Annotated in this window: 107 protein-coding genes and 1 tRNA gene (1 of these 108 only partly in view); 54 read left to right on the top strand and 54 right to left on the bottom strand. The window is 67.1% G+C overall.

What is annotated here, in order from left to right; translation table 11 throughout:
• Together IED13_RS21465 and IED13_RS21470 are read right to left on the bottom strand one after the other, a co-directional pair.
• On the bottom strand, positions 1-1342 hold a 1342-nt coding region (locus tag IED13_RS21465), incomplete at its 3' end, for a DNA translocase FtsK (protein WP_260368456.1).
• A 167-nt stretch (positions 1343-1509) separates the two neighbouring features.
• Positions 1510-2418, bottom strand: a complete 909-nt coding sequence (locus IED13_RS21470; RefSeq protein ID WP_191125417.1) for a LysR substrate-binding domain-containing protein — start codon at positions 2416-2418, stop codon at positions 1510-1512.
• 106 nt (positions 2419-2524) lie between these two features.
• Between IED13_RS21470 and IED13_RS21475 the strand changes: the two genes are divergently transcribed.
• Positions 2525-3805, top strand: a complete 1281-nt coding sequence (locus IED13_RS21475) for an MFS transporter (RefSeq protein ID WP_248312707.1) — start codon at positions 2525-2527, stop codon at positions 3803-3805.
• 119 nt (positions 3806-3924) lie between these two features.
• On the top strand, positions 3925-4113 hold the full coding sequence (locus IED13_RS21480; RefSeq protein WP_038357776.1) for a DUF3008 family protein: 189 nt from the start codon (positions 3925-3927) through the stop codon (positions 4111-4113).
• 55 nt (positions 4114-4168) lie between these two features.
• Here IED13_RS21480 and IED13_RS21485 read toward each other — a convergent pair whose 3' ends face one another.
• Positions 4169-4747: a cupin domain-containing protein gene (locus IED13_RS21485; protein WP_038357621.1), complete on the bottom strand. Its 579-nt coding sequence runs from the start codon at positions 4745-4747 to the stop codon at positions 4169-4171.
• Positions 4748-5069: 322 nt separating this feature from the next.
• Here IED13_RS21485 and IED13_RS21490 point away from each other — a divergent pair, with 322 nt between their 5' ends.
• The 5 genes from IED13_RS21490 (at position 5070) to IED13_RS21510 (ending at position 11833) form a co-directional block, all read left to right on the top strand.
• Positions 5070-6716 carry an amidohydrolase gene (locus tag IED13_RS21490; RefSeq protein WP_191125418.1) on the top strand — a complete coding sequence of 549 codons (1647 nt, stop codon included), beginning with the start codon at positions 5070-5072 and terminating at the stop codon, positions 6714-6716.
• A gap of 16 nt (positions 6717-6732) precedes the next feature.
• Positions 6733-7674, top strand: a complete 942-nt coding sequence (locus IED13_RS21495; RefSeq protein WP_112764751.1) for an ABC transporter permease — start codon at positions 6733-6735, stop codon at positions 7672-7674.
• Positions 7674-8585 carry an ABC transporter permease gene (locus IED13_RS21500; RefSeq protein WP_113252912.1) on the top strand — a complete coding sequence of 304 codons (912 nt, stop codon included), beginning with the start codon at positions 7674-7676 and terminating at the stop codon, positions 8583-8585. Before IED13_RS21495 ends, IED13_RS21500 begins: the two co-directional genes overlap by 1 nt.
• 34 nt (positions 8586-8619) lie before the next feature.
• Positions 8620-10209, top strand: coding sequence for an ABC transporter substrate-binding protein (locus tag IED13_RS21505; RefSeq protein ID WP_112764753.1), 1590 nt, complete (start codon positions 8620-8622; stop codon positions 10207-10209).
• 190 nt (positions 10210-10399) lie between these two features.
• Positions 10400-11833, top strand: coding sequence for an amidohydrolase family protein (locus IED13_RS21510; RefSeq protein WP_191125419.1), 1434 nt, complete (start codon positions 10400-10402; stop codon positions 11831-11833).
• 181 nt (positions 11834-12014) lie between these two features.
• On the opposite strand, the gene ppk2 is transcribed toward IED13_RS21510, so the two are convergent.
• Positions 12015-12920 carry a polyphosphate kinase 2 gene (gene ppk2, locus IED13_RS21515; protein ID WP_112764755.1) on the bottom strand — a complete coding sequence of 302 codons (906 nt, stop codon included), beginning with the start codon at positions 12918-12920 and terminating at the stop codon, positions 12015-12017.
• Between the two features lie 305 nt (positions 12921-13225).
• Between ppk2 and IED13_RS21520 the strand changes: the two genes are divergently transcribed.
• Positions 13226-14473: a flavin-dependent oxidoreductase gene (locus IED13_RS21520; protein ID WP_191125420.1), complete on the top strand. Its 1248-nt coding sequence runs from the start codon at positions 13226-13228 to the stop codon at positions 14471-14473.
• Here IED13_RS21520 and IED13_RS21525 read toward each other — a convergent pair whose 3' ends face one another.
• The 8 genes from IED13_RS21525 to katG form a co-directional block, all read right to left on the bottom strand.
• Entirely contained in the window at positions 14474-14827 is a 354-nt protein-coding gene (locus tag IED13_RS21525; RefSeq protein WP_191125421.1) for a PilZ domain-containing protein, read from the bottom strand.
• A gap of 162 nt (positions 14828-14989) precedes the next feature.
• Positions 14990-15448 (bottom strand): cupin domain-containing protein, encoded by a 459-nt coding sequence (locus IED13_RS21530; protein ID WP_038357638.1) that lies wholly within the window; start codon positions 15446-15448, stop codon positions 14990-14992.
• 60 nt (positions 15449-15508) lie between these two features.
• On the bottom strand, positions 15509-16207 hold the full coding sequence (locus IED13_RS21535) for an ABC transporter ATP-binding protein (protein WP_191125422.1): 699 nt from the start codon (positions 16205-16207) through the stop codon (positions 15509-15511).
• Positions 16208-16209: 2 nt separating this feature from the next.
• Positions 16210-16959 (bottom strand): ABC transporter ATP-binding protein, encoded by a 750-nt coding sequence (locus IED13_RS21540; protein WP_191125423.1) that lies wholly within the window; start codon positions 16957-16959, stop codon positions 16210-16212.
• Positions 16952-17941 carry a branched-chain amino acid ABC transporter permease gene (locus IED13_RS21545; protein ID WP_260368457.1) on the bottom strand — a complete coding sequence of 330 codons (990 nt, stop codon included), beginning with the start codon at positions 17939-17941 and terminating at the stop codon, positions 16952-16954. Before IED13_RS21545 ends, IED13_RS21540 begins: the two co-directional genes overlap by 8 nt.
• Positions 17938-18864 carry a branched-chain amino acid ABC transporter permease gene (locus IED13_RS21550; RefSeq protein WP_112764760.1) on the bottom strand — a complete coding sequence of 309 codons (927 nt, stop codon included), beginning with the start codon at positions 18862-18864 and terminating at the stop codon, positions 17938-17940. The genes IED13_RS21545 and IED13_RS21550 overlap by 4 nt, the downstream gene beginning before the upstream one ends.
• A 185-nt stretch (positions 18865-19049) precedes the next feature.
• Positions 19050-20222, bottom strand: coding sequence for an ABC transporter substrate-binding protein (locus IED13_RS21555; RefSeq protein WP_038357646.1), 1173 nt, complete (start codon positions 20220-20222; stop codon positions 19050-19052).
• A 352-nt stretch (positions 20223-20574) separates the two neighbouring features.
• On the bottom strand, positions 20575-22752 hold the full coding sequence (katG, locus tag IED13_RS21560; protein ID WP_191125424.1) for a catalase/peroxidase HPI: 2178 nt from the start codon (positions 22750-22752) through the stop codon (positions 20575-20577).
• A gap of 323 nt (positions 22753-23075) precedes the next feature.
• Between katG and IED13_RS21565 the strand changes: the two genes are divergently transcribed.
• Positions 23076-23984 (top strand): hydrogen peroxide-inducible genes activator, encoded by a 909-nt coding sequence (locus IED13_RS21565; protein WP_038357650.1) that lies wholly within the window; start codon positions 23076-23078, stop codon positions 23982-23984.
• Here IED13_RS21565 and IED13_RS21570 read toward each other — a convergent pair.
• The 6 genes from IED13_RS21570 to IED13_RS21595 are packed head-to-tail and all read right to left on the bottom strand — an operon-like array spanning position 23976 to position 29705.
• Positions 23976-24845 (bottom strand): ABC transporter permease, encoded by an 870-nt coding sequence (locus IED13_RS21570; protein ID WP_112764763.1) that lies wholly within the window; start codon positions 24843-24845, stop codon positions 23976-23978. The two genes, IED13_RS21565 and IED13_RS21570, sit on opposite strands and share 9 nt — an antisense overlap.
• Positions 24842-25786, bottom strand: coding sequence for an ABC transporter permease (locus tag IED13_RS21575; RefSeq protein WP_038357652.1), 945 nt, complete (start codon positions 25784-25786; stop codon positions 24842-24844). Before IED13_RS21575 ends, IED13_RS21570 begins: the two co-directional genes overlap by 4 nt.
• Positions 25783-26913 carry an NAD(P)/FAD-dependent oxidoreductase gene (locus tag IED13_RS21580; RefSeq protein ID WP_191125425.1) on the bottom strand — a complete coding sequence of 377 codons (1131 nt, stop codon included), beginning with the start codon at positions 26911-26913 and terminating at the stop codon, positions 25783-25785. The genes IED13_RS21575 and IED13_RS21580 overlap by 4 nt, the downstream gene beginning before the upstream one ends.
• Complete coding sequence (locus tag IED13_RS21585; RefSeq protein ID WP_191125426.1) at positions 26910-28313, bottom strand: FAD/NAD(P)-dependent oxidoreductase; 1404 nt, start codon at positions 28311-28313, stop codon at positions 26910-26912. Before IED13_RS21585 ends, IED13_RS21580 begins: the two co-directional genes overlap by 4 nt.
• A complete protein-coding gene (locus IED13_RS21590) occupies positions 28310-28606 on the bottom strand; it encodes a (2Fe-2S)-binding protein (protein WP_112764767.1) in 297 nt (98 codons plus the stop codon). The genes IED13_RS21585 and IED13_RS21590 overlap by 4 nt, the downstream gene beginning before the upstream one ends.
• The gene (locus tag IED13_RS21595; RefSeq protein WP_191125427.1) at positions 28587-29705 is read right to left on the bottom strand and encodes an NAD(P)/FAD-dependent oxidoreductase; all 1119 of its coding nucleotides are present in this window, start codon (positions 29703-29705) and stop codon (positions 28587-28589) included. Before IED13_RS21595 ends, IED13_RS21590 begins: the two co-directional genes overlap by 20 nt.
• A gap of 92 nt (positions 29706-29797) precedes the next feature.
• Here IED13_RS21595 and IED13_RS21600 point away from each other — a divergent pair, with 92 nt between their 5' ends.
• A complete protein-coding gene (locus tag IED13_RS21600; protein WP_112764769.1) occupies positions 29798-30715 on the top strand; it encodes a LysR substrate-binding domain-containing protein in 918 nt (305 codons plus the stop codon).
• Here IED13_RS21600 and IED13_RS29270 read toward each other — a convergent pair.
• The 11 genes from IED13_RS29270 to IED13_RS21655 all read right to left on the bottom strand — a co-directional run bounded on the left by IED13_RS29270 (position 30702) and on the right by IED13_RS21655 (position 41152).
• Positions 30702-32045, bottom strand: coding sequence for an MmgE/PrpD family protein (locus IED13_RS29270; protein ID WP_191125428.1), 1344 nt, complete (start codon positions 32043-32045; stop codon positions 30702-30704). The two genes, IED13_RS21600 and IED13_RS29270, sit on opposite strands and share 14 nt — an antisense overlap.
• 25 nt (positions 32046-32070) lie before the next feature.
• Positions 32071-33621: an ABC transporter substrate-binding protein gene (locus IED13_RS21610; RefSeq protein ID WP_112764771.1), complete on the bottom strand. Its 1551-nt coding sequence runs from the start codon at positions 33619-33621 to the stop codon at positions 32071-32073.
• A 205-nt stretch (positions 33622-33826) separates the two neighbouring features.
• Complete coding sequence (gene hemC / locus IED13_RS21615) at positions 33827-34771, bottom strand: hydroxymethylbilane synthase (protein WP_260368458.1); 945 nt, start codon at positions 34769-34771, stop codon at positions 33827-33829.
• A 139-nt stretch (positions 34772-34910) separates the two neighbouring features.
• Entirely contained in the window at positions 34911-35642 is a 732-nt protein-coding gene (locus IED13_RS21620; RefSeq protein WP_038357780.1) for an amino acid ABC transporter ATP-binding protein, read from the bottom strand.
• A gap of 65 nt (positions 35643-35707) precedes the next feature.
• The gene (locus IED13_RS21625) at positions 35708-36352 is read right to left on the bottom strand and encodes an amino acid ABC transporter permease (protein ID WP_038357668.1); all 645 of its coding nucleotides are present in this window, start codon (positions 36350-36352) and stop codon (positions 35708-35710) included.
• 11 nt (positions 36353-36363) lie between these two features.
• Positions 36364-37026 (bottom strand): amino acid ABC transporter permease, encoded by a 663-nt coding sequence (locus IED13_RS21630; RefSeq protein WP_191125430.1) that lies wholly within the window; start codon positions 37024-37026, stop codon positions 36364-36366.
• 27 nt (positions 37027-37053) lie between these two features.
• The gene (locus tag IED13_RS21635) at positions 37054-37893 is read right to left on the bottom strand and encodes an aldo/keto reductase (RefSeq protein WP_191125431.1); all 840 of its coding nucleotides are present in this window, start codon (positions 37891-37893) and stop codon (positions 37054-37056) included.
• A complete protein-coding gene (locus IED13_RS21640) occupies positions 37890-38948 on the bottom strand; it encodes a Gfo/Idh/MocA family protein (RefSeq protein ID WP_191125432.1) in 1059 nt (352 codons plus the stop codon). Before IED13_RS21640 ends, IED13_RS21635 begins: the two co-directional genes overlap by 4 nt.
• On the bottom strand, positions 38945-39379 hold the full coding sequence (gene aroQ, locus IED13_RS21645; protein WP_191125433.1) for a type II 3-dehydroquinate dehydratase: 435 nt from the start codon (positions 39377-39379) through the stop codon (positions 38945-38947). Before aroQ ends, IED13_RS21640 begins: the two co-directional genes overlap by 4 nt.
• Positions 39380-39472: 93 nt before the next feature.
• A complete protein-coding gene (locus IED13_RS21650; RefSeq protein WP_038357674.1) occupies positions 39473-40303 on the bottom strand; it encodes a transporter substrate-binding domain-containing protein in 831 nt (276 codons plus the stop codon).
• A gap of 153 nt (positions 40304-40456) precedes the next feature.
• Positions 40457-41152 (bottom strand): hypothetical protein, encoded by a 696-nt coding sequence (locus IED13_RS21655; protein WP_191125434.1) that lies wholly within the window; start codon positions 41150-41152, stop codon positions 40457-40459.
• 153 nt (positions 41153-41305) lie between these two features.
• Here IED13_RS21655 and IED13_RS21660 point away from each other — a divergent pair, with 153 nt between their 5' ends.
• The 7 genes from IED13_RS21660 to IED13_RS21690 all read left to right on the top strand — a co-directional run bounded on the left by IED13_RS21660 (position 41306) and on the right by IED13_RS21690 (position 47741).
• The gene (locus IED13_RS21660; RefSeq protein WP_038357675.1) at positions 41306-42046 is read left to right on the top strand and encodes an SDR family NAD(P)-dependent oxidoreductase; all 741 of its coding nucleotides are present in this window, start codon (positions 41306-41308) and stop codon (positions 42044-42046) included.
• A gap of 7 nt (positions 42047-42053) precedes the next feature.
• Positions 42054-42863, top strand: coding sequence for a sugar phosphate isomerase/epimerase family protein (locus IED13_RS21665; RefSeq protein ID WP_191125435.1), 810 nt, complete (start codon positions 42054-42056; stop codon positions 42861-42863).
• A 252-nt stretch (positions 42864-43115) separates the two neighbouring features.
• A complete protein-coding gene (locus tag IED13_RS21670; RefSeq protein ID WP_260368461.1) occupies positions 43116-43793 on the top strand; it encodes a GntR family transcriptional regulator in 678 nt (225 codons plus the stop codon).
• A gap of 161 nt (positions 43794-43954) precedes the next feature.
• On the top strand, positions 43955-44617 hold the full coding sequence (trhA, locus tag IED13_RS21675) for a PAQR family membrane homeostasis protein TrhA (protein WP_210323712.1): 663 nt from the start codon (positions 43955-43957) through the stop codon (positions 44615-44617).
• Between the two features lie 159 nt (positions 44618-44776).
• Entirely contained in the window at positions 44777-46165 is a 1389-nt protein-coding gene (locus tag IED13_RS21680; protein WP_191125436.1) for an ethanolamine ammonia-lyase subunit EutB, read from the top strand.
• Positions 46162-46980 (top strand): ethanolamine ammonia-lyase subunit EutC, encoded by an 819-nt coding sequence (gene eutC, locus IED13_RS21685; protein ID WP_191125437.1) that lies wholly within the window; start codon positions 46162-46164, stop codon positions 46978-46980. The genes IED13_RS21680 and eutC overlap by 4 nt, the downstream gene beginning before the upstream one ends.
• A 128-nt stretch (positions 46981-47108) precedes the next feature.
• Complete coding sequence (locus tag IED13_RS21690) at positions 47109-47741, top strand: HAD-IA family hydrolase (RefSeq protein WP_038357681.1); 633 nt, start codon at positions 47109-47111, stop codon at positions 47739-47741.
• Positions 47742-47826: 85 nt separating this feature from the next.
• On the opposite strand, the gene IED13_RS21695 is transcribed toward IED13_RS21690, so the two are convergent.
• Complete coding sequence (locus tag IED13_RS21695; RefSeq protein WP_191125438.1) at positions 47827-48765, bottom strand: LysR substrate-binding domain-containing protein; 939 nt, start codon at positions 48763-48765, stop codon at positions 47827-47829.
• Between the two features lie 159 nt (positions 48766-48924).
• Between IED13_RS21695 and IED13_RS21700 the strand changes: the two genes are divergently transcribed.
• From IED13_RS21700 to IED13_RS21730, 7 genes are all read left to right on the top strand, one after another.
• Complete coding sequence (locus IED13_RS21700) at positions 48925-49506, top strand: VOC family protein (protein ID WP_208112960.1); 582 nt, start codon at positions 48925-48927, stop codon at positions 49504-49506.
• Between the two features lie 23 nt (positions 49507-49529).
• A complete protein-coding gene (locus tag IED13_RS21705) occupies positions 49530-49952 on the top strand; it encodes a nuclear transport factor 2 family protein (RefSeq protein WP_051987371.1) in 423 nt (140 codons plus the stop codon).
• A gap of 68 nt (positions 49953-50020) precedes the next feature.
• Positions 50021-50905 (top strand): fumarylacetoacetate hydrolase family protein, encoded by an 885-nt coding sequence (locus tag IED13_RS21710; protein WP_113252885.1) that lies wholly within the window; start codon positions 50021-50023, stop codon positions 50903-50905.
• A 39-nt stretch (positions 50906-50944) separates the two neighbouring features.
• Positions 50945-52606, top strand: a complete 1662-nt coding sequence (locus tag IED13_RS21715) for an FAD-dependent monooxygenase (RefSeq protein ID WP_191125439.1) — start codon at positions 50945-50947, stop codon at positions 52604-52606.
• 33 nt (positions 52607-52639) lie between these two features.
• The gene (locus IED13_RS21720; protein WP_081925031.1) at positions 52640-53677 is read left to right on the top strand and encodes a TRAP transporter substrate-binding protein; all 1038 of its coding nucleotides are present in this window, start codon (positions 52640-52642) and stop codon (positions 53675-53677) included.
• Positions 53674-54216 (top strand): TRAP transporter small permease, encoded by a 543-nt coding sequence (locus tag IED13_RS21725; RefSeq protein ID WP_191125440.1) that lies wholly within the window; start codon positions 53674-53676, stop codon positions 54214-54216. The genes IED13_RS21720 and IED13_RS21725 overlap by 4 nt, the downstream gene beginning before the upstream one ends.
• Positions 54213-55520, top strand: a complete 1308-nt coding sequence (locus IED13_RS21730; protein WP_191125441.1) for a TRAP transporter large permease — start codon at positions 54213-54215, stop codon at positions 55518-55520. The genes IED13_RS21725 and IED13_RS21730 overlap by 4 nt, the downstream gene beginning before the upstream one ends.
• A gap of 10 nt (positions 55521-55530) precedes the next feature.
• Here the strand turns inward: IED13_RS21730 and IED13_RS21735 are convergent, their stop codons facing one another.
• Genes IED13_RS21735 through IED13_RS21765 form a run of 7 tightly spaced genes read right to left on the bottom strand, consistent with a single transcriptional unit; the run spans position 55531 to position 64202 of the window.
• The gene (locus IED13_RS21735; protein ID WP_260368459.1) at positions 55531-56667 is read right to left on the bottom strand and encodes a M24 family metallopeptidase; all 1137 of its coding nucleotides are present in this window, start codon (positions 56665-56667) and stop codon (positions 55531-55533) included.
• Positions 56664-57884 (bottom strand): M20 family metallopeptidase, encoded by a 1221-nt coding sequence (locus IED13_RS21740; RefSeq protein ID WP_038357696.1) that lies wholly within the window; start codon positions 57882-57884, stop codon positions 56664-56666. Before IED13_RS21740 ends, IED13_RS21735 begins: the two co-directional genes overlap by 4 nt.
• A 17-nt stretch (positions 57885-57901) precedes the next feature.
• Positions 57902-59524, bottom strand: coding sequence for a dipeptide ABC transporter ATP-binding protein (locus IED13_RS21745; protein WP_191125442.1), 1623 nt, complete (start codon positions 59522-59524; stop codon positions 57902-57904).
• Between the two features lie 3 nt (positions 59525-59527).
• A complete protein-coding gene (locus IED13_RS21750) occupies positions 59528-60352 on the bottom strand; it encodes an ABC transporter permease (RefSeq protein WP_038357698.1) in 825 nt (274 codons plus the stop codon).
• Complete coding sequence (locus IED13_RS21755) at positions 60345-61292, bottom strand: ABC transporter permease (protein WP_038357702.1); 948 nt, start codon at positions 61290-61292, stop codon at positions 60345-60347. Before IED13_RS21755 ends, IED13_RS21750 begins: the two co-directional genes overlap by 8 nt.
• Before the next feature lie 19 nt (positions 61293-61311).
• Positions 61312-62865: an ABC transporter substrate-binding protein gene (locus IED13_RS21760; protein ID WP_113252878.1), complete on the bottom strand. Its 1554-nt coding sequence runs from the start codon at positions 62863-62865 to the stop codon at positions 61312-61314.
• Positions 62866-62876: 11 nt separating this feature from the next.
• Positions 62877-64202: a M20 family metallopeptidase gene (locus tag IED13_RS21765; protein ID WP_404801904.1), complete on the bottom strand. Its 1326-nt coding sequence runs from the start codon at positions 64200-64202 to the stop codon at positions 62877-62879.
• 135 nt (positions 64203-64337) lie between these two features.
• Here IED13_RS21765 and IED13_RS21770 point away from each other — a divergent pair, with 135 nt between their 5' ends.
• The 8 genes from IED13_RS21770 (at position 64338) to IED13_RS21805 (ending at position 73739) form a co-directional block, all read left to right on the top strand.
• Positions 64338-65147: a GntR family transcriptional regulator gene (locus tag IED13_RS21770; RefSeq protein ID WP_191125443.1), complete on the top strand. Its 810-nt coding sequence runs from the start codon at positions 64338-64340 to the stop codon at positions 65145-65147.
• Positions 65148-65306: 159 nt separating this feature from the next.
• The gene (locus IED13_RS21775; RefSeq protein WP_038357708.1) at positions 65307-66206 is read left to right on the top strand and encodes a LysR substrate-binding domain-containing protein; all 900 of its coding nucleotides are present in this window, start codon (positions 65307-65309) and stop codon (positions 66204-66206) included.
• Between the two features lie 107 nt (positions 66207-66313).
• On the top strand, positions 66314-67285 hold the full coding sequence (locus IED13_RS21780) for an ABC transporter permease (protein WP_038357710.1): 972 nt from the start codon (positions 66314-66316) through the stop codon (positions 67283-67285).
• Positions 67285-68205, top strand: a complete 921-nt coding sequence (locus IED13_RS21785) for an ABC transporter permease (RefSeq protein WP_051987373.1) — start codon at positions 67285-67287, stop codon at positions 68203-68205. The genes IED13_RS21780 and IED13_RS21785 overlap by 1 nt, the downstream gene beginning before the upstream one ends.
• A 3-nt stretch (positions 68206-68208) precedes the next feature.
• On the top strand, positions 68209-69180 hold the full coding sequence (locus IED13_RS21790) for an ABC transporter ATP-binding protein (RefSeq protein WP_112764797.1): 972 nt from the start codon (positions 68209-68211) through the stop codon (positions 69178-69180).
• Positions 69177-70202 carry an ABC transporter ATP-binding protein gene (locus IED13_RS21795; RefSeq protein WP_191125444.1) on the top strand — a complete coding sequence of 342 codons (1026 nt, stop codon included), beginning with the start codon at positions 69177-69179 and terminating at the stop codon, positions 70200-70202. Before IED13_RS21790 ends, IED13_RS21795 begins: the two co-directional genes overlap by 4 nt.
• A gap of 13 nt (positions 70203-70215) precedes the next feature.
• On the top strand, positions 70216-71796 hold the full coding sequence (locus tag IED13_RS21800) for an ABC transporter substrate-binding protein (protein ID WP_191125445.1): 1581 nt from the start codon (positions 70216-70218) through the stop codon (positions 71794-71796).
• Positions 71793-73739 carry a CocE/NonD family hydrolase gene (locus IED13_RS21805; protein ID WP_248312708.1) on the top strand — a complete coding sequence of 649 codons (1947 nt, stop codon included), beginning with the start codon at positions 71793-71795 and terminating at the stop codon, positions 73737-73739. The genes IED13_RS21800 and IED13_RS21805 overlap by 4 nt, the downstream gene beginning before the upstream one ends.
• Positions 73740-73786: 47 nt before the next feature.
• On the opposite strand, the gene IED13_RS21810 is transcribed toward IED13_RS21805, so the two are convergent.
• From IED13_RS21810 to IED13_RS21820, 4 genes are all read right to left on the bottom strand, one after another.
• Complete coding sequence (locus IED13_RS21810) at positions 73787-74212, bottom strand: hypothetical protein (RefSeq protein WP_191125446.1); 426 nt, start codon at positions 74210-74212, stop codon at positions 73787-73789.
• Positions 74213-74513: 301 nt separating this feature from the next.
• Complete coding sequence (locus IED13_RS21815; protein WP_113252872.1) at positions 74514-75650, bottom strand: GGDEF domain-containing protein; 1137 nt, start codon at positions 75648-75650, stop codon at positions 74514-74516.
• Positions 75651-76408: 758 nt separating this feature from the next.
• The gene (locus IED13_RS29275; protein WP_318652304.1) at positions 76409-76675 is read right to left on the bottom strand and encodes a DUF6538 domain-containing protein; all 267 of its coding nucleotides are present in this window, start codon (positions 76673-76675) and stop codon (positions 76409-76411) included.
• An 87-nt stretch (positions 76676-76762) separates the two neighbouring features.
• Positions 76763-76849 (bottom strand) — tRNA-Leu (locus IED13_RS21820).
• 268 nt (positions 76850-77117) lie between these two features.
• Between IED13_RS21820 and IED13_RS21825 the strand changes: the two genes are divergently transcribed.
• Positions 77118-78122, top strand: coding sequence for a complex I NDUFA9 subunit family protein (locus IED13_RS21825; RefSeq protein ID WP_038357720.1), 1005 nt, complete (start codon positions 77118-77120; stop codon positions 78120-78122).
• Positions 78123-78153: 31 nt separating this feature from the next.
• The gene (locus IED13_RS21830) at positions 78154-78822 is read left to right on the top strand and encodes an HAD family hydrolase (protein WP_112764802.1); all 669 of its coding nucleotides are present in this window, start codon (positions 78154-78156) and stop codon (positions 78820-78822) included.
• A gap of 80 nt (positions 78823-78902) precedes the next feature.
• Here the strand turns inward: IED13_RS21830 and IED13_RS21835 are convergent, their stop codons facing one another.
• Positions 78903-79898, bottom strand: a complete 996-nt coding sequence (locus IED13_RS21835) for a 2-hydroxyacid dehydrogenase (RefSeq protein WP_038357724.1) — start codon at positions 79896-79898, stop codon at positions 78903-78905.
• Positions 79899-80092: 194 nt separating this feature from the next.
• Between IED13_RS21835 and IED13_RS21840 the strand changes: the two genes are divergently transcribed.
• On the top strand, positions 80093-80608 hold the full coding sequence (locus tag IED13_RS21840) for an SH3 domain-containing protein (protein WP_112764829.1): 516 nt from the start codon (positions 80093-80095) through the stop codon (positions 80606-80608).
• A 71-nt stretch (positions 80609-80679) separates the two neighbouring features.
• Here IED13_RS21840 and irrA read toward each other — a convergent pair whose 3' ends face one another.
• Positions 80680-81144: an iron response transcriptional regulator IrrA gene (irrA, locus tag IED13_RS21845; RefSeq protein WP_191125447.1), complete on the bottom strand. Its 465-nt coding sequence runs from the start codon at positions 81142-81144 to the stop codon at positions 80680-80682.
• A 268-nt stretch (positions 81145-81412) separates the two neighbouring features.
• Here irrA and fabA point away from each other — a divergent pair, with 268 nt between their 5' ends.
• From fabA to IED13_RS21865, 4 genes are all read left to right on the top strand, one after another.
• Positions 81413-81925, top strand: coding sequence for a 3-hydroxyacyl-[acyl-carrier-protein] dehydratase FabA (gene fabA / locus IED13_RS21850; RefSeq protein WP_038357728.1), 513 nt, complete (start codon positions 81413-81415; stop codon positions 81923-81925).
• Positions 81926-82039: 114 nt separating this feature from the next.
• Complete coding sequence (gene fabB, locus IED13_RS21855; protein WP_142023371.1) at positions 82040-83266, top strand: beta-ketoacyl-ACP synthase I; 1227 nt, start codon at positions 82040-82042, stop codon at positions 83264-83266.
• 7 nt (positions 83267-83273) lie between these two features.
• Positions 83274-84104: an enoyl-ACP reductase FabI gene (gene fabI / locus IED13_RS21860; RefSeq protein WP_133565854.1), complete on the top strand. Its 831-nt coding sequence runs from the start codon at positions 83274-83276 to the stop codon at positions 84102-84104.
• A gap of 225 nt (positions 84105-84329) precedes the next feature.
• Positions 84330-84575: a DUF2188 domain-containing protein gene (locus IED13_RS21865; RefSeq protein WP_112764807.1), complete on the top strand. Its 246-nt coding sequence runs from the start codon at positions 84330-84332 to the stop codon at positions 84573-84575.
• Between the two features lie 15 nt (positions 84576-84590).
• On the opposite strand, the gene IED13_RS21870 is transcribed toward IED13_RS21865, so the two are convergent.
• Positions 84591-84941: a hypothetical protein gene (locus IED13_RS21870; protein ID WP_191125448.1), complete on the bottom strand. Its 351-nt coding sequence runs from the start codon at positions 84939-84941 to the stop codon at positions 84591-84593.
• A gap of 115 nt (positions 84942-85056) precedes the next feature.
• On the bottom strand, positions 85057-86289 hold the full coding sequence (locus IED13_RS21875; RefSeq protein WP_038357736.1) for an argininosuccinate synthase: 1233 nt from the start codon (positions 86287-86289) through the stop codon (positions 85057-85059).
• A 346-nt stretch (positions 86290-86635) separates the two neighbouring features.
• Here IED13_RS21875 and IED13_RS21880 point away from each other — a divergent pair, with 346 nt between their 5' ends.
• Together IED13_RS21880 and IED13_RS21885 are read left to right on the top strand one after the other, a co-directional pair.
• Complete coding sequence (locus IED13_RS21880) at positions 86636-87244, top strand: 2-hydroxychromene-2-carboxylate isomerase (RefSeq protein WP_191125449.1); 609 nt, start codon at positions 86636-86638, stop codon at positions 87242-87244.
• Entirely contained in the window at positions 87234-88154 is a 921-nt protein-coding gene (locus tag IED13_RS21885) for an NHL repeat-containing protein (protein WP_191125450.1), read from the top strand. Before IED13_RS21880 ends, IED13_RS21885 begins: the two co-directional genes overlap by 11 nt.
• On the opposite strand, the gene IED13_RS21890 is transcribed toward IED13_RS21885, so the two are convergent.
• The gene (locus IED13_RS21890; RefSeq protein WP_191125451.1) at positions 88155-89228 is read right to left on the bottom strand and encodes a M48 family metallopeptidase; all 1074 of its coding nucleotides are present in this window, start codon (positions 89226-89228) and stop codon (positions 88155-88157) included.
• A 141-nt stretch (positions 89229-89369) separates the two neighbouring features.
• Positions 89370-89927, bottom strand: coding sequence for a LemA family protein (locus IED13_RS21895; protein WP_038357742.1), 558 nt, complete (start codon positions 89925-89927; stop codon positions 89370-89372).
• A gap of 436 nt (positions 89928-90363) precedes the next feature.
• Here IED13_RS21895 and rpsA point away from each other — a divergent pair, with 436 nt between their 5' ends.
• The 6 genes from rpsA to lhpI all read left to right on the top strand — a co-directional run bounded on the left by rpsA (position 90364) and on the right by lhpI (position 96592).
• On the top strand, positions 90364-92073 hold the full coding sequence (gene rpsA, locus IED13_RS21900; RefSeq protein ID WP_038357744.1) for a 30S ribosomal protein S1: 1710 nt from the start codon (positions 90364-90366) through the stop codon (positions 92071-92073).
• Positions 92074-92293: 220 nt separating this feature from the next.
• Complete coding sequence (locus IED13_RS21905) at positions 92294-93583, top strand: Hsp70 family protein (RefSeq protein ID WP_191125452.1); 1290 nt, start codon at positions 92294-92296, stop codon at positions 93581-93583.
• Between the two features lie 62 nt (positions 93584-93645).
• Positions 93646-94617 (top strand): signal peptide peptidase SppA, encoded by a 972-nt coding sequence (gene sppA, locus IED13_RS21910; RefSeq protein WP_191125453.1) that lies wholly within the window; start codon positions 93646-93648, stop codon positions 94615-94617.
• Between the two features lie 28 nt (positions 94618-94645).
• Positions 94646-94930: an integration host factor subunit beta gene (gene ihfB / locus IED13_RS21915; RefSeq protein WP_038357749.1), complete on the top strand. Its 285-nt coding sequence runs from the start codon at positions 94646-94648 to the stop codon at positions 94928-94930.
• 91 nt (positions 94931-95021) lie between these two features.
• Positions 95022-95417 carry a LapA family protein gene (locus tag IED13_RS21920; RefSeq protein WP_248311050.1) on the top strand — a complete coding sequence of 132 codons (396 nt, stop codon included), beginning with the start codon at positions 95022-95024 and terminating at the stop codon, positions 95415-95417.
• 218 nt (positions 95418-95635) lie between these two features.
• The gene (gene lhpI / locus IED13_RS21925) at positions 95636-96592 is read left to right on the top strand and encodes a bifunctional Delta(1)-pyrroline-2-carboxylate/Delta(1)-piperideine-2-carboxylate reductase (protein WP_191125454.1); all 957 of its coding nucleotides are present in this window, start codon (positions 95636-95638) and stop codon (positions 96590-96592) included.
• A 19-nt stretch (positions 96593-96611) separates the two neighbouring features.
• Here lhpI and IED13_RS21930 read toward each other — a convergent pair whose 3' ends face one another.
• Together IED13_RS21930 and IED13_RS21935 are read right to left on the bottom strand one after the other, a co-directional pair.
• Positions 96612-96785: a DUF3309 family protein gene (locus IED13_RS21930; RefSeq protein ID WP_081925034.1), complete on the bottom strand. Its 174-nt coding sequence runs from the start codon at positions 96783-96785 to the stop codon at positions 96612-96614.
• A 76-nt stretch (positions 96786-96861) separates the two neighbouring features.
• Complete coding sequence (locus tag IED13_RS21935; protein ID WP_133565860.1) at positions 96862-97842, bottom strand: Bug family tripartite tricarboxylate transporter substrate binding protein; 981 nt, start codon at positions 97840-97842, stop codon at positions 96862-96864.
• Positions 97843-97962: 120 nt separating this feature from the next.
• On the opposite strand from IED13_RS21935, the gene mepA reads away from it, so the two are divergent.
• Positions 97963-98904: a penicillin-insensitive murein endopeptidase gene (mepA, locus tag IED13_RS21940; protein WP_191125455.1), complete on the top strand. Its 942-nt coding sequence runs from the start codon at positions 97963-97965 to the stop codon at positions 98902-98904.
• Between the two features lie 158 nt (positions 98905-99062).
• Here the strand turns inward: mepA and IED13_RS28955 are convergent, their stop codons facing one another.
• Positions 99063-100211: an extensin-like domain-containing protein gene (locus IED13_RS28955; protein ID WP_248312709.1), complete on the bottom strand. Its 1149-nt coding sequence runs from the start codon at positions 100209-100211 to the stop codon at positions 99063-99065.
• Positions 100212-100835: 624 nt separating this feature from the next.
• The gene (locus tag IED13_RS21950; protein WP_038357755.1) at positions 100836-101096 is read right to left on the bottom strand and encodes a hypothetical protein; all 261 of its coding nucleotides are present in this window, start codon (positions 101094-101096) and stop codon (positions 100836-100838) included.
• A 230-nt stretch (positions 101097-101326) separates the two neighbouring features.
• Here IED13_RS21950 and IED13_RS21955 point away from each other — a divergent pair, with 230 nt between their 5' ends.
• From IED13_RS21955 to IED13_RS21965, 3 genes are all read left to right on the top strand, one after another.
• The gene (locus IED13_RS21955; protein ID WP_112764817.1) at positions 101327-102316 is read left to right on the top strand and encodes a Tim44 domain-containing protein; all 990 of its coding nucleotides are present in this window, start codon (positions 101327-101329) and stop codon (positions 102314-102316) included.
• Positions 102317-102521: 205 nt separating this feature from the next.
• The gene (dapB, locus tag IED13_RS21960; RefSeq protein WP_191125468.1) at positions 102522-103328 is read left to right on the top strand and encodes a 4-hydroxy-tetrahydrodipicolinate reductase; all 807 of its coding nucleotides are present in this window, start codon (positions 102522-102524) and stop codon (positions 103326-103328) included.
• 20 nt (positions 103329-103348) lie between these two features.
• Complete coding sequence (locus tag IED13_RS21965) at positions 103349-103969, top strand: alpha-ketoglutarate-dependent dioxygenase AlkB family protein (RefSeq protein WP_191125456.1); 621 nt, start codon at positions 103349-103351, stop codon at positions 103967-103969.
• A gap of 75 nt (positions 103970-104044) precedes the next feature.
• On the opposite strand, the gene IED13_RS21970 is transcribed toward IED13_RS21965, so the two are convergent.
• The 3 genes from IED13_RS21970 to IED13_RS21980 all read right to left on the bottom strand — a co-directional run bounded on the left by IED13_RS21970 (position 104045) and on the right by IED13_RS21980 (position 108154).
• Entirely contained in the window at positions 104045-104665 is a 621-nt protein-coding gene (locus IED13_RS21970) for a trimeric intracellular cation channel family protein (protein ID WP_191125457.1), read from the bottom strand.
• A 3-nt stretch (positions 104666-104668) separates the two neighbouring features.
• Complete coding sequence (gene grpE / locus IED13_RS21975) at positions 104669-105268, bottom strand: nucleotide exchange factor GrpE (RefSeq protein ID WP_191125458.1); 600 nt, start codon at positions 105266-105268, stop codon at positions 104669-104671.
• Between the two features lie 120 nt (positions 105269-105388).
• The gene (locus tag IED13_RS21980; RefSeq protein WP_404801905.1) at positions 105389-108154 is read right to left on the bottom strand and encodes a [protein-PII] uridylyltransferase; all 2766 of its coding nucleotides are present in this window, start codon (positions 108152-108154) and stop codon (positions 105389-105391) included.
• 309 nt (positions 108155-108463) lie between these two features.
• On the opposite strand from IED13_RS21980, the gene IED13_RS21985 reads away from it, so the two are divergent.
• The 3 genes in view from IED13_RS21985 to IED13_RS21995 are tightly spaced (at most 16 nt apart) and all read left to right on the top strand, a layout consistent with a single transcriptional unit that may run on beyond the window.
• Positions 108464-109423 (top strand): aliphatic sulfonate ABC transporter substrate-binding protein, encoded by a 960-nt coding sequence (locus IED13_RS21985; protein ID WP_191125460.1) that lies wholly within the window; start codon positions 108464-108466, stop codon positions 109421-109423.
• A 16-nt stretch (positions 109424-109439) separates the two neighbouring features.
• Positions 109440-110273 carry an ABC transporter permease gene (locus IED13_RS21990; protein WP_191125461.1) on the top strand — a complete coding sequence of 278 codons (834 nt, stop codon included), beginning with the start codon at positions 109440-109442 and terminating at the stop codon, positions 110271-110273.
• Positions 110274-110285: 12 nt separating this feature from the next.
• Positions 110286-110574, top strand: partial view of an ABC transporter ATP-binding protein gene (locus IED13_RS21995; RefSeq protein ID WP_142023385.1) — the 5' portion only. Its footprint extends 494 nt past the window's final position; the window shows 289 of its 783 coding nt (coding positions 1-289); its start codon is at positions 110286-110288; its stop codon lies beyond the right edge, outside the window.

A 110574-nucleotide genomic window follows, 5' to 3' on the forward strand; every position in this document is an offset into this window, starting at 1 on the left:
GGCATAGTGCGAGCTTGTGCTTGGTCGCCTCGAAATCCTGGCTGGCGAGGAGCTCGCGCAGGAAGACAGTCTCGCGCTTGGCGTTGGGCAGCTCGATGCCGATGGCGTTCTTGCCCTGCACCACCGCCACGCGCGCCGAGACCGCGCTCATCGAACGCGCGATGTCGTCGGCAAGCGAAATCACCCGCGACGACTTCGTGCCAGGCGCAGGCTCAAGCTCGTAAAGCGTCACCACAGGGCCGGGGCAGGCTTGAACGATCTCGCCCCTGACGTTGAAGTCTTCGAGCACGCCTTCGAGGAGGCCGGCATTCTGCTGCAGCACCTCGACCGGCATGGTTTCTTCCGGCGTCTGCGGGGGCTCGGCCAGGAATTCGATCGGCGGAAGCTGGAAGCCGATCGGCTGCTCCGCTTGGCGGGCGGGAGCCTTCCGCACCCGAGCGGCTGGGGCGACGGGCCGAACGGAGGCTTCGACGGCTTCGGTCGTCATGAGGTCGGTCGCGGCTTTCGCAAGCGACTCGGGCGCTTTCGCGACGACCGATGGGGCGAACGGCAGCGCGGCCGGTTGAGGCGCCATCGAGATGCGCAGATTCACCGAATAGCCTGGCCAGAGCGAGCGGACGCCCGGATTGGCCATCGCTTGAACCGGTGCGGCGGCTTCGACCACCGGCAAGATCGGTTCCTCCGCCTCCCACGGTTCATCGGCGATGGAATCGTCTTCCCACGCCATCGTCTCCATGGTCCTGAGAACGGGAGCGGTCACCTCGCTCTCGTCGCGGCCGATCTCGGGCACGAGATCCCAGAAGGCGTGGTCCGAGAGGAAGGCGAAGGGCGTCGAGCGCGGCTCCGCCGGGATCTCCGTCGACTGGCGCGCGTTCGCGAAGGCGGCCTCGTCGCGTTCCGGGGCTTCATCCTCGGGCCAGATTTCGGGCGCGATATCCTCGATCGATGCGAGATCGGGCTCGGGCATTGTCTCGACCGGCGCTGCGGCCTGCAGATAGGTCTCGCTGTCGGGCGTGCCCCAGATCTCCCGCATCAGATGCTTGGGCGTGCGCCAGAAGCGGACACGCGTCGAATCGGCCAGGGTCACGGCGTGGGGGTGGCCGCCGCTGAACATCAGCGGAGGGCTCTGCCTCTCGATCGCCTGCTCCGTCGGCGCCTGCCGCGCCTTGCGCGTCGAGCGGACATAGACCGGTGCGGACGGCTCAGCGGCGGGGCCGCGATTCGTCGCGACGCCGGGCGTGTGAGGCGCGCCTGAACTTCGCAGGGATTCGTCTGCAGGATCAGCCTGATAATCGCCGGGTGCGAAGCTGTTGGTTCGCTGATGACGGTCGCGCTTATACATCGGAGACAGCGAACACTACTACTGGCCAACTCGGTCTTCTGGCCTAACCGGGCAGGGTTAACGGCGCATAAACGGGTGCAGGGCGAGGCCGGATAAATCGGCAGCAAACCTGCCTGGACATTCGCGTGGGCCTCCTCGGGATGAGGGCTCGGCTTTCCAAACGGATTTCACGCCGGCCGCGTCGCTGCGCCGAGCGCCAGGAACGCCTCGATGGCGGGAGAGGCTCGGTCAGGGCGATGCGCGAGCCAGGTGGCGAGCGAGGGCGCCGGCTCCGTCAGCCGCCGCGTCACCACATTGTCGAAGCGGATATTGGCGAAGGAGGAGGCCATCACCGTCAGCCCGACGCCGGCCGCGACGAGGCCGATGATGGTGGCCGGCTCCCGTGCCTCCTGCACGATACGCGGCCGGAAGCCGGCCTGGCGGCACAGCTCGATGAACTGATCGTAGGTGCTGGTGGCCGCCTCGCGGGAGAAATGCACGAAGGCATCGCGCTCGAGCTCGGCAAGTGCGACGCGCTGCCGGGCAGGGGAACCGCCGAGGCGGTGGCTGCGTGGCAGGAAGAGCAGGAGTTCCTCGCGCTGCATCTCCAGCGTCGCAAGCCGCGGATCGGCGAGCGCCGGATCGTCCGGCATGCGCAGGAAGGCGAGGTCGAGCCCGCCGTCCAGAAGCTCCTGCATCTGCACATGGCTGTTCATTTCCCGCAGCGTCAGATGCACGTCCGGCCGCTGCTCGCGGAAGCTGTGGATCAGCGTCGGCATGATCGTCGCGAGCGGCGCGGACGCAGTGAAGCCGATGCGCAATTCGCCGATCTCGCCGCGCCCGGCCCGGCGGCCGATGGTCAGTGCCAGTTCCGCCCGCGCCAGCACGGCGCGCGCCTCGGGCAGGAAGATCCGGCCGGCCGCGGTGAGCTCGACCCGGCGGCTGGTGCGGGCGAAGAGCTCGGCGTCGAGCTCCCGTTCGAGCGCGTGGATCTGCTGGCTCAGCGGTGGCTGCGAGATGCCGAGACGCTGCGCGGCACGGCCGAAATGCAGCTCTTCCGCGAGCACGGCGAAATAGCGGAGATGGCGGAGATCCATTCGCAAAACCTATCGATCGGAACCAAATCGATATTGGACAATATCGGGCCCAACTTCCATCTCAACCAACGCGCGCAGCGTGACCTGCGCTGCGGAACTGACAATCATGACCGAAATGACCTCCCCTCAGTCGCTGCGCATCGAGACGCCTGTCGCGCTCGACATCGCGGAGCCCGAGGCCGACAGCCGGATTCGCCGGGGCACGCGCGGTTTCCGCCTGACCAACCTTGCCTTGTTCTCCGCCGGTTTCTCCACCTTCGCGCTGGTCTATTGCGTGCAGCCGCTGATGCCTGTGTTCTCGCAGGAATTCGGCATCACCCCGGCCCAGAGCAGCCTGGCGCTGTCGGCGACCACCGGCACGCTCGCTTTCGCGATGCTGGTCGCGAGCTCGCTCTCGGAGATCGTCGGGCGCAAGCCCGTGATGGTGGCCTCGCTCCTGGCCTCGGCCGTGCTGATGATGCTGAGCGCCTTCGCGCGCAATTGGCACGACCTTGTGCTGCTGCGCGCGCTGGCGGGCATCACCTTCAGCGGTTTGCCGGCGGTGGCCATGGCCTATGTCAGCGAGGAGATGCATGCCGAGTCGGCCGGCCTCGCCATGGGGCTCTATATCGGCGGCAGCGGCCTCGGCGGGCTTGGCGGCCGCGCCATCACCGGCGTCATCGCTGATTTTTCGTCCTGGCGCATCGGGCTTTTCGCCGTCGGCCTCGTCGGCGTCGTCTGCGGGCTGGTGCTCTGGCGCACCTTGCCGGCCTCGCGGCATTTCCGGCGCGTCGCGCCCTCCGTTAGGGCACTCGCCGGCTCCTTTGCGGTGCATCTGCGCGACGGGCGCCTGCGCCTCCTGTTCCTGGAAGGCTTCCTCCTGCTCGGCAGCTTCGTCTGCGTCTACAACTACACCGGCTACCGGCTGATGCAGCCGCCCTTCTCGCTGAGCCAGGTGGCCGTCAGCTTCATCTTCGCGGTCTATCTCGTCGGCATCCTGTCTTCGGCCTGGATCGGCGATCTGGCGGGGCGACTCGGCCGGGGACCGATGCTGTGCCTGTCGCTCGGCCTGATGCTCCTTGGCGTGCTGGCGACATTGTCTTCCTCCCTCCCGGTGATCGTGCTCGGCATGGCCGTGCTGACCGGCGGCTTCTTCGGGGCGCACGCCACCGCATCGGGCTGGGTCGGCGCGAAGGCTCAGCACGCCAGGGCCCAGGCCTCCTCGCTCTATCTCTTCGCCTACTATCTCGGTTCGAGTGCGGTCGGCACGCTCGGCGGTGTCTTTTGGGCGCAGGCGGGCTGGGGCGGCGTGGTCGGGTTGATCAGCGCGCTCCTTCTCGTGGGCTTTGTCTGCGCCGCCTGGCTGACGATGCGGCCCGGGCCGGCGGGACCGGGCGCTCGCGCCTGAGTTTGCGAGGCTGCGTCGACCAAGTCTTGCCCTCTGGAGAGCGGCTCGAAGCGAGTCCTTCGCGGAACTCTTGGCCGGATCAGCGGGTTCATCCGCTGTTTCCGATGGAGGAGGACGAGATGCCAGCCAAATCCGCTGCCCAGCAGAAGGCCGCCGGAGCCGCGCTTGCGGCCAAGCGCGGCGACATGAGGAAGAGCAAGCTCCAGGGCGCCTCGAAGTCGATGGAGAAATCGATGAGCGAGAGCGAGCTGGAGAAGATGGCTTCCACCAAGCGCAAGGGCAAGCCCGAGCACGTCTCCAAGCACTGACGGTGGCCGAGGCGTCGGCCGCGTACCGGCACTGCGTCGGCCGGCGCCGGGGCGCCTACAGATAGGGCGGCGTGCAGGCGCTGACCACGACGCAGCGTTCCGTGCCGATATTGCGGAACCGATGGGGGACGCGGCTGTCGAAGAGGTAGGCTTCGCCCGGGCTCAGCACCTTGATCTGGTCGCCGACGGTGATCTCGAGTTCGCCCGAGAGGATGACGCCGCCCTCATGCGAGTTGTGCTTGAGCATGGCGACGCCGGTATCGGCGCCGGGCTCGTAATATTCGTGCAGGATCTGGAGGTTGTGGGCCTTGGCGTCTCCGACCTGGCGGAACGACATCCTGCCCCGGCTCTCCCCGCCATTGACCTGATGCAGGCGCGAGGTCAGGTCGATGAGGTCGTCGGCTTCGAAGAAGACCTTGTCGCGCGGCGTGCGCGCTTCGTCGAAAAAATTGACCATGCTCATCGGGATGCCGTCGAGGATCTTCCGCAGCGATGCGACCGACGGGCTGTTCCGATTCTGCTCGATCAGCGAGATCAGGCTATGCGTCACGCCGGAGCGGCCGGCCAGTTCCCGCTGGGAAAGCCCGGCAGCCAGTCGGATTTCGCGCAGTCTGCCCCCGACATCGAAGCTCATTTCTGCCTTTCCTCCCCATGCCGCCCGTATTCGTTAAACCCGCGCGCCATGCAGTGGGCGTCTGCCCGGCGCCTCTTGCGTTGCTCAATATTCTGAGCAATGCTGACGGAAAGCCAACAAGAAAATCATGTCGCGGGGAACAGGCGTAGCGGAATAGTTTTTTCGATCGAAGCGACCGTTTAGATCAGGATGCCCAATTTTGTCCAATAGGGCCGCGCGGAGGCGAATACTCTCTTCGCGTATCGGTTGTTGTTTTTCGAATGCTATCGTCTCGTTCTGTGCCCTGCGGGAAACCGGGTTGAAAGCAGGGTGAGCGCGCATCATGACTAAGGCCGATACCGTATTATTGAACGGCCGCATCTTTTGCGGCCTGGCGGACGGCTTCGCCGAGGCACTGGCAATCGCGGATGGAAAGGTTCTGGCGGCGGGGTCTGCCACCGAGATTGCCGCGCTGCAAGGCCCAGGCACGAAGGTCGTCGACCTTGCCGGGCGGGTCGCCATCCCCGGCCTCAACGACGCGCATATGCATCTGCTGCCGCTCGGCCTCGGCATGAGCGAGGTCAATCTGCGGCCCGAGGAAGGGGTCAACAGCATCGACGAGGCGCTGCGCCGCATCGCGGTGGCCGCCAGGGGCAAGAAGCCGGGCGAATGGGTGCTGGGCCGCGGCTATGATCACAACGAGTTCGCCGAGCTGCGCCATCCGACCGCCGAGGAACTCGATCGCGTCGCGCCCGACAACCCCGTCTACATCAAGCGCACCTGCGGCCATGTCGGCGTCGTCAACAGCCGGGCGATGGCCGCGGCCGGCATCGGCCACAACACGCCGAGTCCGGCCGGCGGCCTGATCGAGCGCCGCGACAACAAGCTCACCGGTTTGCTGGCCGAAAGCGCGATGCGCCTGATCGTCGAGGCGATGCCGCAGCCGAGCGTTGCCGAACTCAAGGCCGCGATCGAGAAGGCCGGGCATTATATGCTGTCGCAGGGCTTCACCAGCGTGATGGATGCCGGTGTCGGCATGACCGCCGGCATGGCCGAGATCGCGGCCTATGAGGAGGTCGCCCGCACTGGGACGCTGCCGGTCCGTACATGGGTCTGCATCTACGGCAATGCCGACGGCATCGGCGACGAGGCGCATGCAGCCGGCTACCGTTTCGGCCGCGAGGTCGGGCTGCTGCGCTACGGCGCGATGAAGGTCTTCGGCGACGGCAGCGCCGGCGGGCTGACCGCCGCGATGAGCGAGCCCTACCTTGTCGGCGACCCCGATAATCGCGGCATCTTCATCTATTCCGATGCCGACATGCACCGCTATCTCCGGCATTACCACGAGCTCGGCTACCAGCTCGCGATTCACGCGATCGGCGATGCTGCGATCGAGCAGGTGCTGTCGGGCATGGAGAAGGCCGACAGTCCCGAGCATCCGATCAAGGGCCGCCGCCACCGCATCGAGCATTGTGGCTTCCTGACCGACGGCCAGCTCGCCCGCATGGCCGCTGCCGGCATCGACCCCTTGCCGCAGCCGATCTTCATCTACGAGTTCGGCGATCTCTACGTCACCAATCTCGGCCAGGAGCGGGCAGATGCCTCCTATCCGATGCGCAAATGGGTGGATGCCGGCCTGCACGCCGCCGCGAGCTCCGATGCGCCGGTCTGCGCCACCGACCCGTTCAAGAACCTCTTCAGCATGGTGACGCGCCGGACCAAGCGCGGCACCGTGATCGGCGGGGCCGAGCGCTTGACGATGGAGGAGGCCGTGCACGCCTATACCGCGCTCGGTGCTTACACTCAGTTTGCCGAGGATCGGATGGGTCGGCTCGTTGCGGGCCAGTTCGCCGATATCGCCGTGCTCTCCCAGGACATCTTCTCGATCCCGGTGGAAGCGCTCGAGAACGAGGTGCGCTGCGATCTGACCCTGCTGGGCGGTGAGGTCGTCTTCGATCGTCACGGTCAGCTCGCCGCCGCCGCGCAGTAGGGCGGGATAGGTCTTCATGCTGCGCCATACGCTGCAACGGCTTCTGCTGGTTCTGCCCGTCCTGCTCGGTGTGCTGCTGGTCGGCTTCCTGCTGATGCAGGTCGTGCCGACCGATCCGGCCCAGGTGCGCGCCGGGCCGACCGCGACGCAGGACGTGGTCGAGGCCATCCGCCAGGAGCTAGGCCTCAATCAGCCGCTCTGGAAGCAGTTTGCGATCTATATCGGCCGTCTCGCGCAGGGCGATCTCGGCGTCTCGATCATCAACAATGTCCCGGTTTCGCAGGAACTCGCCAACACCATCGGCCCGACGCTGGAGCTGATGTTCGCCTCGCTCGTCTGGGCGATCCCGCTCGGGATGCTGCTCGGCACGGTCGGCGCCTATTTCCGCGGTTCCCTGCTCGACCGCGCCATCATGGCGGTCTCGGTCGCGGGCGTCTCGCTGCCGGTCTTCTTCCTTGGACTGGGGCTGATCTGGCTCTTCGGCTTCAAATATCCGATCCTGCCCTTCACCGGCCGCACCGGCCCGCTCTGGACCTGGGAAGGGTTGCAGGGGATCATCCTGCCGGCCATCACGCTCGGCGGCGTCTTCGTCGGCCCGGTCGCGCGCATGACGCGAACCTCTGTGCTCGACGAGCTCGGCGCCGACCATGTCCGCACCGCCCGTGCCAAGGGGCTCGGCGAGCGCACGGTCCTGCTGCGTCACACGCTGCGCAACGCGCTGGTGCCGGTGGTCACGCTGATCGGCCTGCAGATCGGCTTCCTCCTCGGCGGCGCGGTCGTCACCGAGACGGTGTTTTCCTGGCCCGGCATCGGCCGGCTCGCGGTCGGCGCCATCCTGTCGAGCGATTTGCCGATGGCGCAGGGCACGATCATCGTGCTCTCGCTGGGCTTCATCCTGGTCAATCTTGCCGTGGACGTCCTCTATGCCGTGCTCGACCCGCGTGTGAGGGGCGCCTGATGAGTTCCTCGACCAGTCCGCTCCAGCCGGGCGCCAAGGCGGTGGAAGCCGCGATCGGCGTAGCCGCCGCCGCGCCTGTCCGCCGGAAGACGGTGCTCAGGATGCTGCTGTCGGATGTCGGAGCCTGCATCGCGCTGGCTCTGGTCGTGCTGTCGATCCTCGGTGCCGTCTTCGCGCCCTGGCTCGCCCCCACCGATCCCTATGGCAATGATCTCGCCAACACGCTGAAGGCCCCGGGCGAGCTCGGCCTCCTCGGGACCGACGGGCAGGGGCGCGACATGATCACGCGTTTGCTCTTCGGCCTCAGAACGACGCTGGTGATGGGGCTCGCCTCCGTCATCATCGGCGGCGCCATTGGTGGCGTCATCGGCTTCGCGGCCGCCTATTACCCGAAGATTTCCGGCGTGCTGATGCGGCTGATGGATGTGCTCCTGTCCTTCCCGGCCATCCTGTTCGGCCTCGCCATTGCTGCGATCTTCGGGCCGGGCCTGCCCTCGGTCATCATCGCGCTCGCCATCGCCACGGTGCCGCTGATGGCGCGCGTCGTGCGCGGCTCGGCTCTGGTCGTGCTGCAGCAGGGCTATATCGAGGCCGCGCGCTCGCTCGGCCTCCGGGATCTGCACATCATCCTGCGCTATGTGCTGCCCAACTGCCTCTCGGCGATCTTCGTCTTCGTCACGCTGCGCTTCGGGCAGGTGATCCTGCTCGGCGCGGCGCTCTCCTTCCTCGGGCTCGGCGCCCAGCCGCCGACGGCGGAGCTCGGCGCGATGGCCGCCGATGGGCGCAACTTCCTGTTCTTCGCGCCGCATGTCTCGGTGCTGCCGAGCCTGGCGATCTTCGTGGTCGTGCTCGCCTTCAACGTGCTCGGCGATGCGCTGCGCGACGCCCTCGACCCGAAGCTGCGCAAATAGAATCCGACACCATCAAAAAAAGGGGACCTGCTCGATGATCAAGTTTTCCGCTCTGCTTCTCGCCGGCGCCGCCGGCGCGATTCTGGCCGCCGCGCCCGCCATCGCACAACAGAAGGCGCCGCTCTCGATCCTGCGCGTGATCGACGCCGACAACTACGACCCGATCCGCACCACGGCGACGGCGGCGGCCGAGGTCATCTACATGATGGCCGACACGCTGGTGACGGTCGATTTCGACATGAAGACGATCAAGCCCGGCCTCGCCGAGAGCTGGACGGTGTCGCCGGACGGCAAGACCTACACCTTCAAGATCCGCAAGGACGTCAAGTTCTGCGACGGCCGGCCGATGACCATCGACGACGTGGTCTATTCGCTGAAGCGCTGGGTCGATCCGGCCAACAAATCGCCGGTCTCGTTCCGCGGCGGCCCGGTTCAGGACATCCGTGCCGAGGGCGATTCCACGCTGATCTATGAGCTCAAGGAGCCCTATAGCGACCTGCTCTTCCAGATGGCGCTGTCCTTCGCCTCGGTCGTTGACAAGAACGCGGTCGAGAAGCTCGGGGCGAATTTCGGCGTGCAGGGCTTCAACGCCACCGGCCCCTATTGCTGGGTGAAGTGGACGCCGCGCCAGGAAATCGTGCTGAAGAAGAATCCCTATTACAATTGGGGTCCGTCGATCTACAAGGACCCGAAGCCACAGATCGAGGACATCGTCTGGAAGGTCATTCCCGAGCCGAATACGCTGATGGCCGCGATCCAGGCCAAGCAGGCCGACGTGACCTACTACATGCCCTATATCGCGCTCGACACGATGCAGCGCATCCCCGGCATGACCGTGCAACGCCAGGAAAACTACATCTACGACGTCTTTATGGGCTTCAAGGTCGACAAGCCCGTCTCGAAGGACAAGGCGATCCGCGAGGCCGTCAACATGGCCACCGACAAGCAGGCCATCGCCAAGGCGATCTTCTTCGGCAAGGGCACCGCGCTGCCATCGCTGCTGAATCCGGCCGTGCTCGACTACGACAAGGACACGGCCGCGAAGATGCCGAAGCACGATCCGGCGGCGGCGGCGAAGCTTCTCGACGAAGCCGGCTGGAAGCCGGGCGCCGACGGCATCCGCGAGAAGGACGGCCAGAAGGCCACCTTCATCGTCTACGGCATCCGCAACGACGTGAACCCGCGCATCTCCGAGGCGATGCAGGCCGATCTGCGCAAGATCGGCATCGACCTCAAGATCCAGCTCTGGGACGCCACCGTCGCCTGGGGCAAGCTGGCGACGCAGGAGTTCGACGCCTTCTACATGTCCTACCCCTATGTCACGGCGACGGAGGCGCTGAACCTCTACTTCGCCAGCCGGCAGGTGCCGACGCCGAACCGCATGAACTGGAAGGACCCGAAGACGGACGAGCTGCTCAAGGCAGCCGCGACCGCCGTCGATCCGGCCAAGCGCAAGGAGGCGATCGGCGCCGTCCAGATGCAGCTCACCGACGCCAATGTCTGGGTGCCGCTGGCCTCGCAGCCGCTCTGGGTCGTGGCGGGCGACCGGGTCGAGGGCGTCCGCGCCCACGGCATCTACGGCGCCGGGCTCTATAAGGGCCTCGACATCAAGCTGAAGCGCTGAGTTTTTTCGAGCGCAGGCTGATTCTCCGCGGAAACGAGCCGTCATTCCGGGCTTGACCCGGAATCCATCGAAGGGCGTTGCGCTCGACGATGGATTCCGGATCGGCGCCGCTGTCGCGGCTTGTCCGGAATGACGGCGCCGTCCCGTAAAATCAGCCTGCGCCATGCCTTTGGGAGCGGAGGAGAACACCATGACGATCACGGTCATCAAGAACGCCGACATCGTTGTCGCCTGGGATGCGGAAGCGTCCCGCCACGTCTATCTGCACGATGCCGATGTCGCCTTCGCGGATGGCGCGATCAGCTTCGTCGGCAAGCGCTATGAGGGGCAGGCCGACGAGACGGTCGATGGGCGCGGGCGTATGGTCATGCCGGGCCTCGTCAACATCCATTCGCACCCGTCGAGCGAGCCGCTCAACAAGGGCTTCCTCGACGAGCTCGGCTCGCCCGCCCTCTACAACTCCTCGCTCTACGAGTTCATGCCGATCCTGCGGCCGGATGCCGAGGCGGTGCCGGCCTGCGTCGAGGTCGCCTATTCGGAATTGCTGCTGTCGGGTGTCACCACGGTCGCGGACCTGTCGGTCGCCCATCCCGGCTGGCTCGACCTCGCGGCCAATAGCGGCCTGCGCGTCTGCCTGTCGCCGATGTTCCGCTCGGCCCGCTGGTTCACCAGGAACGGCCATGTCGTCGAATACGAATGGGACGAGAAGGCCGGGCAGGCAGCCATGGCCCAGGCCCTCGACGTGATCGAGCAGGCGCAGAACCATCCCTCCGGCCGGCTCTTTGGCATGGTCTGCCCCGCCCAGATCGACACCTGCAGCGAGGGGCTGATCAAGGACAGCTATGCCGAAGCCGGGCGCCGCGGGCTGCGCTGGCAGATCCATGCCGCGCAATCGACGGTGGAGTTCCACGAGATCACCCGCCGCCACGGCGTCTCGCCGATCCAGTGGCTGGAGAAGCTCGGCGTGCTCGGCGATACCAGCATCGTCGGCCACGCCATCTTCCTCGACGACTATCCGCGCGTCGCCTGGCACAGCCGGCGCGATCTCGCGCTGCTCGCCGAGACTGGCACGACCGTCGCCCATTGCCCCACGGTCTTCATGCGCCGTGGCATCGCGCTCGACGATTTTGGGCGCTACCGCCGGGCCGGCGTCCGCATCGGGCTCGGCACCGACACCTATCCGCACAACATGCTCGAGGAGATGCGCCATGCCGGCTATGTCGCCCGGCTGATGGCGGAGAGCCCGCGCACGCTCACCACAACCGATATCTTCGAGGCTGCGACCACGGCCGGCGCCGCCGCGCTCGGCCGCGACGACATCGGGCGGCTGGAAGCCGGCTGCAAGGCGGACCTCGTCATGGTCGATCTCGCCCATCCGATGATGCAGCCGCGCCGCGACCCCGTGCGCAGCATGGTCTATGCGGCCGCTGAGCGTGCCGTGGATCGCGTCTATGTCGATGGTCGGCTGGTCGTGGCCGACGGCACGGTGCTGACGATGGACTATCCCGATGCCGCCCGCCGCCTGCACGAGGCGCAGAAGCGCACCGAGGCCGCCGCGCCGGACTATGATTGGGCCAAGCGCCCCGTCACCGACTATTCGCCGCTGACCTTCCCGAAGGGCTGAGCCGGTTCTCAGCGAGTAAGGGCGTCGCGAGCTTACACGCCCGTCATTGCGAGCGGAGCGAAGCAATCCAGCAGGACTGAGTGAGAGGTTTCACCTGGCTGCCCTGGATTGCTTCGTCGCTTTGCTCCTCGCCATGACGGTTCGCGTACCGGGCTAGTCGGTGCGCCGCCGGCGCGCGTCCTCAAAAAACCTCGGGCACATACATCTCCGGCGGCACCGGATGGCGCAGATAATCCGGATTGCGCACGCGCTCGGGCAGCACGATCTCGGGCTTCGGCACGTTCTCATAGGGAATCTGGCCGAGCAGATGCGAGATCATGTTGAGGCGGGCGCGCTTCTTGTCCACCGCCTGCACCACCGACCACGGCGCATGCTCCGTATGGGTCCGCTCCAGCATCTCTTCCTTGGCCCGGGTATAGTCTTCCCAGTGCACGCGGCTCTCCAGATCCATCGGCGAGAGCTTCCACTGCTTCAGTGGATCCTCGATGCGCATGCGGAAGCGGAATTCCTGCTCCTCGTCGGTGATCGAGAACCAGTACTTGATCAGGATGATGCCGGAGCGCACGAGCATGTGCTCGAAATCCGGAACCGAGCGGAAGAACTCCTCCAGCTCCTCGGGGGTGCAGAAGCCCATCACCCGCTCGACGCCGGCGCGGTTGTACCAGGAGCGGTCGAACAGCACCATTTCGCCGGCGCTCGGCAGATGCGGGACATAGCGCTGGAAATACCACTGGTTGCGCTCGCGCTCGGTCGGGGCGGGCAGGGCGACGACGCGGCAGATGCGCGGGTTGAGACGCTGCGTCACGCGCTTGATCGCGCCGCCCTTGCCGGCGGAGTCGCGCCCTTCGAACAGCACGACGACCTTGAGCTTCTTGTACTGGATCCAGTCCTGCAGGCGCACGAGCTCGTGCTGCAGGCGGAAGAGCTCACGGAAATAGACCTTGCGGTCGAGCGTATCGCCGCCCGCGCCTTCCAGCCCTTCCGCAACGAGCTCGTCGAGGCGATCATCTTCGAGCTGCAATTCCAGCTCCTCGTCGAAGCTGTCGAGAATCTCGTCCTTGATGCGGTCCAGATTGTCGGGAGACATGCTGTCAACTCTATGCGTGACGGGTTGAACGAAGACGGCGCGCGGTTCGACCGACAGCCGCCGGGACACAGTCCGAGCCATCGTCCAGCCAACATCGGCTTTATCTGTGGCCGACGTGACAGTTCGATGAAAAACAACGTCGGAGTGCCGGGGCGTTGTTCCGTCTTCGCTGTCCGATTTCGGCCGATGCCGATTGCGGCAGTGGATCGGAATCGCCGCGCCCGGCGGCAATTGACAAATCGAAAAGAGATATTTCAAACTTAAAATATCAGACCCAGGACAATGGGCACATCAGGGAACGGTGCATGCGGGTTATCATCGTTGGCGGCGGCATCGGCGGGTTGACCTTGGCGCTGATGCTGCATGCACGGGGCATCGGCGCGACTGTCTACGAACAGGCGGGGGAAATCCGCGAGGTCGGTGTCGGGATCAACACGCTGCCGCACGCGATCCGCGAGCTCGCCGAGCTCGGCCTGCTGCCGGCGCTCGACGAGGCCGGGATTCGCACGCGCGAACTCATCTATATGAACCGCTTCGGACAGGCGGTCTGGCGCGAGCCGCGCGGCCTGCACGCCGGCGCGCCGGTGCCGCAATTCTCGATCCATCGCGGGAGGCTTCAGCTCCTCATCCGCGACGCGGTCGCCGAGCGGCTTGGCGAGGATGCGATCCGCACCGGCCGGCGCCTGCTTGGCTTCCTGCAGGATGAGGGTGGCGTCACCGCGCATTTCAGCGATGCCCGCTTCGGTGAGGCTGGCGAGACGGCGCGCGGCGACATCCTGGTGGGCGCCGATGGCATCCATTCGGCGGTCAGGGCTTTCTACTTCCCGAACCAGGGGACGCCCCGCTGGCAGGGTGTGCAGATGTGGCGCGGCGCCTGCGACTGGCCGATCTTCCTCGACGGCGAGAGCATGATCATCGCCGGCGGCATGGCCGGCAAGCTCGTGCTCTACCCGATCGGCAAGGGGGCGACGCCACAGACGCGATTGACCAACTGGGTCGTCAACATCCGCAATGGCGATCCCGAGCGGCCGCCGCCGAAGGAGGCCTGGTCGAAGTCGGGCCGCCTCGAGGATGTGCTGCCCTTCGCGCGCCGTTTCAGCGTGCCGGGCTTCGACATCCTCGGCCTGATCCGGGCGACTGCGACCTTCTGGGAGTACCCGATGTGCGACCGCGACCCGCTGCCGCGCTGGACCCATGGCCGCGTCACGCTGCTCGGCGATGCCGCCCATCCGATGTATCCGGTCGGCTCGAACGGCGCCTCGCAGGCGATCCTCGATGCGCGCTGCCTCGCCGACCGGCTGGCCAAGGCCGAGCATCCGCGCCAGGCACTCGCGGCCTATGAGGCTGAGCGCTTGCCGGCGACGGCGGAGGTGGTGGCAATGAACCGGGTCGGCGGGCCGGAGCGGGTGATCGACGCGGTGGAGGCGCTGGCGCCGAACGGTTTCGACGATGTCGAGCGTGTGCTGAGCTACACAAGGCGCGAGCAGATCGTGAAGTCCTATGCCGGCAAGGCCGGCTTCTCGGCGGAGCAACTGGCAACCCGCAAGGGTTGATCAACCGGCCTCGGTCAGCTGGCGGATGCGGGTCTTCAGACCGGCATCCGCCGTCTCGCAAGCCTTGAGCCGGCGCATCAGGTCGAGCGGCACGGCCTCCGCCGGGTCGGTGAAGACGATGCCGATCCGTTCGCCGCTGCGCCAGACCGTGCGTGCCGAATACTGACGTTGCCGCGAAGGGATTTCGAGCTCGAAGGACGGCGGCAGCGCAACGGCATCCGGCACGGCCATCAGCGCGCCGCTGCCGGATAGGTTCCGGATCGTGCAATCGAGTGTCGAGCGCCGGCCGTTGAAGGCCACGATCCCGCCGAGCAGCGTGCGGTGGCGCGGCGCGCGACGACGTTCGGTATCCATCGCTGTTGCGTTCCCCGAAAGACAACGACCCAAGGTTGCAGGGGCAGTTAAGCAGATCAGATCCGCGCGCTCACGCTTAACGATTGATTATCCTTAACGGGCCATCGCCGGCCAGGGGGCGATCGGCCGGCGAGGCGATGCTTTTCACGGGAATGTGCCGGCTCAGGCGCCTTCGGGCGGCGGCGGCAGGAAATCGACCTCGTGCTTGGCCGAGAGCGCGACGACATCCGCCGGCTTCTGCTCCGCCATGGAATGGATGCCCCAGAACAGATCGTAGAGCCGGCCGGTCGGCGAAACCCAGAACAGGCACTTCACCGTCGCGTCGCTCTTGTTGAACAGGCCGTGCGGCACGTTGCGGGGCAGGCGGATCAGGTCTCCGGCGGTGGCGAAGCTCTCCTGCCCGTCGAGCACGAGATCGAGCCTTCCCTCCAGCATGTAGATGAACTCGTCCTGCGTCGTGTGGATATGCGGCGGCACGAAGGTGCCCGGCGGGAAGGTCGCGTGCCAGGAGAAGCTGTCCTGCGACAGCGTCTTCGGCACATAGGTCTGGCCGAGGATGTTCCAGGAAATCGCGTCCAGGCCTTCATTGGCGCGTGTCACGCCGGCAGTCAGCGGCTTCATGATCTTGCTCTCCTCATCAAGCCGGCCAGCGGACCGGGCGGCGGTTGGCGGTCGCTGCTGCTAGAAGTGCAGGAAGCGGTCCTTCACGGCGCTGTCGCTGCGCAATTCGGCGCTGGTGCCGCGCCAGACGACGCGCCCCTTCTCCAGCACGACATGGCGGTCGGCGATCCGGACCAGCGCATCGACGTTCTTGTCGATGACGAGAATGGATTCGCCTTCCGCCTTCAAAGCCGTCAGGCAGTTCCAGATCTCCTCGCGGATCAGGGGCGCGAGCCCCTCTGTCGCCTCGTCGAGGATGATCAGCTTGGGATTGGTCATCAGCGCCCGTCCGATCGCCAGCATCTGCTGCTCGCCGCCGGAGAGCTGGTTGCCGCGGTTCTCCCGCCGCTCCCTGAGGCGGGGGAAGAAGGCGTAGATGCGCCCGAGGTCCCAGCGCTTCTTGCCGGAACGATCTGCTGCGGTCGCAATCAGATTCTCCTCGACCGAAAGCGTTGGAAAAATCTGCCGGCCTTCCGGCACCAGGCCGATGCCGGCCTGCGCGACGCGGAAGGGCGGGGCGCCGGTCAGGTCGCGGCCGCCGAAGGCGATGCGTCCGGCCTTGGCCGGCAAGAGGCCCATGATGGCGCGCACCGTCGTGGTCTTGCCCATGCCGTTGCGGCCGAGCAGAGTCACCACCTCGCCCTCGCCGACGGAAACATCGACCCCGAACAGGATCTGCGCCTCACCATAGCCGGCATCGAGCCCTTCGACGCGGAGCATCGCTAGACCTCCTCGCCGAGATAGGCCTGCCGCACGGCCGGATCGGCCCGCACTGCCGCCGGCTCGCCCGAGGCGATGACGCCACCATAGACCAGCACCGTGACGCGGTCGGCGAGCGCGAAGACGGCGCTCATATCGTGCTCGACCAGCAGCATGGCGAAGCGGCCCTTGAGGCTCTTCAAAAGCGCGATCAATCGCTCGCCCTCCTCATGGCCGACGCCGGCGAGGGGCTCGTCGAGCAGGATGAGCTTTGGCTTGAGGGTCAGCGCCATCGCGATCTCCAGCGCGCGCTTCTCGCCATGAGAGAGGCTGCCGGCGGGAGCATGGGCGCGCTCGGTCAGGCCGACCGCCTCCAGCGCCTCCCAGGCGGGCGCATTGAGTGCCTCGTCGCGCGTCGCGTCGCGGAAGAGCGAGAGCGGATGCGCGCTATGCGCCTGCACGCCGAGCGCGACGTTCTCGAGCGCCGAGAGCGAGGCGATGGTCGAGGTGATCTGGAAGGTGCGGGCGAGTCCCGCTCGCGCCCGCTTCTGCGGCGGCAGATGGGTGATGTCCGTGCCTCCGAACAGGATCGCACCGGAATCCGGCCGCAGCGTTCCGGAGATCTGGTGAACCAGCGTCGTCTTGCCCGCGCCATTGGGGCCGATCAGAGCGTGAAGCTCGCCCGGCGCGATCGAAAGGTCGACCCCGTCGGTGACCTTGAGCGCGCCGAAGGATTTGGCGAGCCCCTTCAGTGCGAGCGCCGGCTCAGCCATCGCGGCGCCCTCTGAGCTTGGTCATGAGGCCGGCGATGCCGCCTTGGGTGAACAGCACGAAGAGCACGATCAGCGGCCCGAAGATCGCCTTCCAGTTCTGGGTCCACGCCGAAAGCACATCCTCGGCGATCAGGAACGCCAGCGCCCCGACGATGGCTCCGTGGAGAGAGCCGACGCCGCCGAGCACGACCATGAAGATCAATTCGCCCGAGCGCTGCCAGGACATGAAGGCGGGGCTGACGAAATCGGTCTGGTTGGCGAGCAGGAAGCCGGCGAGCCCAGCCATCATGCCGCTGATCACATAGGCGCCGAGCCGGACATGGTCGACATCGTAGCCGGTGACGGTGACGCGTACGGCGTTCTCGCGCGCGGCCCGCAGCACCCGGCCGAAGCGCGAGGCGACTAGCCGCCGCGCCAGCCAGTAGCAGAAGGCCAGCGTACTCAATGCGATATAATAGAAGCCGGTGCGGTTGCCGAAGATTTCGCGTCCCAGCAGCGTGCTCTTCTCGTAGAGCGTCAGGCCGTCATCGCCGCCATAGGCGGAGAGCGCCTGCGCGAAATAGAAGGCCATCTGCCCGAAGGCGAGCGTGATCATGATGAAGGCGACGCCGCGCGTGCGCAGCGAGACATAGCCGGTCACCGCCGCGAAGGCGGCACAGACGAGCAGGATGGCCGGCAGCGCGATCAGGAGCTCGGTCTGGCCCTCGGTGATCAGGATGCCGGTTCCATAGGCCCCGATCCCGATGAAGGCGGCATGGCCGAAGGAGACGAGGCCGCCGACGCCGAGGATGAGGTCGAGCGAGAGCGCCGCGACGGCGAAGATCATCGCCCGCGTCACCAATGTCAGCCAATGCGCGGGCAGGCCGAGCGCGGTCGCCAGCGGCAGCAGCGCGAGCAGGCCGAGGATGACGAGCGGCGCGAGCCGGCGGGCAACGGGCAGCGCCGGGCGCCCGATGGCCGCGGATGTCGTGACCGCGCTCACGAGCGCCCCTTGGCCGGCAGCAGGCCTTCGGGCCGCACGAACAGCACCGCCGCCATCACGAGATAGATCAGCATCGAGGAGAGCGCGGCTCCCGTTGCGCGGGCCGAGGCGGGCGCCATGAACAGCCGCAGCAGATCGTTCATGAAGGAGCGGCCGAGCGTGTCGACGAGCCCGACGATCAGCGCGCCGACAAAGGCGCCGCGGATCGAGCCGATGCCGCCGACGACGATGACGACGAAGGCCAGGATCAGCACCGTGTCGCCCATGCCGGGCTCGACCGAGAGGATCGGCGCCGCCATCGCCCCGGCGAAGCCCGCGAGCATGGTGCCGAAGGCGAAGACGATCATGAACAGCTTGCGGATATCGATGCCGAGCGCCGAGACCATCGGCGCGTTGGAGGCGCCGGCCCGGAGCAGCATGCCGGTGCGCGTCTTCTCGACCACGAACCAGAGCAAGGCGCCGACGCCCAGGCCCGCCCCGATCAGCGCGAAGCGGTAGACGGGATAGAGGATGCCGTCCATCAGCCGGACATTGCCCGACAGGAATTCGGGCACCGGCACGGAAAGAGGCGCCGCGCCCCAGATCATCTTCACCGCCTGGTTGAACAGCAGGATCAGGCCGAAGGTCGCCAGCACCTGGTCGAGATGGTCGCGTTCATAGAGATGGCGGAAGACGAGGAATTCCAGCACCAGACCCAGCAGCAGCGCGGCGGCGAGCGCCAGCGCGAGTCCGAGCATGAAGGAGCCGGTCAGGCCGACGAAGGTCACGGCGAGATAGGCGCCGAGCATGTACTGGACGCCATGGGCGAGGTTGATGAAGTCCATCACGCCGAAGACCAGCGTCAGCCCGGCCGCGACCAGGAACAGCAGGATGCCGAACTGGAGCCCGTTGAGGAGCTGGACGATCAGGAGGCTTGTGGTCATGGGATCGGTGGCTCGCTCTGCCGTCGCGATCAACCTCGACCGTCATTCCGGGCGTAGCGAAGCGAAGGCCCGGAATCCATCGTAGAGCGCATTCCTTGCAGGACTCTGCCCTTCGATGGATCCTGGATCGGCGCCGCTTCGCGGCTTGTCCGGGATGACGGTGGCGGATGTGGCGCCGAGGCGCCTTATTTCAACCCGCAATCCTTGGCGTGCGGATCGGCGTAGTCGGTGAACACCTTCTCGGCGATCTCGGTCTGGAACTTGCCGTCCGCGCGCTTGGCGACCTTGACGAGATAGAAGTCCTGGATCGGGAAGCCGTTGGTGTTGAACTTGAACTTGCCGCGCAGCGAGGTGAAGTCGGCTTTCTTGATGGCGTCGCGCAGCTTGTCGGCATTGCCGGTGCCGCCGGCCGCCTTCACGGCGGAATCGATCAGCATCGCCGCATCATAGGCCTGCTGGGCGTAGGAGCCCGGCACGATCTTGTAGGCGGCTTCATAGGCCTTCACGAAGTCCTTCGTCTGCGGATTGTCCATGTTGGGCGCCCAGGTCATCCCGCCATAGAGCCCGACCGCCGCATCCTGCTGCGCCGGCAGGGTCGATTCATCGACCGTGAAGGCGGAGAGGAAGGGGATCTTGCCTTGCAGGCCGGCCTGCGACCACTGCTTGACGAAGTTGACGCCGAGCCCACCGGGCAGGAAGGCGAAGACGACGTCGGGCTTGGTGGAAGCGATCTTGGCGAGGTCGGCCGAGAAGTCGAGCGCGTTCAGCGGGGCGTAGACCTCATCGACGATCTCGCCCTTGAAGTAGCGCTTGAAGCCGGCGAGCGAGTCCTTACCCGCCTGATAGTTCGGCGCGATGATATAGGCCCGCTTGTAGTTCTGGTCCTGCGCGTATTTGCCGAGGACCTCGTGCACCTGGTCATTCTGGTAGGAGGTGACGAAGAAGTTCTTGTTGCAGGCCTTGCCCGCCATGGTGGACGGGCCGGCATTCGGGCTGATCAGGAAGGCGCCGGAATCGAGCACGGGCTTGGCGATCGCGCCGAGGATGTTCGAGAAGACCGGGCCGACGACGAAGGTCGGCTTCTCGCTCTCGACGAAGCTGCGCACCCGGTCGACTGCGACGTCGGGCTTCAATTCGTCGTCGATCACGGTGATCTTGACCGGCACGCCGCCGAGCTTGCCGCCATTCTTGTCGACCGCGAGCTGGAAACCGTCGCGGACCTGCTGGCCGAGCGCGGCGCCGGGGCCGGTCAGGACGCTGACCACGCCGATCTTCATCGGTTCCTGCGCCTGGGCCGAGGCCATGGAGAGGGCCAGCGCGCCACAACCGAGCGCGAGTGCGAATTTGAGAGTCGTCATCGATGCCCTCCCGGGACGAACGAGCGAAAAAGGAGGCGCGGCCGGGTTCCCTCGGACTTCTTTGGCTCGCGCCGGAGCATAATGTTTCAAGCTTAAAATATCTGCAAGGGCTGCATGCTGAAATTTCGCGCAGACGGTGCCCGCCGTCCATCCCCGGCCGCGCAAAATCTTTGCCGGCGGGCCGCATCCCCGGGGCGCGTTTGGAAGGCCGGGGCGTTTTCAGGAAAACGCCGCCGTGCCGGGGCAAGCCCGGGACGACGGCGCGATCCTGCGAGAGGCCGGTCCGTTCAGCGAATGACGGACCGGTTCGCGTGAGCGCCCGCCCGCAGGATGGCGGCCGGGCGTCGTTGCATCAGGCGATGTCGAAACGGTCGAGATTCATCACCTTGGTCCAGGCCGCGACGAAGTCCTTCACGAACTTCTCCTTGGCGTCCGTGCTGGCATAGACCTCGGCGAGCGCACGCAGGATCGAGTTCGAGCCGAAGACGAGGTCGGCGCGGGTGCCGGTCCATTTCGCGGCGCCGGTCTTGCGATCGGTGCCCTCGAACACGTCCTTGGCCTCGGAGGCGGCCTTCCACTGCGTGCCCATGTCGAGCAGGTTGACGAAGAAATCGTTCGTCAGCGCGCCCGGCCGGTTGGTCAGCACGCCATGCGTCCCGCCGTCGGCGTTGATGTTGATGGCGCGCAGGCCGCCGATCAGCACCGTCAGCTCCGGCGCGGTCAGAGTCAGGAGCTGCGCCCGGTCGATCAGCGCGACCTCGGCCGGCACCTTCGCCCCGGCCTTCTGGTAGTTGCGGAAGCCGTCCAGGGCAGGTTCCATCACTGCGAAGGAATGGATGTCCGTCTGCTCCGGCCTGGCATCGGTGCGGCCCGGCGTGAACGGCGCGCTGACGTCATGGCCGGCGGCCTTCGCCGCCTGCTCGACGCCGACATTGCCGGCCAGCACGATGAGGTCGGCCAGCGAGATTTTCTGGTCGCCGTCGGCCTCCTTGTTGAACTGGCGCCGGATGCCGTCGAGCACCTCGATCACCTTGGCGAGCTGGGCAGGCCGGTTGACCTCCCAGTCCTTCTGGGGGCTGAGCCGGACACGCGCGCCGTTGGCGCCGCCGCGCTTGTCGCCGCCGCGGAAGGTTGCGGCCGAGGCCCAGGCCGTGCCGACCAGCTCGGAGACGGTGAGGCCGGAGGCCCGGATCTTCTCCTTGAGGGCGGCGATATCGGCTTCGCCGACCAGCGGATGGTCGACGGCCGGCACGACATCCTGCCAGATCAGCTCTTCCTTCGGCACTTCCGGGCCGAGATAGCGCGAGCGCGGACCGAGATCGCGATGGGTCAGCTTGAACCAGGCGCGGGCGAAGGCTTCCGCGAAGGCCTGCGGGTTCTCCAGGAACCGGCGCGAGATCTTCTCGTAGACCGGGTCGAAGCGCAGCGACAGGTCGGTCGTCAGCATCGTCGGCTTGTGCTTCTTCGCCGGATCATGGGCGTCGGGGATGACCGCCTCGGCATCCTTCGCCTCCCACTGGATGGCGCCGCCGGGGCTGCGGGTCTGAACCCATTCGTATTTGAACAGGTTCTCGAAGAAGTGGTTGCTCCACTGCGCCGGGGTCTGCGTCCAGGTGACCTCAAGGCCGCTGCCGACCGCATCGGCGCCATGGCCGGTGCCGTAATTGCTGGCCCAGCCGAGACCCTGCGCCTCCAGCTCGGCGGCTTCGGGATCAGGACCCTTGTGGGATTCCGGCGCGGCGCCATGCGTCTTGCCGAAGGTATGGCCGCCGCCGATCAGCGCGACGGTCTCCTCGTCGTTCATCGCCATCCGGGCGAAGGTCTCGCGGATGAAATGCGCCGCCGAGACCGGATCGCCATTGGCGCCCGGACCTTCCGGATTGACGTAGATCAGGCCCATCTCGGTGGCGCTGAGCGGCGCGTCGAACTTGTCGAGCGGGCGGTGCGTCAGCCAGGCCGTCTCGGCGCCCCAGTTCACGTCATTGTCGGGCTCCCAGCTGTCCTCGCGGCCGCCGGCGAAGCCGAAGGTGCGGAAGCCCATGGTCTCCAGCGCGACATTGCCGGTGAGGATCATCAGGTCGGCCCAGGAGATCGCCTGGCCGTATTTCTGCTTGATCGGCCAGAGCAGGCGGCGCGACTTGTCGATGTTGACGTTGTCCGGCCAGCTGTTGAGCGGGGCGAAGCGCTGCTGGCCACGGCCGCCGCCGCCGCGACCGTCGGCGAGGCGGTAGGTGCCGGCGGAGTGCCAGGACATGCGGATGAACTGCGGGCCGTAATGGCCGAAATCGGCCGGCCACCAATCCTGCGACTCGGTCATCAGCTTGCGCAGGTCGTTCTTCAGCGCCTCATAGTCGAGCTTCTCGAACGCCTTGCGGTAGCTGAAGGTCTGATCCAGCGGATCGGACTTGGCCGAGTGCTGGTTCAGGAGGTCGACGGGCAGCTGGCTCGGCCACCAGTCGCGATTCTGCCGGGCGCCGCCGCCATGGGCGACGGGGCATTTGCCCGTGCTGTCCTCAGTCTTCGCGTTCATGTTTCTCTCCGGGCTTGGCTGGGCTGAAGGCATGGTTCCATGACGATCGGAGCCTTGCCCTCGGGGAGCGGCTCCTCCTGTCAGGATCAGTGGGGCGAAAGGGCGTCGGGCGATCGGGGCATCCGAACCGGACGGGCTTGCCGAGCGAAGGCGGGGCACGGCACGCGAGCGGGCCGGCGGAAGCCGGGGGCCGAAACAGCGCTGGCCTTCGCGGTGCGTGGCGGTCGTGACATCTGCTGCACCCCTCTTCGCTGCTAGCCTCTTAGCAAAGCGGTTTCATTATTTTAATTCCGATTTTCTGATTGCATCGATAAGTTGAAATTATGACGAACCTGACACTCAAGCAGCTTCGCTATTTCGAGGCGCTGGCGCGGCACGGTCATTTCGGACGCGCGGCCGAGGCGTGCTCGATCTCGCAGCCGGCCCTGTCGATGCAGATCAAGGTTCTCGAGGGCGAGCTCGGCTCCGATCTCTTCGAGAGAGGCGGGCGCCAGGTTCGCCTGACGCGTTTCGGCGAGGGAATCGCGGAGCGGGCGAGGGAGATCCTGCGCTCGTTCGACGAGCTGGAAGGCTATGCCCGCGCCTCCCGCGGCGGGCAGGTCGCGCGGTTGCGCATCGGCGTGATCCCGACGGTCGCGCCCTATCTGCTGCCGAACCTCATCGGCGATCTCACCCGTCTGCATGGCGGCCTCGACCTCCATGTGCGCGAGACGCTGACGCCGAAGCTGGTCGAGGAGCTGAACGAGGGGCGCCTCGACATGGCGATCGTCGCCTTGCCGGTATCGGAGCCGTCCCTGACCGAGGTCGCGCTCTTCACCGAGAGCTTCGTCCTTCTCCGCCCGCGCGCTGATGACGGGAAGCCCGCCCCGAGCCGCGAGGCGCTGCGCGAGATGAGGCTGCTGCTGCTCGAGGAGGGGCATTGCTTCCGTGATCAGGCCCTCTCCTTCTGCAATACCAGACCGCGTGCCGCGCAGCCGCGTGACCTTTTGGATGCGAGTTCGCTGTCGACGCTGGTCCAGATGGTCGATGCCGGTCTCGGCGTCACCCTGATCCCGGAAATGGCCGTGGCGGTCGAGACGCGCTCGGCATCCGTCTCCATCGTGCGCTTTGAGGCGCCCCAGCCCTCCCGCACGATCGGCATGGTCTGGCGCAGGACGAGCCCGCTGGCCCCCCAGCTCCGCGAGATATCGGAGGTGGTTCGCCAGTCGGCGAGACCGTTGCCCTCACCGTGAGCGGGAGCGCGGGTCCGAGGCGTCGCGCAAGGCGTCGCCGAGCAGGTTGAGCGCGAGCACCGTCGCCAGGATCGCGAGGCTCGGAAAGACCGCGAGCCACCAAGCGTCCAGGATGTTCTCGAAGCCTTCGCGGATCATGCCGCCCCAGGTCGCGGCCGGTGGCGGCACGCCGAGCCCGATGAAGCTCAGCGAGGCTTCCGTGCGGATCGCCGATGCCAGCCAGAGCGAGCTCATCACCACCACATCCGACAGCATGTTGGGCAGGATGTGCCGGGTCATGATCCGGAACGGCCCGCAGCCATAGGAGCGGCTCGCCTCGACGAAGTCGCGCTGGCGCAGCGTAATCGTCGGGGCGCGGGCCACGCGGGCGAAGGGCGCGATCTCGGTGACGGCGATGGCGATGATCAGGTTTTCCAGGCTCGCCCCCAGCATCGCCGCGATCATCAGGCCGAGCAGCAGGGTCGGGAACGCCAGCAGCACGTCGAGCACGCCCATGACGAGCTGGTCGAAGAGGCCGCCGATATAGCCGGCGATGACGCCGATCGCCGTGCCGATCAGCATGGCGATGAGGATCGCGACGAAGCCGACGAAGAGAGAGATGCGCGCCCCGTAGATCAGGCGCGAGAGCACGTCGCGGCCATAGGAATCGGTGCCGAGCCAGAACTCGGCCGAAGGTGGTTCGAGCCGCGCGACGATGTTCTGCTCGAGCGGATCGTGCGGCGCGAGCCAGGGCGCGAACACCGCGACGAAGACGATCAGGCCGAGCAGGACGAGGCCGATCCAGGCGAGCTTGTTCTGGCTGAAGGCGAGCCAGAGGCCGCCCGGCCGAATCTCGATGGTCGTGGAGGCGACGGCGCTCATGTGTATTTCACCCTTGGATCGACGAGGCCATAGGCCATGTCCGTCACGGTGTTCACGATGATCACGCAGATGGCGAAGATGATCATCAGCCCCTGCAGCAGCGTGTAGTCGCGGGCGTTGAGCGCGCCGATGATCAGCTTGCCCAGGCCCGGCCGGTTGAAGATGATCTCGGTCAGCACCGAATTGCCGATCAGCGTGCCGAAATAGAGCCCGACCACCGTGATGATCGGGATCAGGCTGTTGCGCAGCGCATGGGTGACGACGAGCCGGGTCGGGCTCACCCCCTTGGCGCGGGCGGTGCGGATATAGTCCTCGGTGAGGACGCCGAGCATCGCCGCGCGCGTCACCCGCATCACATAGGCCGTCATGATGATGCCGAGATTGAGCGCCGGCAGCGCCAGCGCGCGCAGGCGCTCCGTCAGGTCGCCCGAGCCGCTGGTATTGCCCAGCACCGGGAACCAGCCGAGCTGGATGGCGAAGACGATCAGCATCAGGATGCCGGAGACGAAGGCCGGGAAGGAGAGCCCGACCAGCGAGACGACGCGCGCGACATAGTCGATCCAGCCATTGCGGCTGAGCGCGGCGGCGACGCCGAGCGGCAGGCCGAAGACGAGGCCGATGGCGACGGCGGCGACCGTCAGTTCGATGGTCGAGGGCAGGACGAGCAGCACCTCCTGGATGACGCTGCGGCCGCTGCTCAGGGACTGACCGAGATCGCCGGTGAGCACCTTGCCGATGAAGGCGAGGTACTGGACATGGACCGGCTGGTCCAGGCCGAGCTTCTCGCGCAGCGCCGCGAGCGAGGCGGCGCTGGCCTGATCGCCGAGGATGACGGAAGCGGCATCGCCCGGCACGAGCCTGACCAGCACGAAGATCGCCGTCAGCATCACGAACAGCGTGGGAATGGCGAGCAGGAGGCGCCTGACAACGAAGCTCGTCATGCCGCGGCCCTCGCCTGCATCAGGCGTTGCGGCGCGAAGGCCGCGATCTCGCGCCGGGTGTGGCCTTCGACGACGAGCTCGGCCAGGATCGAGCCGACGACCGGGACGAGCTGGAAGCCGTGCCCGGAGAAGCCGAAGGCATGGAAGAGGCCGGGCGCATTCGGCGAGGCGCCGATCACCGGCAGGCGGTCGCGCGTCTGCGCCTCGATTCCGGTCCAGCAACGGGCGATGCGGACCCCGTGCACGGCCGGGAAGAGGTCGCTCGACGCGCGCGCGCCCTTGGCCAGCTCGCTGAAGTTCACCGTGCTGCTTTCCCGATCGAGATCGGCTGCGCCTTGCAGGCCGCCGCCGATCACCAGCGTGCCCTGGTCCGACTGCTTGAAGGAGAGCGCCCGGCCGACCACGCTGACCACGGGGTCGAGCAGCGGCGCGAGGCGCTCGGTCACGATCATCATCGACGCCCGCACGCCGAGCGCGATGTCGTCGCCGAACAAGGCCGCCAGCCGAGCCGCCCAGGCGCCGGCCGCATTGACCACGACCGGCGCACGGAAGCGGCGATCGCCGCAGGCGAGCAGCCAGTCCGGGCCCTGCCGGTCGACCGCCTCGACGCCGCAGCCCTCGGCGATGACGACGCCCTCGGCCTCGCAGGCACGGCGGAAGGCGAGGATGGTCCGGTGCGGATCGGCCGCGCCGTCGCGTCGCGCGACCAGCGCGCCGACGCAATGCGGGCTCAGCGCCGGCACGAGGCGGCGCAGTTCCTTCGCATCGACCAGCTCCTCATGACTGTGCCCGAGCGCGCGCATCTTCGCCTCGCGCTGGAGCAGGGCCGGCATATGCTCGTCGCGTTCCGCGACATTGACCTGGCCACGGGCGTGAAAGCCGCAATCGTCGCCGACGATCTCGGCGATGCGATGCCACATCGCCATGGCCTCGAGCGAGATCGGCACCTCCGCGATGTCGCGGTTGAGGGTGCGCACCCCGGCAGCCGTGGCGCCCGAGGCGTGCCGGCCCGTCCAGCGCCGCTCGATCACCGTGACGCGGCGGCCGGCGCGGGCCAGATGCAGCGCGGCGGACAGGCCGTGCAGCCCGCCCCCCACCACCGCGATATCGAAGGCCTCGATGCTCATGCCGCCGGCTCCTGCTCGTCGAGGCTGGCGAGTTCGCCGAGCGTCACGGGCTTCAAGGGCGGCCGGATCCGGTAGAAGCCGACCTCCTCGACAGGCCGGTTCTGAACCGCCGCGACGATATGGGCCATGGTGTAGCCGCATTGCCGCCCCTGGCAGGGGCCCATGCCGGCGCGGGTGAAGGCCTTGAGCTGGTTCGGCCCGGGCCGCCCCTGCGCAGCGCGGATGCGCAATTCGCCGGCCGTGACCTCCTCGCAGCGGCACACCAGCGTCTCGTCGGCGGGCGCGAAGACCTGCGGCCGCGGCGCGTAGAGAGCATCGAGGAAAGGCCGAAGCGCAAGCGCGCGTGACAGCGTGGCTCGCTCCGTGCGCGCGGCGGCCTCGGCCGCATCGTCCCGCAGCTTTCCGAGCTTGGTGGCGACACGCAGCGCCGCGAGCCGCCCACGCGGCTCGGCCGCCTCGGCCCCGCCGATGCCGGCGCCGTCGCCGGCGACGAAGACGTTTGCCTGCGAGGTTTCGCCCCACGCGTCGAGCACAGGGATCTGGCAATGCTGGCCGGCATCCCATTTGACCGCGCAGCCCAGTGCGAGCGGGGCATGGATATTGGGCACCACGCCCTCATGGACGAGCAGCACCTCGGCGGCGACATCGCCTTCCCGGCCGTCCTGCGTGCGGTAATGCAGGCTTTCGAGACGCCCGTCGCCTTCGGCACGCAGCTCCGCGACATGGCGGATGATCGGGAAACCGGCCCGTTTCAGCGCCAGCGACCAGGACAGGCCCTTGACGAGGTCGCCGAAGCGTCCGAGCCCCTGCGGCAGATGGCGCAGCGCCGCTCCGATCCGTCCGCGCGGCGTGGTGTCGAGGAAGCCGGCGATCCGCCCGCCCGCCGCCAGAAGCTGCGTCATGTAGAGCAGTGGCAGCGGCCCGCAGCCGGCGATCCAGACCGGCTTGTCCGGGACGGAATCGGCGGTCTTCAGCAGGATCTGCGCCGCGCCGACCGTCAGCACGCCCGGCAGCGTCCAGCCCGGGAAGGGTACCGGGCGCTCCTGCGCACCGGTGGCGAGGATGATCGCCTCGGCGGTCACGCTGCGGGCCCGGCCATCGCGGGTCAGGAAGGCGCGAAACCCCGGCTCGATCTGCCAGAGCTGGCTCTGCGGCTCGTAGAGGGCGCCGCAGGCGCGGAAGGCGGCGGCGCGGTCGACGCCGGCGCGATAGGCTTCTCCCAGCCGCGCCAGGCGCGGCGTCGCAGCGACAGTCTCGATGGCGCGCCAGATCTGGCCGCCGGGCGCCGACTGATCGTCGACCACCCGCACGGACAAGCCATGGCGGCGGGCTGTCACGGCAGCGGCCATGCCGGCCGGCCCCGCGCCGACGATCAGGAGATCGGTGTGTTGATCGCTCATGCCGAGAGGCTCCGGCGTCCCTGCTGGCGGGTCACGGACATGCCGTCTCGCACTGGCGTCAGGCAGCTCTGCACGGAGCCCTGACCATCGACCTCGACGAGGCATTCGAAGCAGACGCCCATCATGCAATAGGGCGCCCGGCGGCTTTCCGAGACCGGCGTGGTCCGGTTCCAGCCTTCGGGCTGGCGCAGAAGCACGGCAGCGACGCTCTCTCCGGCTTCGGCCCGGACCGGGCGCCCGTCGATATGGACCGTGACGGCGGACGGCCCTGGATCATGCAGCTTGCGGAACATCGAAGCGTCTCTGGTGGAAGGGAGAAAAGGTTTCGGAGAGCGAGCCGGCCGTGATCGCCTCGGCGAGGGGATCGGCGTGGAAGGCCGCGAGCGTCACGCCGGAATGGCAGAGCGCGACAAAAGCGCCGGGATGGCTCTCCGATTGCGCGTAGATCGGGTAGCCGTCAGGCGTCATGATCCGCAGGCCCGCCCATTGCCGGACGAGCCCGGCATGCGCGAGCGCGGGAATGGTCCGGACCGTCTTGCGGCTCAGCGAGGCGGCGGCCTCGGTGGTGGTCGAGGCATCGAAGCCGACCTCGTCCTTGGTCGCGCCGATCATCACCGTGCCTTCGGCGGTTTGGCGCAGGCCGCTGGCGGGGAGGGGCAGGAAGGGGGCGAGTCGCTCGGTGACGAGCACCTGGCCCCGTTCCGGATGCACCGGCACGTCGAGCCCGACCTGCCGGCCGAGAGCCACCGAGCCGAGCCCGGCGGCGATGACGATGCGCGGCGCCGTCAATGTCTCGCCGTCGAGCACGAGACGGAAATCCGCACCGGCCCGCTCGATCCGCTCGACGCGGGCGCGATGGCGGATGTGGCCGCCGAGGCGGACCAGCCCGCCATGCAGCGCCGCCAGAAGCCGCAGCGGATTGGCGTGGCCGTCATGCCGGCCGAAGCTCGCGCCCGTCACGTCGGGACCGAGCCCGGCCTTGGGCAGCAGGCGCTCCAGCGCCGGCCGGTCGAGCATCTCCCAGTCCGGCTCGCCGTCGCCGCGCTGGTTGTGCAGGCGCATCAGGTCGAGGCGGCGCTTCTCGAAGGCCTCCTCCCCGAGGCAGAAGGCGAGGCCGCCATTCTGCTCGTAAGCGAGATTGCTCCCCGTCTCGGCTTCGAGCGCATCGGAAAAGCCGCGCCATAGCGCGATGCTCCGGCGTGTCAGGGCCTGATAGGCCGGCATGCCGAGCCCCTTGCCCTGTAGCCAGACCAGGCCGAAATTGGCGCGGGCCGCGCGGAAGTCGCCATCGTCGCCGTCGAGCAGCAGTACGTTCTGGCGTCGCTTCGCCAGGCCGTAGGCGATGGCTGCCCCGACCGTTCCCCCTCCGATGACGACGATGTCAGGCCGCATGTGAATTTCCCTTGCCGGCTGAGACGTTAGGGAGCCATCTTGTATTTCGTCAAAGTCGTTTTTTGCTGGTTCCTATTCTTCAGGGTTATGCGATGGTTCGGCGGCTCAACCTGCGTCAGGTCGAAGCCTTCAAGGCGGTCATCGAATACGGCACGGTGAGCCGCGCCGCCGAGATGATGAACATCTCGCAGCCCGCGATGAGCAAGCTGATTGCCCATCTCGAGGCCGATACGGGCTTGCAGCTCTTCGACAGGGTGAAGGGGCGGCTGGCGCCGTCGCGGCGCGGCATGCGGCTCTATGAGGAGATCGACCGCATCTTCGCGGGCGTGCGCCAGGTCGAGAATGCGGTGGAGGCCATCCGCCGCGACGAGCAGAGCCGGCTCCTGATCGGCGTCATGCCGGCGCTGTCGGGTTCCTTCATCCAGGAAGCGACCTCGCGCTTCCTGAAGGCGCAGCCCGGGGTGTTCTGTTCGGTGCAGTCGCGCAGCTCGCAATGGATCGCGGACGGGCTCGTCACCCGCAAGCTCGATGTCGGGCTGATCGTCGCGCCGATCGACAATCCCTATATCGTGGCGGAGCCGCTCATGGCGCATCCGGTCGTCTGCATCCTGCCGCTCGACCATCCGCTCGCGGCGCGGGAGGTGATCACGCCCCGCGACCTCGAAGGCGTTCCCTTCGTTTCCTTCGATCCCGAAAGCCATACCAGCCGGAGCATCGGCCGGGTTCTGGATGCCCATGGCGTCGTACCGAACATCGTCATGGTGGCGAACGTCTCGCCCACGCTCTGCGAGTTCGTCGCGGCGGGAACGGGCGTCTCGCTGGTGCATCCGCTGATTGTCGGCGGATTGCGCGACAAGCTTGCCATCCGGCGCTTCGAGCCGGGCGTTCAGCTCCATTTCCAGCTCTGCCGCATCCGCGACAGCCGCAACGCCCGGCTGGTCGATGCCTTTCTGCGGGGGGCGCGCGAGGTGGCGGCCGAGATTTCGCAGACGATCCTTACGCCGGGCTGAGCCTCAGGGTCGCGAAGGCTTGCAGCAGCGGAGCGTGATCGCCGTCGCGCAGGCGGCGAAGCGCGGCAAGCAACGTCTGTCGTTGCGCCGATGTGGCGACGAGCCGGCAGGCCCGTTCCAGCTTGGCCTCGAGATCGGCCCAGGACGGCGGATCCGAGGCTTCGCCGCGCGGCGCGGTGACGGGCGAGGCGAAGGAGCGTCCCTCAGTGTGGATAGTGACGCGGGACAGGGTCTGCGCCGGAAAGCGGGCGTCGAGCGCGGGGTCGAGACTCAGCGAGACCTTTTCCGCGAGGGCGACGATCTCGGGCCGGTCGGCGGCCGCTTCCGTCAGCGGCAGCAGCGCCTCCGGCCCGTCGATCGCGAGCAGGGCGAGGCAATAGGGGATCGAGAACTGGATATCGGTGAAGCTCTGGGGCCGTGGCCGGTTCGCCAGGCGCAGGGCGCCGGAATAGGTCGCGACCTCGATGGCGTCGATGCGGTGCGGGTCGATGCGGTTTTCGGCGATGAGGCTCACAAGCGCCCCGGCCGGCGCATGGACATGCCGGCAGCAGGCATGGAACTTCATGTAGTTGTGCGCGATGTAATGCTGTCGGCCAAGACCCTCCGCCAGCCCTTCGAGCAAAAAATGCTCGTCATTGTCGAGGAGCGCCAGAGGGCCGGTATGTCCCGCCTCGGCCAGCAGCAGCGCGTTCGCGGCCGTCACGCTCGACCAGGGAATGCCTTCCTTGACGTCGCTGCCTTCCTGCGCGCGGAAGGCGGGCCCCGCCCCGGCATGGAGCTGGTTGGGCGCGCTCATGCCGGCGATGGCAAAACCATGCGCGAGTTGCTCCGCCGGCGTGCGCCTCAGAAAGCCGAGGGCCGCGACGACGCCGTAGCCCGACCACATCCCGGTATTGGCATAGAAGCGTCGCGCCGCGCCGACCGCGACGCCGACCTCGTAGCCGACGACGATCGCCTGCAGCAGCTCGTCCGTCGTGACCCCTGCCTCCTGTGCCGCTGCGAAGGCGGCCGGGATGATCGCGGCTCCGGGATGGCCGCGCGCGATCCGGTGCCCGTCGTCGAGATCGAGTGCGGCGGAAGCCGAGGCATTGCACCAGATCGCGCCGGCAAGGCCCGAGCTCTGCCCAGTGAACCAGACGGGCAGGGCACCGCCGGCCATGGTCACCCGCGCGACCTGCCGAACCGCGCGCGCGCCTGGCGCCGCAATGCCGGCGGCCGCGGCCGCCACGAGATCGAGCACGCTGCGGCAGGCCGCCTCCCGCAGTTCCGTCGTCAGGGGCTCGCGGCGGGCGGCGCCGATAGAGGCCGCGAGGTGTCGCACGATCTCCACGGCGGAGCTCCCGGCTCGGACAGTCTCAGCGCGGCTTCAGCGTGGTGGCTTCGGTGATCGGCGGGGCGAGGTTCATCGCGCCCTTGAGTTCGTAGCCGAGATCGAGCCGGTCGCTACGCGCCCAGACCTGCCGCAGCTCGAAGAGCGGGATGGCGCAGACATCCTCCATGATCTTGCGCTGCGCCTCCTTCCACAGGGCCTTCTGCGTGTCGGCATCCGGCGCGGTGCGCGCCTGCTCGATCTCCTTGTCGGCGACCTTGCAGTGCGAGAAATTGGTCGCGGCGGTTGGCGTGCCCACCGTCGCCCGCGAATGGAAGAACTCGCTGAGATAGGTGTCGGCGATCGGGAAGCGCGCCGCGCCGTAGAAGACCAGGCCGCTCAGGTCCTTGCGCGTCTGGCTCTGATAGGTGGCGTGGTCGACGACCTGCATCTCGAGCTTGATCCCGGCCTTGGCGAGCTGCGCCTGGATGATCTCCATGATCGGCTGCTGCGCCGAGATGTTCGAGACGATGGCCTTGATCGTCACGCCGTCCTTGTGGCCGGCCTCGGCGAGCAGTTCCTTGGCCTTGGCGAGATTGAAGTCGTAGCGGACCGAGCAGTCCTCGCCGAGATAGCCGGGCGGCACGATCGAGCAGCCCTTGGGGCCGACATCCTTGCCGACATAACGCACGAGATCGTCGACATTGACCGCGGCGGCGATGGCGCGGCGCACGCGGATGTCGTCCAGCGGCGGCTGGCTCTGGTTGAGGTGCAGCAGCCGGTATTCGCCGGGCCGGAAGATCTCGACATTGAAGCCCGCACGCTTGCGGGCGGAATCGACCCAGCGCTGCTCGCGCTTGGCATAGATCAGATCGACCTCGCCTGAGGTGAAGGCGAGCTCGCGGGCGCTGTCGGAGGGGATGGCGCGGATCACGATGCTGTCGATCTTCGGCTTGCCGCGGAAATAGTTCGGGTTGGCGGCGAGCTTGACGTATTGCTGGGTCACCTGCTCGACATAGGTGAAGGGGCCGGTGCCGACGGGATTCGTGCCGAATTTGTCGCCCAGCTCCTCGGCCGCCTTGCGGCTGACGATGTTGCCGCCATGGTAGTTCGTGACGCGGCCGAGGAAATTGACGTCCGTATATTTCAGCGTGACCCGAACCGTGAGGTCGTCGAGCTTCTCGACCTTTTCGATCGCCGCGAAATCCGAGGAGAAGGTCGAGCGCTTGGGGTCGGCCGAGCGCTGCAACGAATAGACGACATCATCCGCCGAGAGCGTGCCCCAGTCGCCATGGAACTTGACGCCCTGGCGGAGATGGAAGGTCCAGACCTTGCCGTCCGGCGACTGCTCCCAGCGCTCGGCCAGATCCGGCTCGATATCCTTCGGATCGGCGCTCCCGGGCTTGAAGCGGACGAGGCCGTTATACATCCAGCCGATCACGGTCTTGTCGCTGGTGGAGCTGGCGCGGTGCGCATCGAGCGTCGAGACGTTGCCGTCCCCGGCGACGCGCAGCACGGTCTCCTGGGCCATGCCCGCGACCGGCAGGCAGGCGGCGAGCACCAGGCCGGCGAGCCCGACGACAGAGTTCCTGATCATGCAATCCCCTCGACTTTGTTTCTTGGCTCCAGTCTGGGCGCTGCGATCCCAGGCTGTCCAAGTCGAAATCGGGTGGGGCGTATTCTGATTGGTTATAGAAGAGGGGCTCGGGGCAGCCGCCATCGACGGCATCACGCGGATGGCGCGATACCGCGACGTTTGAAAAGGCTGCGATGCCGATGGCCGGACGGGCCTGCGGGTCGTGTCAGGATTTGAACAGCTTGAAGTGGCTGTTGAATTCCCGGTAGCTGGTTTCCAGGATCCTGGTGCCGCCTTGTGTCTTCAGCGTCTCGCCGGTCGCCACGCCGAGATCGGCCGCTGTCTCCGCCGGCCCTTCCTCGGTGGCGATGATGCGCTCCTGCCCGTCGAGCGAGGTGACCTGAGCCTGCAGCGTCAGCCGGCCGTCCTTCCAGTTCGCGCAGGCCCCGACCGGCAGGCTGCAGCCTGCTCCCAGCGTATGCATCATGGCGCGCTCGGCATCGACTTCGGCGCGCGTCTGCGGGCACTGGATGGCCTGCAGCACCTTGAGGATGTCGCTGTCCTGCGCACGCGCCTCGATGCCGAGGGCGCCCTGGCCGACGGCATAGGGGAAGGCATGGGGATCGAGCGTCTCGGTCGTCGCATCGGCGAGGCCGAGGCGCCTCAGGCCGGCCTCGGCGAGAATCACGGCATCGAGGGCGTCGTCCCCCTCGATCTTGGCCAGCCGGGGGCCGACATTCCCGCGGATCGGCACGACCGTCACGTCCGGCCGCAGGCTCAGGATCTGCGCGCGCCGGCGCAAGGAGCCGGTGCCGACCCGTGCGCCGGGACGCAGGCTTTCCAGCGTCGCGCCGCAGAGAGTGTCGCGCGGATCTTCGCGCTTGGGCACGGCGGCGAGCACGAGCCCGTCGCGCAGGGTCGTCGGCAGGTCCTTCAGGGAATGGACGACGAAGTCCACCTCGTTGCGAAGAAGCTGCTCCTCATGCTCGGTCGTGAAGACGCCGACCATGCGAAACTGGTGGAATTCCGACACCCTGTCGCGATCGGCGACGGTCGAAGCCGATCGGATCTCGAATTCGATATCCGGGAATGCCGCCTTGATCAGGCCGATGACGAAATTGGTCTGAGCCATCGCCAGCGGGCTTCGGCGGGTGCCGACTCGAAGCAACATTTGTTCTTTCCGAATTCAGGTAGCGGACTGCCCAATGTGACCGGGGCTGTAACATCGCTCACCCGGCGCGCCTAGTGCCGCCATGCGGGAACGAGCCGCGACTGAATGCGGGCAGGCCGCCAATGTCCGGCGGATCTGCTCAATGATGCGCGAGGATTTCCCCGAGAAAGGCACGTGAGCGCTCGTGTCGCGGGTTCGAGAAGAACGCGTCCGGCGCGTTCTCCTCGACGATCTCGCCATCGGCCATGAAGATCACGCGATCGGCCACCTGGCGCGCGAAGCCCATTTCATGGGTGACGCAGATCATGGTCATGCCGTCGCGCGCCAGGGACACCATCGTGTCCAGCACTTCCTTGACCATTTCCGGGTCGAGTGCCGAGGTCGGCTCGTCGAACAGCATGGCCTTGGGCTCCATGCACAGGGCGCGCGCGATCGCGACGCGCTGCTGCTGGCCGCCGGAGAGTTGGGCCGGGTATTTCGCCGCCTGGTCGCCGATGCGCACCCGCTCCAGGTACTTCCGGGCCGTCTCTTCCGCCTCGGCGCGCGAGAGCTTGCGCACCCGCATCGGCGCGAGGATGCAGTTTTCCAGCACCGTCTTGTGCGGAAACAGGTTGAACTGCTGGAACACCATGCCGACCTCGCGGCGTACGGCATCGACGGCGTCCTGGCTGTCGCTCAGCCGGTGGCCTGCCACCACGATCTCTCCGCTCGCGATCGGTTCGAGATGGTTGATGCAGCGGATCAGCGTCGACTTGCCTGAGCCGGAAGGGCCGCAAAGCACGATTTTCTCGCCCTTGGTGACGGAGAAGTCGATGCCTTTGAGGGCATGGAACGGGCCGTAGAACTTCTCGACCTGCCGCATCTCGATCATCGGAGCGGCGGTTTCTTGGGCGGCGCGGCTGGCGTCGTCATGGGTCCGGGTCACGTCGATCTCCCTCATTTTGCCGCCCCGGCCGCCATTCGCTGCTCGAGCCTGCGGCCCCAGAGCGAGAGCGGCCAGCACATGGCGCAGTACAGCGCGCCCACCACGCCGAAGACGAGCAAGGGCTTGTAGATCTGGTTGGAAACGATGGTGCCGGCCCGGGTCAATTCGATGAAGCCGACGATCGCGGCGAGCGACGTCCCCTTGAGCAATTGCACGAGGAAGCCGACGGTCGCCGGCAGCGAGAGCTTGAAGGCCTGCGGCATGACGACGTCGACCATCCGGCTCCAGCCGGGCAGGCCGAGCGCATTGGCGGCCTCGCTCTGGCCTGACGGCACGGCCTGGATCGCGCCGCGCCAGATCTCGCCGAGGAAGGCCGAGGCATGCGCCGTCAGCGCGACCGAGACGGCGGCCCAGGCCGGGAAATTGAAGCCGAGCAGCGGCAGGCCGAAATAGGCGACGAAGAGCTGCATCAGCAGCGGCGTGCCCTGGAACACCCCGATCCAGCAGATCATCGGAATCCGCAGCCAGGGCGAAGGCGAGACCCTGAGCACCGCAACGACGATGCCGAACAGGATGCCGCCGACGAAGCCGATGACGGTGAGGAACAAGGTCCAGAGCAGGCCTTGCAGCAGATAGGTCAGTTCCTGGATGCCCATGTCCTGCCTCCTCAGCGCTGCGGATAGCTGAAGGCCCAGCGACCCAGCGCCGCGAGCAGCCACATCGTCACCAGCGAGATCACCAGATAGATCGAGGTCAGCGTGAAATAGACCTCGAAGCTGCGGAAGGTTTCCGCCTCGATGCGCTGGCCGACCGAGGTCAGTTCATAGGCGGAGATCGAGGTGCAGATCGCCGTGGTCAGCGTCAGCAGGATGAACTGGCTGGCGAGCGAGGGATAGATCGCGCGCAGCGCCGGGATGAGCACGATCAGCCGGAAGACCTCATGCTTGTGCAGGCCGAGCGCCAGGCCGGCTTCCGTCTGCCCCTTCGGGATGCTCTCGACGCCGCCGCGGATGATCTCGATCGCATAGGCGCCGCCATTGAGGCCGAGCGCCAGGATGGCCGTGATCGTCGGATTCAGGCGGACGCCCGCGAGCGGCAGCGCGAAGAACAGAAAGAAGATCTGCACCAGGAACGGCGTGTTGCGGATGATCTCGACGAAGAGCGTCACCAGCAGCGAGGGGATCCGCATCTGCATCCGCAGGATGACCACGCCCATGACACCGACGACCATGGCGATGACCATGCCGGAAAAGGCCAGGAACAAGGTTCCCAGCGCTCCGAACAGCAGCGATTTCCAGGCGTCGGCCACGACGCTGAAGTCGAGAGTCATTGTTCTTCCCTTGCGGTGCGCTTTGTCTCAGTCATCCCAGGCGGGCGCCCACTCGAAGCTGGAATAGCGCTGGCCGCGGGCAAGCCCGTGGATCGCAGCCATGTCTTCCGGCGACAGCTCGAAATCGAAGATCTCGAGATTGGCCCGCATGTTCTCGGGCTTGGACGAGCGCGGGATCGCGCCGACGCCATCCTGCTGGACCAGCCAGCGCAGCGTCACCTGTCCCGCCGACTTCCCGTATTTGCGGCCGAGCGCATTGAGCAGATCGTTGTCGAAGACCTTGCCGCGCGCAATCGGCTGGTAGGCGTTCAGCAGCATGCCGGCGCGCCGCATCCGGGCCAGCAGCTTCTCCTGCGACAGGAAGGGGTGATACTCGACCTGATTGCAGAACAATTCGGCCTTGTGGACCTCCAGCGCCTCGTCGAGCAGCGCGACCGGGAAGTTGCTGACGCCGATCAATCGCGTGCGTCCCTTCCGCTTCTCCTCGGCGAAGGCTGCCAGCGTCTCAGCCAGCGGAACATCCTTCGTCGGCCAGTGGACGAGCAGCAGGTCGACCTGGTCGAGCCCGAGCCGGTCGAGGCTTTCGTCGACGCGGCGATGGACGGTCTCCGGCGCGAGGTCGTTGAACCAGATCTTGGTCGTGACGAAGAGCTCGCCGCGCGGTACGCCGGAGGCGCGGATCGCCCGCCCGACCTCGGCTTCGTTGCCATAGCGGATCGCCGTATCGATCTGCCGGTAGCCGAGATCTATCGCGGTCCGGATCGCCGCCTCGCCGGCCGGGCCGGTGATCTCGAAGGTTCCGAACCCCAGCGCCGGAATGACCTCGCCCTGGATTGTCTTGGTCGTCGCTGCGATCGTGCCGGTCATGGGGCCGCTCCTCCTTGTACGAGCATCTCCGCCAGCGTGACCGTGCGGTCTTCGCGGGCGGCAAGATCGACCGCGAGCGTCGCGGCCAGCGTGGCCATGCCGTCCCGGGCGGTGATCAGCGGCTGCTGCTCCCGCCTGACGACGGCGGCGAAATGGGTAAGCTGGGCGACATAGGTCGGCAGGCCGGCAGCGCCGCGGTAATGCCGCGCCAGCGGGTGCTGCCAGTGTTCGTCGTCGCGCTCGTGACGCCACAGATACATGTCCGAGACCGACAGGGCAGCCTTGCGCCCGGCCAGGAACAGGCAAGGCCCCGGCTGCGTGGGATGGTAGAGCGCCTGGCCGGAGCTGTATTCCCAGGCCCAGGGGCTGACGGCGTTGTCGGAGATGATGAAGCTGCCCAGCGCGCCATTGGCGAAGCGAATCGAGAGACTCGCTCCATCCTCGACCGCAAAGCCGCGCGCATGGGAGGTGAAGGCGCGGATGCTGTCGATCTCGCCGACCAGATGGCGCAGGATGTCGATGTCGTGGATCAGGTTGATGAGCAGCACGCCCCCGCCGGCGCTCTTCCGCCAGGCGACGTCGAAATAGTTGGCCGGCTTGTCGAACAGCGTCATGCCGTTGACGGCGACGATGTCGCCGAGCTCGCCGGCCGCGATCGCCTGCTTCGCCGCGCGGATGTCGGGGCTGTGGCGGCGTTGATGGCCGACCAGCACCGGCACGCCGGTGCGTTCGGACGCCTCGACGATCCGGGCGGCGGAAGCGATGCTTTCCGCGATGGGCTTCTCGATCAGGCAGGCGATGCCGCGTTCGATGCAGGCCAGCGCTGCCGGGGCGTGGAGCTGGTTCGGCAGCGCGATGATCGCGCCGTCGGGGCGCAACTCGTCGAGCATGGCGACATAGTCGGACCGGTACGGCACCGACAGCCGCTCGGCCAGCTTCGCGGCCTCAGGGGAGGGGTCGCAGATGGCGGCGATGGCGATGTCGGGATGCGACGCCATCAGGTCCGCGTGCTCGCGGCCGATGAGGCCGGCTCCAAGCAGGGCGATGCGGATCATCGGGTCAGCTCTGCCATGGCGCGCAGCGCGAGCCGATAACCATAGGCGCCGAGCCCGGCGATTACGGCGGTGGCCGTCTTCGAGACCAGCGAGTTGTGGTAGATCGCCTCGCGCTGATGGATGTTCGAGATGTGCAGTTCGATCTTCGGGCGATCGAACATCTTGAGCGCGTCCAGAATCGCGATCGAGGTGAAGGTATAGCCCGCCGGATTGATGATGATGCCGGCGGCATCCTTCCGTGCGGCATGGATCGCCTCGATGATCTCGCCTTCGAAATTCGACTGGCGGAAGTCGATGGCAAGACCGAGTTCGTTTGCATCGGTCTCGCACCAGCCCCGGATCTCGTCGAGGGTGGTGCGGCCGTAGATCTCAGGCTCGCGCTGGCCGAGCAGATTGAGGTTCGGTCCGTTCAGGATGAAGATCGTTCGCATGGCGGTTCCTGGCGAGATCGGCAGCCGGACGCGGCCGCATGGATGCGGTCGCGCCTCGTCTCAAGAGGGTCGGGTGGCGCTCGGTGCGGCCCGTCACTTCACGGTGAAGGGCACGCCCTCGACGGCGGCCGGGAAGCTCGGCAGGGGCTGGGCCAGCCATTTCTCGCTGATCTTCGCGAGCCGGCCATCGGCCGCGACCTTGTCGATGAACTGGTTGAGCCAGGCATTGATCTCGGCATCGCCGAGCTTGGTGCAGATGCCCTGCCACTGCTCGTTGAAGACCAGCTTCTGCTCGTAGTCGTTGCCGGGCGAGGCCCTGTCGAGATTGATCTTGTAGGTCGTGTTGCCGCCGATCGCATCGACCTGGCCGGAGACCAGGGCCTGCATCGTCGAGCTGTCGTCGTCGAAGCGGCGGATATTGGGGACGTCGCCGAGCAGCGTCGTGATCGACTTGTCCTGCGCGGCGCCGCGCGGCACGCCGATGCGCAGGTTGCGGGCATCCTCGATGGTCTCGATCTTGTTCTTCTTGCTGGAGAGCAGGATGATCTTCAGGCCCGAATAGGGCTTCGAGAACTGCACCGCCTTGGCGCGGTCGGGATACATGCCCATCACGGCCATCTGCAGATCGACCTTGTTGGTCAGCAGGTTGGGAATGCGGGCGGCCACGGCGTTCGGCACGAACTCGACCTTGACGCCGAGCTCCTCGCCGATCAGCCGGCCCACATCGACGTCGTAGCCGATGTTCTGGCCGCTCGCGTCGATCGAGCCCCAGGGAGCCTGCTCGCCCATCACGCCGATGCGGATGACGCCCGCCTTCTTGATCTTTTCGAGCGACTGGGCGTCGGCCTGCGCGGTGGCGCCGACGAAGCCGAGCCCTGCCACCAAGGCAAATGCGGCGGCGCGAAGTGAAGAAATGCCCAACATGAATCCTCCTCTGACGTGCTGATATGTCGCCGGCTTCTTGGGCCGGCTGCCTGACCTCGAAGCGTTGCCGCTTCGATCTCTTGCCCCTCGTCGAAAGCCTGGAAGCTGAATCCGGCTTTCGGGGTCGTTCATCCCGCGCGAGCCTGTGCGCGGTTATTGCGCCTGCATATCCTCGCTGGTGAGGCTGAAGGCGGTTTCGTAGACATCGGCGCGGGGTGCCGCGAGAGCCCCGGTGGCTATCGCTAGCCGTTGTGCCTCGGGCAGGGCCGCCTCGATTCCGGCCTGGGACGCGCCTTCCAGCAGCAGCACGACGTCGAAGCCTCTCTCCGCCATCGCGCTGCGCAGCTCCGTCTCGCGGGTGCGGACGCCGGAAACCTCGCTGCGGGCGATCCCGAGATGGGCGCAGGCGACGCCGGGCAGGGCGAGCACGGCATCGACGAGGCCCTGCGCCGCCTGTCGCAGGACTGCGCCGCTGCCGGCCTCCGCGAAATCGAAGCGCAGCGTCGCCATGCTGCCGCCGTCGCCGGTCCCGGCCGACGCGACCCTGTCGCAGGCGACGCGCAGGAAATTCTGGAAGCTCGGCGCGATCTCCGCCGTCCAGCGCGTGGGATGGTTCAGCCGTTCGAGATAGGCCGGGGAGCGGAAGACCTCGACATCATCGGCCGCATAGATCGTCCCGAAGACATGGCGGGCTGCCTGCGGCGCATGCAGGCGCTTGCCGGTGCGAAAGCCGGGGATCGACAGCCGTTCCGGCATGTGCTCGCGCGTGTGCCACTCGATATAGGCTTCGTGCCCGCCTTCGGCGATATCGTGCCAGATCGCGAGAAAAGCTGATCCCTTCAGTCCCATCGTACCCGTCTCTCAGACGCTCCTGCCTGCGGGCTCTGCAATCGGCCGCTTGACAAGGAGCTCGTTTCCTCTCCAACTAACCTACTAGAATGTTAGTATGTCGAATGAGTCAAGTGCCCGTTGTCAGAAGGGCCCGGCTCCCGGGAGGATGAAATGCAGGGAAGCGAGACACCGCGCGTCGCGATCGTGACGGGAGGGGCAGGCGGGCTGGGCTTTCCGATCGCTGCGCGCCTGGCCGCGAAAGGCCACAAGGTCGCGATCTGGGACATCGACGGCGACCGCGCCGTCGCTGCGGCCGCGAAGCTGCCGGGCGCCAGGGGTTATGCGGTCGACGTGACCGACGAGAAGGCGGTCGCGGATGCGACGACCCGCGTCGTCGGAGAACTCGGCCCGCTCGGCATCCTCGTCACCTGTGCCGGCCATAACGGGCCGCTGGCCCCCTTCGCGGAGTATCCCAGCGAGGGCTGGCGCTTCGTCATGTCGCTCAATCTCGACGCCGTCTTCCATTGCTGCCAGGCGGCGGTGCGCGAGATGCTCAAGACCGGCTATGGCCGCATCGTCAACATGGCGTCGATCGCCGGCAAGGAGGGCAATCCCAACGCGGTCGCCTATTCCGCCTCCAAGGCCGGCGTGATCGGCCTGACCAAGTCGATCGGCAAGGAACTCGCGACCACGCAGATCCGGGTGAACTGCGTGACGCCGGCGGCGATCGAGACCGAGATGCTTCAGCAGCTCACGCCCGAATTCAGGGCCTATGTCGTCTCCAAGATTCCGGTCGGCCGGCTCGGACAGGCGGAGGAGGTGGCGGCGCTGGCGGGCTGGCTGGCGTCGGAGGAGTGCTCGTTCTCGACCGGCGCCGTCTTCGACGTCTCGGGCGGCCGCGCGACCTATTGAGGACGGCATGTACAAGCAGCACAGCCTGTCGCTGGCTTATCTCACCGTCCAGGGTTGCCCGCCGGTCGAGCATGTCCGCTGCGCCGCGGCGGCCGGCTACGACGCGGCCGGCCTCAGGCTGATCGCGCCGCTCGGGCTCGAGCTTGCGCATCCCATCGTCGGCGACAAGGCGCTGATCCGCGAGATCCGGACGACGGCCGCCGATCTCGGGATCGGCTTTCTCGATGGCGAGGTCTTCACCCTCCGAGCGGACACAGCGATCGAGTCCTGGCTGCCCGTCATCGAGACGGCGGCGGAATTCGGCATGCCACTGATGCAGATCACCTCGGAGGATCCCGATCTGTCGCGGGCCTCCGACAATCTCGGGCGGATCGCGGATATCGCCGGCGGGCACGGCATCGCGATCGCGATCGAGTTCATGCGCTGGCGCGCCGCGGCGACCATCGAGGATGCGGCGCAGCTCGCTGCCGCGCCAGGACGCGAGAATGTCGGGATCCTGCTCGACGCCTTGCATCTGTCGCGCTCGGGCGGCGGGCCGGCGGCGGTCGCGGCGCTGCGGGACAAGGTGCTCTATCTCCAGCTCTGCGATGCTCCCGTGAGCCAACCGGTCGACGATGCGGGCCGCATCGCGGAAGCGCGGGGCGCGCGCATGATCCCGGGCGAAGGCGGCCTGTGGCTGGGGGAACTGATGGCGGAGCTGCCGCCGGACATCGCGATCAGCGTCGAGACGCCGCATCGCGGCGACGCGTCGTTGAGCTTTGTGGAAAAGGCGCGCCGGGGCATCGCCGGAACGCGCAATTTCCTCGATTCGCTTTAGGTTCGGAGCAGGATGCGAAAAAGTGGGAACCGGTTTTTCGCGACTATCCTGCTCCAACTCTTAGGTGAGAGACGGATTCAGATTTCAAATGGGATCACCTCGTGATCCCATTTGAAATCATCCGGCTCTAGCGGCGGATACCGCGCGCCGAGGCGTGCCGCCGGGGACAGGCCGGGCATCGCCCGGCCCCAGTGGCCAGGAAGGAGATGTGGCGAGGTGGGTGCAAGACAGCGGGGAGGTCTGACCTTGCGCGTGACCGAACGCCTGCGTCAGGCGATCGTCGACGGCGAGGTCGAGCTGGGCGATGCGCTCTCGGAGGACAAGCTCGCGACCAGGCTCGGCGTCAGCCGCAGCCCGGTGCACGAAGCCTTGACGGCGCTTGAGCAGCAGGGGCTGATCGACATCAAGCCGCAGCGCGGCAGCTTCGTCTTCCTACCGACAAAGGAGGACATCGAGAATCTCTGCGAGTTCCGGCTGATGATCGAGGCGGAGGCGCTGCGTCTGGCCATGCGGCGCCGGCGTGACGAGACGCTCGCCGCGCTGAAGGCGGCCGCGCAGGGCATGCAGGAGGCCGTCCTCGCCGGCGATCATCTGCGCAGCTCGCACGGGGATACGGCGTTCCATGGCGTGTCGATCGAGAACAGCGGCAACAGCTACCTGATCAATGCCTATCGGCTCGTCTCGGGAAAGGTCGCGGCGCTGCGCTCGCACCGCTCCACGGATGCGATCCGCGGCGAAGCGAGCGCCGAGCATTTCGAGATCATCGCCAGGCTGGAAGAGGATGATCTGCCGGCGGCGCTCGAGGCGCTCTCGAACCACATCCTGAAGATGGCGAAACGCTACAGCGTCGAGCCGTCGCAGGAGCGCGTGGCGACGAGCCGGGCCTCGCGAAGCCCGTCGCTGGAGCATTTCGCCCCGCTTTTGGACTGATCGAAGCCGGTTTTGCCGTGACGGCGGCAGAATGTGCGGCCGGACGCTTCCACCGGTCCCTCCGAAGCCTGCGCCCTGCCTTGCGTAGGGACCGGTCAAAGTGACGCTTTGCGCTCTGCCCCGGATTCGCGCAGCATGGCGCGATCGTGAAAGGGCGTCATTTGCTGCAACCGAGACATGGGCGCTTCGATGTCAGCCGGGCCGAGCTGTGGGCCGATGGCGTGGTCCATGCGCTCGGGATCGCGCTCGGCCTCGCCGCGGTGACGGCACTCATCCTGCGCGTGCTCGTGGCGGCGCCGTCGGCCGATCTCGTCCCTGTCGCGATCTACGGCGCCGCGTTGCTGGCCGTGCTGATCGTTTCGGCGATCTACAATCTATGGCCGGTTTCGCCGATGAAGTGGCTGATCCGGCGCTTCGACCATTCGGCGATCTATGTGCTGATCGCGGGAACCTATACGCCCTTCCTGATGAAGCTCGGCTCGAGCCTCATGGCGCAGATCCTGCTCGCCGTGGTCTGGGCCGCGTCGGTCCTGGGCGTCGTGCTGAAGCTCGCCTTTCCCGGCCGGCTCGATCGGCTTTCGATCGTGCTCTATCTCGTCATCGGCTGGAGCGGCATCCTGCTGTGGCAGAGCATCGCCGAGCTGCCGGCGACCAGCCTGTGGCTCATGCTCGCGGGTGGTCTGCTCTACTCGATCGGCGTCATCTTCCACGTCTGGGAAAGCCTGCCCTTCCAGAATGCGATCTGGCACGGCTTCGTGCTCGTGGCCTCCGGCTGCTTCTACGGGGCCGTCTTCCGGGCCTATGCGGTCGTTTCCGGAGCCTGAGCCGTCCCGCGGGCAAAGCTCCGCAATCGGGCGTTGCGGCCGGTCGCTCACCGCCGAAAGCTGGCATTCTTCGTGCTAAGTCTCTTCATGTAGGATGGAGGCCGGCCAGAACGCAGCTCGGCCGCCCGCGTCCGGATGTCTCTGAAGCGAGGTGAGGCCATGGCCTACCGCATGGCGGTCGGAAATCAGAACTGGGCCTTCGCCGATCTGAAGGAGGTGATGGCGAAAGCCACGCCCCTGCGCTCCGGCGACATGCTCGCCGGGATCGCCGCCGGTTCGGCGGAGGAATGCGTGGCGGCGAAGCTCTGCCTCGCCGAGGTGCCGCTCAAGGCCTTTCTCACCGAGACCTTCGTTCCCTATGAGAGCGACGAGGTCACGCGATTGATCCTGGATCGTCACGATGCCCAGGCCTTCGCGCCGGTCGCGCATATGACCGTCGGCGATTTTCGCGACTTCCTGCTCTCCGAGAGCGCCGATACCCGGATGCTGGCGGCGCTGGCGAAAGGCATCACGCCGGAGATGGCCGCCGCCGTCTCCAAGCTGATGCGCAATCAGGATCTCATCCTGGCGGCGAGCAAATGCCGGGTGGTCACGCGGTTCCGCAACACGATCGGCTTGCCCCGCAGGCTTTCCGTCCGCCTGCAGCCCAACCACCCGACCGATGACCGGCGCGGCATCGCGGCTTCCGTCGTCGACGGGCTGATGTATGGCTGCGGCGACGCGGTCATCGGCGTCAATCCGGCCTCGGATTCGGTGGAGGTCATGGCCGATCTGGCGCGGCTCTTCGAGGAGATCATCGGGAAGCTGGAGATACCGACCCAATCCTGCATCCTGACCCATGTGACGACGACGATCGGCCTGATCGAGAAGGGCCTGCCGATCGACCTCGTCTTTCAGTCGATCGCGGGAACCGAAGCGGCCAACCGCTCCTTCGGCGTCGATCTGGCCGTCTTGGCCGAAGGGCGTGAGGCCGCCCTCGCGCTGAAGCGCGGCACGCTCGGCGACAATGTCATGTATTTCGAGACGGGGCAGGGCTCGGCGCTCTCGGCCGGGGCGCATCACGGCGTCGACCAGCAGACGCTGGAAGCGCGAGCCTATGCGGTGGCGCGCGCCTTCTCCCCGCTCCTGGTCAATACCGTCGTCGGCTTCATTGGCCCGGAATACCTCTATGACGGCAAGCAGATCATCCGGGCCGGGCTCGAGGACCATTTCTGCGGCAAGCTGCTCGGCCTGCCGATGGGCTGCGACATCTGCTACACCAACCATGCCGAAGCCGATCAGGACGATATGGACACGCTCCTGACCCTGCTGGCGACATCGGGGATCAACTTCGTCATGGGCGTGCCGGGTGCCGACGACGTGATGCTGAACTACCAGTCGACCTCCTTCCACGACCAGCTTTACGTCCGGGAGCTGCTGGGGCTCGGCCGCGCCCCGGAGTTCGAGGCCTGGCTGCAGCAGGTCGGGATCACCGACGCGACCGGCCGGCTGCGTGCCGAGCCGGGGGCGCTGCCGCTGCTCTCCCGCTCGATCGGTCTGGCGGCATGAGCGAGCGCGACCGTGGCGAGATGGAGCGTGGAAAGAAGGCCGATGCCCTGTGGTCGCGGCTCGCCGAGCTGACCCCGGCGCGGGTCGCGCTCGGCCGCGTCGGCGCGAGCCTGCCGACACGCGAGGTTCTGCGCTTCCAGATGGCTCATGCGGCCGCGCGCGATGCGGTCCATATCGCCCTCGATATCGACGCCCTCGAAGCCGAGGTGAAGGCGCTCGGAAGCTCCTGCCTGCGGGTCAGGTCGGATGCAACGCAGCGCGATCTCTATCTGCGGCGTCCCGATCTCGGCCGGCGGCTGGATCAAGCCAGCGCGACACGGCTCGACGGCGCGGCGAAGCATGGCTGCGATCTGGTCATCGTCATCGGGGACGGCCTGTCCTCGCGGGCCGTGGCCGGCAACGCGCCGCCTCTCCTCGCGCATCTTCTCGCCTATTGCGCGCATCTGGGGCTGAGCGTCGCGCCGGTCGTGCTGGCGGAAGGCGCCCGTGTCGCCCTTGGAGATGAGATTGGCGAGCGGCTGGCGGCACGCATGAGCCTCGTCCTGATCGGGGAGCGGCCCGGCCTTTCCGCGCCCGACAGCCTGGGCGCCTATCTTACCCTGTCGCCGCGGCGGGGCTTGAGCGACGCCAGCCGGAACTGCGTGTCCAATATCCGTCCGGGCGGCCTCGACAGCGAAGCGGCGGCCTACAAGATCGCCTGGCTGATGAAGCGCGCCTTCGCGCTGAACGTCACCGGCACGCGCCTCAAGGATGAAAGCGACCGGGAACCGGAGCCGGAGATCGTTCGGCTGTCGGTACGACCGACGAGCGCATGATCCAGCGTCTCGCAGGCGTGCGGGAAGGCCGGAGCGCCTCGAGCGACGATGCGATGGCGAGGGGTGCGGCGGGTACCTGCGTCACATCGATTGTTGCTAAGTCGCACTGCAGCATTTAAGCGGCCTGAATGGCCCCAAAGACGTTGGTCATCTTTGATTTCGATGGAACCCTCGCGACCAGCGTGGAGTGGTTCTATGGCGTCCTCAACGAGGTCGCTCAGCGCTATCGCTTTCGGCAAACGACGGAAGAGGAGCGCGAGCAGCTCCGGCGGCAGACCCCGTTGCAGATTCTGGAGACGCTCGGCGTTCCAAAATGGAAACTGCCGATCATCGCGAGGCATATGCGCAGCCTGGCCTCCGAGAATCTGGATCAGATCGAGCTCTATGCCTGGGTCGGTGGCCTCCTGGCCTTGTTGAAGGGGCAGGGGCTGCATCTGGCGATCGTCACCTCCAATAGCGAAGAGAATGTCCGCGCCCTGCTCGGCCGATCGGCCGCATTGATCGATGTCTATGAGAGCGGGGCGTCGCTTTTCGGCAAGTCGGCGAAATTCAAGCGCGTGCTGAAGCAGCTGAAGCTGATGCCGGTGCAGGCGATATCCGTCGGCGACGAGGTTCGCGATGTCGAGGCGGCCCGGCGCGCCGGCATCGACTGCATCGCGGTCGGGTGGGGCCTTTCCCATCCCGACGCGCTCCTGGCCGCGAAGGCGGGCGCTCTCGCGACAACGCCCGAGGAGCTGACGGCACTTCTGCTCGCCCGGTAGAGCATTTTCGAGCGAAGTGGACACCGGTTCGCGTGAAGAAAATGCGATAGAGCATCTCTGCGATTCGGAGAAACGCGGAAATGTTCTAGATCGCCGCGTCTCCTGCCGGGCGCGATAACCTGCCGGGTGGCTCGAGCCGTGACGTCGCCCGCCGCATCAGGTCGAGAAGGTGAAGGGCTGCTGGCGTGAGCGGCAGATCGGCCCGGCGCACGACCACGAGCGCCGGAGCCGTCAGCGCCTCGGCGATCTTGATCGTGGTCAGGGCCTGTCCGGTCATCTCGAAATCCTGCCATTGGCCCGGCACCATCGCGAGCAGGTCGGTGTTGGCGAGGCAGGTCAGCAAGGTCAGGGCGGACTGGCTGCGCACGGCCAGATGCGGCGCCGGCAGGTCGTGGCGCGCGAAGAACGCGTTGATCTCGGCGCTGTCGTCTGCCGTGATCGATGTCGTCACCCAATCCTGCCCGACGAGATCGCGCAGTGACGTCGCGCCCGCCAGCGGATGCCCGGTCCGGCAGAGCACGACGCGCCGGTTCTGGAACAGCACTTCGAGGCTGAGCTCGGGGACAGATTGCGCCCCACCCTCCGGGCCGATGTAGAAATCGACGGAGCCGTCCCGCAGCCTTGTTTCGAGCGTGGGATAGAAGCCTTCGATGATATGCAGCTTGATGTTCGGATAGCGCTGGCGGAAGGGCCGCAGGCTCGACGGCAGCAGCGCCAGATGCGCGGCGATCGAAAGCCCGACCGTCACGGTGCCGGTGCCGGCGCCGCGCAACTGCTCCATCTCCTCGCGCGTGCGCCGGATCTCCGACAGGATCGAACGCGCACGCGTGATGAAGGCCTGGCCGAAAGGGGTGGCGACGACACCACGCGCGCGGCGTTCGAACAAGGGCGCGCCCAACTCGCGTTCGAGCAGCGCGAGGCTGCGCGTCAGTGCCGGCTGCGCCACGCGCAGATGGCGCGATGCCGCCCGGACGCTGCCGCGCTCGGCGATCGCGACGACCTCCTCGAAATGATGAAGCTTCATCCTCGCGTCTCCCTCGCGAAGAGCCTCAAGCGATATCAGATGATGATCGCTCCGGCATTCTTGTCATCTGTTCAGGTATATCTCCCTCCGCTAGCTCTGTTCCACCGAAAACGCAGGCGCCGCGCCCTCCGGGGAAGAATGGCACCGCAGGAGGAACGCATGGACATCATCAAGCCCGCCTTCCATCACGTCACCTTCAAGACCAGCCGGCTCGCCGAAATGGTCGCCTGGTATGGCCGAGTCGTCGGCGCCACGCCGAATTTCCAGGATGCGAACAATGCCTGGACCACCAATGACGCGGCCAATCACCGCGTCGCCTTCCTGTCGGCGCCCGGGCTCGGCGACGACCCCGACAAGCGCAGCCATAACGGCATGCATCACAGCGCCTTCGAATATGAGAGTTTCGACGATTTGATGTCGTCCTATGCCCGGCTGCGCGACGAGGGCATCCTGCCGGCCTTCAGCCTCGACCACGGCATGACGATCTCGATCTATTACCGCGATCCCGAGGGCAATTTCGTCGAGCTGCAATGCGATACCTACGGCGACTGGAAGCAGTCCAGCGAGTGGATGCGGACCTCGACGGACTTCAAGGCCAATCCGATCGGCACCTTCTTCGACCCCGAGCGCGTCTACCAGGCCCATAGGGCGGGTTCGGGCTTCGATGCGCTGCATGCCGGCATGCGCAAGGGCGACTACGAGCCGGCGGGCGCGCCGCCCGATCTCGGGCTGCCGGTCTGACGGCGGGCGGAGGTTCGTCCGCGATGACGCTGTCGTTGAACCCAGAGGATCGTGCGGCGATCGAGGATCTGATCCAGCGCCATGCCTGGCTGATCGACCATGGCGAGGCGGATCGCATCGGCGCGCTCTTCACGGAGGATGCCGGGCTCTATGGCGTCGGCCCGGACAAGCTCGGGCGTGCCGCCATCGCGACATGGGGTGCGGAACGTGCCGCAATGCGCGAGCGCCGCTCCCGCCATGTCCAGAGCAACATCCTGATCGAACCGGTCTCGTCCGACGCGGCGCACGGCTGCGTCGTGCTGACGCTCTATCGCCATGACGGGCCGGGGCCGGGTGCGGCCGCGCCGTTCCTGATCTGCGAATACGCCGACCGCTATCGCAAGGAGCCGGACGGGGCCTGGCGCTTCGCCGAGCGACGCCTCGCCGTGCTTTTCGGCGAAGCCTGACACCGATCGCTTCCGCTCCGGCCGCAGTGGCGACCGGTGCCTTTTACCCCATTGGAAGGAGAGCCTTCATGCGTCTCGCCACCATTCTTCGCGACGGCAAGGCCCGGCTCGCGGCTTATCGCGGCCAGGATCTCATCGATCTCTCGGAAGCCGGTTCCGGCCTGCCGGGGTCCATGCTCGCTTTCGTCGAAGGCGGGGAGGCGGCGCGGGCGGCCATCGCCGCCGCGCTCGACAAGGCGCCTTCATCGGCGCTGCTCGACCCGGAGCGGACGACCTTCCTGCCGGTGCTGTCCCGCCCCGGCAAGATCATCTGCGTCGGCCTGAACTATGCCGACCATTCGGCCGAGAGCGGCTTCAAGCAGCCGGATTATCCGACGCTGTTCGGCCGCTTCTCGACGACGCTGATCGGCCACCGCGCACCGATGATCCGCCCGAACCTCTCCGATCAGCTCGATTACGAGGGCGAGATCGCGGCGGTGATCGGCCGGCGCGCCAAGCATGTTCCGAAGGCCCGTGCGCTCGACCATGTCGCCGGCTACGCCGTCTTCAACGAAGGCTCGGTGCGCGAATACCAGTTCAAGGCGCCGCAATGGACCGTCGGCAAGAACTTCGACGGAACCGGCGCCTTCGGACCGGCGCTGGTCACGGCCGATGAATTGCCGCCGGGCGCCAGGGGATTGAAGCTCGAGACCCGGCTCAACGGCCAGACCGTCCAGAGCGCCTCGACCGACAGCATGGTCTTCGACGTGGCGAGCCTGATTGCGATCATCAGCGAGGCGATCACGCTGGAGCCGGGCGACGTCATCGTCACCGGGACGCCGGCCGGCGTCGGCGTGGCGCGCAAGCCGCCGCTCTTCATGAAGCCGGGCGATGTCTGCGAGGTCGAGGTCGAGGGCATCGGCCTGCTGGTCAACCCGATTGCCCAGGAAGAAGCCGTGCGGAGCGCCGCCTGAACGGGCGGGCGGTGCGGTGCAGGACAGAAGGAGCGCGCGGTGAAAGACAGCGGTTGGGATGTCGACGTGCTGATTGCCGGCGCCGGCCCGGTGGGGCTGGCCGCCGCCATCGAGCTCGGCCGCCGCGGCATCCGTTGCCTCGTGGTCGAGCGCAACGACCGCGTCGGCTATGCGCCGCGCGCCAAAACGACGAATGTCCGCACGCGCGAGCATCTGCGTCGCTGGGGGATCGCGGACAGGCTGCGCGAGGTCTCGCCGATCCCGCGCGATTATCCCTCGAACGTCGTCTTCGCCACGCGGATGACCGGCTCCGGGCTCGCGCGCTTCGAGAATGCGTTGAACGGCAGCCCGGCGCGCAACGACCTCTATTCGGAATCGGCGCAATGGGTGCCGCAATATGTGCTGGAAGAAGTCCTGCGTGAGCATGCCGCCTCGCTGCCCGGCGTGACGATCCGCTTCAGCACCGAACTGACCGCCTTCGAGCAGGACGGCAGCGGCGTCACGGGTGAGCTGAAGGATCTCGTGACCGGGGCGGTCCGCCGCGTCAGGAGTTCCTACCTGATCGGCGCCGATGGCGCGCGCAGCCTGGTCCGCGATGCGATCGGCGCGGTGATGACCGGCGACCGGGCCTATTCGCGCAACTACAACATCATCTTCCGCGCGCCCGACCTCGCCCGCCGCCACGCGCATGGCGAGGCGATCATGTACTGGATGGTCAATGAGGAATTGCCCTCGCTGCTCGGCCCGATGGACGGCGAGGGCTTGTGGTTCTTCATGGTCACCAAGCTCGCCAATGACGTCGATCCGGCGAGCGTCGACCCGGTCGCGCTGATCAGGCAAGGCACGGGCCTCCATGACCTCGCAATCGAGATCGTCGGCAAGGATCCCTGGGTGGCGCACAAGCTCGTCGCCGATCGCTACGACAAGGGCCGCGTCTTCCTGGCGGGCGATGCCTGCCATCTGCATCCGCCCTTCGGCGGCTTCGGGATGAATATGGGCATCGGCGATGCCGTTGATCTCGGCTGGAAGCTCGCGGCCACGCTCCAGGGCTGGGGCGGGCCGGAACTGCTGGCGAGCTACGAGGCCGAGCGGCGCAAGGTGCATGAGCGCACCATCGCGGAAGCGGTGATCAATTACGGCGTGCTCAGCAACCAGCTCGTCCGGCCGGGGCTGGAGGATCCGGGGCCACTCGGCGAGGCGACGCGCCGCGAGGTCGGCGAGATCATCGAGGCGACCAAGCTGCGCGAATTCCGGACGCTCGGCATCGTGCTGGGCTCGCGCTACGAGGATTCGCCGATCATCGTTTCCGATGGCAGCGAGCCGCCACCGGAGCATTTCATGCTCTATGTGCCCTCGGCCCATCCCGGCTGCCTTGCCCCGCATCTCTGGCTGGCCGACGACTCGTCGCTCTATGACCATTTCGGAGATGGGTTCACGCTGCTGGTCACGGCGGGCGAGGCCGGGCAGGCGGCGGATTTCTCTGCCAGGGCCGCGGCTCTGGACATCCCGCTGACGGTTCTCGCTCCGGCCGACCGGCGTCTGCCGGCGCGTTATGGCGCGCGTTTCGCCCTGATCCGGCCCGACCAGCACGTCGCCTGGCGCGGCGACGCCCTGCCGGCCGATGCGGCGGGGCTGCTCGCCCATGTCACCGGCACCATCGAAAAGGGAGCCGTCACGCCGGTATCCGCGACGGCAGCCTGAAGACCCAACGATAAAACAACCGGGGAGGAAACGATGATACGAGGAGTGGTGGGCGCCCTGCTGGGTGCGCTGTTCAGCCTGTCCTTGTCGGTGGCGGCATTCGCGCAAACCATCGAGCTCAAGGTCTCGCATTACCTGCCGCCGAACCATCAGCTTCACAAGAAACTGGAGGAATGGGGCGAGGAACTCGCCAAGCGCTCGAACGGTCGGCTCAAGCTGACCATCTTCCCGGCGGCGCAGATGGGGCCGATGCCGCGGCAATACGACCTCGCCCGCACCGGCGTCGCCGATATCGCCTTCTTCCTGCATGGCGCGCTGCCTGGCCGCTTCCCGCTGACCGAGATCACCCAGCTCCCTTATGTCTTCAATCGGGGTGAGGGCGCTGCCTCGAAGGCGATCAGCACGGCAGAGGCATCCGCGATCGTGACGGGGATGGCCGACGATCTCGCCGCCGAGCACGAGGGCACCAAGCTGCTCTATTTCATCGCGACGCCGACAGTGAGCCTGTTCTTCAACAAGGGCGCGGTGCGCGATCCCGCAGGCGTGCGCGGCCTGCGCATCCGGCACAACGGGCCGATCGCCTCGGCGATCATCGAGGCCTGGGGCGGTAGCCCCGCCGCCGTCGCGCCGGCCGAACTCTCGGACGCGCTCGCCAAGGGCACGATCGCGGGGATGCTGTTCAACTACGAGGCCGCCAAATCCTTCCAGATGGCCGAGAGCATCAAGTCGGTGACGCCGGTCAAGGCTTCCGCCGGCACTTTCGCGCTGGTCATGAACGCCGAACGCTACAAATCGCTGCCGGAGGACCTGCGCAAGCTCATCGACGAGACCACCGGCCCGGAAGCCGCCCGCAAGATCGGCGCGCTCTATGACGCGGCGGAGGATGAGGGCGAGGCTTATTTGCGTGCGGCCAAGGTCGATATCCTCGACCTGACGCCGGCCGAGCGCGCCGCCTTCGAGGAGAAGACCAAGCCGCTGGCCGCGACCTTCCTGGCCAAGGCCGAAGCGAAGAACCCGAAGGCGCGCGGCTTCTACGAGCGGCTGCGCGCCGCCGTGGGGAGGGCGCAGTGAACGGTCGCGCGGGTTCGCGGCTCGATCCCGCCCGCCTTCTCACCCTTTGCGGCGCGATAGCCCTCGCCGTGATGCTGTTCTGGACGATGTTCGACATCGGCGGGCGCCTCGCCTTCAACCGGCCGATCCACGGCACGCTCGATCTCGTCGAGGTCACGCTGGTGCTCGTCGCCTTTCTCGCGCTGCCGGAGTGCTTCCGGCGCGACGAACTGATCAAGGTCGATCTCTTCGACACGATGGTGAGCCCGCGCACGCTCGGGCGCATGACCCTGATCGGGGAGATCGCGACCTTGGCCTTCCTCGGCCTGCTGATCGCCACGCTGTGGCAGCCGCTCGCGGATGCCTATCGTTTCGGCGATCAGAAGCCCGATCTGCCGGTTCCGATCTGGACCTTGCTGCTGACGATCGAGTTGGCCCTCGTCGTGTCCATGCTCGTCGTCCTGCGCCGGATCGGCTCGCAAATCAGGGCCGCCCTGCAGCCGCCGGGCGCCGAGACGCAGGCCCCAACCCTCCACCGCCACGAGGAGGCCACCCCATGAGCGCGACCTCGATCGGCCTGATCGGCATGGCGACGCTCGTCGGCATGATCCTCGCCCGCATCCCCGTCGCGGTCGCGCTCGGCCTCGTCGGCTTCGTCGGCTATGCTGCGATCGACGGTTTCGCCAAGGCGCGGCTCGTCTTCGGCGCGGTGCCGCTCGAACTCTCCTCGGCCTATGCGCTCTCGGTGCTGCCGCTGTTCACGCTGATGGGCGCACTCGCGACCATGGCCGGGCTTTCGGGCGATCTCTTCCGCGCCAGCAATGCCGTCTTCGCCGGCATGCGCGGCTCGCTCGCCATGGCGGCGGTCGGTGCCTCGGCGGCCTTCGGCGCGGTCTGCGGCTCTTCGCTGGCGACGGCGGCGACGATGAGCCGGATCTCGATCCCGCAAATGCTGAAAGCGGGCTATTCGCCCGCGCTCGCCGCAGGCGTCGTCGCCGCCGGCGGGACGCTCGGCATCCTGATCCCGCCATCGCTGATCCTGATGATCTACGGCATCATCGCGCAGCTCTCGATCATCAAGCTCTTCGCCGCAGCGCTCATTCCCGGCCTCGTTCTGACCGCGCTGTACCTCGCCACCGTCGCGATCTGGGTTTGGCTCAAGCCCGAGGCGGCACCGCGCCTGCCGACGGACGGGCGGGCCCAGTCCTTCCGCCTGGTTCTCTCGATCTGGGACGTCGTCCTGCTGTTCGCGGTCACCTTCGGCGGCATCTATCTGGGCTGGTTCAGCCCGACCGAGGCTGCCGCCGTCGGCGCTTTCGGTGCGCTCCTGCTCGGGCTGCTGCGGCGTGGCTTCAAGCCCGGCGATGTCGGCACCGCCTTCACCGAGACGACACGGATCACCGCCAATCTCGTCCTGATCGTGCTGGGATCGACGATCTTTTCCTATTTCGTCGTCCAGACCGGCATGGCCCAATCCGTGGTCCGGGGCATCAATGCCCTCGGCCTGCCGCCGCTGGCTGTCATGCTGCTGCTCGTCGCCTTCTACGTCTTCCTCGGCTGCTTCCTCGAAGGGATCGGCATGGTGCTGGTGACGGTGCCGGTGCTGCTGCCGCTCGTGCTGTCGACGGGCTACGATCCGATCTGGTTCGGCGTCCTGCTGGTCATCGTCGTCGAGATCGGGCTGATCCACCCGCCGGTCGGGATGAACCTCTTCGTCATCCGCACGCAGGCGCCGGAGATCGGCCTGGGCGCGATGTATCGCGGGGTCCTGCCGTTCCTGGTCGCGCCTTTCGTGCTGATCGCGCTGCTGCTCGCCTGGCCCGAACTTGCGCTCTGGCTGCCGCGCCATCTCGGGGGGCCGTGACGTTCGCGCCTCAGCGCAGACGGCTTGTCAGCATCGCGCGGGGCGTCGAGGTCAACCGCCTCCCGCCCCCGGCCTCGACGACGACGGTCTCGCTGAAACCCAGGCCGGCGGCGGAGACATACATGTGGAAGACCATGCCCTCCTCCAGCCGCCAGCGGGCATTGGGCAGGAAGACGCGCGAGAAGTCGCTGGTCCGGGGCGTGCGGCCGTAAAGGCCGAGCGTGTAGCCGGTGACGTTGTCATAGGCCGGGCGCAGGCCCTCGGCGAGCACGGCCTCGCGCAGGACCGCATCGACCTCGCAGGCGAGGGTGCCGGGCCGCATCGCCGCGAACTGCCTGTCCTGCAAGGCGACGAGGCGCTCGGCGAGGGGCGAGAGCCCGCGCCGGTCGGCACCGATCAGCACCGGCCGCATCAGCCGGGCGCCGTAATTGCGGCGCTTCGGGATCAATTCGACATGCAGGATGTCGCCATCCGCCAGCGGATCGGCGGTCATGACGCCATGCAGGAATTCATGATCGCCGACGCCCGGCAGGATCGGCCCCGTCTCGCCGGTATCGGCGCCGTTCTCCAGAAAGGAGGCCGCTGCGATCGCCGCCGCAGCGCGTGGCGAAAGCCCGGGTCGGGCCTGCGCGGCGATGGCGGCCATCGCCTTGTCGGCAATGCCGGCGGCCTCCGCGATCAGGGCGATCTCGGCCGGCGACTTCACCGCTCGGAGCAGGTCGCTCGCCCGCGGCAGATCGATGAAGCGCACATCCGGCAACAGCGCCGCGAAGCGGTCCCACATCGCGGCCGTGAAACCATAGGAGGCGTGGTCGGCGCCGATGCGGGCCTTCGCGAAGCCGCGACGGCGGAGCTCCTCGGCCATCACGGCCTGCGGCTCGGCCGTGTCCGGAAAGCCGACGATGTCGGAAAACCAACAAGCGTTGCGGCAAGGGCCCGCATCGAGCTCGCGCAGCACGAACCAGGGCTCGCCCTCGCGCGGCAGGAAGGCGGCGCGATACATCGTCTCGGAGACGGTGTAGCCGGTCAGCCATGCCAGGAACTCGGCATGGTCGACCAGCAGAAGCTCCGCGCCGGCCTCTGCCATCGCCGCGCGGACCTTGGCCGCCCGCGCGGTAAATTCCTCGCGCGGGAAGATCGGGCTCACGCGACTTCGCAGATGTCGAGGATGGTCAGCATGTAGATGCGGACCATGTCGAGGAAATCACGGATCTCGACACGTTCGTCGGGCATGGTGTTGTAGCGCCCGCCCGGCCCGCAGACGATGCCCTCCATGCCGGCCTCGGCATAGAGATGGCCGGCATCGGTGCCGAAGAAGCCGGGCGGCTTGATCGCGCCCGTCGGCTGCTTCTCGCCGCGCACGGCCTCATAGGCCGCGTTGACGGTCCTGACGATGCGGGCGTCCTTGGCGACCTCGAAGGCCGGCATCGACTGATGCCCTTCCTTCTTCTCGATGCGGATCGAGGTCTTCAGCCCCGGAAAGCGCTGTTCCAGCGCGGTAAGCTCGCGCTGCATGTCGCCGAGCGCGCCTTCTTGCGTCTGGCCAGGCGCATAGCGGCCGGAGCCCTTGAGCTTGCAGTAATCCGCCACCTGCGGCGCCCGCCACTCGTGCAGCTCCTTGCCGAGCGCGCCATGGACGACGCCGACATGGACGCGATTGATCGATTCATGCTCGGGCGAGGGCGCGCCGGAGAACGTCATCGCGTTGAGGCGCGGGATCAGGTCGCAGGCGGCCATGATCGCGTCGACCGCCTGCTCGCGCTTGGAGAGGTGGCGGGTATTGCCGGTGAGCTCGATCACGAAGGAGAAGGCGCAGGCATGCATGGTCACGGCCTGCACGTCGGTCGGCTCGCTGTTGACGAAATAGTCGGCGCGGATGCCGTTGCGGATCGCCGCGACCGTGCCGACGCCGCCCTGCAATTCGCCGACGACATAGGTCAGGATCACGTCGCCCTTCAGCTTCACCCCGGCATCGAGCAGCGTCTTGACCGCGCAGTAGGAGGCGGCGTCGCCCGCCTTCATGTTGGAGACGCCGATGCCGTAGATGAACTCGTCATCGACGAGGCCGCCCCAGGGATCGACGGTCCAGCCCTCGGTCGCCGGGTTGGTGTCGAGATGGCCGTTGAACAGCAGGCTCTTGCCCCCGCCCGTGCCCTTCCAGCGGCCGATGGCGTTGGCGCGGCGCCCCTCGTCGAAGGGCTGCTCTTCCGCCTCGATGCCCATCGCCTTCATCTGGCCGACGACGTGGCGGACCAGCGCCTTCTCGCCCTCGGTCTCCGAATAGCTCTTGTGCTTGGCCCAGTCCGAGAGCAGCGCGAGGCAGGCCTTCTCGTCGAGCGAATGGATCAGGTCGCGCGGGTTCATGGATGTGGCCTCTGATGTCAGGCAGCAGCCGTGGCCGGGGCAGGCACGGCTTCGAGCAGGGATTGGGTGTAGGGATGGAGGGGCCCGGTCGAGAGCGTGGCGATATCGACGAGATCGACGAGGTCGCCGCGGTACATCACCGCGATCCGGTGAGCGATCTGGCGCACCAGATTGAGATCATGGGTGATGAAGAGATAGGCCGTGCCGAAGCGCTTCTGCAGGTCGACCAGCAATTCGACCACGGAGGCCTGCACGGAGACGTCGAGCGCCGAGGTGATCTCGTCGCAGATCACGAGCTTCGGCTTCGAGGCGAAGGCCCGCGCGATGGCGACGCGCTGCTTCTCGCCGCCGGAGAGCTGGTGCGGATAGCGCTCGGCGTAAGCTGCCGGCAGCCGGACCTGCTCCAGCAATTCGCCGATCCTCGCGGCATCCCGCCTCGCCCCCGGCTCGCCATAGAGCGCGAGCGGCCGCGACAGAATCTCGCGGATGCGCTGGCGCGGATTGAGCGAGGAATCCGGGTGCTGGAAGATGATCTGGACGTCGCGGCGATAGCTCCGGTCCATGTCGGAGAGGCCGGTGATACGGCGGCCGGCGAAGCGGATCTCTCCCTCGAAACGGTTGAGCCCCGTCATCGCCTTGGCGAGCGTCGATTTGCCCGAGCCGGACTCCCCGACGATGCCGAGGATTTCGCCGGGCATCACCGACAGGCTGACCTCGCGATTGCCGGTGAACTGCGTGTTGGCCCGGCCGAGCAGGTTGCCGAGGAAGGGCTTGCGGCCATAGAGCACGCTGACTTTCTCGACCTCTACGAGCGGCGTGGTCGTGGCGGGAGCGCTCGTCTCGACGAGCCGGTGATCGGGGCGCGGCACGGCCGCCAGCAGCTTCTTCGTGTAGGCGTCCTGCGGCCGGGCGAAGACCTCACTGAGCGCGCCCTGTTCGACGATCCTGCCGCGATGGATCACCGCGACCTTGGTGGCGATCTGCGAGACCAGCGCGAGGTCGTGCGAGATGTAGAGCGAGGCGACGCCGGTCTCGGCCTGCAATTCCTTGAACAGGTCGAGGATCTGCCGGGCGGTGATGACGTCGAGCGCGGTCGTCGGCTCGTCGAAAATGATGCATTCCGGCTGGCAGGCGAAGGCGGTGGCGATGACGACGCGCTGCTTCTCGCCGCCGGAAGCCTCATGCGGATAGCGCCGCATCATCTGCCTGGGCACCTTGAGGCCGACATGGGCAAGGCGCTCCTCGCCCTCGGCCCAGGCCTGCTTCCGCGTCAGGCCGCGATGGCGCACCAGCACTTCAGCAAGTTGCTCGCCGAGCGGCAGTGTCGGGTTGAGCGAGGTGCTCGGGTCCTGGAAGACCATGCCGATGCGCTTGCCGCGGATCGCATCGATCTCGGTCTCGGAAGCCTTGAGCAGGTCTTGGCCCGTCAGGGCGATGCTGCCCGCCTCGCGCGCGCTCTGCGGCAGATAGCGCATGATCGCCCAGGCGAGTGAGGTCTTGCCGGAGCCGGATTCGCCGACGAGGCCGAGCACCTCGCCTTTGGCGACCGACAGGGAGACATCGTCGAGCGCGCGGGTGAAGCCGGCCGGCGTCGCGTAGTCGAGGCCGTAGCCGGCGATGTCGAGGATCGTTTCGCTCATCGCTCAGCTCCTCGGGTTCAGCGCGTCGCGCAGCCCGTCGCCGAGCAGGTTGAAGCCGATCGCGACCAGCGCGACGGCAAGGCTCGGCCACAGGATCATCCAGGCGCTCAGATGCATGAAGCGGCGCGCCTCCGAGACCATCAGCCCCCATTCGGAAGCCGGCGGCTGCGCCCCCAGTCCGAGGAAGGAGAGCGTCGCGAACAGCATCACCGCGAAGGCGACGCGGATGGTCATCTCGACGATGATCGGCGCCACCACATTCGGCAGCATCTCGCGCCCGACGATGAAGGCCGCGCTCTCGCCGCGCGCGATGGCGGCATTGACATAGTCCTGCTTGCGCACGGAAAGCGCGACGGAGCGCGTCACCCGCGCCATGCCCGGCGCGAAGGCGAGCGCGATGGCGAGCAGCGCGTTGAGGCTGCTCTTGCCGAGCAGGTTCACGATCAGCAGCGCCAGCAGCAGGCTTGGGATCGACATGATCGCGTCGACGGTGCGCATGATCGCCTCGTCGCTGCGCCCGCCGAGAAAGGCCGAGACGGTGCCGATGACGGCGCCGACCAGCGTGCCCAGCGCCGTCGCCAGAATGGCCAGGACGACGGTGGCGCGGGCGCCGTGCAGCAGCCGGCTCAGGATGTCGCGGCCATATTGGTCGGTGCCGAGCCAGAACTGGGCGCTCGGCGGCTTGTAGCGCATCAGCGGCGCCATCTTCTCGGGGTCGTAAGGGGCGAACCACGGCCCGACGATCACGACGAGCAGGATCAGGCCGACGATGACGAGGCCGAGCGCGCCCTGCGGCGAGCGCAGCATGCGCTTGAGGATCTCAATCATACTGGATCCTCCGGTCGAGCCAGGCGTAAGCGATGTCGGCGAGGAAATTGGCGACGGCATAGGTCGTGGCCATGATCAGCGCGCCGGCCTGGATCGAGGGCAGGTCGCGCGCCTGGATCGCGACGATGAGCTGGCGCCCGATCCCCGGCAGGGCGAAGATCTCCTCGACCACGATGACGCCGCCGAGCAGGTAGCCGACATCGAGCGCGACGATGGTGATGGTCGGCAGCAGCGCGTTGCGCAAAGCATGCTTGAAAAGCACCTGCCGCTTCGAGAGGCCCTTCAGCCGGGCGGCGCGGATATAGTCGGAGTGCAGCACGTCGACGAGCTCGGAGCGCACCATGCGCGAGACATGGGCGATCAGGATCATCGACACCGTCAGCACCGGCAGGACGAGATGCTTAAGCCCGCGCAGCGGGTCTTCGGTCAGCGGCACATAGCCGGTCGCTGGCAGCCATTGCAGCCAATCGGCCAGTACCAGAACGACCAGCGTCGCCGTGACGAATTCCGGCAAGGAGACGCCGATATAGGAGAGGAAGCTGACGCCGAGATCGGCCGCGCGGCCGCGGCGCACCGCCGCGACGATGCCGAGCGGGATCGCGACCGCCAGCATCAGCACGATCGAGAATAGGGCGAGCAGCAGCGAGCGGCCGAGCGCCTCGATCATCGCCGGTGCGACCGGCTGGCCGGTGCGCATCGAGACGCCGAAATCGCCGCGCACGACCCCGCCGAGCCAGTGCAGATACTGCATCCAGATGGGGTCGTTCAGTCCCATCTTGAGACGCAGCGCCGCCAGCGCGTCCGGCGTCGCGTTTTCGCCCAGCATCATGACGGCGGCATCGGCCGGCAGGATCTGGGTGATCGCGAAGACGATCAGCGACACGACGAGAAGCGTGTAGCCGATCAGCAGGATCCGCTTGAGGATATAGGCCGGCGACACGTCCGCTGCCCGTTTCCGCTCAGCCGCGCTTCGGCGCGTTGGCGCCGAGCGAGACGAAATCGAGCCGGTAGACCGAGCCGCGCGGATGGAGCTCATAGCCCTCCACCCAATCGCGCTGCCCCGCCAGCAGATCGAAGAAGGCCGGAATGATCGAGGGCACCTCCTCATACATCAGCTTCTGCGCCTCGGCGTAGAGCGCGCGGCGCTTGGCGTCGTCGATCGTGGTGCGGGCCTCGGAGACCAGCTTGTCGAAAGCGGCGTTGTTCCAGCGCGTCTCGTTCCAGGCGGCGTTGGAGGTGTAGAGCAGCGAGAAGATGGCGTCGGCCGTCGCCTGCATGTTGTAAAAGCCGACATAGAAGGAGCCCTTCTTCCAGACCTGGTCGAGATAGGTCGCGTGCGGCATGGTCTCGACCTTGATGTCGAAGCCGGCGGGCTTGGCCATCTCGCGCAGCGCGACGGCGAGCTGCGTGCGCTGGCCCGGCCGGTCGGAGGCGATCAGCGTCGCTTCGAGCCCCTTGGGGTAGCCGGCTTCGGCGAGCAGTGCCTTGGCCTTGGCGATATCAGCCTTCTTGGCCGGCAAATCGGCATAGAAGCGGTAGGCGGGGTTGAGCGGCGTGTCGTTGCCGGGCGAGCCGAAGCCTTCGGTCACGAAGTCGACCATCGCGGCGCGGTCGACGGTGAGCGCCAGGGCCTGGCGCACGCGGACATCGTTGAAGGGCTTCTGGTCGCAGCCGAAATTGACGTTGCAGAACTGGCCGGAGGCCAGGCGCAGCGCCTTGACGCCGGAGGCCTTCTGCAGCCGGCCGAACTCGGTCGGCGGCGTGGTGCCGAGCAGGTCGGTGTCGCCGGAGATCAGAGCGGAAGCCTCGGCGCTGACATCCGGGAAGACCAGGACCTCGATCTTGTCGAGATAGGGGCGGGCCTTGTCGTAATAGGCGTCGTTGCGGGTGACGACGACCTGTCGCTCCGGCTCGAAGGAGACGAGCTTGAACGGGCCGGTGCCGATCGCCTGGCGGTCGAGCTTTTCAAGGCCGCCCTTGATGACGGCGGCGGGAACGATCTTGGCGTTGAGATAGGCCAGCGTCACCGGCAGGTCGGCGAAGGGCGCGGAGAGCGTGAAGACGACCGTCGTCTCGTCCTTGGCGGCGACCTTCGCGACAGGCCCGATATTCTGGCGGGCGGGCGAAGCCGTCTTCGGGTCGAGGATCGCCTCGAAGGTCGCGACCACGTCGGCGGCCGTGCAAGGCGAGCCGTCATGGAAGGTCAGGCCCTTGCGGAGCACGAAGGTCCATTCGGTGAGATCGGCCGAATTCGTCCAGGACTCCGCGAGGTCGGGCTCCGCGCTCATATCGACCTTCAGCCGCGTCAGGCTCGAATAGAGCAATTCGGCGACGAGATATTCCGGGTTCACGCGGGTCACGAGCGGGTTCAGCTTGGAGACCGCCTGGTCGACGCTGACGCGCAGCGTGCCGCCGCGGCGGGGCGTCTGCGCGAAGGCCGGGACGCCGGACAGGGCGAGGCCGCTCAGAGCGGCGGAAGCGGCGAGGAAATCGCGACGATGGATGCTCGGCATGGAACGCTCCTTCAGCTCAGGGACGGGCTCAGATCGGGATTGATGTCGGGCCGGAAATCGGCGGCGAGGTAATTCAGCACGGCCTGCGCCAGCGAGACGATGTCGCCGCTGGTGGTGTGCTCGCCCGGCGCATGGATATTGCGGGAGGGCCGGCCGAGGCCGCCGAGCAGGACTTCCCTGTGCCCGGTGGCGCGCTGGACCCAACCGAAATCGGAGGCGCTGGCAGCGCCCCAGCGGCGGAAATCCTCCGGCGCATAGCCGAAGCCGGAGCCGACCGCCGCCTGCCAGCGCGGCCAGTGCGGCCCGCCCGGATCGTCCGTCGGAGCGAGATGGCCGACGAGGGCCGTCTCGACGTTCAGCCCGGGGACCGAGGCGACGGCGCGCCTGATGGTCTCCTCGATCTCGGCCAGGGCGGCCTCGAAGGATTCTTCCGGCGCGTAGCGGCGGTTCAGTGTCATCTCGACAAGGGCGGGAACCTGGCCGCCGGAGGTGCCGCCCTTGATCGTGGCGACGTTGAGCTGTCCCGTGAGCGGCGGCTTGCCGGGCGGCGGCGGCAGAGCCGAGGCGCGCGAGGCGATGCGTGCCTTCAGGGCGGCGAGCGCATTGAGCAGGGGCAGCGCCCCGTCCATCGCGTTGTGCCCGAGCCCGCGGCGGTTACCCTCGCCCGCATGAACCGCCTCGCCATGGATTCGCACCAGCAGGTTGAACAGCCCGAAGCAGCCGGCCCAGATCCGCGCCTCGGCGCTGCCGTTGAAGTTGACGATGTGGCCTTCGAGCCGGCCCTGCTCGGCGAGATAGCGGATGCCGGGATAGAGCCCGCCTTCCTCGTCGGTGCAAAGCAGCAGCATCGGGTCGTAGGCGAGCGGGACGCTGCAGGCCTCGGCCGCCCGCAAGGCCAGCAGCACCGCGGCGACGCAGCCCTTCATGTCGGCGGCACCGAGGCCGATCAGACACTCGCCCTCACGCTCCATCCGCAACGGATCGGTCTTCCAGCCGGCCGCGGCCGGCACGGTGTCGACGTGGAAATAAAGGCCGCAGACCGGCCGCCCGCTGGCGCGGCGGGCGATCAGATTGGTGCGCGGGCCGGCGGCCGGGCCGTGCGGAACCTGCCACAGCGCTTCCGGCACGGTGACGCGCTCGGCCACGAAGCCGAGCGGCGCGACGAGCTCTTCCATCAGCCCGGCGAAGTCGTCATAGCCCAGGCCCGGCGGGAAGGAGGTGTCGACCGCGATCATCCGGCCGAGGTCTGCGATGGCGCCCTCGGCATGGGCCGAAATCCAGTCGCCGGCCTGAGCCAGCGCCGACGCATCCTGCCGCGGGGTGGTGGTCCCTGACATGCCTCAGTTCCGCCACGCCGCGCTTGTCCAGCGCTGGCACGATCTGCGATGGAACCACTGAAACGCCGCAGTTGGCTGCGCCATTTGCGGATCCTCTTCTTTCATATAAACTATATAGAAATAGGACCGAACGGCATGCCTTCTGTCAATGCCAAAAAACCGACGCGTGCTGCCGCCGGAACAGGCAACGGCGCCGATGGGCCGCCGATCCTGCCCAATTTCGGTGCCGGCGAGGCCGCTCCGCTCTATGAGCGCGTCAAGAGGCACATGTCGGAGGCCATCCTCGTCGGCGAGTGGCCGCCCGGTATGGTGCTGCCCAACGAGACCGCATTGGCCCAGGGTTTCGGCATCGCTGTCGGCACGGTCCGCCGGGCGATGAGCGATCTGGTGGCGGAGGGCCTGCTCACGCGCCGCCGCAAGACCGGAACGGTCGTGACGGGGCGCACGCCGCATCACAGCCTGCGCTTCTTCTTCCAGTATTTCCGCCTGCACCGCGCCGATGGCAGCCTCGTGCGCTCGACGAGCCAGTTCCTGAGCATCGAGGCGCAGCCGGCGACGGAGACGCAGGCCGAGGCACTGCGGATCAGGACCGGCGGCGTGCTCAAGATCCATCGCATCCGTCAGGTCGATGGCCGCCCCGTGATGCATGACAAGCTGGTGATGGCGGAGGAAAGGCTGCCTGGCTTGCCGCGCGATCCCGCCGAGCTGCCGCCGCTGCTCTATCTCCATCTGGTGGAGCGCTACGGCATCCGGATTTCCGCCGTGCGCGAGCAGATCACGGCCGATCTCGCCAGCGACGAGGATATCGCGCTGCTCCAGCTCGGCGGCAGAGAGGCGATCCTCACCATCGACGAGGTCGCCTACGACCAGGCGGGCGTGCCCACCATCCTCGGCTGGCATCGCGCCACGACGGCTGCCCATATCTATGTCAATGAGGTGCGATAGGCGCGCGGTTCTGGCCCATCTGGAACGGGCGTGCAGCGCGGACTTTGACACCAACCCAATTTGTCCGGTTTGCTGACCGGCCGGCGAGCACCGGCATCGCTTTCGGATCAAGACGATTTCGCGTGACCTCGTGCCGCCGCAGCCTGTGAACACCAGCCCATGAAGATCCGGCAGATCGAGATATTCCGCTCCGTGATGGCGGGCGGGTCGACCATCGCCGCCGCCGCGACGCTCGGCCTGTCGCAATCGGCGGTCAGCCGCCAGCTCGCGCAGCTCGAGGAGGAGCTGGGCTTCGAGCTTTTCGAGCGCAGCAAGGGGCGCCTGCTGCCCCGGCCGGAGGCCTTCGCCCTGATGGACGAGGTCGGCGAATTGACCTCTCTCGTCGCGCGATTGAAGCGCTATACCGAAGATCTGCGGGCGGGTACGGTCGGCCAGCGCTTCCTCAAGGTGGCGGTGCCGCATTCCTTCATCGCGACGCTGATGCCGGAGGTGATCGAGACCTATCTGTCGCAGCGCCGCGACGCCTCGATCGAGCTGATCGGCGGCCATTACGACGCCATCGAGCAGATGATCCTGGCGCGCGTCGCCGATATCGGCTTCGTCGGCCTGCCGCCGCGCGACAAGGGCTTCGATGCCCGCGAGATCGTGCGCTCCGAATCCGTCTGCATCATGCCGGCAGGCCATCCGCTGGCCGCCAGGGCGAGCCTGACGCCGCGCGACCTGTCCGGGCATGGCATCATCATGCTCGGCCGCCAGCGGCCGGCGCGTCTCGCCTTCGAGCGGCAGTTGCGGCGAGCGGGCGTCTTCCCGATCGTGCGCATCGAGGTCCATTCGGTCGAGGCCACTTGCGGGCTGGTCGCGCGCGGGCTCGGAGTCGCCGTGGTGCCCGAGCTGATCGCCGGGCTCTATCGACATCTGCCGATCGAGCAGCGTCCCTTCAGCCCGTGCATCCACGGCGCCTACGGCATCGTCACCCTCAAGGGCGCGCCGATGTCGCGCTCTGCCGAGGCCTTCATCGAGATCCTGAAGAGCCGGCTGGAGGCGGAGGCGACGGCATAGCCCGATGCGCTTTGCGCATACGGTTGCGCGCGTTTCCGGCGCCGCCCATGGTCGCCGGGACACGTGAACGGCGATCACGCCGCCGTGCCGGACGCCGGGAGCCTTCGATGACCGTCTTCGTCATCCGACGATTGATGCAGAGCATTCTGGTGCTGGCCGCGACGGCCGTCATCGTCTTCATCGGCGTCTACGCCATCGGCGACCCGGCGGAGATGCTGATCGCGCCCGATGCGACCGCGGCCGAGCGAGCGCAGGTCGAGGCCTCGCTCGGCCTCGACAAGCCGCTCCCCGTCCAGTTCCTCGCCTTCCTGGGCAATGCGCTGCACGGCGACCTAGGCCGCTCCTTCGTGTTCAACCAGCCCTCGATCTCGCTGATCCTGGAACGCCTGCCGGCGACGCTGGAGCTCGCTCTGGTCGCGATCCTGATCGCGCTGGTGCTCGGCATTCCGCTCGGCCTGATCGCTGGCCTGAAGCCGCGCTCCGTCACCGACGAGACGATCATGACCGGGTCGATCCTCGGCTTCAGCCTGCCGAATTTCTGGCAGGGCATGATGCTGGTGATGATCTTCTCGGTCTGGCTGGGCTGGCTGCCCTCGAGCGGGCGCGGCCCGACCGGGCACATCTTCGGCATCGAGACCAGTTTCGCCTCCTGGGAAGGTATCCGCCACCTCATCCTGCCGGCGATCAATCTCGCTCTGTTCAAGCTGGCGCTCGTCATCCGTCTGACGCGGACCGGCGTGCGCGAGACCATGCCGCTCGATTTCGTGAAATTCGCCCGGGCCAAGGGCCTCACCGAGCGCCGGGTCGTGCTGGTCCATGTGCTGAAGACGATCATGATCCCGCTCGTCACGGTGATCGGCATGGAGATCGGCTCGCTGATTGCCTTCGGCGTCGTCACCGAGACGATCTTTGCCTGGCCCGGCATCGGCAAGCTGCTGATCGACTCGATCATGCGGCTCGACCGCCCGGTGGTGGTTGCCTATCTGCTCGTCGTCGTCAGCCTCTTCATCCTGCTGAACTTCGCGGTCGACGTGCTCTATTCCATCCTCGATCCGCGCATCCGGCTGGGGCGGAACTGATGGCTCTCGCGAAACCTGCCCTGTTCGCGGCGCTGCGCCCCGATGCCGACAGCCTCCTTGCCCGCTCGCTGGCGGGCATCCTGAAGAGCCCGAAGGCGACGATTGCCGCCTTCGTCTGCATCGCGCTCATCCTGACCGCCCTGTTCGGCCCGGCCCTTGCTCCGCAGGACCCCTACGATTTGTCGACGCTCGACATCCTCGATTCCAAGCTGCCTCCCGGCTCGGAGAGCATGACTGGTTCCGTCTACTGGTTCGGCACCGATGTGCAGGGGCGCGACATGCTCTCCGCGATGATCTACGGCCTGCGGACCTCGCTCCTCGTCGGTGTCCTCGCCGGTCTCGTCGCCCTGCTCGTCGGCACCGTGCTCGGCCTCTCGGCCGCCTATTTCGGCGGGCGCATCGACAGCCTGATCATGCGGCTGGTCGATTTGATGCTGGGCTTTCCCACGCTGCTCGTCGCGCTGATGCTGCTCGCCATTCTCGGGCAGGGGGTCGGCAAGGTCATCTTCGCCTTGGTGCTGGTGCAATGGGCGATGTTCGCGCGCGCCGTCCGTGCCGCGGCGCTGGTCGAGAAGGGCAAGGACTATATCGAGGCGGCGCGCATGCTGGGCCTGTCGCGGCCGCGTATGCTCTTCGGCCACCTCCTGCCGAACTGCCTCTCGCCGCTGATCGTCATCGGCACGCTCCAGGTCGCGAATGCGATCTCGGCCGAGGCGACTTTGTCCTTCCTCGGCATCGGCCTGCCGATCACGCAGCCCTCTCTCGGGCTGCTGATCGCCAATGGCTATCAGGTGCTGCTCTCCGGCCAGTACTGGATCAGCGTCTATCCCGGGCTTTTGCTGCTCATCCTCGTCTTCAGCATCAACATCGTCGGCGACCGCCTGCGCGAAGTGCTGAACCCCCGTCTGGCGGAGCGCTGAGCCATGACCCCGGTGCTCGTCGTCGACAATCTCGAAACCCGGTTCGGCAGTGGCGCCGGCCTGGTCCGCGCCGTGGACGGCGTCTCCTTCAGCATCGACCGTGGCGAGATCCTCGGCCTCGTCGGCGAATCCGGTTCGGGCAAGTCGATCACCGGCTTCTCGATCCTCGGCCTGATCGAGCCGCCCGGCCGGGTCGCGGGCGGGCGCATCCTGTTCCAGGGCGAGGATCTGGTCGGGTTGCCGAGCGAGAGGCTGCGGCGCCTGCGCGGCAAGAAGATCGCGATGATCTTCCAGGACCCGATGATGACGCTCAATCCCGTGCTCTCCATCGAGACGCAGATGGTCGAGGCGGTGCTCGCCCATGACGCGGTCCCCTGGAAGGAAGCGCGCGAGCGGGCCCGCGACACGCTCGGCCTCGTCGGCATTCCCTCTCCCGAGGAGCGGTTGAAGGCCTATCCGCACCAGTTCTCCGGCGGCATGCGCCAGCGCGTCGCCATCGCCATCGCGCTGCTCCACCGGCCCGACCTCATCATCGCCGACGAGCCGACGACGGCGCTCGATGTCACCATCCAGAGCCAGATCCTGTTCGAGGTGCGCCGGCTGGCGACGGAGTTCGGCATGGCGCTGATCTGGATCAGCCATGATCTCGGCGTCGTCGCCAGCCTCGCCGACCGTATCGCGGTGATGTATGCCGGCCGCATCGTCGAAACCGGCTTTACCGACGACGTGCTCGACCGGCCGGCCCACCCCTATACGCGCGGCCTGATGGATGCCTTGCCTGCCAATGCGGCGCGGGGCGAGAAGCTGCGCCCGATCCCCGGCCTCTCGCCCTCTCCGCTGGCACGGCCGGGCGGATGCGCCTTCCGCACCCGCTGCTTCGCCGCGACGGAGATCTGCCAGCAGGAACCCGTGTTGCAAGGCGGCGATCACAGCTTCCGCTGTCACCATCCGCTGCCGGCCGGAGTTGCTGCATGAGCGAGGTGCTGATCGAAGGGCGCGGTCTGGTTCGGCGCTTCTCCCGTGGCCTGGATGCGGCGGAGAAGCTCGCCAGGGCTCTCGGTGCCAACGTCTCCGAGGAGGTCGTCCATGCCGTGGAGGGCGTCGACATCGCCATCCGGCAAGGCGAGGTGCTCGGCCTCGTCGGCGAGTCCGGCTGCGGCAAGTCCACGCTCGGCCGGTTGCTGGCAGGGCTCCTGCCACTCACCGAGGGCAGCCTGCTCTGGCAGGGCAAGGACGTCGCCTCGCTGTCGCGCAGCGAGGCTCTGGAGATGCGCCTGGCCGTCCAGGTGATCTTCCAGGACCCGATGTCCTCGCTCAATCCGCGCAAGCGCGTCATCGATCTCGTCGGCGAGGCGCCGCGCGTCCACGGCCTGATCCGGCGCGGCGAGGTCGACGACTATGTCGCCGAACTGCTTGAGAAGGTCGGCCTCGACCCTTCCTACCGCAAGCGCTACCCGCATCAGTTCTCCGGCGGCCAGCGCCAGCGCATCGGTATCGCCCGGGCGCTCGCGGTGAAGCCGCGGATGATCGTCTGCGACGAATCGGTCTCCGCCCTTGACGTCTCGATCCAGGCGCAGGTCATCAACCTGTTCATGGATCTGCGCGAAGAGCTCGGCCTGACCTACCTCTTCATCAGCCATGATCTCAGCGTGGTGAAGCACGTCAGCGACCGGGTTGCGATCATGTATCTCGGCCGCGTGGTCGAGACCGCGCCGGCCGAGGCCTTCTTCGCCGCGCCGAACCACCCCTATGCCACTGCGCTGCTGCGCGAACTGCCCTCGGTCAAGGAGCGGCGGCGCAGCTTCACCCCGATCCGGGGCGAGATTCCCTCGCCGCTGCATCCACCGGCCGGCTGCACCTTCCACCCCCGCTGCCCGCGCGTCTTCGCGCCTTGCGCGCAGGCCCGGCCGCTCCTGAAGCCGGTCGCCGAACGACATCTCAGCGCCTGCCATCTCAACGACGCCCCGGCCGTGCCGCTGCCGGCCGTTGGCGCCTGAAGAGGAGAGTTCGATGACCCGCAAGCACCGCCTCGCCGCGCTCCTCCCGCTGCTGGCAAGCCTCGCCTCGCCGGGATCGGCGTGGGCCACCGACCTCGTCATCGGCACGGCGAGCGAACCCTCGGCGATGGACCCGCTGTTTTCCCGCACCGGGCCCAACCAGAACATCGCGATGCAGATCTTCGACCGGCTCGTCGAGACGGATGCGCATCTGGGCATGCATCCCAGCCTCGCCGAGAGCTGGGCGGCGCTTGATCCGACGACCTGGCGGGTCACCCTGCGCAAGGACGCCCGCTTCCAGGACGGCAAGCCGGTCACGGCCGACGATGTCGTGTTCTCGCTGGAGCGCGCCCGGAATGTCCCCAACAGCCCGGCGCCCTTCTCCAACAACGTCTCCGGCGTGGCTTCGGTCAAGGCGCTCGATGCGACGACGCTGGAGGTGAAGACCGATGTCCCGACGCCCGACCTGATGGAGAGGATCGGCTTCGTCTACATCCTCGAAAGGGCCGCTGCCGAGGGCAAGAGCCTGCAGGACTACAACAAGGGTGAGGGGCTGGTCGGCTCCGGCCCCTACAGGTTCAAGGAATGGGTGCCGGGGGACCGCGTGGTCCTCACGCGCAATGACGGCTATTGGGGGCAAAAACCCGCCTTCGAGACGGTGACGATCCGCTTCATTGCCAATGACGCCGCCCGGGTTGCGGCCTTACGCTCGGGTGCTGTGGATCTGATCGACGGCGTCCCGCCCGCCGATCTGCCCGTGCTGGAGAAGACCGCGGGGCTCAAGGTCCATGCGATCCCCTCGGCCCGGCTGATCTATCTGGCCCTCGACACGGCGCGCGAGGAAAGCCCCTTCGTCACCGACAAGGAGGGCAAGCCGCTGAAGCCGAACCCGCTTCGCGATCTGCGGGTGCGGCAGGCTCTCGCCAAGCTGATCAACGTGCCGGCGATCGTCGAGCGTCTGCTCAACGGGGCGGGCGTCCCGGCCGGCCAGCTCGTGCCGGACGGCGTGGCAGGCTTCGATCCCGCGCTCCAGCCCGTCGCCTACGACCTCGCCGGGGCCAAGGCGCTGCTGCAGCAGGCCGGGCTGAAGGACGGTTTCGGCATCACCATCCATTCCTCGAACGACCGCTTCGCCGGGGACAAGGACATCGCCCAGGCGATCGGCCAGATGTTCGCGCGCGGCGGCATCAAGGTGAACGGCGTCGTGACGCAGCCCTACAATGTCTATGCCGGCGCCGCGAGCCGGCAGAGTTTCTCCGCCTTCATCTTCTCCTTCGGCACGACGACGCCGACCGCCGGCCCCGGCCTGCGCAACCTGTTCATGACCGCCGATCCCAAGGCCGGAACCGGCGGCTTCAACCGCGCGCGCTATTCCAATCCGGGCTTCGACAAGGCGCTGGCGGAAGCGCTGACGCAGTTCGACGAGGGCAAGCGGATCGCCGCGATCCAGGCGGCGACGAAGATGGTCTTCGCCGAGCTGCCGGTGGTCCCGCTCTACTGGCAGAAGATCGCCTGGGCCTCGAAGGCCAACATCACCTATGAGCCGAACATGGCCGAGGACACCTCGGCGGCGCGCGCGGGACTGGCGAAATGAGCACCCTGTCGATGAAGGGCGGTGCTCCGGCCGCTTCCGAACGCTCGCCTGCGGCGGAGGCTGCCGGCGATGTCGTGACGCTGAAGGACGTGATGGTGACGATGCGGGACGGCATCCGGCTCGCCACCGACATCCATCTTCCGGCGCGGGACGGCCGCGCTCTCCCGGGTCCTTTTCCCGTCGTGATGGAGCGCACGCCCTATGGCAAGGCCGAGCGCTCGCGTGCCGAGATCGGCCGCGGCGAGGCCAGCCCGATGGCGCGCTCCGACGTGGCCGCCCATTTCGTCCGGGCCGGCTATGCGGTGGTCTATCAGGATTGTCGCGGCCGCTACGGCTCGGAAGGCGAGTTCGTCAAATACGTCTCCGATGCCGAGGATGGCTACGACACCTGCGCCTGGCTCGTCGCGCAGCCCTGGTGCAATGGCAAGATCGGCACGATGGGCCTGTCCTATGCCGCCCATACCCAGGCGGCGCTGGCCTCGCTGACGCCGCCTGGCCTTACCTGCATGATCCTCGATTCCGGCGGCTTCTCGAACGCCTTCCTCTGCGGCATCCGGCAGGGCGGTGCCTTCGAGCTCAAGCAGGCGACCTGGGCCTATAACCGGGCGCAGGAAAGCCCGGACGCGCTCGCCGACCCCGTCGTCGCCGCCGGCCTCGCGGCCGAGGACCTGCATGCCTGGTTCCGCGTGATGCCATGGAGCGAGGGTCGCTCGCCGGTGCGCTGGGTGCCCGAATACGAGACCTATCTGCTCGACCAGTGGCGCGCCGGGACCTTCGGCCCCGAATGGAAGCGGCCGGGCCTGTGGCTTGAAGGCTTCTACGACGCGGTTCCCGACATCCCGATCATGCTGATGTCGAGCTGGTACGACGTCTATGTGAAGACCACCTTCGACAATTTCGCCGGCTTGAGCGCAGCGGGCCGCCGCCACGTCAACGTCATCATGGGCCCCGGCCTGCACGGGAACCGCCAATCCACCTTTGCCGGCGATGTATCCTTCGGCGAGGCCGCGCCCTTCGATGGCAATGTCGGCGCGAACTGGCTCGATTTCCGCCGGCGCTGGTTCGATCGTTGGCTCAGGGACGAACCCAACGGCCTCGAGGCCGATCCCACCCTGCGCCTGTTCCTGATGGGCGGCGGCTCCGGCGAGAAGGACGCCGAGGGGCGGCTCGTGCAGGGCGGCCGCTGGATCGAGGCTTCGGCCTGGCCGCTGGCGGGCACGCAGCTGCAGGATTGGTATCTCCACGGCAATGGCGTGCTGTCGCAAGAGCAGCCGGCTCACGACGCCCCGCCCCTGAGCTATGATTTCGACCCGGCCGATCCGGTGCCGACCATCGGCGGCGCGCTGACGAGCGGCCAGCCGATCTTCGAGGGCGGCGGTTTCGACCAGCGCGAGGGGCCGCGCTTCTTCGGCTCGCGCGCTGCCGGCATGCCGCTGATCGCGCGCCGCGACGTGCTCGCTTTCGAGAGCTTGCCTCTGGAGCAGGACATGGCCGTGATCGGGCCGATCACGGTCGAGCTCTGGGTCGCCTCCGACGCGCCCGATACCGACTTCACCGCCAAGCTGGTCGACATGCATCCGCCCTCCGCGGACTACCCCACCGGCTTCGCGCTCAACCTGACGGACGGCATCTTCCGCTGCCGCTATCGCAACTCCTGGGAGAAGCCGGAGCCGATCGAAACGGAGGTTCCGTTCCGCATCACCATCGAGCCTTTCGCCACGGCGGCGCTGTTCAAGGCCGGGCATCGGATCAGGCTCGACATCTCCTCCTCGAACTTCCCGAAATTCGACGTCAATCCCAACACCTTCGATCCGGAAGGGCGAGGGCGCCGGCGGCGGATCGCCTGCAACACGGTCTTCTGCGACGGGCAGCGTGCCTCGCGGATCATCCTTCCGATCGTGCCGGTATCCTCGCTGCGCGACCTGTCGAGCATCGCGCGGTGATGGGGAGCATGTTCGAGCGGCGCAGCCTCGGGCTTGCCTGACGAAATTCAGTCGGCCCGCCAATTGAGTTCGACGGCGCTGCGCCCGACCGTGCGGTTGTAGCGGATGGCGGCCTGGATCGTCTCCTCGATGCCGGGGCGGTCGGAGCTGCGCGGGCAACCCGTCGTCTCATGCGGCAGGCCTTGCTGCGTCAGCCAGCCTTCCCAGGCGCGCTCCAGGGCGTCGAGGCTCCGCGCCGTCTGGAAGGGCTGCGACAGGTAGAAGCGCTGCTCCCGATCCGAGCCGGCATAGCAGTAGCGCCAATCGGCTGCCCAGGCCGCCTGCGACGGCAGCAGGATGGCCAGCAGAACAAAAACGGCTCTCGCCGCGCCCCTGCGGCCATGCCCGGCTCTTTCGAGCATTTTCGCCATCAGATCGTCCATGCTCATCGCCGTCAGCCCGCAGAGCCGCGTGCAGGGCAGGTCTCGTGCCATGTCCCGCAGCCTATCGCGGCAACCGGACGGGCGTAGGCCTATCCGCGGGTTTGGCTGGTCGGGATGCCGATAACGAGGGGTCGGGCAGGAGCGTGGGCGACCTCTCGGGGAACGGAAGCATGGGATCGTGTCGGGCGTGATTCGACATTCCGTGAAGCGAGCATCCCAATTTGAGGCCCGGCGTGGCCAGGTGCGGCGCGATCGAAGACGAGATCGATCCGGTCGATGTCGGCTTCGCCCGATAGCGGACAGTCGGTCCGGCGTTTGCAGTAGCCCTCTGAGATGGCCATATTAGCGTGGCTTACTCGGCAAGATTAACGCGATCTCGACCGTTGCCCTTTGCCCTATAGAGGGCATGATCGGCTCGCTCGATTAAAGACGGGAGGCCTTCATCCTCCCGCGCAATCGCGACGCCAAAACTGGCCGTCGGGTGCGCCTCACCCGCTACGGTATCAAATGCGATTTGTTTAAACGCTGTTCTTATCTCTTCCGCCAATTGGTAGGCAGAGGCGCTCGCGTTCGAAGGCAACAGGATTGCGAATTCTTCACCACCAAGACGCGCCATGATCGCATCGCCGGGCGCCTTCTGCTTGAGAACCTCGGAAAACCTCCGAATGATCAGGTCGCCGCCGCTATGGCCGAATAGATCGTTGATCGATTTGAAGTGGTCGAGATCAGTAAGGATCATGGCAGGCGGGTTGCCGGCCGTCCGCTCGGCTAACGCTCTTAGTGCGCGCGGTTCGAAGCCGCGGCGATTGAACAATCCGGACAGGGTGTCGATCAGTGCATCAGTCTTGATTTCATCCATCACGTCGCTTGCAATAACCGCAAGCACACCAACAGCAGTCATCGCGCAGATAAGAGCATCAGAAATCGAAACGACAAGCCAGTAGGAATCTTCGAACCGCTCGCCGGAGGCCCCTGACGCGATCAGGAAGAGCGGGCGAAGAAGATAGCCTGCGCAAGATACGAGTAACAACCCGAGGAGCACCTGCTCGACCGGCGAGCGGCGCGGCGCCCTCGCGACATCCCACAACATCACGAGGCTGAGCAGGGCCAGCCCAGAATTGAGGATGATGACGCGGGCGAGCAGGTTCGGTTCGATGAACTGATAATAGTAGAGCGGTCCGAGCGTGATCGCAGCGATAGCAAGGAGAGCGCCGTAGCGAGGCTGCCTTAAGCGCCGATTGGACAAGCCGATAGAGAGCAGCATGATCGCGAACAGGAGGAAGATGTTCGCCGAATATCGCAAAACCGGATTTTCAAGGGAGAAGGCAAAGTAGAAAATGCCGAAGCACAGCGACCGAATCCCATAGGATAGGCCGAGCACCCCTATATATTTCAGGGCGCGATTGTTTCGCCATATCGTTAGCAGTGCGATACAGAATATCGCAGCCATACTCGTGTTCAGCAAACCTATGACATTGTAATAGTTCATAGATCCAATCAGAAACGAAACTCCGGAACCCGGCTCGCGTGATCGGAGAGGTTGCCATGATCCCGGTAAAGGCGAAGTGAACGTCATCCCAAAGCGAACGACCGCTTGGGAGATGATCGAGTGCAGCACCGAGGGCGTTGCGGGCCTTCACGTCGGGAGGATTGGCCGTCCCGAGGGAAAACCGGATGTCCTGTGCCTTCGGGGAAATCGTCTTTTCAACGACCCTCTCACTGAGCGGAATCGCCGTTGGAGCCCGCTGACTGACAACGGGAAGCGCCTATCCGGAGATTGGAGATGCCCCGGCTTTCCTGCCAGCGCGGCGGCATGCCCGAGAAAGGCGACGAAGCCGTCCACGGTGTTGCTGTAGCTCTCAAAGGTGCTCGGCTTCCGGCCAGTCGCCTGCGCTTCCTTCCGCCAATCCGCAAGGATGCCTGTCAGGCTGGTCTTGCCGGCTGGCTTGGTAGTTTTAGGCTCCTCCGTTGGTTTCCATTCGGGGAACCGGGAAGCCCTCGGGGCGGGGCTATAGTCGCTCTCGGCATTCCGCTTGAGTTGCGCGGCGGCTTGCTCGGATGCTTCGCTGATGGCGACAAGGAGCCGCCCTCGGGGGCCGCTTCGATGTTGAGGCCATGTCGGGCCAGCAACTTATCCACCTCCGGACCAAGCCACTGCTCCAGCTTGCCAGCGTCGCGAGCCCCGCTCGATCCTAAGCCAGTGCTCCCGAACGGAAGGACTGCCGGGCTCGTCGGATAGTTCGGTTGTCAGCTCCAGATAGAAGACGCCGGCAAGGGCGATGACTTGCCTCTGTGCAGGGTTTCAGCCGGCGAGCGGAGCGCTCCCCAGTGCTTCTCAACCTCGGCCGCGATATTCGCGTGAAGAGCGCGGGCCTCGGTAGGGTCCTTTGTCCGGAGCGAACGAAGAGCCCCGCGTTTCCCAACGGTCGCCCGCAGGTCCTTTGGGACGACCCTGCGAAACCAATAGACCCCTGTTTTGGGATGCTTGAACGGCCGGGCCATTGCTAGGACCATGTGGATCACCCGGTCGTATCACTCGGGCGTCCACTAAGCCATTGATATCAGCTAAGGTGCTGACAAACCACCACTCTGGTAGATGAGTGGTGCCCAGGAGAGGACTCGAACCTCCACGCCCTTGCGAGCGCCAGCACCTGAAGCTGGTGCGTCTACCAATTCCGCCACCTGGGCAACGGCGGCTCGTTTACGGGGGGCTGATCGCGCTGTCAACGGCATCCGAAAAGAATTGTGTCGGCTTCGTCATGCGGCTGTTGAAAATCGCCGGTCCGCTGCGGCCCGGCCCACGCCGGAAAGCCGGCTTTCCCGGCTCTAGGCCCGCGATGGACCATGCATCCGCATGCCGGCATGGCCGTTCTGCGCTGCATCGCCGCAAAAGGGATTTCCACTTTCGCGGAACATGATCTAGGAGGGCAGAAGCATTCTAAACGGAGCTTTCCCGATGGCCCTTCAAGCCCCGGCTCAGCAACTCGTCACGGTCTTCGGCGGCTCCGGCTTCGTCGGGCGCCATGTGGTGCGTGCCCTGGTCAAGCGCGGCTACCGGGTGCGCGTCGCCGTGCGCCGGCCCGATCTCGCAGGCTTCCTGCAGCCGCTCGGCACGGTCGGCCAGATCCATGCCGTGCAGGCCAATCTGCGCTACCCGGCTTCGGTCGCTGCGGCGGTCAAGGGCGCGGATGCGGTCGTCAACCTCGTCGGCATCATGAACGAGCGCGGCCGGCAGAGCTTCGCTGCCGTCCAGGCCAACGGCGCGCGCACTGTGGCGCAGGCCTGCGCTGCGGCGGGGATCGACCGGCTGGTGCAGATCTCGGCGCTCGGCGCCGCTGCCGAATCGCGCTCGGCCTATGCTCGCACCAAGGCGGAAGGCGAGAGCGCCGTGCGCCATATCGTGCCGCGCGCGGTCATCCTGCGGCCCTCCGTGATGTTCGGCCCCGAGGACGATTTCTTCAATCGTTTCGCCTCCATGGCGCGGATGATGCCGGTCCTGCCGCTGGTCGGGGACGGCAGCGCCAAGCTCCAGCCGGCCTTCGTCGGCGATGTCGCCGAGGTCGTGGCGCGTGGGGTCGACGGTGCGCTGGAGCCCGGCCGGACTTATGAGCTCGGCGGGCCGGAGGTGATGAGCCTGCGCGAGCTCGTCGAGGATGTCTGCAAGGTCATCGGCCGCAAGCGCCTGATCCTGCCCTTGCCGCTGCCGTTGGCCGGAATCATGGCGCGGGTGCTGGAAGTGGTGGATACGCTGACGCTCGGGCTGCTGCCGAACGAGCTCAAGCTGACCCGCGACCAGGTGACGCTGCTCGGCAGCGACAATGTCGTCTCCGCGGCTGCGAAGGCGGAGGGGCGCGATTTCGCCGGCCTCGGCATCGCGCCGGTTTCGGTCGAGGTCGAGGTGCCGTCCTATCTCTGGCGCTTCCGCAAGACCGGCCAGTTCGACACGGCACGGGCGAGCTGATCGCGGCTCCCTGATTCGGGCGAGGAAGGCGATGCCGTTCGATCTCGTCATCTATGATTGCGACGGCACGCTGATCGACAGCGAGACGGTCTATAGCGAGGTCAGTCTCGCCTTGTGTCACGAGATCGGGCTGACGAGCTGGACGCTCGATGACTACGACACGCAGATGGTCGGCATTCCGCTCGCTGACGGCTTCAAGGTGATCGAGGCGGCGCTCGGCCGGCCGCTTCCCGCCGATTTCGAAGGCCGCGTCGAGGATGGCGTCGCCGCCCGTCTCGAACAGGAGTTGCGGGCGCTGCCCGGCGTGCACAGCGCTTTGGAGCGTCTCGTCGGGCGCCGCTGCGTTGCCTCCTCGACCAGCCTCGAGCCCTTGCGGCGCAACCTGGCGCTGGCCGGGCTGATCGAGCTGTTCGACCCGCATGTCTTCTCGGCCTCGCAGGTTGCGCGCGGCAAGCCGGCGCCGGACGTCTTCCTCTTCGCCGCCGCGGAGATGGGCGCAGAGCCGGCCCATTGCCTGGTGCTGGAGGATTCGGTCCCCGGCGTGCAGGCGGCGCGCGCGGCGGGAATGCGGGTCGCCGGCTTCACCGGCACGGCACGCGACAAGGCGGCGATGCGCGAGCGCCTGCTGGCGGCCGGCGCCGCCATCGTCGTGGACAGCTATGCGGATTGGCCAGGAGCGGTGGCTTCGCTCGCGGCCTGAGCGACCTTTTCAGCCCTCATCCTGAGGAGCCGCGCAGCGGCGTCTCGAAGGATGTTCGAGACGGCACTCTCCTCAGAGCCTCAGAGCATGCTCGGCAGCACGCGGTCCGGCGGCTTGTGGCCGTCCATGAAGGTCTTGATGTTGACGATGACCTTCTCGCCCATATCGGCGCGGCCTTCATGGGTGGCCGAGCCCATATGCGGGAGGACCACGACCTTGTGCTGGCGCGCGAGCTTGAGCAGGCGCGGATTGATCGCGGGCTCCTGCTCGAACACGTCGAGCCCGGCGCCGGCAAGCTCGCCGGCTTCCAGCATCCGGGCGAGCGCCGTCTCGTCGACGATCTCGCCGCGCGCGGTGTTCACCAGAATGGCATCGGGCTTCATCAGCTTGAGCCGCCGGGCCGAGAGCAGGTGATAGGTCGCCGGCGTATGCGGGCAGTTGACCGAGACGACGTCCATCCGCGCCAGCATCTGGTCGAGCGAATCCCAATAGGTCGCGCCGAGCTTCTCCTCGATGCGGGCATCGACCCGGCGGCGGTTATGGTAGTGGATCGACAGGCCGAAGGCGGCGGCGCGCTTCGCCACGGCCTGGCCGATCCGGCCCATGCCGACGATGCCGAGCCGCTTGCCGGTGATCCGCCTGCCGAGCATCCAGGTCGGCGACCAGCCGGCCCAATCGTCTTCGGGGATGACGCGAGCGCCTTCCGCGATGCGCCGCGCCACAGCGAGGATCAGCGCGATCGTCATGTCGGCGGTGTCGTCGGTGAGGACGCCCGGCGTATTGGTGACGGTGATGCCGCGCTGCACGGCGCTGGCGACGTCGATATTGTCCACGCCGTTGCCGAAATTGGCGATGAGCCTGAGCTGGTCGCCGGCCTGCGCGATCACGGCGGCGTCGATCTTGTCGGTCACGGTCGGCACCAGCACATCGGCGGTCTTCACCGCCTCGACCAGGGCGGCCTGCGACATCGGCTTGTCGTCGATGTTGAGCTGGGCGTCGAACAATTCGCGCATCCGGGTTTCCACCACGGCCGGCAGCTTCCGGGTCACCACGACCAGCGGCTTCTTCTTCGACATGGTGACTCCCCTTCCTGGTACGCCGGATTGACCGCTTCTCCTCAACCCACCGTTAACCGTGGTGGCTCAGGAATGGAGCGATCGTGCAGCCCGGCTCCTGTTTGTCTAGGCGGCGCGATGGCGGATGACAACTTGACCCTTCGCCTGAGAGCGGAGCGGGTCGCGTGGGAGAGCAGCCGATGCTGAGCTTGCGGATGAGATGCCTTGCCGTGGCGGGCTTTTTCATCGCCGCGATGGCAACGGGCGCGCAGGCTCAGGACATGCAGGCCGGTTCGGTGACGGGCCTGCCCGTGCCGCGCTATGTCAGCCTGAAGTCGGACCGGGTGAATCTGCGCGAAGGGCCGTCGAAGGAGCATCGCACGCGCTGGGTCTATCAGCGGGCCGGCTTGCCCGTGGAGGTCACGGCGGAATTCGAGACCTGGCGGCGCGTCCGCGATTCCGACGGAACCGAAGGCTGGGTGCTGCACAGCCTGCTTTCGGGGCGCCGGACGGCGCTGGTCGCACCCTGGTCGCGGAACAAGGCGGAGCTGTTTCCGATGCGCAGCGCGCCCGATGCCGACGCCACGGTCGTCGCCGAATTGCAGCCCGGGGTGGTGATCGGCGTCACCTCATGCGTCCGCGCCTGGTGCCGCGTCAGCATCCGTAACGTCACGGGCTATCTGCCGCAGGAACGGCTCTGGGGCGTTTATCCCAACGAAAACGTCGACTGAGGCCATCGGCCGCACCGTTTCGGGCGGGCATCGGCCGGAAAGCGCATCAGGGAGCCGGAAAGGGCGGCGGCTCAGTCGCCGATCTTGCGCAGCCGCACGACCACGTCGACATGGGAAATCTCGTAGCCCTCCGGCGGGGTGGGCAAGGTGGCGACGTCGATCTCCCGCGCGGGGATGTCGATGACGCGGTTCTCGCCTTCGACCACGAAATGATGGTGGTCATGGATCGCCGTGTCGAAATAGGTCTTGTTGCCGTCGATGACGAGCTCGCGCAGCAGCCCGGCTTCGGTGAACTGGCGCAGCGTGTTGTAGATCGTCGCCAGCGAGACCGGGATGCGTTCCTTCGCCGCCTCCTCATGCAGCATCTCGGCGCTGATATGCCGGTCGCCCTTGGCGAAAAGCACCCAGCCGAGCGAGACGCGCTGCCGTGTCGGCCGCAGGCCCACGCGGCGCAGCTTGTGGCGGACGTCATGGAACGGGCAACCCTGCCGCACGGTCGATCCATAGGCCTCGTCGCGGGAAACCTGGTCGCTCATGCCTCTGCTCTGCCCTTCTTGCTGCAACGGGCGTCCTGCGCTCCGCATCATCTGCATTCGATTGGAAATGTAGGACTTCGAACGAGGGCTCGCAAGCGCGGGCTCATGCCAGCATGCTGACAATCGCGCGGGTTGAGCTGCCCCGAGCGGGTCAGCGTGCCATGTGGGTGAATGTGCCTGCGCCCTTTCGTTCCCGGCGTCGGGCATGTTAGGCACGCAGGCGATATCCACCGGTCGAATGCGGCCGAGACAAGGCAACGGAGCGGGAATGCAGCGTCAATCGTCTTTCAGCTACGAGGAGATCCTCGCTTGTGGCCGCGGGGAACTGTTCGGGCCGGGCAATGCGCAACTCCCGCTGCCGCCGATGCTGATGTTCGACCGTATCACAGAGATCACCGAAGAGGGCGGCGCCCACGGCAAGGGCGGTGTCCGCGCCGAATTCGACATCAAGCCGGACCTCTGGTTCTTCGACTGCCACTTCAAGGGCGATCCGGTGATGCCGGGTTGCCTCGGCCTCGACGCGCTCTGGCAGCTCACCGGCTTCTTCCTCGGCTGGCTCGGCCTGCCGGGGCGGGGCAGGGCGCTCGGCGTCGGCGAGGTCAAGTTCGCCGATCAGGTGCTGCCGAGCGTCAAGCGCGTGGTCTACGGCGTCGACTTCAAGCGCGTCTTCAAGTCGAAGCTCGTCCTCGGCATCGCCGATGGCTGGCTGGAAGCCGATGGCAAGCGCATCTACACTGTCAGCGACATGCGCGTCGGGCTGTTCAAGCCCGAAGCGGCCTGAGGAAAAACGCAGCCCGACCTTGCGTCCGGCGGCCTTACGGTCCATTTGCGCGATTGAGAATCCTGAGCGGCGAGGCCTGCCTCGCCGTGGGTGGAGAGCTGGAGTGAAGCGAGCATGAGACGCGTCGTCGTCACCGGGATGGGCATCGTCTCGTCCATCGGCAACAACACGCAGGAGGTCCTGGCCTCGCTGCACGAGGCGAAATCGGGCATCGCCTTCGCCCAGGACTTTGCCGAGCATGGCTTCCGCAGTCAGGTCGCCGGGGCCCCGTCTCTCGATCCCGCGACGGTACTCGATCGGCGCGCCATGCGCTTCCACGGCGGTGGCTCGGCCTGGAACCAGGTGGCGATGGAGCAGGCGATCGTCGATGCCGGCCTGGAGCCGGCCGAGATCAGCAACGAGCGCACCGGCATCATCATGGGCTCGGGCGGCCCCTCCACGCGCGCGCTGATCGACGCTTATGACAAGGCGCGCGAGAGCGGCTCGTCGAAGAAGGTCGGCCCCTTCGCAGTGCCCAAGGGCATGTCCTCGACCGCCTCGGCCACGCTCGCGACCTGGTTCAAGATCAAGGGCGTCAACTATTCGATCTCCTCGGCCTGCGCGACCTCCAATCACTGCATCGGCAACGCCTATGAGCTGATCCAGTGGGGCAAGCAGGATGTGATCTTCGCCGGCGGCTGCGAGGAGCTGGACTGGACGCTCTCCGTCCTGTTCGACGCCATGGGCGCGATGTCCTCCGACTTCAATGCGACCCCGGCTCGCGCCTCGCGGGCCTATGATGTGGCGCGCGACGGCTTCGTCATCGCCGGCGGCGCCGGCGTCGTCGTGCTGGAGGAGCTGGAGCACGCCAAGGCCCGCGGCGCCAAGATCTATGGCGAGATCGTCGGCTATGGCGCGACCTCGGACGGCTACGACATGGTTGCGCCGTCGGGCGAGGGCGCGGAGCGCTGCATGCGCATGGCGCTGCAGGGCGTCAACGCGAAGGTCGACTACATCAACCCGCACGGTACCTCGACGCCGGTCGGCGACGCCAAGGAGATCGAGGCGATCCGCGCGGTCTTCGGCGCCGGCGACAAGAGCCCGCCGATCTCGGCGACGAAGTCGCTCACCGGTCATTCGCTCGGCGCCACCGGCGTGCAGGAGGCGATCTACTCGCTGCTGATGCTCAACAACGACTTCATCTGCGAGAGCGCCCATATCGACGAGCTCGACCCCGCCTTCGCCGACATGCCGATCGTGCGCAAGCGCATCGACAATGCCGGCCTCGGCTGCGTGCTCTCCAACTCCTTCGGCTTCGGCGGCACCAACGCCACCATCGTCATGAAGCGCCTGGAGGCGTGAGGGCGCCATGCTCCCCCTGATGCAGAACAAGCGCGGCCTCGTCATGGGGGTCGCCAATCAGAACTCGATTGCCTGGGGCATCGCCAAGACCCTCCACGCCCATGGCGCCGAACTCGCTTTCACCTATCAGGGCGAAGCGCTGGGCAAGCGTGTGAAGCCGCTGGCGCAGAGCATCGGCTCGGACCTCGTCATCCCCTGCGATGTCGAGGACATCGCCTCGGTCGATGCGACCTTCGCCAAGCTCGATGAGGCCTGGGGCGGCGATCCCGAGCGGAATACGCTCGATTTCCTCGTCCACGCCATCGGCTTCTCCGACAAGAACGAGCTCAAGGGCCTCTACGCCGACACCAGCCGCGAGAATTTCTCGCGCACCATGGTGATCTCCTGCTTCTCCTTCACCGAGGCGACGAAGCGGGCGGCGGAGCGCATGCCGCATGGCGGCAGCATCATCACGCTGACCTATGGCGGCTCGATGCGCCTCATGCCGAACTACAACGTCATGGGCGTCGCCAAGGCGGCGCTGGAGGCGAGCGTGCGCTACCTCGCCGGCGACTACGGCCCGCGTGGCATCCGCGTCAACGCGCTCTCACCCGGGCCCGTCCGTACGCTTGCCGGCGCCGGCATCTCCGATGCGCGCGCCATGCTGTCCTGGCAGAGGGCGAATTCGCCGCTGCGCAAATCGGTGACGCTCGACGAGATCGGCGGCTCTGCGCTGTATTATCTCTCCGACCTCTCCGGCGGCGTGACCGGCGACGTCCATCATGTCGATGCGGGCTATCACATCACCTCGATGCCGGTTCTCGAGAGCCTGCGCGCCGCCGACCAGGGCGAGGCCTGAGGCGAGGCGCAAAGGCGAGGCTGTCGATGCGGCGGGAGGCCATCTATCGGCGCTGGCTCGAGAACGAGAGATTGCTGTTGCTCTGGCCGCATCCCGCGACCTATCAAATCCTGCCGAAGAGAGCCCTCGAGCCTGAACAGGTCGAGGATCTACGCCGTTTCCTTTCGCAGCAGGCCGGAACCTGAGCTCCCGGGCGAGGTTTCCGGTTTTTGAACGGAGGTTGCCATGCCGATCGTCAGGTATGAAGTCGTCGAGCATGATGGTGGCTGGGCCTATAAGGTTGGCGACGTTCTGTCGGAAACCTTTCGCTCGCATGAGGCCGCGCTGAAGGCGGCCACCTCGGCCGCGGCTCGCCAGACGCTCGCCGGCAACACGGACGGGATCGTCTATCAGGACGGGGACGGCCGGTGGCACGAGGAACTGGCGGATGGCCGCGACCGGCCTTCGACGCAGGTCATCGACGAAAGCTGAGCCTGTTGCCACGCCTCAGCGCGAGGTGAAGAAGGTCAGCAGCACCTTGTTCTTCTCGCCGAGCAGGCAGAGGAAGCGGCGCGGCTTGTCCGAGCGGTCGGTCCGCAGATAGGCCTCGGCCATGACGATGCGCGTCACCGGGATCGCCTCGATCTTCGATTCCGACACGGCGACGGTGGCGCCGTCCTCGTCGATATAGATGTCCTTGATATCCGGTTCCTTCGCGGACACCGCCTGCAGGGCCGCGCTCTTGCAGGTCGCGATCTCCGGCGTCGCCGGCTTGGTGCCGGGCGGAACCTCCTGCGCCGAGGCAGATGCGGCGGCCAGCAGCGTGGCGAGAACGGCAAGCGGAGCGAAACGGTTCATGCAGAGGCACTCACGATGAAAGGTGAGTGCTGAACGCGCGAACAGGGCCGCGGTTCATAAAGCGTGCCCGGCACGCGCTGTCGCGTGTGCCGGGCGATGGTGGAGTTCGGCCGCCTTACAGCCCCAGCTTCTTCTTGCGCTGGCCGAGCGTGCGCAGGCGCAGCGCGTTGAGCTTGATGAAGCCGGCCGCATCGCGATGGTCGTAGGCGACCGCGCCCTCTTCGAAGGTGACGAGGTCCTGGTCATAAAGCGAGTACGGGCTGGAGCGGCCGATGACATGGACGCCGCCCTTGTAGAGCTTGAGGCGGACTTCGCCGGCGACGAACTCCTGGCTCTTGTCGATCAGCGCCTGCAGCATCTCGCGCTCGGGCGAGTACCAGAAGCCGTTATAGATCAGCTCGGCATATTTCGGCATAATCTCGTCCTTGAGATGCGCCGCGCCGCGGTCGAGCGTAATCGACTCGATCGCGCGATGGGCGACATGCAGGATCGTGCCGCCGGGCGTCTCGTACATGCCGCGCGACTTCATGCCGACGAAGCGGTTCTCGACCAGGTCGAGCCGGCCGATGCCATTGTCGCGGCCGAGATCGTTGAGCTTGGCGAGCAGCGTCGCCGGGGAGAGCTTCTGGCCGTCGATGGAGACCGCGTCGCCCTTCTCGAAGCCGATGGTGATGACGGTCGGCTTGTCCGGCGCTTCCTCCGGCGAGATCGTGCGCGAGAACACATAATCCGGCACTTCCTCGTTCGGGTCCTCGAGCACGCGGCCTTCCGAGGAGGCGTGCAACAGGTTGGCGTCGACGGAGAAGGGCGCCTCGCCGCGCTTGTTCTTCGCGATCGGGATCTGGTGCTGCTCGGCGAAGGCGATGAGCTGCTCGCGCGAGCGCAAATCCCATTCGCGCCAGGGCGCGATCACGGCGATGTCGGGCTTCAGTGCATAGGCGGTCAGCTCGAAGCGGACCTGGTCGTTGCCCTTGCCGGTGGCGCCATGGGAGACGGCGTCGGCGCCGACCTTCTCGGCGATCTCGATCAGGCGCTTGGCGATCAGCGGCCGCGCAATCGAGGTTCCCAGCAGATAGACGCCCTCATAGAGCGCATTCGCCCGGAACATCGGGAAGACGAAGTCGCGCACGAATTCCTCGCGCAGATCCTCGATGAAGATGTTCTCGGGCTTGATGCCGAGCAGCAGCGCCTTGTCGCGCGCCGGGCCCAGCTCCTCGCCCTGGCCGAGATCGGCGGTGAAGGTCACGACCTCGCATCGATAGGTGGTCTGCAGCCATTTGAGGATGATCGAGGTGTCGAGACCGCCGGAATAGGCGAGAACGACCTTCTTCACGCTGCTGTCAGCCATCTGTGTCACATTCCTGCTAGAGCATTTTCGAGCGGAGTGGGTATCGATCCGCGTGAAGAAAATGCGACAAAACAACGACCTAGAGCATTTTCGCGGTTCGAAGAAGCGCGGAAATGTTCCAGCGGCCGCTCGGGCCGCGTTTCGGACGCAATGGCGCACTATCGCAGCCATCGGGGCGACGCAATCGGAACCTTCTGATCGATCTCGCGTCGTTCCGTGATGGATCGGTGCCGTCAGGCGCCGGTGGGTATCGCCGCGCGCCCTTTCGCGGTGCTTGCAGTCGTATCCCGAAGGGCGCAGGCTCGCTCGGGCGCGACACGACATGACCACCTAATTCGGAGGCTGAATGCCGAATCGTCCCGTTCTGGACTTCTGGTATGAGTTCGCGTCGCCCTATTCCTGCCTGAGCGCCCTGAGAATCGAGCAATTGGCCGAAAATGCCGGCGTCGAGCTGCGCTGGCGCCCCTTCCTGCTGGGCCCGATCTTCGCGGCCCAGGGCTGGACCACCTCGCCCTTCGCGCTCTATCCGAGCAAGGGTCGCTATATGTGGCGCGACACGGCCAGGCGCGCCGGCCGGCAGGGCATCACGATGGTCAAGCCCGAGAATTTTCCGCAGAATTCGCTGACCGCGGCCCGGCTGGCTCTCGCCGGGCGGGATGGTGGCTGGACGCCGGCCTTCTCCAAGGCCCTCTTCCGGGCCCAGTTCTGCGAAGGCCGCAACATCGCCGAGGAGGCCGTGCTCAGCGCCGCCTTGAAGGAGGCGGGCGGCGATCCTGGCAGCGCGTTGTCCCTCTCGCGCAGCGAAGAGGTGAAGGGCCGCCTGCGCGCGGAGATCGAGTACGCCAAGTCGATCGGCATCTTCGGCGCGCCCTTCTTCGTCACGGGGGACAACGAGCTGTTCTGGGGCGACGACCGCCTCGAGGAAGCGCTCGACTGGGCTCGCGATGGCCGCTGAGGCTGCTGGCCTCACGCGCCGCGGCGCATTCGTCGCGGCAGCAGGTCTCCTCTTCGCCCCCGCGGCCTTGGCACGGCCGCGCCTGCCGGGGGACGAGCCGCGCTATGACGCGCGCGAGATCGGCGCCGTGCCGAACGAGCAGGCGATCGGGCGCCGCTACTGGGCTCCGGGGCTGAATGACGGTTTCGTGCCGCAAGGACTCACGGTTTTCCGCGACGAGATCCTCGTCGCCGCCTACCGGAGCGAGGCGCTGGAGCAGGATAATGGCCCGGCCCGCATCTTTCGCCTCGCGCGCAGGGACGGACGCCTCCTCGGCAGCTTCGCCTTGCCGGCCACCTACGGCCATCCCGGCGGCCTCGCGGTGCTCGGGGAGACCGTCTTCGTCGCCAATTCCGGGCGGCTGCTGTCGCTCGATTTTGCGCGTTCCTGCGACACCGGCGAATGCGTCCCGCTCGGCGAAAGGCTGATCGACAAGACGATGGGGCCGTCCTTTCTGGCCGCGTCCGGCGGGATGCTCTGGTTCGGAGCCTTTCGCCGCACGGGCGCGCCCAGCCTCTACGCCGTGCCGGCGGAGCGCCTCCTGCCCGGCGACGAAAAGCCCGTGGAGCCGGGGGATGCGACGCTGACCCTGCCGCTGCCGCAGATCGTGCAGGGCGCCACCTTCGATCGGAAGGGCGACCTCTGGCTCTCGCAGAGCGCCGGAAACAGGCCGGCTTTTCTCTCGCGTCTCGATCCGAAGACCGGCGCGGTGCTGGCGCGCTATCCGGCCCCCGGCGGCATCGAGGATCTGGGCTGCGCTCCCGATGGCAAGCTCTGGGCGGTGAGCGAAGCGGGCTCGAAGCGCTGGAGCCGCTGGGACACCTTCTACCCGCTCGTCTTCGAGATCGATCCGGGCAAGCTTACCGCCTGATCAGCCCGCTGCGGGCCCCTGCGGCGGGCGCGACCACGGCCCGCGCGCGACGCTCTCCTCGACCATGGTCGGCAGGTCCTGGCGCTCGGCGAGCTTCGGCGGGTGCGGCGGCATCGCCGGCATGCGCCCGCCTGCGGTCTCGATCAGCGCCTGCACGCGCTTGGTGACGGAAGGGTGGGTCGAGAACAGGTCGGCGAAATCGTCCGGATCGTTCTCGAAGCACATGTCCATCACGCCGGAGGGCACGCCGTCGATATCGGCCCGGCCCGAGATCTTGAGCAGGGCCGAGATCATCGCGTCGGGGTTCTTGGTCAACTCCACCGCCCCGGCATCGGCGAGATATTCCCGCGAGCGCGACAGCGAGAGGCGGATCAGGATGGCCAGGAACCAGGAGATCGCGATCACCGCGACGCCGACGAGGACGGCGAGCCCGTTGCCCTTCTTGGAATCGTCCGACGACATCCTGATGCGGCTGCGGCCGAAGCCGCGGAAGATCATCTCGCCGACGAAGGAGATCACGCCGGCGATCACCACGGCGACGACCATCAGCCGGACGTCGCCATTGCGGATATGCGTCAGCTCATGCGCCAGCACGGCCTCGACCTCCCGGTCGTCGAGCTGCGCCAGCAGGCCGCTGGTGACGGTCACGGTGAACTGCTTGTCGTTGACGCCGCTGGCGAAGGCGTTGAGGGCATCGCTCTGCATGATCGCGAGCCTGGGCATCGGCAGGCCACGTGAGATGCAGAGATTCTCGAGCATCCGGTAGAGCTTGGGGTTCTCCGCCTGGGTGATGCCCTGCGAGCCTGTCACCGCCCCGATCAGCGCGACGTTCATGCGAAAGCCGATGAAGACCCACAGGATCGTCGCCAGCGTGACGAACGGAAACCACGACAGGAAGATGCGGTTCGCTTCCGAGAAGGCGCTGCGGCCATAGGGCACGCCGCCATAGCCATAGGCGACGAGCAGCAGCCCCCAGGTCGTGAGATAGACCAGCAGGAAGAGCCCGGCGATCAGGAAATTGGACCTGATCCGGTTGTTGCGCTGATGGGTGTAGAGCCCGAAGGCCTGCGCCATCGCTGCCGCTCCCTAAAGCATGTCGCGCAAAACTGCGCAGCGGTTTTGTGAAAACGACATGCGAAACACCAAAGACCTGAGACGCAGGAGCGAATCCGCATGGCGCGTGACGCGCTTCGGGCCGTAAGCGCCTGCCTTCCGTCAGAACTTCACGCTGGGGGCGACCTCGATCTGGGCCCGGGTTTCCGGGCCGACATCGAAGAACTCGCGCTGGGTGAAGCCCATCTGCGGCGCGAACAGCACGGCGGGGAAGGCCTGGATCGCGGCATTGAACTCGCCGACCGCATTGTTGAAGAAGCGCCGCGCCGCCGCGAGCTTGTCCTCGACATTGCCGAGATCGACCTGGAGCTGCTGGAAATTGGCTGATGCCTTGAGGTCGGGATAGGCCTCGCCCAGCGCCAGCAGCCGCCCGACCGCGCCGGAGAGCTGCTGCTCGGCTGCAGCTTTGTCATGGACGCTGCTCGCGCCCTGCGCCGCGTTGCGGGCGGCGATCACGGCATCCAGCGTCGATTTCTCGTGGGTTGCGTAGCCCTTCACCGTCTCGACGAGGTTCGGGATCAGGTCGTGCCGCTGCTTGAGCTGGACGTCGATGTCGGCGAAGGCCTGGTTGACGCGCTGCCGCATCGCGACGAGCCCGTTATAGGTCATCACCGCATAGATCGCGAGGACGACGATCAGCCCCAGAATGATCCAGCCCATGAAGCGTTCTCCCCAAGCCCGTGCCCTGTCGGCGCCAGACTGGCACGAAACCCGCTGCGCGCGAAACCCGCGCCCTTCATCTTGATCTTGACGCCGCGTGACCTGTGTGACGGCGCCGCTTAGCGATCATGGAAAGCGTTGCGCAGCCGCTCTCGCCCGGTGGCCCTTGCTCTCGCGCGGAGCTTGCATTAAATCCGGCGTGTCCGAAGGGTCGTGATCGATCATGAGCCGGGGGCGGTCAGCGAGACCGGCTCCCGTTTTGTGTTGGGAGCGCCCCTCAGGATACGGATCGAACCGGCGGCCCGGTGCCCACCGGCTCTCAGGAGCTGGAAGCCTTCGAAGAGGAGGCGCCGCAGGCGACGATCCGGTGTGCAGCACCAGCCAGGGGCCCATGCCGGACATCCGCGGGATACGCGGCCGGCTTCCAGGAGATTACATGTCAGCAGTTGAAAGCTACAGCGCGGGTCGCGAGGATTTCGCCGCCCTGCTCGAAGAGTCCTTCTCGCGCAACGAAGCGATGGAAGGCTCCGTCATCAAGGGCAAGGTCGTCGCCATCGAGAAGGATATGGCGATCATCGATGTCGGCCTGAAGACGGAAGGGCGCGTCGCGCTCAAGGAATTCAACGGCCCCGGCCGTGATCAGGACATCAAGGTCGGCGACGAGGTCGAGGTCTATCTGGACCGGATCGAGAACGCGCTCGGCGAAGCCGTCATCTCGCGCGACAAGGCTCGCCGCGAAGAGAGCTGGGTCAAGCTCGAGAAGGCCTTCGAGGCTCGCGAGAAGGTCTCCGGCATGATCTTCAACACCGTCAAGGGCGGCTACACCGTCGACCTCGACGGCGCCGTGGCCTTCCTGCCGCGCTCGCAGGTCGACATCCGTCCGATCCGCGACGTCGGCCCGCTGATGGGCCAGCCGCAGCCCTTCGAGATCCTCAAGATGGATCGCCGCCGCGGCAACATCGTCGTGTCGCGCCGCACCGTCCTCGAAGAGACCCGCGCCGAGGCTCGTTCCGAGCTCGTCGCCTCGCTCGAAGAGGGTCAGGTCATCGACGGCGTCGTCAAGAACATCACCGAATACGGTGCGTTCGTTGACCTCGGCGGCATCGACGGCCTGCTGCACGTCACCGACATGGCGTGGCGCCGCGTGAACCATCCGTCGGAGGTCGTGACCATCGGCCAGACGGTCAAGGTCAAGATCATCAAGATCAACCAGGACACGCACCGCATCTCGCTCGGCATCAAGCAGCTGCTGGCCGATCCGTGGGATGGCATCGCCGAGCGTTATCCGGTCGGTACGCGCCTCAAGGGTCGCGTCACCAACATCACGGACTACGGCGCGTTCGTCGAAGTGGAGCCGGGCATCGAAGGCCTGATCCACGTCTCCGAGATGTCCTGGACCAAGAAGAACGTCCACCCCGGCAAGATCGTCTCGACCTCGCAGGAAGTCGACGTCGCGATCCTCGAGGTCGATCCGGTCAAGCGCCGCATCTCGCTCGGCCTCAAGCAGACGCTCCGCAACCCGTGGGAAGTCTTCGCCGAGCAGCACCCGGCCGGTTCGACGGTCGAGGGCGAGGTCAAGAACAAGACCGAGTTCGGTCTGTTCCTGGGCCTGGAAGGCGACATCGACGGCATGATCCACCTCTCGGATCTCGACTGGAACCGTCCGGGCGAGCAGGTCATCGAGGAATACAAGAAGGGCGACGTCCTGCAGGCCGTCGTTCTCGATGTGGACGTCGAGAAGGAGCGCATCTCGCTCGGCCTCAAGCAGCTCGGCGGCGATCCCTTCGTGGATGCCGGCGAGTTCAAGAAGGGCCAGATCGTCACCTGCGAGGTGGTCGAGGTGAAGGAGTCCGGTCTCGACGTGAAGATCGCCGACACCGACATGATGACCTTCATCAAGCGGGCCGAGCTGGCGCGTGACCGTTCCGAGCAGCGCCCCGAGCGCTTCGCGGCCGGCGAGCGCATCGACGCCCGCGTCGTGCTCTTCGACAAGAAGGCCCGCAAGATCCAGGTCTCGATCAAGGCTCTGGAGATGGCCGAGGAGAAGGAGGCGATGGCGCAGTACGGCTCCGCCGACTCCGGCGCCTCGCTCGGCGACATCCTCGGCGCGGCCCTCAAGAAGGCCACGACCACCGACAAGAAGTGAGGTTTCGGCCGCTTCGGCGGCCGGACATCCAAGACAGCCCGCGCGGAGCAATCCGCGCGGGCTTTTGTTTCGGCTGATTATCCTCAGCCCTCATCCTGAGGAGCCGCGAAGCGGCGTCTCGAAGGATGCTCCAGTGTGCTCTGGAACATCCTTCGAGACGCCGGCTCGTGTCCGCACCTCAGGATGAGGGCTGGTCTGTCCATCCGCAAAGGAGCCCGCCATGACCCCCGCCGCCATCGGCATCGATTTCGGCACCACCAACAGCGTCGTCGCGCTGGCTGGCGCCGACGGATCGGTCGTGACGCGTTCCTTCGCCACGAAGCAGGGCGCGGTCGATGCCTATCGCTCGGCGCTGATGTTCTGGCGCGAGGGGCGGCCGCCGCAGTCCCGCATCACCCATGTCAGCGGCCCCGACGCCCTCGACATGGCGCTGGGCATGACCAGCGAGCACCGCTTCCTGCAATCGCTCAAGACGCATCTTTCCAGCCGCGCCTTCCAGGAGACGCGGCTCTTCGGCAAGCTCTACCAGCTTGAAGATCTGATCGGCGTCTTCCTCGGCGATCTGACGGAGGGGCTGGAGGATGCTTCGGCGCTGCCCCTGGTCTCGGGCCGCCCCGTCGTCTTCGCCGGCGAGCGGCCGGACGAGGAGCTGGCGCTCGGGCGCCTGAAAGGCTCCTACGGCAAGGCCGGCATGGATCAGGTCGATTTCGCCTATGAGCCGCTGGGCGCCGCCTATTGGTATGCGCGCGATCTGAAGACGCCGCAGACCATGCTGGTCGCCGATTTCGGCGGCGGCACCAGCGACTTCTCGGTGATGCGCTTCGAGCCAGGCGAGCGCGCGGGGCTGGAAGCCATCCCGCTCTCCCATGCCGGTGTCGGCGTCGCCGGCGACACTTTCGACTACCGGATCATCGAGCACGCCGTCTCGCCGGCGCTCGGCAAGGGCACGCAGTATCGCTCCTTCGACAAGCTGCTGCCCGTCCCGGCGCATTACCACGCCGCCTTCGCGCAATGGCACAAGCTCTCTCTGATGAAGAGCCGCGAGACCATGGCCGAGCTCAACGCGCTGATCCGCGAGGCGGTCGAGCCCGGCAAGCTCGAGGACCTGCTAACGGTGATCGAATACGACCTCGGCTACGAGCTCTATCGCGCCGTCTCGGCCGCGAAGATTGCCCTCTCCGAGCATGAGGAGACGGTGCTGCGCTTCAATCAGGTGGGCGTGACCATCGAAAGCCCGATCCGCCGGAGCGATTTCGAGCGCTGGATCGCGGAGGATGTCGGCGCGATCGAGGCGGCGCTCGACCGGGCTCTGGCCGAGGCCGGCATCGCGGCAGGGCGGATCGAGGCCGTCTTCATGACCGGCGGCACCTCGCATGTGCCGGCGGTGCGGCAGCTCTTCGATCGGCGCTTCGGCGCCGAGAAGGTCCATATCGGTGATGCCTTCCGCTCGGTCGCGAGCGGGCTCGCGCTGCTCGCTCTCGACCGGGCGCGCGCCTCGGTCGCGGCGTAACGCCTTGCCCGTCCAGCGCGACGGGGCTACATCACGGGCCCGCAGCCGACAGGAGTTTCCCGATGGCGTCCGATGCCGATCTGCTTGCCGACCGCCGCAGCCTCAGGCGTAAGCTGACGCTCTGGCGCGTGCTGGCGGTGCTCGGGGTGATCGCGGCTGCGGTGATCGGCGGCCTCGCCTGGCGGGGCGACGGCGCGACCTCGCTGTCGAGCGCCCATATCGCCCGCATCTCCATCTCCGGCTTCATCTCGGGGGATCGCCGCACGCTCGACCTGATCAAGTCGGTCGGCGAGAGCAATGCTGTCTCGGGCGTCGTGCTCGACATCAACAGCCCGGGCGGCACCACCTCCGGCGCCGAGGCGCTGCACATCGCGCTGCGCGAGCTCGCGGCCAAGAAGCCGATGGTGACGGTCGTGGGCGGCCTTGCCGCCTCCGGTGGCTATATCGCCGCCATGAGCACCGACCACATCGTCGCGCGCGAGACCTCGCTCGTCGGCTCGATCGGCGTGCTCTTCCAGTATCCCAATGTCAGCCAGCTTCTGGGCACGGTCGGCGTCAAGGTCGAGGAGATCAAGTCGAGCCCGCTGAAGGCCGCGCCGAACGGCTTCGAGCCGACCTCGCCTGAGGCTCGCGCCGCCCTGCAGAGCGTGGTCGACGACAATTATCGCTGGTTCAAGCAGATGGTGCATGACCGGCGCAGCCTCAATGATACGCAGCTCGGCACGGCCTCCGATGGACGCGTCTTTTCCGGCCGGCAGGCGCTGGGCCTGAAGCTGATCGACGAGCTCGGCGGCGAGCGCGAGGGCATCGCCTGGCTGGAGCGCGAGAAGAAGGTTGCCAAGGATCTGAAGGTGCGCGACTGGCGCCCGCGCAGCAGCTCGTCGAGCTTCGGGTTGTGGAGCCTCGCAGAGGTGGCGGCGCGTCTCGCCGGCTTCGACGGGCTGGCGGCGACGATTGCGCGGGCGGCGGATCAGCCCGTTGGCATGCGGCTTGACGAGCCTCTGGCGCTCTGGCAGCCTGCGGCTGAAAAGTGATGTTGATACAGATGGTTATATTCCAGCGATGATTAAATCGGAACTCGTCCAGCGGATTGCCGACCGCAACACACATCTCTATCAGCGCGACATCGAGAACATCGTCTCGGCCATCCTGGACGAGGTCGTGAAGGCGCTGGAGCGTGGGGACCGGGTGGAGCTGCGCGGCTTTGGCGCCTTTTCCCGCAAGGCGCGCTCGGCCCGCATCGGCCGCAACCCGCGCACCGGGGATGCCGTCGAGGTCGAGGAGAAATTCGTGCCCGTCTTCAAGACGGGCAAGGAGCTGCGCCTGCGCCTGAACGGCAAGGCGTGAGCCCCGAGCGTCTTTGAGCGGAGCGGACGCCGGCTCGCTTGAAGACAATGCGATAAAGCAAGGCGCTAGAGGTGTTCGGTGTTTCCGGGAAATGCCGGATGGCACTGGCGCCGCCGGCCGCTCCGGCGGCACCGTCACGGAGACGCTGATGAAAGCCTTCTTCAAGGCGTTGGTTCTGGTGCCGGTCGCGTTGCTGATCGTGCTGTTTTCGGTTGCCAACCGTGGGGCGGTGCGCGTTTCGTTCGACCCGCTCAGCCGTGATCTGCCGGCGCTCTCCTATGATGTGCCGCTCTTCGCCGTGGTGCTGGCGGCGATCTTCCTCGGCGTTCTCGTCGGGGGGCTCGCCTCCTGGCTCGCCCAGGGCAAGCACCGCAAGGCCGCGCGCCGTGGCCGCCGCGAGGTCGAGGCGCTGCGCTCCGAGACGCAGGCGTTGCGCTCGGCCGTGCCGGATTCGGCGCTGCCCGCCCTCACAGACGGACGGAACTGAGCATCGGACCGAAAAGTGGAATCCATTTTTCGGAAAAATCCGATGCGAAAACAAAGAGTGAGATCGTCACTTTGCGTCCGATAGGACGCACGGCGATCGAGGGATCGGCCCGAAAAATCGCCTGCGGTTTTCGGGAAAAGCCGAGGCGGCAGGCCATTTCGCAAGCGAAGCGGATACCGGTTCGCGTCCAGACAAAGCGGTAAAGCAAAGAGTTCTCGATGCGCCTTTTCGATGTGGCCGAAATCGACGCGGCCCTGAGCTATCCCGCCCTGATCGACATTCTGGACGACGCCTTCCGCAGCGAGGTCATCGCTCCCAAGCGCGGGCAATATGCGATCGAGCGGCCCGGCGAGGACGACGCCATCCTGCTGACCATGCCGGCCTGGAGCGGTCCGGCGGCTGAAAAGCCCTATATCGGCACGAAGATCCTCTCGGTCTTCTTCGGCAACGGCAAGCGCAACCTGCCGGGCGTCCTCGGGGCCTATCTGCTGATGGACGGCACGACGGGGCGCCCGCTCGCGGTGATGGACGGAAACCGGCTGACGCTCTGGCGCACTGCGGGAGCCTCCGCTTTGGCCTCGCGCTACATGTCGAATCCGGAAGCCAGCCATATGGTGATGGTCGGTGCCGGCGCGCTCGCCCCCTTCATCATCAAGGCGCATCGTTCGGTGCGGCCCCTCACCGACATCGCGGTCTGGGCGCGGCGGCCGGAGGCGGCCGAGGCCGTAGTCGCCGAACTCGCGAAGGACGGAATCGAGGCCCGCGCCACGACCGATCTCGAAGGCGAGGTCCGCACCGCCGATATCATCTCCTGCGCCACCAACGCGACCGAGCCGCTGATCCATGGCCACTGGCTCAAGCGCGAGGCTCATCTCGACCTGATCGGCGGCTTCACCATGCAGATGCGCGAGGCCGATGCCGATGCGCTGCAGCGTGCCCGCGTCGTCGTCGATTCCGCCAAGGCGATCGAGGAGGGCGGCGACGTCGCCGTCGCGATCGCCGAAGGCAGCTACAGCGCCGACAAGGTCGCCGGCACCTTGGCCGATCTCTGCCATGGGCGCGTTCAAGGCAGCGTCGCGGGCGGCGGCATCACGCTGTTCAAATCGGTCGGCGTCGCGCTCGAGGATCTGGCGGCGGCGGTGGCCGTCTGGGAGCATGGCGCCGATCGGAGTTGATCGGCGCCGTTCAAAGGCCTCAGACGTGGACGGGAGCGCCGCCGATGGCGCCGAGCAGCCACAGGATCAGCACGACGACCAGAACGAGGCCAACGACGCCGCCGAGCCCGGCCGGGCCATAGCTGCGATGGCCGTAATAGCCGCCCCCGCCAAGCAGCAGGATCAGCACCAGAACGATCAGAAGCGTGGACATGAGGTTTTCCTTGTCGTTTGCGCCCGACAGGCGCGTTCGACGGGGAAAACCCGGGTCATGACGCAACTGTTCCGTTCTATTCGGCCTTGATCCCGGCCTCCTGGATCAGGTCGCCCCATTTCTTGAGCTCGGCTTGCAGGAAGGCGGCGAGCTCGGCCGGCGTCCAGCCGCCCGGCTCGGCGGCGAGCGCGTCCATCTTGGCGCGCAGCGCGGGGTCGGCGAGGCCGGCCTTGGTATCGGCCTGGATCTTGTCGATGATCGCCTGGGGCGTCTTCGCCGGCGCGAACAGCGCGAACCAGGACGAGACGTCGAAGCCCGGCACCGTCTCGCCGATCGGCGGGTATTCCGGCGCCGTCGGGGCGCGCTTGGCGGTGGTGACGCCGAGCCCGCGAATGGCGCCGCCCTTGGCCTGCGGCAGGGCCGAGGTGATGTTGTCGAAGATCAGGTCGACGCGGCCGCCCATCAGGTCCTGGATCGCCTGGGAGGAGCCGCGATAGGGCACATGCACCATCTTCGTGCCGGTGAGCTTCTGGAACAGCTCGCCCGAGAGATGCAGCGAGGTGCCGACGCCGGAGGAGGCATAGGTCAGCTTGCCGGGATTGGCCTTGGCATAGGCGACGAGCTCGGCGACGTTCTTGACCGGCAAGTCGTTGCGCACCACGAGCAGGTTTGGCACCAGCGCCACCATGGTGATCGGCGCGAGATCCCTGACCGGGTCGTAGTTGACCTTGGCATAGAGGTAGCGGTTCGTGGCGAGCCCGACCGAGGCGATCAGCAGCGTGTCGCCGTTCGGCTCGGCCTTGGCGACGGCCTCGATCCCGATATTGCTGCCGGCGCCGGGACGGTTCTCGACGACGACCACATTGCCCCAGCTCTGGCTGAGCTTGTCGGCCGCGAGCCGCCCGAGCACGTCGGTCGCCCCGCCGGGCGTGAAGGGCACGACAAGTTTGACCTGCCGCCCTTGCGGCCAGGGTTGCTGGGCAAGCCCGGCGCCGGACGCCAGCAATGCGGCGCCGGTGCCGGCCAGCAGGGCGCGGCGGTCTATGAGCTCTGGCATGGGGGTCCTCCGGTTGCGGCTGGCGGTTGTCCCGCCTTTTGCCACTAGGCTGCCTGCCGCATCCGCTCTTGTCCATCCGGCGGCTTGACCGCCAGGGGCAGTGCCGCTGATTCTGTGCCGATGCGTCACGCCAAACGAATCGCCGCCCTCCTCACCGTCATGGCGGGCCTCGTGCCCTTCGCGGCCAGGGCCCAGTCCACCGCCGATCAGGAGGCGAAGACGCGCGCGGCCAACATCGCCGCCTGGCCGGATGCCGCCCGTTCGCTCTTCGGCCAGAAGGCGACCCCGGCGCATCTGCCGCCGCGCGCCATCGGCTCCTATGCCCGTGGCTGCCTTGCCGGTGGCGCCGCGCTGCCTCTCGACGGGCCGAGCTGGCAGGTGATGCGGCTCAACCGCAACCGCAACTGGGGGCATCCCGCCCTGATCGACTATCTCGAGAAGCTCGCCCGCGACGTGCCGCGCATCACCGGCTGGTCCGGGCTTCTGGTCGGCGACATGTCGCAGCCGCGCGGCGGGCCGATGCTGACCGGCCATGCCTCGCACCAGATCGGCCTCGATGCCGATATCTGGCTGACGCCGATGCCGAAGAGCAGGCTCGACGGGGAGCAGCGCGAGAACATGCCGGCGGTCAACATGGCCCGGGCCGATTGGCGCGATGTCGATCCGCATGCCTGGACGCCCGCCCATACCCGCCTGATCAAGGCGGTGGCCTCGGAGCCGCGGGTGGAGCGCGTCTTCGTCAATCCGGCCCTGAAGGTGGCTCTTTGCCGCGAGGCGGGCGCCGACAAAAGCTGGCTCGACAAGGTCCGGCCGATCTGGGGCCACAACTATCATTTCCATATCCGGCTGGCCTGTCCGGCCGGCATGGCGAGCTGTGTGCCGCAGGAGCCGCCGAATTTCGGCGATGGCTGTGGCGCCGAGCTCACCGGCTGGGTCGAACGCCAGCGCGAGGCGATCTTCAATCCGCCGAAGCCAAAGCCTGGCCCGAAGCCGAAACCCAAGCCGCCGATGTCGCTCGATGCCCTGCCGCCGGAATGCCGCCAGGTTCTGGCGGCGCCCTGAATTCGCGTTCCCCGAGGAACGACGGGTCATCCCGGACGCAGCGAAGCGAAGATCCGGGAGCCATGCCAGAACTTTTCCGGTAGGCGCTCCTGCATAGATCCCGGGTCAAGCCCGGGATGACCGCGCATTTCCGCGGAAACTCGACATTCTTTCCTAGGTCAGCGCCGCGTCGTGCGCCCTGAGCTGTAGGCGAAGGGGTCGTGCTCCGGCGTGATCGGCTGCGCCTCCTCCGAACCCTGCTGGTCGACGACGCCGGAACCTCCGCCATCGCCGAGCACGACCTCCTCCGACGGCTCGACCGCGCCGGGCAGGGTGAGCGGCCCGCGCGCCTCGCTGGGCAAAGGCTGCGGCCGGTACGGCGCACGGCCGCCCTGCTGCCGGCGTGCGTCGTAGTCCTGGAGGAACCGCATCTGGGCGTCGAGGCTGTGGTCCTGGCCCTGGCCGTTATTGGCGACCGGATAGCCGCCCTGCACGGCGCCGGGCGGGCGCGGGCCATCGTTCGGGCGGCGCAGCGCCGGCCCGCCGGCATAGGCGGTGGCGGCGGGAGCGCCGTCCCGCTGGGTCGCCGGTGCGCTTTGCGCCGAGGAATAGGTCCGGGCCGGATCCGGCGGCGGCAGGTTGTAGTTCGGCGTGTATTTGATGATCGGCTTGCAGATGTGCCGGCCCTTGGAATGGCGGGCGAGGTCGATATGGATGTGGTCGTAATGCATCGGATCGGCGCCCGGCCCGAGGACCGTGCCGAAATAGGTGCAGGCGCCGACGAAGACCTCGCGCAGGAAGTTCTGTTCCTCCGGCGAGCCGCGCCAGCCTTCCTTGACCGTGACGACGCGGTTGTCGTTCAGCCGGAAGGAGAACACGTCGACGGCGTTGCCATAGGCATGCTCCGAAGTGGCCGTCGTATAGGTGCCGTTGTTCATGGAGCGGCAGGAATAGGAACCGGCGCGGATCTCGATCACCTGCGCGCCGAAGATGTTCATCGCGGCTGGCTGCACGACCTCGGCGAACCACTGGTCGGTCGTTGCCACGACCGGGCAGGCGAGCAGGGCCGGGCTCTTCAGGGCGACGCTGCCATTCTGCAGGGCGGTGACCTTGAGCGGCTGCTGCATGCCGCAGACGCCCGGCCCGTCGATCGCCTTGCCGCGCAGGCTGACATAGCTCGAGAGCTGCACCTGGCCGGAGCTCATGCAGGTGGCTTCCGCCTGATCGCGCCAGGGAGCGCGCTGCGGTTTCTGGAACTTGCCGCAGCCGGCCAGCCCGGCGGCGCCGGCCAGACCAACTGCGATGAGGGCGAGTTTTACGCGTCGCATGACCATTCAAATGCGAAGCGTTTGGTGAATGGTTTCTCAACCGACTGCGCCCCGGCCGCCACAGCCGGATTAACTTTGGCGGAGTGGTGAATGCCGACTTAATCCGGCGTTTCCCGCGTTAACGGATGCCGATTGCGCTGCCGCCGGCCCGGTGCGCCGTTCAGTCCGAGGTCAATGCGGAAGAGTCCGGAGAAGAGTGCTGCAACGACTTGGGAAGCCTCTCCGGGCGCCGGTTGCGCGACTGCCGGCATCAGAAATATCCCCAAATCTATTCAAGGATTTAACGCAAGTTTAAGCATGATCTAGCCTTCGCCACCATGCCGCCACGGTGCCGCCCCCTTGCGGCCGCTGCCAGTTCTGGTAGCTTCTGCGACAGGTCAATGACACAGGAGGGTGTGATGACTGTCACGCTGCGTCTCGACCGGTTGATCATGGGTGCGGCCTTCGTTTTCATGATGGCAATCGTTCTGGGAGCGTTCTGACACAAGGGTCAGTCTCGAAGTCGCTAGGACCACAAGAGCCATAAACGATGACGCCGCCGGGAGATGTCCCGGCGGCGTTTCTGTTTCGCAAGATCGCTCGTCTGAAAGATCGCTCCTGCGCAGGATCGCTGGCACGAAAGGCTCAGCTTTCGGGACAGGGTGTTTCCGTCACTTGCCAGGACATCAGGTTGGTCACGCGGCTGCAGGCCGCGATGCGCGGGCCCTGCGAGGTGCGGATGCAGGAGGACGAGCCCTCCGCGATCTTGCGGCCGTTGTTCCAGCAGAAGCAGAGCGGCTCGGGTGCCTGGGCGAGGCGCGGGCCGTCGAGTGGAATGGCCGGTTCTCCCGCGGCGGCGGCTTCGGTGATCAGCAGCAAAACGGCCAGCGCCAGGAGCCAGCTCAACAGGCGATGTCGGTGAGGCCTCGGTTCATGTCCGAACATGGCGCTCTTCCCTTCGTCCGCGGAGAGGACGATGCGACACCTTACCACAGGTCAGCGATCACGACGAATGATTATGCACCGATTTGAAATAGTGAGATCTTTCAGCCGGTTAACAAGCATCCATCTTGCGGCGCGCGCGTTCCTCTCCCATATTGAGCGCCGTCGAGCCCATGGAGGCTCCGGGAGGAACAATGTCTTTGATCTCGCTCGCCCGTCGCGGACGTGCCGTCGCCCTGGTTGTTGGAGCCCTGATGTTGGTGCCGCTGGTTGCCGAGGCGCGCCCCGGTGGCGGCCGCAGCTCGGGCAGCCGCGGGATGTTCTCGAACAGCGCCCCGGCCCCGACCAATACGATTCCCGGCGGCGCGCAGTCCTTCCAGCGCAGCGCGGCGCCTTCGCCGTCCGTCGCCAACCCCGGCATGGGCGCCGGCGCTGCTGCCGCGCAGGCGGCCCGTCCGTCCTTCGCCCGCAACATGATGATGGGCATCGGCGCCGGCCTGCTCGGCGCCGGCCTGTTCGGGATGCTCAGCGGCTCGGGCTTCTTCGGCGGTCTGGCCTCGCTTGCGGGCATCCTCGGTTTCTTGCTGCAGATCGGCCTGATCGCCGGCATCATCATGCTGGCCATCCGCTTCTTCCGCCGCCGGTCGGAGCCGCAGCTCGCCGGCGCTGGCGCGCCCTATGGCCGCGAGGCCTATGGCGCGCAGCCCGACGCGGCCCAGCCCGCGGCCGCCCGCATGGGCGGTTTCGGCGGTGGCGCGGCCCAGCCGGCGACCACGCCGATCCAGCTTGAGGGTGCCGATTTCAGCGCCTTCGAGCGCCTGCTCGGTGAGGTCAACGCCGCCTATTCGAACGAGGACGAGGCCGGCCTGCGCCAGCGCGTCACCCCGGAGATGTTCGGCTATTTCGACGAGGATCTGACCGAGAACGTCCGCCGCGGCGTGGTCGACCGGGTCTCCGACGTCAAGCTGCTGCAGGGTGACCTGTCCGAGGCCTGGCGCGAGGGCAGCACCGACTACGCCACGGTCTCGATGCGCTTCAGCCTGGTCAACGCGCTTTATGATCGCAAGAGCGGCCGCGTCGTCGACGGCAACGCGACCGCGCCGCAGGAGGTCAAGGAGTTCTGGACCTTCCTGCGCGAGCGTGGTGGTGAGTGGAAGCTCTCCGCGATCCAGCAGGCGGCCTGAACCTCCACGATCTTGCAACAAAATCGCATCACGGCCGGGGCAACCCGGCCGTTTTCGCATGCGTCCGGCCATGCGCGGTTTCGGGTGTCGCGCCGCGACGAACCGGCTTATAGCGATAATCGTCCCGCCTTGGTCGTCTTGCGTTAGTCGTCCTGCCTTGCCGCTTCCGTCCGGAAGCCCTTTCGGAGCCTGCCCCATGAGTGACATGCGTCTCGTCGTCGTCGGCGCCGCCGGGCGCATGGGGCGCATGCTGATCAAGGCCATCGATCAGGCTGAGGGATGCCGCCTGGTCGCTGCCGTCGAACGTCTGGGCTCGCCGGCCCTGGGCGCCGATGCCGGTCCGCTCGCCGGATTGCCGCCGCTGGGCGTGACCGTGACGGGCGATCCCGCTGCCGCTTTCGCGCAGGGCGATGCCGTGTTCGATTTCACCTCGCCGGAGGCGACCGTCGCCTTCGCGCGCCTCGCGGCCGATGCCGGCATCCTGCATGTCGTTGGTACGACCGGGCTGGAACCTGCGCATCTCGCGGCGTTGGCGGAGACGGCGCGGCGCATCCCGATTATCCGGTCCGGCAATATGAGTCTCGGCGTCAATCTGCTGGCGGCGCTGGTCCGGAAGGTCGCGGCGACGCTTGGCACCGATTGGGACATCGAGATCGTCGAGATGCACCATCGCATGAAGGTCGATGCGCCCTCCGGCACGGCCGTGCTGCTGGGCGAGGCGGCCGCTGCCGGCCGCGCCGTCGACCTCGCCGAGCAGCGTGTCGCAGCCCGCGATGGCATCACCGGCGCCCGCGACCCTGGCACGATCGGCTTTGCCGCGCTGCGCGGCGGCACCGTTGTCGGCGATCACAAGGTCATCTTCGCCGGAGCGGGCGAACGGCTGGAACTCGCCCATGTCGCGGAGGATCGCAGCCTCTTTGCCCAGGGCGCGATCAGGGCGGCGCTCTGGGGCCGGGGCAGGGCGCCCGGCCTCTATTCCATGGCCGATGTCCTCGGTCTCGATACGCTGTAGCTCGTGACCCGGAGCTGGCCATGACGCGGATCGCCGTCGCCCCGGGCGTCGTCCACTGGCCGGGCCGGCTCTCGGCCGGGGAGCAGGGCGCTCTGCTGGCCGAATTGCGTGCGGTGGTCAGGCAGGCGCCCCTCTTCCAGCCGCGCATGCCGAAGACCGGCAAGCCGTTTTCGGTCAGGATGACGAATTGCGGCCCGCTCGGCTGGGTTTCCGACGAGAGCGGCTATCGCTACCAGCCGCTCCATCCCGAGACGAAGGAGCCTTGGCCGCTGCTGCCGGCACCGCTGCTGGCGCTGTGGGAGGAGCTTTCCGGCTATCCCCATCCGCCCGAGGCCTGCCTTGTCAACTATTATGCGGCCGGCGCGAAGATGGGGCTGCATCAGGATCGCGACGAGCAGGATTTCGACGCGCCGGTGCTCTCGATCTCGCTCGGCGATGCCGCGCTCTTCCGCATCGGCGGGACGACGCGTGGCGGCAAGACGGCTTCCCTCAAGCTCGCCTCCGGCGATGTGCTGGTTTTCGGCGGCGCGGCGCGGCTCGCCTATCACGGCATCGACCGCGTCCTTTCGGGCTCCTCGACCTTGCTGGCCGAGGGAGGGCGCCTCAACCTGACGCTGCGGCGCGTGACGAAGCCGGATTGAAGATGATCGGACCCCGTCCTTCGAGACGCCGCTTCGCGGCTTCTCGGGGAGAGGACTGCCCATCGCAAACGGGATTTATTCGCCCGTGCCGCCCGGCAGCTTCGGGAAGGACCAGCCGAGCAGCAGCGAGCCGGCCCTGAGCCCGAAGCCCATCGTCAGCCCGCCGAGAGCCACGGCATAGGCGGGCAGGCCAAGGCCATGGAGCAAGGCGGTCACCGCCGCACCGGCCGTTGCGGCGGTGACATAGAATTCCCGGCTCCACAGCACCATCGGCCTATCGCCGGCGAGGATGTCGCGCAGGATGCCGCCGAAGGTGGCGGTCATGGCACCGAGCGCGATGGCGGACAGGACCGGCGCGCCGGATTCGAGCCCGATCAGGGTCCCGCTGACGGCGAACATCGAGAGGCCGGCGGCGTCGCTCCAGAGCAGCAGCTTGCGCCCGCTCCAGCCCTCGAGAATGCCGGGGCGCAGATAGGCCAGCGCCCAGGCGCCGATCGCCACCACGGTGCAGATGATCACGCTGGTCGGATCGTGCACCCAGCGCGCGCTATGGCCGAGCAGCAGCTCCCGCAGCGTGCCGCCGCCGACGCCGGTGACGGTCGCGAGCAGGATGAAGCCCAGGGGGTCCATGCCCTTGCGGGCTGCGACGAGGGCTCCGGTCAGCGCGAAGATGGCGACGCCGGCGCCCTCGAACATCGATCAGTGACTCGTGGGCTTGTCGCCGCCCTGCTCGGCCTTGGGGCCGCCGGCCGAGATGCCGACGAGGGCAGGGCGCAGCACGCGCTCGCCGATCTTGTAGCCGACCTGGACCACCTTGGAGACCATGCCCTTGGGCGTGGCCGGATCGGGCGCCTCGAACATCGCCTGGTGCAAATGCGGGTCGAACTTCTCGCCCAGCGGGTCGATCTTGCGCACGCCGTGGCGCTCCAGCGTCTTCAGCAGCTCGCGCTCGGTCAGCTCGACGCCGTCATAGAGTGCCTTGAGCGTGGCGTCGGCGGCGTCGCGCGCAGCGTCCGGCACGCTCTCGAGCGCCCGGCGCAGATTGTCCGAGGAGCCGAGCATGTCGCGGGCGAAGCTCGTCGCCGCATAGGCCTTCGCATCGGCGATCTCGCGCTCGGTGCGACGGCGCAGGTTCTCCATCTCGGCGAGCGTGCGCAGCAGCTTGTCCTTGAGGTCGTCGCGCTCGTTCTGGAGCGCCGCGATCTGGGCCTCAATGCCCCCTTCGGTGGCCTGAGCCTGCTCGGGAGCGTCGGTCGCGGCTTCGAGGTTCGGGTCTTCCGTCGCAGGGTTGCGCGTCATTGCCTGTTCCAATTCCCATCCATCAATCTGGCTGGCCGTGCCGCCCGTCGCCGGGCCTGGCGGGTTTCCCCGGAAACGCGGCCGCGTTCGAGGCCGATATCGGGCTTATGGCGGCCCAAATCAAGCGCGCGCCGGGACTTTCGTCCTGGCTGACGCCGCCTTGCCCCCCTCGAACTCGAACACCTCCAGCAAGGTCTTGCGGATCGCGAGCTGGCGCGCGGTCGAGACGATCTTCGCATTGGTCAGGTCGGTGACGTAGAAAACGTCGACCGCCTTCTCGCCGAAGGTCGCGATATGGGCGGAGGCGATGTTGAGGTTGAGCTTCCCGATCGCGGTGGTGAGGTCGTAGAGCAGACCCGGCCGGTCGAGCCCGGAGACCTCCAGCACCGTGTGGCGGCTGGACAGCACGTTGTCGATGACGATCTCCGGCGCGAGCTGGAAGGTCTGGCCCCGCGGCGGCGGCGCGCGGCGCTGCGCGACGAGATCGGCGATCTTGATCTCGCCCTTCAAGGCCCGTTCGATCGCCGCCGCGATCCGCCCGGCCCGGCGCAACTCGTCGTCGTCGCGGTCGAAGGCGCGCGAGACGGAGATGGTGTCGAGCGCGAGCCCGTCCGTGGTGGTGAAGATCTGCGCATCGACGATGTTGCCGCCGGCCGCAGCGCAGGCGCCGGTGACGATGGCCAGCAGGCGCGGATGGTCGGGCGCGAGCACGGTGAGCTCGGTCACGCCGCGGAACTGGTCGGTCTCGACCACGGTCGCGGTGGTGCGGCCGGCCTTCTCCGCCTCGCTCAGGAAGCGTGCGTGCTTCTCCTGGTCGGCGAGATCGACCTTGATCCAGTAGGGCGGGTAGTGGCGCGCGATATAGGCCTCGCGCTCCTCCTCGCTCCAGTCGGAGAGCCGCTGGCGCAACTCGTCCTGCTTGCGGCCGACACGGGCCTTGCGCTCGACCGCCGAATGCCCGCCGGTCAGGACGAGCTCGGTCTCGTAATAGAGCGTGCGCAGGAGCTGGCCCTTCCAGCCGTTCCAGACGCCGGGACCGACCGCCTTGATGTCGGCAACGGTAAGGATCAGCAGGAGCTTCAATCGCTCCAGCGTCTGCACCGTGGCCGCGAAGCTCTCGATCGTTTTTGGGTCGCCGAGGTCGCGGCTCTGCGCCACCGTCGACATGTCGAGATGGTGCTCGACCAGCCAGGCGACGGTCTCGGTCTGGCCCGGCGTCAGCCCGAGGCGCGGGCCGAGCTTGCGGGCGATGCGCGCGCCGGCGAGCGAATGGTCCTCCGGCCGGCCCTTGGCGATGTCGTGCAGGAACAGGGCGACATAGAGCGCCCGCCGGTTGGCGACCGTCGGCATGATCTCGTTCGCGAGCGGGTGCTCGGCCTCGAGCGTGCCGGAATCGATCTCGGCCAGCACGCCGATGGCGCGGATCAGGTGCTCGTCCACCGTGTAGTGGTGGTACATGTTGAACTGCATCATCGCCACCACCCGGCCGAAATCCGGGACGAAGCGGCCGAGCAGCCCGGACTCGTTCATGCGCCGCAGCACCACCTCCGGCGAGCGCCGCGCGGTGAGGATTTCCAGGAAGATGCGGTTGGCCTCGGGGTCGTGGCGCAGCCCGGAGGTGATCAGCCTGAGCGACTGTGTCACCAGCCGGCTCGTATCGGGATGGATGGCGAGGTCCTCGCGGCTGGCGATCTGGTAGAGCCGGAGCAGGTTGACCGGGTCGCGCTCGAAGGCGCTGTCGTCGATGACGGCGAGGCGCTGGCCCTTCAGGGTGAAATCGGTGTGGCCGAGCGCGCGTACGCGCTTGCGCTTGGTGAAGGAGCCGAGCAGGCGCGAGAGCGTCGCGCGCGGCTTCTGCTGGCGCGCCTCCAGCGCCGCGCAGACGATGGCGGTGAGGTCGCCGACATCCTTGGCGACGAGGAAATAGGCCTTCATGAAGCGCTCGACCGGTGCCTGGCCGCTGCGGCCGGCATAGCCGATGGCCGCCGCCACCTGCCGCTGCAGGTCGAAGGAGAGCCGCTCCTCCGCCCGTCCGGTGATGAAGTGCAGCCAGCAGCGCACGCGCCAGAGGAACTCCTCCGAGCGCTCGAACATCTGCAATTCCTGTGTGTCGAACAGGCCAGCCGCGACGAGCTCGCGCACATCCTTCACCCGGTAGGCGTATTTCGCGATCCAGAACAGCGTGTTGAGATCGCGCAAGCCGCCCTTGCCATCCTTGACGTTGGGCTCGACCAGATAGCGCGAGGTGCCGGCGCGCTGCACCCGCGTCTCGCGCTCGGCGAGCTTCGCCTCGGTGAAGGCCGCGGCCGTGCCCTCGACCACCTCGGCGTCGAAGCGCCGGACCATCTCGTCGAACAGCACCCTGTCGCCGCTGAGGAAGCGCGCTTCCAGCAGCGCCGTGCGGATGGTCATGTCGGCACGCGCTTCGCGGATGCAGTCATCGACCGAGCGGACCGAATGGCCGGTCTTCAGCTTCAGGTCCCAGAGCGGGTAGAGCATGGACTCGACCACACTCTCGCCCCAGGCGGTCTGCTTGTGCGGGAACAGGAAGAGCAGGTCGACATCCGAGCCCGGCGCCAGCGTGCCGCGGCCATAGCCGCCGACGGCGGCGACCGCGATGCGCTCGGATTGCGAGGGGTTGTCGGCCGGATAGAAATAGCCTGTCGCAGCCTTGTGCAGGGCGATGACGACCGCATCCATCACCGCGGACAGCCGGTGCGCGCAGGCGAGCCCGCTGCGCGGCCCTTCGAGAATGGCGCGGGCCGAGGCGTGGCCGTCGTCGAGGAGCTGGCGCAGCGCGCCGACGAGGAGCTGACGCTTCTCGGCCTTGTCGCGCCGACGTGCCGAAGCCAGCAGGCGGGTGACGCCGGCCTCGGGATCCTGCAGCATCTCGGGAAGCGGAAGGGCGGGCTTGTCGTGGGCGGCTGACACGGCAGCAGGGTCTCGCTGTGAAGCCTGTTCCTATCATGACGGCGCGCCGCGCAGGAACGCTTAAAATATACGTGGATTTCCGTGAATTTTGCGGAAGACCATGCAGGTTTGTGTTGTTTGACATACAGAACGATTGGACCTAAGAAAAGGATACGCGCCGATTTGAGCCATCAGCTTGCGGGCGCGAAACAAGTGCAGCTAAAGCGTTGGGAGGGGCGATGAGCGCCCGATCCCTCGCATCGTCGACAAAAGAGGGATCATCCGATGACCAGCATCACCCGCCGTCTTGCGCTCGCGGCCCTGGCGGTCGCCGCGCTCGCCACCCCCGCCTTGGCCCAGCCCAAGGAGATCCGCCTGGATTACGCGACCTATAATCCCGTGAGCCTCGTGCTCAAGGAGCGTGGGACGCTGGAAAAGGCGCTGGAGGCCGACGGCATCAAGGTCCGCTGGGTCTTCTCGGCCGGCTCCAACAAGGCGCTCGAATTCCTCAATGCCGGCTCGATCGATTTCGGCTCGACCGCCGGCGCCGCCGCGCTGATCGGCAAGATCAACGGCAACCCGATCAAGTCGATCTATGTCTATTCACGGCCCGAATGGACCGCCCTCGTCACCGGCGCCAAGAGCGAGATCACCAAGGTCGCCGACCTCAAGGGCAAGCGCGTCGCGGTCACGCGCGGCACCGATCCTCACATCTTCCTTGTCCGGGCGCTGGCCGATGCCAAGCTGACCGAGAAGGACGTCAAGCTCGTGCTGCTCCAGCACGCCGATGGCCGCCTCGCGCTGGAGCGCGGCGATGTCGATGCCTGGGCCGGGCTCGACCCGCTGATGGCGGCGGCCGAGGTCGAGAGTGGCGCCAAGCTGTTCTACCGCAAGCCCGAGGACAACACCTGGGGCATCCTCAATACCCGCGAGGCCTTCGCTGCGGAGAACCCGGCGCTCGTGCGCAAGGTCATCGCCGCCTATGAGGAGGCGCGCCGCTACGCGCTTGCCAACCCCGTCGAGCTCAAGAAGATCCTGGTCGATTACACCAAGCTCTCTGAGCCGGTGATCGAGCGCCAGCTCACCCGCACGGATCTCACCCATTCCGCCATCGGGCAGGCGCAGATCGACAGCATCACCGCCGCCGGCATCGCGCTGAAGGACGCCGGCGTGCTGCCGGCCGCGACTGATGTGAAGGCGGCGGTCGACTCCTTGATCGATCGCGGCTTCCTCGCGACCAATTGAGGCTCGGCCCGACCCGATGAGCGCGGTGGAGGCCGAAGCGGCGGAGACGGTCCGGCAGGAGCGGCAGGGTGACCCGAAGCCGCGCCGTCCCAGCCTCGCCCTTCTCGGCTTCGTGCTGCCGGTGCTGCTGGCCCTGCTCTGGGAAGGGTTGGTGGCGGCCGGCATCGCCAATGGGCGGCTGATGCCTCCACCCAGCGTCATCGGCCGCACGCTCCGGGATCTGGCCGCCTCCGGCGAGCTCCTGACCCATGCGACGGCAACACTCTCGCGCGTCGCGGCGGGTTTCGGGCTCGGGGCGCTGGCGGGCACGGTCCTGGGCGCGCTGACCGGCGCCCTGCCGGTTGCGCGCCGCCTGCTCGATCCGACCTTGCAGGCGCTGCGGGCCATCCCCTCCATCGCCTGGGTGCCGCTCTTCATCCTCTGGCTCGGCATCTTCGAGGCCTCGAAGGTCGCGCTGATCGCGGTCGGCGTCTTTTTCCCGGTCTATCTCGGCGTCGCCGCCGCGATCCAGGGCATCGACCGCAAGATCGTCGAGGTCGGCCGGGTCTTCCGCCTTTCGCGGCTCGCCATGGTCAGGCGCGTCCTGCTGCCGGCGATCCTGCCGGACTGGATCACTGCGCTGCGCTCCGGCCTCGGCCTCGGCTTCATGTTCGTGGTCGCGGCCGAGATCATGGGGGCGAGCGAGGGGCTGGGCTATCTGCTCGTGGACGGCCAGCAGCTCGGTCGCCCCGACACCATCATCGCGGCCATCATCAGCTTCGCCGTGCTCGGCAAGCTGGCTGACGGCCTCCTCGTCGCCATCACGCGGCCCTTCCTCGCCTGGCAGGATACGGCGCGCGACAAGCTCTGAAGGCTTAACCCCGTGCTGAGTTTCGACCGGCTGTCCAAAACCTATGCCGACGGCACCCATGCCCTCTCGGCGATTGACCTCGAGGTCGGGCGCGGCGAGATCGTCGCTTTGCTCGGTGGCTCGGGCTGCGGCAAGACGACCTTGCTCAGGCTCGTCGCGGGGCTCGACACGCCGAGCGCCGGAGCGATCCGGCTCAATGGCGAGACCGTCGCCGAGCCCCGCGCCGATGTCGGCGTCATCTTCCAGGAGCCGCGGCTCTTCCCCTGGCTCAGCGTCGCGGAGAATGTCGGCTTCGGCCTGT

It is taken from the genome of Allobosea spartocytisi (assembly GCF_014764685.1).
In the GTDB taxonomy this organism is placed as follows: domain Bacteria; phylum Pseudomonadota; class Alphaproteobacteria; order Rhizobiales; family Beijerinckiaceae; genus Allobosea; species Allobosea spartocytisi.

What these genes read in the sequence shown, in the direction of transcription:
- IED13_RS21905 (WP_191125452.1), top strand. Translation starts at nt 92,294, where the DNA reads ATGACCCCCGCCGCCATCGGCATCGATTTCGGCACCACCAACAGCGTC.
- IED13_RS21775 (WP_038357708.1), top strand. Translation starts at nt 65,307, where the DNA reads ATGAAGATCCGGCAGATCGAGATATTCCGCTCCGTGATGGCGGGCGGG.
- sppA (WP_191125453.1), top strand. Translation starts at nt 93,646, where the DNA reads ATGGCGTCCGATGCCGATCTGCTTGCCGACCGCCGCAGCCTCAGGCGT.
- IED13_RS21990 (WP_191125461.1), top strand. Translation starts at nt 109,440, where the DNA reads ATGAGCGCGGTGGAGGCCGAAGCGGCGGAGACGGTCCGGCAGGAGCGG.
- IED13_RS21500 (WP_113252912.1), top strand. Translation starts at nt 7,674, where the DNA reads ATGAGTTCCTCGACCAGTCCGCTCCAGCCGGGCGCCAAGGCGGTGGAA.
- IED13_RS21760 (WP_113252878.1), bottom strand. Translation starts at nt 62,865, where the DNA reads ATGCCGAGCATCCATCGTCGCGATTTCCTCGCCGCTTCCGCCGCTCTG.
- IED13_RS21700 (WP_208112960.1), top strand. Translation starts at nt 48,925, where the DNA reads ATGGACATCATCAAGCCCGCCTTCCATCACGTCACCTTCAAGACCAGC.
- IED13_RS21805 (WP_248312708.1), top strand. Translation starts at nt 71,793, where the DNA reads ATGAGCACCCTGTCGATGAAGGGCGGTGCTCCGGCCGCTTCCGAACGC.
- IED13_RS21825 (WP_038357720.1), top strand. Translation starts at nt 77,118, where the DNA reads ATGGCCCTTCAAGCCCCGGCTCAGCAACTCGTCACGGTCTTCGGCGGC.
- ppk2 (WP_112764755.1), bottom strand. Translation starts at nt 12,920, where the DNA reads ATGTCTCCCGACAATCTGGACCGCATCAAGGACGAGATTCTCGACAGC.
- IED13_RS21865 (WP_112764807.1), top strand. Translation starts at nt 84,330, where the DNA reads ATGCCGATCGTCAGGTATGAAGTCGTCGAGCATGATGGTGGCTGGGCC.
- IED13_RS21635 (WP_191125431.1), bottom strand. Translation starts at nt 37,893, where the DNA reads ATGACCGGCACGATCGCAGCGACGACCAAGACAATCCAGGGCGAGGTC.
- IED13_RS21610 (WP_112764771.1), bottom strand. Translation starts at nt 33,621, where the DNA reads ATGATCAGGAACTCTGTCGTCGGGCTCGCCGGCCTGGTGCTCGCCGCC.
- IED13_RS21590 (WP_112764767.1), bottom strand. Translation starts at nt 28,606, where the DNA reads ATGTTCCGCAAGCTGCATGATCCAGGGCCGTCCGCCGTCACGGTCCAT.
- IED13_RS21830 (WP_112764802.1), top strand. Translation starts at nt 78,154, where the DNA reads ATGCCGTTCGATCTCGTCATCTATGATTGCGACGGCACGCTGATCGAC.
- IED13_RS21800 (WP_191125445.1), top strand. Translation starts at nt 70,216, where the DNA reads ATGACCCGCAAGCACCGCCTCGCCGCGCTCCTCCCGCTGCTGGCAAGC.
- IED13_RS21690 (WP_038357681.1), top strand. Translation starts at nt 47,109, where the DNA reads ATGGCCCCAAAGACGTTGGTCATCTTTGATTTCGATGGAACCCTCGCG.
- IED13_RS21660 (WP_038357675.1), top strand. Translation starts at nt 41,306, where the DNA reads ATGCAGGGAAGCGAGACACCGCGCGTCGCGATCGTGACGGGAGGGGCA.
- IED13_RS21870 (WP_191125448.1), bottom strand. Translation starts at nt 84,941, where the DNA reads ATGAACCGTTTCGCTCCGCTTGCCGTTCTCGCCACGCTGCTGGCCGCC.
- IED13_RS21620 (WP_038357780.1), bottom strand. Translation starts at nt 35,642, where the DNA reads ATGATCGAGATGCGGCAGGTCGAGAAGTTCTACGGCCCGTTCCATGCC.
- IED13_RS21525 (WP_191125421.1), bottom strand. Translation starts at nt 14,827, where the DNA reads ATGGATACCGAACGTCGTCGCGCGCCGCGCCACCGCACGCTGCTCGGC.
- IED13_RS21510 (WP_191125419.1), top strand. Translation starts at nt 10,400, where the DNA reads ATGACGATCACGGTCATCAAGAACGCCGACATCGTTGTCGCCTGGGAT.
- IED13_RS21530 (WP_038357638.1), bottom strand. Translation starts at nt 15,448, where the DNA reads ATGAAGCCGCTGACTGCCGGCGTGACACGCGCCAATGAAGGCCTGGAC.
- IED13_RS21575 (WP_038357652.1), bottom strand. Translation starts at nt 25,786, where the DNA reads ATGACGAGCTTCGTTGTCAGGCGCCTCCTGCTCGCCATTCCCACGCTG.
- IED13_RS21655 (WP_191125434.1), bottom strand. Translation starts at nt 41,152, where the DNA reads ATGGGACTGAAGGGATCAGCTTTTCTCGCGATCTGGCACGATATCGCC.
- IED13_RS21540 (WP_191125423.1), bottom strand. Translation starts at nt 16,959, where the DNA reads ATGGCTGAGCCGGCGCTCGCACTGAAGGGGCTCGCCAAATCCTTCGGC.
- IED13_RS21625 (WP_038357668.1), bottom strand. Translation starts at nt 36,352, where the DNA reads ATGGGCATCCAGGAACTGACCTATCTGCTGCAAGGCCTGCTCTGGACC.
- IED13_RS21565 (WP_038357650.1), top strand. Translation starts at nt 23,076, where the DNA reads ATGACGAACCTGACACTCAAGCAGCTTCGCTATTTCGAGGCGCTGGCG.
- IED13_RS21750 (WP_038357698.1), bottom strand. Translation starts at nt 60,352, where the DNA reads ATGATTGAGATCCTCAAGCGCATGCTGCGCTCGCCGCAGGGCGCGCTC.
- IED13_RS21970 (WP_191125457.1), bottom strand. Translation starts at nt 104,665, where the DNA reads ATGTTCGAGGGCGCCGGCGTCGCCATCTTCGCGCTGACCGGAGCCCTC.
- IED13_RS21890 (WP_191125451.1), bottom strand. Translation starts at nt 89,228, where the DNA reads ATGGCGCAGGCCTTCGGGCTCTACACCCATCAGCGCAACAACCGGATC.
- aroQ (WP_191125433.1), bottom strand. Translation starts at nt 39,379, where the DNA reads ATGCGAACGATCTTCATCCTGAACGGACCGAACCTCAATCTGCTCGGC.
- IED13_RS21490 (WP_191125418.1), top strand. Translation starts at nt 5,070, where the DNA reads ATGACTAAGGCCGATACCGTATTATTGAACGGCCGCATCTTTTGCGGC.
- IED13_RS21630 (WP_191125430.1), bottom strand. Translation starts at nt 37,026, where the DNA reads ATGACTCTCGACTTCAGCGTCGTGGCCGACGCCTGGAAATCGCTGCTG.
- IED13_RS21640 (WP_191125432.1), bottom strand. Translation starts at nt 38,948, where the DNA reads ATGATCCGCATCGCCCTGCTTGGAGCCGGCCTCATCGGCCGCGAGCAC.
- IED13_RS21475 (WP_248312707.1), top strand. Translation starts at nt 2,525, where the DNA reads ATGACCGAAATGACCTCCCCTCAGTCGCTGCGCATCGAGACGCCTGTC.
- IED13_RS21790 (WP_112764797.1), top strand. Translation starts at nt 68,209, where the DNA reads ATGACCCCGGTGCTCGTCGTCGACAATCTCGAAACCCGGTTCGGCAGT.
- IED13_RS21470 (WP_191125417.1), bottom strand. Translation starts at nt 2,418, where the DNA reads ATGGATCTCCGCCATCTCCGCTATTTCGCCGTGCTCGCGGAAGAGCTG.
- IED13_RS21840 (WP_112764829.1), top strand. Translation starts at nt 80,093, where the DNA reads ATGAGATGCCTTGCCGTGGCGGGCTTTTTCATCGCCGCGATGGCAACG.
- IED13_RS21535 (WP_191125422.1), bottom strand. Translation starts at nt 16,207, where the DNA reads ATGCTCCGCGTCGAAGGGCTCGATGCCGGCTATGGTGAGGCGCAGATC.
- IED13_RS21710 (WP_113252885.1), top strand. Translation starts at nt 50,021, where the DNA reads ATGCGTCTCGCCACCATTCTTCGCGACGGCAAGGCCCGGCTCGCGGCT.
- fabA (WP_038357728.1), top strand. Translation starts at nt 81,413, where the DNA reads ATGCAGCGTCAATCGTCTTTCAGCTACGAGGAGATCCTCGCTTGTGGC.
- IED13_RS21880 (WP_191125449.1), top strand. Translation starts at nt 86,636, where the DNA reads ATGCCGAATCGTCCCGTTCTGGACTTCTGGTATGAGTTCGCGTCGCCC.
- fabI (WP_133565854.1), top strand. Translation starts at nt 83,274, where the DNA reads ATGCTCCCCCTGATGCAGAACAAGCGCGGCCTCGTCATGGGGGTCGCC.
- IED13_RS21795 (WP_191125444.1), top strand. Translation starts at nt 69,177, where the DNA reads ATGAGCGAGGTGCTGATCGAAGGGCGCGGTCTGGTTCGGCGCTTCTCC.
- IED13_RS21875 (WP_038357736.1), bottom strand. Translation starts at nt 86,289, where the DNA reads ATGGCTGACAGCAGCGTGAAGAAGGTCGTTCTCGCCTATTCCGGCGGT.
- katG (WP_191125424.1), bottom strand. Translation starts at nt 22,752, where the DNA reads ATGAACGCGAAGACTGAGGACAGCACGGGCAAATGCCCCGTCGCCCAT.
- IED13_RS21570 (WP_112764763.1), bottom strand. Translation starts at nt 24,845, where the DNA reads ATGAGCGCCGTCGCCTCCACGACCATCGAGATTCGGCCGGGCGGCCTC.
- IED13_RS21780 (WP_038357710.1), top strand. Translation starts at nt 66,314, where the DNA reads ATGACCGTCTTCGTCATCCGACGATTGATGCAGAGCATTCTGGTGCTG.
- rpsA (WP_038357744.1), top strand. Translation starts at nt 90,364, where the DNA reads ATGTCAGCAGTTGAAAGCTACAGCGCGGGTCGCGAGGATTTCGCCGCC.
- IED13_RS21695 (WP_191125438.1), bottom strand. Translation starts at nt 48,765, where the DNA reads ATGAAGCTTCATCATTTCGAGGAGGTCGTCGCGATCGCCGAGCGCGGC.
- IED13_RS21955 (WP_112764817.1), top strand. Translation starts at nt 101,327, where the DNA reads ATGTCTTTGATCTCGCTCGCCCGTCGCGGACGTGCCGTCGCCCTGGTT.
- IED13_RS21600 (WP_112764769.1), top strand. Translation starts at nt 29,798, where the DNA reads ATGGTTCGGCGGCTCAACCTGCGTCAGGTCGAAGCCTTCAAGGCGGTC.
- hemC (WP_260368458.1), bottom strand. Translation starts at nt 34,771, where the DNA reads ATGTTGCTTCGAGTCGGCACCCGCCGAAGCCCGCTGGCGATGGCTCAG.
- IED13_RS28955 (WP_248312709.1), bottom strand. Translation starts at nt 100,211, where the DNA reads ATGCGACGCGTAAAACTCGCCCTCATCGCAGTTGGTCTGGCCGGCGCC.
- IED13_RS21730 (WP_191125441.1), top strand. Translation starts at nt 54,213, where the DNA reads ATGAGCGCGACCTCGATCGGCCTGATCGGCATGGCGACGCTCGTCGGC.
- IED13_RS29275 (WP_318652304.1), bottom strand. Translation starts at nt 76,675, where the DNA reads ATGGTCCTAGCAATGGCCCGGCCGTTCAAGCATCCCAAAACAGGGGTC.
- IED13_RS21520 (WP_191125420.1), top strand. Translation starts at nt 13,226, where the DNA reads ATGCGGGTTATCATCGTTGGCGGCGGCATCGGCGGGTTGACCTTGGCG.
- mepA (WP_191125455.1), top strand. Translation starts at nt 97,963, where the DNA reads ATGCGTCACGCCAAACGAATCGCCGCCCTCCTCACCGTCATGGCGGGC.
- IED13_RS21580 (WP_191125425.1), bottom strand. Translation starts at nt 26,913, where the DNA reads ATGAGCATCGAGGCCTTCGATATCGCGGTGGTGGGGGGCGGGCTGCAC.
- IED13_RS21895 (WP_038357742.1), bottom strand. Translation starts at nt 89,927, where the DNA reads ATGGGCTGGATCATTCTGGGGCTGATCGTCGTCCTCGCGATCTATGCG.
- IED13_RS21810 (WP_191125446.1), bottom strand. Translation starts at nt 74,212, where the DNA reads ATGGCACGAGACCTGCCCTGCACGCGGCTCTGCGGGCTGACGGCGATG.
- fabB (WP_142023371.1), top strand. Translation starts at nt 82,040, where the DNA reads ATGAGACGCGTCGTCGTCACCGGGATGGGCATCGTCTCGTCCATCGGC.
- IED13_RS21785 (WP_051987373.1), top strand. Translation starts at nt 67,285, where the DNA reads ATGGCTCTCGCGAAACCTGCCCTGTTCGCGGCGCTGCGCCCCGATGCC.
- IED13_RS21740 (WP_038357696.1), bottom strand. Translation starts at nt 57,884, where the DNA reads ATGAACCCGCGCGACCTGATCCATTCGCTCGACGAGAAGGCCTGCCTC.
- IED13_RS21480 (WP_038357776.1), top strand. Translation starts at nt 3,925, where the DNA reads ATGCCAGCCAAATCCGCTGCCCAGCAGAAGGCCGCCGGAGCCGCGCTT.
- eutC (WP_191125437.1), top strand. Translation starts at nt 46,162, where the DNA reads ATGAGCGAGCGCGACCGTGGCGAGATGGAGCGTGGAAAGAAGGCCGAT.
- IED13_RS21585 (WP_191125426.1), bottom strand. Translation starts at nt 28,313, where the DNA reads ATGAGCGATCAACACACCGATCTCCTGATCGTCGGCGCGGGGCCGGCC.
- lhpI (WP_191125454.1), top strand. Translation starts at nt 95,636, where the DNA reads ATGCGCCTTTTCGATGTGGCCGAAATCGACGCGGCCCTGAGCTATCCC.
- IED13_RS21835 (WP_038357724.1), bottom strand. Translation starts at nt 79,898, where the DNA reads ATGTCGAAGAAGAAGCCGCTGGTCGTGGTGACCCGGAAGCTGCCGGCC.
- IED13_RS21770 (WP_191125443.1), top strand. Translation starts at nt 64,338, where the DNA reads ATGCCTTCTGTCAATGCCAAAAAACCGACGCGTGCTGCCGCCGGAACA.
- IED13_RS21965 (WP_191125456.1), top strand. Translation starts at nt 103,349, where the DNA reads ATGACGCGGATCGCCGTCGCCCCGGGCGTCGTCCACTGGCCGGGCCGG.
- IED13_RS21705 (WP_051987371.1), top strand. Translation starts at nt 49,530, where the DNA reads ATGACGCTGTCGTTGAACCCAGAGGATCGTGCGGCGATCGAGGATCTG.
- IED13_RS21595 (WP_191125427.1), bottom strand. Translation starts at nt 29,705, where the DNA reads ATGCGGCCTGACATCGTCGTCATCGGAGGGGGAACGGTCGGGGCAGCC.
- IED13_RS21720 (WP_081925031.1), top strand. Translation starts at nt 52,640, where the DNA reads ATGATACGAGGAGTGGTGGGCGCCCTGCTGGGTGCGCTGTTCAGCCTG.
- IED13_RS21485 (WP_038357621.1), bottom strand. Translation starts at nt 4,747, where the DNA reads ATGAGCTTCGATGTCGGGGGCAGACTGCGCGAAATCCGACTGGCTGCC.
- irrA (WP_191125447.1), bottom strand. Translation starts at nt 81,144, where the DNA reads ATGAGCGACCAGGTTTCCCGCGACGAGGCCTATGGATCGACCGTGCGG.
- IED13_RS21935 (WP_133565860.1), bottom strand. Translation starts at nt 97,842, where the DNA reads ATGCCAGAGCTCATAGACCGCCGCGCCCTGCTGGCCGGCACCGGCGCC.
- IED13_RS21680 (WP_191125436.1), top strand. Translation starts at nt 44,777, where the DNA reads ATGGCCTACCGCATGGCGGTCGGAAATCAGAACTGGGCCTTCGCCGAT.
- IED13_RS21550 (WP_112764760.1), bottom strand. Translation starts at nt 18,864, where the DNA reads ATGACCACAAGCCTCCTGATCGTCCAGCTCCTCAACGGGCTCCAGTTC.
- dapB (WP_191125468.1), top strand. Translation starts at nt 102,522, where the DNA reads ATGCGTCTCGTCGTCGTCGGCGCCGCCGGGCGCATGGGGCGCATGCTG.
- IED13_RS21665 (WP_191125435.1), top strand. Translation starts at nt 42,054, where the DNA reads ATGTACAAGCAGCACAGCCTGTCGCTGGCTTATCTCACCGTCCAGGGT.
- IED13_RS21495 (WP_112764751.1), top strand. Translation starts at nt 6,733, where the DNA reads ATGCTGCGCCATACGCTGCAACGGCTTCTGCTGGTTCTGCCCGTCCTG.
- IED13_RS21930 (WP_081925034.1), bottom strand. Translation starts at nt 96,785, where the DNA reads ATGTCCACGCTTCTGATCGTTCTGGTGCTGATCCTGCTGCTTGGCGGG.
- grpE (WP_191125458.1), bottom strand. Translation starts at nt 105,268, where the DNA reads ATGACGCGCAACCCTGCGACGGAAGACCCGAACCTCGAAGCCGCGACC.
- IED13_RS21745 (WP_191125442.1), bottom strand. Translation starts at nt 59,524, where the DNA reads ATGAGCGAAACGATCCTCGACATCGCCGGCTACGGCCTCGACTACGCG.
- ihfB (WP_038357749.1), top strand. Translation starts at nt 94,646, where the DNA reads ATGATTAAATCGGAACTCGTCCAGCGGATTGCCGACCGCAACACACAT.
- IED13_RS21505 (WP_112764753.1), top strand. Translation starts at nt 8,620, where the DNA reads ATGATCAAGTTTTCCGCTCTGCTTCTCGCCGGCGCCGCCGGCGCGATT.
- IED13_RS21765 (WP_404801904.1), bottom strand. Translation starts at nt 64,202, where the DNA reads ATGTCAGGGACCACCACCCCGCGGCAGGATGCGTCGGCGCTGGCTCAG.
- IED13_RS21650 (WP_038357674.1), bottom strand. Translation starts at nt 40,303, where the DNA reads ATGTTGGGCATTTCTTCACTTCGCGCCGCCGCATTTGCCTTGGTGGCA.
- IED13_RS21815 (WP_113252872.1), bottom strand. Translation starts at nt 75,650, where the DNA reads ATGAACTATTACAATGTCATAGGTTTGCTGAACACGAGTATGGCTGCG.
- IED13_RS21985 (WP_191125460.1), top strand. Translation starts at nt 108,464, where the DNA reads ATGACCAGCATCACCCGCCGTCTTGCGCTCGCGGCCCTGGCGGTCGCC.
- IED13_RS21885 (WP_191125450.1), top strand. Translation starts at nt 87,234, where the DNA reads ATGGCCGCTGAGGCTGCTGGCCTCACGCGCCGCGGCGCATTCGTCGCG.
- IED13_RS21555 (WP_038357646.1), bottom strand. Translation starts at nt 20,222, where the DNA reads ATGACGACTCTCAAATTCGCACTCGCGCTCGGTTGTGGCGCGCTGGCC.
- IED13_RS21920 (WP_248311050.1), top strand. Translation starts at nt 95,022, where the DNA reads ATGCCGGATGGCACTGGCGCCGCCGGCCGCTCCGGCGGCACCGTCACG.